94 protein-coding genes, 5 tRNA genes and 1 riboswitch are annotated in these 105,825 nt (G+C 38.8%); of the genes, 46 read left to right on the top strand and 53 right to left on the bottom strand.

Annotated elements, in window-relative coordinates; all coding sequences use genetic code 11:
- Nucleotides 1-464 precede the first annotated feature (464 nt).
- The 8 genes from GA0116959_RS12265 to secA all read right to left on the bottom strand — a co-directional run bounded on the left by GA0116959_RS12265 (nt 465) and on the right by secA (nt 7,048).
- Nucleotides 465-541: transfer RNA gene (locus GA0116959_RS12265), tRNA-Pro, on the bottom strand.
- Between the two features lie 4 nt (nt 542-545).
- Nucleotides 546-621: transfer RNA gene (locus tag GA0116959_RS12260), tRNA-His, on the bottom strand.
- 36 nt (nt 622-657) lie between these two features.
- Nucleotides 658-734: transfer RNA gene (locus GA0116959_RS12255), tRNA-Arg, on the bottom strand.
- 43 nt (nt 735-777) lie between these two features.
- Nucleotides 778-854, bottom strand: a tRNA-Pro gene (locus GA0116959_RS12250).
- Nucleotides 855-1,005: 151 nt separating this feature from the next.
- Nucleotides 1,006-2,073: a quinolinate synthase NadA gene (gene nadA, locus GA0116959_RS12245; protein WP_092720921.1), complete on the bottom strand. Its 1,068-nt coding sequence runs from the start codon at nt 2,071-2,073 to the stop codon at nt 1,006-1,008.
- A 148-nt stretch (nt 2,074-2,221) separates the two neighbouring features.
- Nucleotides 2,222-3,442: a bifunctional glutamate N-acetyltransferase/amino-acid acetyltransferase ArgJ gene (argJ, locus tag GA0116959_RS12240; RefSeq protein WP_092720920.1), complete on the bottom strand. Its 1,221-nt coding sequence runs from the start codon at nt 3,440-3,442 to the stop codon at nt 2,222-2,224.
- 330 nt (nt 3,443-3,772) lie between these two features.
- Complete coding sequence (locus GA0116959_RS12235) at nt 3,773-4,132, bottom strand: hypothetical protein (RefSeq protein ID WP_092720915.1); 360 nt, start codon at nt 4,130-4,132, stop codon at nt 3,773-3,775.
- A gap of 186 nt (nt 4,133-4,318) precedes the next feature.
- Nucleotides 4,319-7,048 carry a preprotein translocase subunit SecA gene (gene secA / locus GA0116959_RS12230; protein ID WP_092720914.1) on the bottom strand — a complete coding sequence of 910 codons (2,730 nt, stop codon included), beginning with the start codon at nt 7,046-7,048 and terminating at the stop codon, nt 4,319-4,321.
- Between the two features lie 342 nt (nt 7,049-7,390).
- Between secA and GA0116959_RS12225 the strand changes: the two genes are divergently transcribed.
- From GA0116959_RS12225 to GA0116959_RS12215, 3 genes are all read left to right on the top strand, one after another.
- Complete coding sequence (locus GA0116959_RS12225) at nt 7,391-8,032, top strand: peroxiredoxin (RefSeq protein WP_092720913.1); 642 nt, start codon at nt 7,391-7,393, stop codon at nt 8,030-8,032.
- A 376-nt stretch (nt 8,033-8,408) separates the two neighbouring features.
- Complete coding sequence (locus GA0116959_RS12220; RefSeq protein WP_092720912.1) at nt 8,409-9,224, top strand: MBL fold metallo-hydrolase; 816 nt, start codon at nt 8,409-8,411, stop codon at nt 9,222-9,224.
- Nucleotides 9,221-9,802, top strand: coding sequence for a dual specificity protein phosphatase family protein (locus GA0116959_RS12215; RefSeq protein ID WP_092720911.1), 582 nt, complete (start codon nt 9,221-9,223; stop codon nt 9,800-9,802). Before GA0116959_RS12220 ends, GA0116959_RS12215 begins: the two co-directional genes overlap by 4 nt.
- 46 nt (nt 9,803-9,848) lie before the next feature.
- Here the strand turns inward: GA0116959_RS12215 and GA0116959_RS12210 are convergent, their stop codons facing one another.
- The 5 genes from GA0116959_RS12210 to GA0116959_RS12190 all read right to left on the bottom strand — a co-directional run bounded on the left by GA0116959_RS12210 (nt 9,849) and on the right by GA0116959_RS12190 (nt 15,337).
- Nucleotides 9,849-10,880: an SPOR domain-containing protein gene (locus tag GA0116959_RS12210; RefSeq protein WP_425304207.1), complete on the bottom strand. Its 1,032-nt coding sequence runs from the start codon at nt 10,878-10,880 to the stop codon at nt 9,849-9,851.
- Nucleotides 10,871-12,154, bottom strand: coding sequence for a bifunctional tetrahydrofolate synthase/dihydrofolate synthase (folC, locus tag GA0116959_RS12205; protein ID WP_092720909.1), 1,284 nt, complete (start codon nt 12,152-12,154; stop codon nt 10,871-10,873). Before folC ends, GA0116959_RS12210 begins: the two co-directional genes overlap by 10 nt.
- Nucleotides 12,151-13,047 (bottom strand): acetyl-CoA carboxylase, carboxyltransferase subunit beta, encoded by an 897-nt coding sequence (accD, locus tag GA0116959_RS12200; protein ID WP_053579654.1) that lies wholly within the window; start codon nt 13,045-13,047, stop codon nt 12,151-12,153. Before accD ends, folC begins: the two co-directional genes overlap by 4 nt.
- Nucleotides 13,044-13,847 carry a tryptophan synthase subunit alpha gene (gene trpA, locus GA0116959_RS12195; protein WP_053579653.1) on the bottom strand — a complete coding sequence of 268 codons (804 nt, stop codon included), beginning with the start codon at nt 13,845-13,847 and terminating at the stop codon, nt 13,044-13,046. The genes accD and trpA overlap by 4 nt, the downstream gene beginning before the upstream one ends.
- A 437-nt stretch (nt 13,848-14,284) precedes the next feature.
- On the bottom strand, nt 14,285-15,337 hold the full coding sequence (locus GA0116959_RS12190; protein ID WP_092720908.1) for an AraC family transcriptional regulator: 1,053 nt from the start codon (nt 15,335-15,337) through the stop codon (nt 14,285-14,287).
- 145 nt (nt 15,338-15,482) lie between these two features.
- Here GA0116959_RS12190 and GA0116959_RS12185 point away from each other — a divergent pair, with 145 nt between their 5' ends.
- The gene (locus tag GA0116959_RS12185; RefSeq protein WP_092720907.1) at nt 15,483-16,361 is read left to right on the top strand and encodes a metal-dependent hydrolase; all 879 of its coding nucleotides are present in this window, start codon (nt 15,483-15,485) and stop codon (nt 16,359-16,361) included.
- A gap of 65 nt (nt 16,362-16,426) precedes the next feature.
- On the opposite strand, the gene GA0116959_RS12180 is transcribed toward GA0116959_RS12185, so the two are convergent.
- The 4 genes from GA0116959_RS12180 to GA0116959_RS12160 all read right to left on the bottom strand — a co-directional run bounded on the left by GA0116959_RS12180 (nt 16,427) and on the right by GA0116959_RS12160 (nt 20,346).
- Nucleotides 16,427-17,419, bottom strand: a complete 993-nt coding sequence (locus GA0116959_RS12180) for a DUF2804 domain-containing protein (RefSeq protein ID WP_092720906.1) — start codon at nt 17,417-17,419, stop codon at nt 16,427-16,429.
- A gap of 183 nt (nt 17,420-17,602) precedes the next feature.
- The gene (locus tag GA0116959_RS12175) at nt 17,603-18,112 is read right to left on the bottom strand and encodes a DUF1543 domain-containing protein (RefSeq protein ID WP_092720905.1); all 510 of its coding nucleotides are present in this window, start codon (nt 18,110-18,112) and stop codon (nt 17,603-17,605) included.
- A 364-nt stretch (nt 18,113-18,476) separates the two neighbouring features.
- Nucleotides 18,477-19,706 (bottom strand): tryptophan synthase subunit beta, encoded by a 1,230-nt coding sequence (gene trpB, locus GA0116959_RS12165; protein ID WP_092720919.1) that lies wholly within the window; start codon nt 19,704-19,706, stop codon nt 18,477-18,479.
- A complete protein-coding gene (locus tag GA0116959_RS12160; RefSeq protein WP_092720903.1) occupies nt 19,702-20,346 on the bottom strand; it encodes a phosphoribosylanthranilate isomerase in 645 nt (214 codons plus the stop codon). The genes trpB and GA0116959_RS12160 overlap by 5 nt, the downstream gene beginning before the upstream one ends.
- Nucleotides 20,347-20,493: 147 nt before the next feature.
- Nucleotides 20,494-20,708: riboswitch (cobalamin riboswitch) on the top strand.
- Between the two features lie 37 nt (nt 20,709-20,745).
- On the opposite strand from GA0116959_RS12160, the gene GA0116959_RS12155 reads away from it, so the two are divergent.
- From GA0116959_RS12155 to GA0116959_RS12130, 6 genes are all read left to right on the top strand, one after another.
- Nucleotides 20,746-22,602, top strand: a complete 1,857-nt coding sequence (locus GA0116959_RS12155; RefSeq protein ID WP_092720902.1) for a TonB-dependent receptor plug domain-containing protein — start codon at nt 20,746-20,748, stop codon at nt 22,600-22,602.
- A gap of 99 nt (nt 22,603-22,701) precedes the next feature.
- Entirely contained in the window at nt 22,702-23,280 is a 579-nt protein-coding gene (locus tag GA0116959_RS12150) for a cob(I)yrinic acid a,c-diamide adenosyltransferase (protein WP_092720901.1), read from the top strand.
- A 112-nt stretch (nt 23,281-23,392) separates the two neighbouring features.
- Nucleotides 23,393-24,109 (top strand): glycerophosphodiester phosphodiesterase, encoded by a 717-nt coding sequence (locus GA0116959_RS12145; RefSeq protein ID WP_092720900.1) that lies wholly within the window; start codon nt 23,393-23,395, stop codon nt 24,107-24,109.
- A gap of 370 nt (nt 24,110-24,479) precedes the next feature.
- On the top strand, nt 24,480-25,646 hold the full coding sequence (locus tag GA0116959_RS12140; protein WP_092720899.1) for an acyl-CoA desaturase: 1,167 nt from the start codon (nt 24,480-24,482) through the stop codon (nt 25,644-25,646).
- A gap of 305 nt (nt 25,647-25,951) precedes the next feature.
- The gene (locus GA0116959_RS12135; protein ID WP_092720898.1) at nt 25,952-27,397 is read left to right on the top strand and encodes a protein adenylyltransferase SelO; all 1,446 of its coding nucleotides are present in this window, start codon (nt 25,952-25,954) and stop codon (nt 27,395-27,397) included.
- A gap of 74 nt (nt 27,398-27,471) precedes the next feature.
- The gene (locus GA0116959_RS12130) at nt 27,472-27,843 is read left to right on the top strand and encodes an MmcQ/YjbR family DNA-binding protein (RefSeq protein WP_092720897.1); all 372 of its coding nucleotides are present in this window, start codon (nt 27,472-27,474) and stop codon (nt 27,841-27,843) included.
- A 52-nt stretch (nt 27,844-27,895) separates the two neighbouring features.
- Here the strand turns inward: GA0116959_RS12130 and GA0116959_RS12125 are convergent, their stop codons facing one another.
- Both GA0116959_RS12125 and baeS read right to left on the bottom strand, forming a co-directional pair.
- Nucleotides 27,896-28,582 carry a response regulator gene (locus GA0116959_RS12125; protein ID WP_053579640.1) on the bottom strand — a complete coding sequence of 229 codons (687 nt, stop codon included), beginning with the start codon at nt 28,580-28,582 and terminating at the stop codon, nt 27,896-27,898.
- Between the two features lie 12 nt (nt 28,583-28,594).
- Entirely contained in the window at nt 28,595-30,256 is a 1,662-nt protein-coding gene (baeS, locus tag GA0116959_RS12120) for a sensor histidine kinase efflux regulator BaeS (protein ID WP_092720896.1), read from the bottom strand.
- A gap of 136 nt (nt 30,257-30,392) precedes the next feature.
- On the opposite strand from baeS, the gene GA0116959_RS12115 reads away from it, so the two are divergent.
- The 4 genes from GA0116959_RS12115 to GA0116959_RS12100 all read left to right on the top strand — a co-directional run bounded on the left by GA0116959_RS12115 (nt 30,393) and on the right by GA0116959_RS12100 (nt 35,738).
- Nucleotides 30,393-31,031 (top strand): hypothetical protein, encoded by a 639-nt coding sequence (locus tag GA0116959_RS12115; RefSeq protein ID WP_092720895.1) that lies wholly within the window; start codon nt 30,393-30,395, stop codon nt 31,029-31,031.
- A 298-nt stretch (nt 31,032-31,329) separates the two neighbouring features.
- Complete coding sequence (locus GA0116959_RS12110) at nt 31,330-33,132, top strand: acyl-CoA dehydrogenase C-terminal domain-containing protein (protein WP_053579637.1); 1,803 nt, start codon at nt 31,330-31,332, stop codon at nt 33,130-33,132.
- A gap of 162 nt (nt 33,133-33,294) precedes the next feature.
- The gene (locus tag GA0116959_RS12105) at nt 33,295-35,076 is read left to right on the top strand and encodes an acyl-CoA dehydrogenase C-terminal domain-containing protein (protein WP_092720894.1); all 1,782 of its coding nucleotides are present in this window, start codon (nt 33,295-33,297) and stop codon (nt 35,074-35,076) included.
- Between the two features lie 164 nt (nt 35,077-35,240).
- Complete coding sequence (locus GA0116959_RS12100) at nt 35,241-35,738, top strand: phosphate-starvation-inducible protein PsiE (RefSeq protein WP_053579635.1); 498 nt, start codon at nt 35,241-35,243, stop codon at nt 35,736-35,738.
- An 81-nt stretch (nt 35,739-35,819) separates the two neighbouring features.
- Here the strand turns inward: GA0116959_RS12100 and GA0116959_RS12095 are convergent, their stop codons facing one another.
- Nucleotides 35,820-36,323: an RcnB family protein gene (locus GA0116959_RS12095; protein ID WP_092720893.1), complete on the bottom strand. Its 504-nt coding sequence runs from the start codon at nt 36,321-36,323 to the stop codon at nt 35,820-35,822.
- Nucleotides 36,324-36,520: 197 nt separating this feature from the next.
- Between GA0116959_RS12095 and GA0116959_RS12090 the strand changes: the two genes are divergently transcribed.
- Nucleotides 36,521-36,979 (top strand): hypothetical protein, encoded by a 459-nt coding sequence (locus GA0116959_RS12090; protein ID WP_092720892.1) that lies wholly within the window; start codon nt 36,521-36,523, stop codon nt 36,977-36,979.
- Nucleotides 36,980-37,062: 83 nt separating this feature from the next.
- Here GA0116959_RS12090 and GA0116959_RS12085 read toward each other — a convergent pair whose 3' ends face one another.
- Nucleotides 37,063-38,526: a phospholipase D family protein gene (locus GA0116959_RS12085; protein WP_092720891.1), complete on the bottom strand. Its 1,464-nt coding sequence runs from the start codon at nt 38,524-38,526 to the stop codon at nt 37,063-37,065.
- Between the two features lie 106 nt (nt 38,527-38,632).
- Nucleotides 38,633-40,717 (bottom strand): zinc piracy TonB-dependent receptor ZnuD, encoded by a 2,085-nt coding sequence (gene znuD / locus GA0116959_RS12080; RefSeq protein WP_092720890.1) that lies wholly within the window; start codon nt 40,715-40,717, stop codon nt 38,633-38,635.
- A 143-nt stretch (nt 40,718-40,860) separates the two neighbouring features.
- Here znuD and GA0116959_RS12075 point away from each other — a divergent pair, with 143 nt between their 5' ends.
- The 4 genes from GA0116959_RS12075 to GA0116959_RS12060 all read left to right on the top strand — a co-directional run bounded on the left by GA0116959_RS12075 (nt 40,861) and on the right by GA0116959_RS12060 (nt 44,970).
- The gene (locus tag GA0116959_RS12075) at nt 40,861-41,625 is read left to right on the top strand and encodes a DUF4184 family protein (protein WP_092720889.1); all 765 of its coding nucleotides are present in this window, start codon (nt 40,861-40,863) and stop codon (nt 41,623-41,625) included.
- Between the two features lie 165 nt (nt 41,626-41,790).
- Nucleotides 41,791-43,575 carry an aspartate--tRNA ligase gene (gene aspS / locus GA0116959_RS12070; protein WP_092720888.1) on the top strand — a complete coding sequence of 595 codons (1,785 nt, stop codon included), beginning with the start codon at nt 41,791-41,793 and terminating at the stop codon, nt 43,573-43,575.
- Nucleotides 43,576-43,695: 120 nt separating this feature from the next.
- Complete coding sequence (locus GA0116959_RS12065) at nt 43,696-43,917, top strand: hypothetical protein (protein WP_053579628.1); 222 nt, start codon at nt 43,696-43,698, stop codon at nt 43,915-43,917.
- 192 nt (nt 43,918-44,109) lie between these two features.
- Nucleotides 44,110-44,970 carry a lysophospholipid acyltransferase family protein gene (locus GA0116959_RS12060; RefSeq protein ID WP_092720887.1) on the top strand — a complete coding sequence of 287 codons (861 nt, stop codon included), beginning with the start codon at nt 44,110-44,112 and terminating at the stop codon, nt 44,968-44,970.
- Between the two features lie 698 nt (nt 44,971-45,668).
- Here the strand turns inward: GA0116959_RS12060 and GA0116959_RS12055 are convergent.
- Genes GA0116959_RS12055 through GA0116959_RS12025 form a run of 7 tightly spaced genes read right to left on the bottom strand, consistent with a single transcriptional unit; the run spans nt 45,669 to nt 51,660 of the window.
- Complete coding sequence (locus tag GA0116959_RS12055; RefSeq protein WP_092720886.1) at nt 45,669-46,643, bottom strand: CgeB family protein; 975 nt, start codon at nt 46,641-46,643, stop codon at nt 45,669-45,671.
- Between the two features lie 15 nt (nt 46,644-46,658).
- Nucleotides 46,659-47,228 (bottom strand): dTDP-4-dehydrorhamnose 3,5-epimerase, encoded by a 570-nt coding sequence (gene rfbC, locus GA0116959_RS12050; RefSeq protein ID WP_092720885.1) that lies wholly within the window; start codon nt 47,226-47,228, stop codon nt 46,659-46,661.
- The gene (gene rfbA, locus GA0116959_RS12045; protein WP_092720884.1) at nt 47,225-48,109 is read right to left on the bottom strand and encodes a glucose-1-phosphate thymidylyltransferase RfbA; all 885 of its coding nucleotides are present in this window, start codon (nt 48,107-48,109) and stop codon (nt 47,225-47,227) included. The genes rfbC and rfbA overlap by 4 nt, the downstream gene beginning before the upstream one ends.
- Nucleotides 48,106-48,999, bottom strand: a complete 894-nt coding sequence (gene rfbD / locus GA0116959_RS12040) for a dTDP-4-dehydrorhamnose reductase (protein WP_092720918.1) — start codon at nt 48,997-48,999, stop codon at nt 48,106-48,108. The genes rfbA and rfbD overlap by 4 nt, the downstream gene beginning before the upstream one ends.
- Nucleotides 48,996-50,069: a dTDP-glucose 4,6-dehydratase gene (gene rfbB / locus GA0116959_RS12035; protein ID WP_092720883.1), complete on the bottom strand. Its 1,074-nt coding sequence runs from the start codon at nt 50,067-50,069 to the stop codon at nt 48,996-48,998. Before rfbB ends, rfbD begins: the two co-directional genes overlap by 4 nt.
- 33 nt (nt 50,070-50,102) lie before the next feature.
- Nucleotides 50,103-50,876 (bottom strand): glycosyltransferase family 25 protein, encoded by a 774-nt coding sequence (locus GA0116959_RS12030; RefSeq protein ID WP_171256915.1) that lies wholly within the window; start codon nt 50,874-50,876, stop codon nt 50,103-50,105.
- Between the two features lie 22 nt (nt 50,877-50,898).
- Nucleotides 50,899-51,660, bottom strand: coding sequence for a glycosyltransferase family 25 protein (locus GA0116959_RS12025; RefSeq protein WP_092720881.1), 762 nt, complete (start codon nt 51,658-51,660; stop codon nt 50,899-50,901).
- Nucleotides 51,661-51,739: 79 nt separating this feature from the next.
- Between GA0116959_RS12025 and GA0116959_RS12020 the strand changes: the two genes are divergently transcribed.
- Nucleotides 51,740-52,624, top strand: coding sequence for a glucosamine inositolphosphorylceramide transferase family protein (locus GA0116959_RS12020; protein ID WP_092720917.1), 885 nt, complete (start codon nt 51,740-51,742; stop codon nt 52,622-52,624).
- Here GA0116959_RS12020 and GA0116959_RS12015 read toward each other — a convergent pair whose 3' ends face one another.
- From GA0116959_RS12015 to GA0116959_RS11975, 9 genes are all read right to left on the bottom strand, one after another.
- Nucleotides 52,625-53,659, bottom strand: a complete 1,035-nt coding sequence (locus tag GA0116959_RS12015) for a glycosyltransferase (protein WP_092720880.1) — start codon at nt 53,657-53,659, stop codon at nt 52,625-52,627.
- Nucleotides 53,656-54,435, bottom strand: a complete 780-nt coding sequence (locus GA0116959_RS12010; RefSeq protein WP_092720879.1) for a glycosyltransferase family 2 protein — start codon at nt 54,433-54,435, stop codon at nt 53,656-53,658. The genes GA0116959_RS12015 and GA0116959_RS12010 overlap by 4 nt, the downstream gene beginning before the upstream one ends.
- Nucleotides 54,429-55,184 (bottom strand): polysaccharide deacetylase family protein, encoded by a 756-nt coding sequence (locus GA0116959_RS12005; RefSeq protein ID WP_092720878.1) that lies wholly within the window; start codon nt 55,182-55,184, stop codon nt 54,429-54,431. The genes GA0116959_RS12010 and GA0116959_RS12005 overlap by 7 nt, the downstream gene beginning before the upstream one ends.
- Nucleotides 55,181-56,209, bottom strand: a complete 1,029-nt coding sequence (locus tag GA0116959_RS12000) for a glycosyltransferase family protein (protein ID WP_092720877.1) — start codon at nt 56,207-56,209, stop codon at nt 55,181-55,183. The genes GA0116959_RS12005 and GA0116959_RS12000 overlap by 4 nt, the downstream gene beginning before the upstream one ends.
- Nucleotides 56,210-57,103: an ELM1/GtrOC1 family putative glycosyltransferase gene (locus GA0116959_RS11995; protein ID WP_092720876.1), complete on the bottom strand. Its 894-nt coding sequence runs from the start codon at nt 57,101-57,103 to the stop codon at nt 56,210-56,212. It lies immediately after the preceding gene.
- 89 nt (nt 57,104-57,192) lie between these two features.
- Nucleotides 57,193-58,119, bottom strand: a complete 927-nt coding sequence (locus tag GA0116959_RS11990; RefSeq protein ID WP_053579616.1) for a branched-chain amino acid transaminase — start codon at nt 58,117-58,119, stop codon at nt 57,193-57,195.
- Nucleotides 58,120-58,152: 33 nt separating this feature from the next.
- Complete coding sequence (gene glnE / locus GA0116959_RS11985; protein ID WP_280513251.1) at nt 58,153-60,912, bottom strand: bifunctional [glutamate--ammonia ligase]-adenylyl-L-tyrosine phosphorylase/[glutamate--ammonia-ligase] adenylyltransferase; 2,760 nt, start codon at nt 60,910-60,912, stop codon at nt 58,153-58,155.
- Nucleotides 60,913-60,979: 67 nt separating this feature from the next.
- On the bottom strand, nt 60,980-62,251 hold the full coding sequence (locus GA0116959_RS11980) for a sensor histidine kinase (RefSeq protein WP_092720874.1): 1,272 nt from the start codon (nt 62,249-62,251) through the stop codon (nt 60,980-60,982).
- 243 nt (nt 62,252-62,494) lie between these two features.
- A tRNA-Leu gene (locus tag GA0116959_RS11975) sits at nt 62,495-62,581 on the bottom strand.
- Nucleotides 62,582-62,773: 192 nt separating this feature from the next.
- On the opposite strand from GA0116959_RS11975, the gene queA reads away from it, so the two are divergent.
- From queA to secF, 7 genes are all read left to right on the top strand, one after another.
- The gene (gene queA / locus GA0116959_RS11970) at nt 62,774-63,811 is read left to right on the top strand and encodes a tRNA preQ1(34) S-adenosylmethionine ribosyltransferase-isomerase QueA (RefSeq protein ID WP_092720873.1); all 1,038 of its coding nucleotides are present in this window, start codon (nt 62,774-62,776) and stop codon (nt 63,809-63,811) included.
- Between the two features lie 26 nt (nt 63,812-63,837).
- Nucleotides 63,838-64,866 carry a hypothetical protein gene (locus GA0116959_RS11965; RefSeq protein WP_092720872.1) on the top strand — a complete coding sequence of 343 codons (1,029 nt, stop codon included), beginning with the start codon at nt 63,838-63,840 and terminating at the stop codon, nt 64,864-64,866.
- A gap of 27 nt (nt 64,867-64,893) precedes the next feature.
- Nucleotides 64,894-65,460 (top strand): LemA family protein, encoded by a 567-nt coding sequence (locus GA0116959_RS11960; protein WP_092720871.1) that lies wholly within the window; start codon nt 64,894-64,896, stop codon nt 65,458-65,460.
- A 340-nt stretch (nt 65,461-65,800) separates the two neighbouring features.
- Nucleotides 65,801-66,931 (top strand): tRNA guanosine(34) transglycosylase Tgt, encoded by a 1,131-nt coding sequence (gene tgt, locus GA0116959_RS11955; protein ID WP_053579610.1) that lies wholly within the window; start codon nt 65,801-65,803, stop codon nt 66,929-66,931.
- 103 nt (nt 66,932-67,034) lie between these two features.
- The gene (gene yajC, locus GA0116959_RS11950; RefSeq protein WP_053579609.1) at nt 67,035-67,364 is read left to right on the top strand and encodes a preprotein translocase subunit YajC; all 330 of its coding nucleotides are present in this window, start codon (nt 67,035-67,037) and stop codon (nt 67,362-67,364) included.
- A gap of 52 nt (nt 67,365-67,416) precedes the next feature.
- Nucleotides 67,417-69,318: a protein translocase subunit SecD gene (secD, locus tag GA0116959_RS11945; protein ID WP_053579608.1), complete on the top strand. Its 1,902-nt coding sequence runs from the start codon at nt 67,417-67,419 to the stop codon at nt 69,316-69,318.
- Between the two features lie 11 nt (nt 69,319-69,329).
- On the top strand, nt 69,330-70,301 hold the full coding sequence (gene secF, locus GA0116959_RS11940; protein WP_092720870.1) for a protein translocase subunit SecF: 972 nt from the start codon (nt 69,330-69,332) through the stop codon (nt 70,299-70,301).
- 282 nt (nt 70,302-70,583) lie between these two features.
- On the opposite strand, the gene GA0116959_RS11935 is transcribed toward secF, so the two are convergent.
- From GA0116959_RS11935 to cysM, 4 genes are read right to left on the bottom strand one after another with little or no spacing between them, the layout of a single operon-like run.
- Nucleotides 70,584-72,890 (bottom strand): RelA/SpoT family protein, encoded by a 2,307-nt coding sequence (locus GA0116959_RS11935; RefSeq protein WP_053579606.1) that lies wholly within the window; start codon nt 72,888-72,890, stop codon nt 70,584-70,586.
- A gap of 17 nt (nt 72,891-72,907) precedes the next feature.
- Nucleotides 72,908-74,311, bottom strand: coding sequence for a 23S rRNA (uracil(1939)-C(5))-methyltransferase RlmD (rlmD, locus tag GA0116959_RS11930; protein WP_092720869.1), 1,404 nt, complete (start codon nt 74,309-74,311; stop codon nt 72,908-72,910).
- A gap of 6 nt (nt 74,312-74,317) precedes the next feature.
- Nucleotides 74,318-75,142 (bottom strand): 3'-5' exonuclease, encoded by an 825-nt coding sequence (locus GA0116959_RS11925; RefSeq protein WP_092720868.1) that lies wholly within the window; start codon nt 75,140-75,142, stop codon nt 74,318-74,320.
- Between the two features lie 23 nt (nt 75,143-75,165).
- Nucleotides 75,166-76,095 carry a cysteine synthase CysM gene (gene cysM / locus GA0116959_RS11920; protein WP_092720867.1) on the bottom strand — a complete coding sequence of 310 codons (930 nt, stop codon included), beginning with the start codon at nt 76,093-76,095 and terminating at the stop codon, nt 75,166-75,168.
- Between the two features lie 425 nt (nt 76,096-76,520).
- Here cysM and GA0116959_RS11915 point away from each other — a divergent pair, with 425 nt between their 5' ends.
- The 6 genes from GA0116959_RS11915 to GA0116959_RS11890 all read left to right on the top strand — a co-directional run bounded on the left by GA0116959_RS11915 (nt 76,521) and on the right by GA0116959_RS11890 (nt 83,426).
- Nucleotides 76,521-79,331, top strand: coding sequence for a GacS-like sensor histidine kinase (locus GA0116959_RS11915; RefSeq protein WP_092720866.1), 2,811 nt, complete (start codon nt 76,521-76,523; stop codon nt 79,329-79,331).
- 117 nt (nt 79,332-79,448) lie between these two features.
- Nucleotides 79,449-80,237 (top strand): crotonase/enoyl-CoA hydratase family protein, encoded by a 789-nt coding sequence (locus tag GA0116959_RS11910; protein WP_092720865.1) that lies wholly within the window; start codon nt 79,449-79,451, stop codon nt 80,235-80,237.
- A gap of 17 nt (nt 80,238-80,254) precedes the next feature.
- A complete protein-coding gene (locus GA0116959_RS11905; RefSeq protein WP_342341713.1) occupies nt 80,255-81,142 on the top strand; it encodes an NAD(P)-dependent oxidoreductase in 888 nt (295 codons plus the stop codon).
- A 31-nt stretch (nt 81,143-81,173) separates the two neighbouring features.
- Entirely contained in the window at nt 81,174-81,962 is a 789-nt protein-coding gene (locus GA0116959_RS11900) for a hydroxypyruvate isomerase family protein (protein WP_092720863.1), read from the top strand.
- 83 nt (nt 81,963-82,045) lie between these two features.
- Nucleotides 82,046-82,447 carry a ribosome silencing factor gene (gene rsfS / locus GA0116959_RS11895; RefSeq protein ID WP_053579598.1) on the top strand — a complete coding sequence of 134 codons (402 nt, stop codon included), beginning with the start codon at nt 82,046-82,048 and terminating at the stop codon, nt 82,445-82,447.
- Between the two features lie 157 nt (nt 82,448-82,604).
- The gene (locus tag GA0116959_RS11890; RefSeq protein ID WP_092720862.1) at nt 82,605-83,426 is read left to right on the top strand and encodes an SDR family NAD(P)-dependent oxidoreductase; all 822 of its coding nucleotides are present in this window, start codon (nt 82,605-82,607) and stop codon (nt 83,424-83,426) included.
- A 62-nt stretch (nt 83,427-83,488) separates the two neighbouring features.
- Here the strand turns inward: GA0116959_RS11890 and GA0116959_RS11885 are convergent, their stop codons facing one another.
- The 3 genes from GA0116959_RS11885 to GA0116959_RS11875 are packed head-to-tail and all read right to left on the bottom strand — an operon-like array spanning nt 83,489 to nt 86,409.
- Nucleotides 83,489-84,943, bottom strand: a complete 1,455-nt coding sequence (locus GA0116959_RS11885; protein WP_092720861.1) for an NAD(P)(+) transhydrogenase (Re/Si-specific) subunit beta — start codon at nt 84,941-84,943, stop codon at nt 83,489-83,491.
- The gene (locus tag GA0116959_RS11880; RefSeq protein ID WP_053579595.1) at nt 84,944-85,270 is read right to left on the bottom strand and encodes a proton-translocating transhydrogenase family protein; all 327 of its coding nucleotides are present in this window, start codon (nt 85,268-85,270) and stop codon (nt 84,944-84,946) included.
- Nucleotides 85,271-85,281: 11 nt separating this feature from the next.
- The gene (locus GA0116959_RS11875) at nt 85,282-86,409 is read right to left on the bottom strand and encodes a Re/Si-specific NAD(P)(+) transhydrogenase subunit alpha (protein WP_092720860.1); all 1,128 of its coding nucleotides are present in this window, start codon (nt 86,407-86,409) and stop codon (nt 85,282-85,284) included.
- Nucleotides 86,410-87,349: 940 nt separating this feature from the next.
- Here GA0116959_RS11875 and GA0116959_RS11865 point away from each other — a divergent pair.
- The 3 genes from GA0116959_RS11865 to dusA all read left to right on the top strand — a co-directional run bounded on the left by GA0116959_RS11865 (nt 87,350) and on the right by dusA (nt 90,840).
- Nucleotides 87,350-88,276 carry a DMT family transporter gene (locus GA0116959_RS11865; RefSeq protein WP_092720859.1) on the top strand — a complete coding sequence of 309 codons (927 nt, stop codon included), beginning with the start codon at nt 87,350-87,352 and terminating at the stop codon, nt 88,274-88,276.
- Between the two features lie 180 nt (nt 88,277-88,456).
- Nucleotides 88,457-89,647: an MFS transporter gene (locus GA0116959_RS11860; RefSeq protein WP_092720858.1), complete on the top strand. Its 1,191-nt coding sequence runs from the start codon at nt 88,457-88,459 to the stop codon at nt 89,645-89,647.
- A 164-nt stretch (nt 89,648-89,811) separates the two neighbouring features.
- Complete coding sequence (dusA, locus tag GA0116959_RS11855; RefSeq protein ID WP_092720857.1) at nt 89,812-90,840, top strand: tRNA dihydrouridine(20/20a) synthase DusA; 1,029 nt, start codon at nt 89,812-89,814, stop codon at nt 90,838-90,840.
- Nucleotides 90,841-90,943: 103 nt separating this feature from the next.
- Here the strand turns inward: dusA and GA0116959_RS11850 are convergent, their stop codons facing one another.
- Both GA0116959_RS11850 and coaBC read right to left on the bottom strand, forming a co-directional pair.
- Nucleotides 90,944-91,321 (bottom strand): cytochrome b562, encoded by a 378-nt coding sequence (locus GA0116959_RS11850; RefSeq protein ID WP_092720856.1) that lies wholly within the window; start codon nt 91,319-91,321, stop codon nt 90,944-90,946.
- A 136-nt stretch (nt 91,322-91,457) separates the two neighbouring features.
- Nucleotides 91,458-92,726 (bottom strand): bifunctional phosphopantothenoylcysteine decarboxylase/phosphopantothenate--cysteine ligase CoaBC, encoded by a 1,269-nt coding sequence (coaBC, locus tag GA0116959_RS11845; RefSeq protein WP_092720855.1) that lies wholly within the window; start codon nt 92,724-92,726, stop codon nt 91,458-91,460.
- 109 nt (nt 92,727-92,835) lie between these two features.
- On the opposite strand from coaBC, the gene radC reads away from it, so the two are divergent.
- Entirely contained in the window at nt 92,836-93,528 is a 693-nt protein-coding gene (gene radC / locus GA0116959_RS11840) for a RadC family protein (protein ID WP_053579569.1), read from the top strand.
- A 72-nt stretch (nt 93,529-93,600) separates the two neighbouring features.
- On the top strand, nt 93,601-94,512 hold the full coding sequence (locus GA0116959_RS11835; RefSeq protein WP_053579568.1) for a bestrophin family protein: 912 nt from the start codon (nt 93,601-93,603) through the stop codon (nt 94,510-94,512).
- 77 nt (nt 94,513-94,589) lie between these two features.
- Here the strand turns inward: GA0116959_RS11835 and GA0116959_RS11830 are convergent, their stop codons facing one another.
- Complete coding sequence (locus GA0116959_RS11830; RefSeq protein ID WP_092720854.1) at nt 94,590-95,441, bottom strand: PHP domain-containing protein; 852 nt, start codon at nt 95,439-95,441, stop codon at nt 94,590-94,592.
- 45 nt (nt 95,442-95,486) lie between these two features.
- Between GA0116959_RS11830 and GA0116959_RS11825 the strand changes: the two genes are divergently transcribed.
- From GA0116959_RS11825 to mnmC1, 4 genes are read left to right on the top strand one after another with little or no spacing between them, the layout of a single operon-like run.
- A complete protein-coding gene (locus GA0116959_RS11825) occupies nt 95,487-96,101 on the top strand; it encodes a septation protein IspZ (protein WP_053579566.1) in 615 nt (204 codons plus the stop codon).
- Between the two features lie 27 nt (nt 96,102-96,128).
- Nucleotides 96,129-96,431, top strand: coding sequence for a YciI family protein (locus GA0116959_RS11820; RefSeq protein ID WP_092720853.1), 303 nt, complete (start codon nt 96,129-96,131; stop codon nt 96,429-96,431).
- A 4-nt stretch (nt 96,432-96,435) separates the two neighbouring features.
- Nucleotides 96,436-96,936, top strand: a complete 501-nt coding sequence (locus GA0116959_RS11815) for an SH3 domain-containing protein (protein WP_092720852.1) — start codon at nt 96,436-96,438, stop codon at nt 96,934-96,936.
- 41 nt (nt 96,937-96,977) lie between these two features.
- Nucleotides 96,978-98,885 carry an FAD-dependent 5-carboxymethylaminomethyl-2-thiouridine(34) oxidoreductase MnmC1 gene (gene mnmC1 / locus GA0116959_RS11810; protein WP_092720851.1) on the top strand — a complete coding sequence of 636 codons (1,908 nt, stop codon included), beginning with the start codon at nt 96,978-96,980 and terminating at the stop codon, nt 98,883-98,885.
- Between the two features lie 105 nt (nt 98,886-98,990).
- On the opposite strand, the gene GA0116959_RS11805 is transcribed toward mnmC1, so the two are convergent.
- On the bottom strand, nt 98,991-99,305 hold the full coding sequence (locus tag GA0116959_RS11805) for a rhodanese-like domain-containing protein (protein ID WP_053579562.1): 315 nt from the start codon (nt 99,303-99,305) through the stop codon (nt 98,991-98,993).
- A 91-nt stretch (nt 99,306-99,396) separates the two neighbouring features.
- On the opposite strand from GA0116959_RS11805, the gene GA0116959_RS11800 reads away from it, so the two are divergent.
- Together GA0116959_RS11800 and GA0116959_RS11795 are read left to right on the top strand one after the other, a co-directional pair.
- Nucleotides 99,397-99,885: a YajQ family cyclic di-GMP-binding protein gene (locus GA0116959_RS11800; protein ID WP_053579561.1), complete on the top strand. Its 489-nt coding sequence runs from the start codon at nt 99,397-99,399 to the stop codon at nt 99,883-99,885.
- A gap of 31 nt (nt 99,886-99,916) precedes the next feature.
- Nucleotides 99,917-100,417: a DUF4442 domain-containing protein gene (locus tag GA0116959_RS11795; RefSeq protein WP_053579560.1), complete on the top strand. Its 501-nt coding sequence runs from the start codon at nt 99,917-99,919 to the stop codon at nt 100,415-100,417.
- A gap of 127 nt (nt 100,418-100,544) precedes the next feature.
- Here GA0116959_RS11795 and GA0116959_RS11790 read toward each other — a convergent pair whose 3' ends face one another.
- The 3 genes from GA0116959_RS11790 to GA0116959_RS11780 are packed head-to-tail and all read right to left on the bottom strand — an operon-like array spanning nt 100,545 to nt 102,319.
- The gene (locus GA0116959_RS11790; protein WP_425304208.1) at nt 100,545-100,985 is read right to left on the bottom strand and encodes an acyl-CoA thioesterase; all 441 of its coding nucleotides are present in this window, start codon (nt 100,983-100,985) and stop codon (nt 100,545-100,547) included.
- A gap of 5 nt (nt 100,986-100,990) precedes the next feature.
- Nucleotides 100,991-101,422: a thioredoxin TrxC gene (trxC, locus tag GA0116959_RS11785; protein WP_092720850.1), complete on the bottom strand. Its 432-nt coding sequence runs from the start codon at nt 101,420-101,422 to the stop codon at nt 100,991-100,993.
- Nucleotides 101,423-102,319 carry an alpha/beta hydrolase gene (locus GA0116959_RS11780; protein ID WP_053579557.1) on the bottom strand — a complete coding sequence of 299 codons (897 nt, stop codon included), beginning with the start codon at nt 102,317-102,319 and terminating at the stop codon, nt 101,423-101,425.
- Between the two features lie 124 nt (nt 102,320-102,443).
- Here GA0116959_RS11780 and GA0116959_RS11775 point away from each other — a divergent pair, with 124 nt between their 5' ends.
- Together GA0116959_RS11775 and GA0116959_RS11770 are read left to right on the top strand one after the other, a co-directional pair.
- Complete coding sequence (locus tag GA0116959_RS11775) at nt 102,444-102,779, top strand: protein tyrosine phosphatase family protein (protein WP_092720849.1); 336 nt, start codon at nt 102,444-102,446, stop codon at nt 102,777-102,779.
- Nucleotides 102,772-103,197 carry a protein tyrosine phosphatase family protein gene (locus GA0116959_RS11770; protein WP_092720848.1) on the top strand — a complete coding sequence of 142 codons (426 nt, stop codon included), beginning with the start codon at nt 102,772-102,774 and terminating at the stop codon, nt 103,195-103,197. Before GA0116959_RS11775 ends, GA0116959_RS11770 begins: the two co-directional genes overlap by 8 nt.
- A 150-nt stretch (nt 103,198-103,347) precedes the next feature.
- On the opposite strand, the gene GA0116959_RS11765 is transcribed toward GA0116959_RS11770, so the two are convergent.
- Nucleotides 103,348-105,381 (bottom strand): Ig-like domain-containing protein, encoded by a 2,034-nt coding sequence (locus GA0116959_RS11765; protein ID WP_092720847.1) that lies wholly within the window; start codon nt 105,379-105,381, stop codon nt 103,348-103,350.
- Nucleotides 105,382-105,825 lie beyond the last annotated feature (444 nt).

The raw sequence follows: 105,825 nt of genomic DNA, 5'->3' as shown, positions 1-105,825 counted from the left end.
CCTAGATTTAACCCTTTAAGCTAAATCCTTGTTTCTCAACAAGTTTTAATCAACATCACCGCCGATGGATGTGCATTCTACAGCATTTTAATCACCATACAACCCCTTTTTTATTTTATTTTATTAAAAATGCTTCAAATGTTTATTTATTCTTCTATTTGCTAAATTAAATACTAGGTTTTGCATGCAAAAGGTACAGAATGTGCAAAATCATCTTTTATTTTTGCTTGTTTGTTTAATTAATCAATAAATACTATTTTGGCAATAATAGACTTCTATACCTGATTTAGAGTCGAATTAATATTTTTCATTTAGCATAAACACATATAAGGAAATTTTTAACTTAGCAGAGCTATAAAGAATCCACCCAAAACCAACGTTATTTTATATGAAAGATAATTTTTATAAATTTTAGACATAAAAAAACCGCATTTAAGCGGATTGATTACTTTAAGCTGTATAAATGGTCGGAGCAGTAGGATTCGAACCTACGACCCCCTGGTCCCAAACCAGGTGCGCTACCAAACTGCGCCATGCTCCGAAAGTGGGGTGAATGACGGGATTCGAACCCGCGACAACTGGAATCACAATCCAGGGCTCTACCAACTGAGCTACATCCACCATTACAACTTAGATTCTATGATATCAAGCTACCAATGGTGCGCCTGACAGGATTCGAACCTGTGACCATCCGCTTAGAAGGCGGATGCTCTATCCGACTGAGCTACAGGCGCATGAGCAATGATATAAATACCACGGAACTTTGCCTTGAAGAATTGGTCGGAGCAGTAGGATTCGAACCTACGACCCCCTGGTCCCAAACCAGGTGCGCTACCAAACTGCGCCATGCTCCGATTCATCTTAGCTTTCGTACTACACATTGTGCGGTACGGTGTGCATTCTAGGCGTGACGCCACAAGACGTCAACACCTATATTCAAAAAAAATTAAAAAACCACTTCAAATGTATATTTATCAAACACCTTAGATATTTTTCAATCAATTTTTAACGTTTTAAACTCGCACTAAAGTCCAACATACGATCGAGCGGTAGTTTTGCACGTTTTGCAAGATCACGATCAACCAGTATTTCTTGGTCACCCTTTTGCAAAACAGATAAAATTCCATCCAACTCATTCATAGCCATCCATGGACAGTGTGCACATGATCGACAGGTCGCACCTTCACCTGCGGTAGGTGCTTCAATCAAGGTTTTATTCGGTACAGCTTGCTGCATCTTATAAAAAATCCCTCGATCTGTGGCCACAATTAAAGTTTGCTGTGGCAAAGTTGCTGCAGCTTTAATCAATTGTGAAGTACTCCCGACCGCATCTGCAACTGCAATCACTGATTCTGGTGATTCTGGATGGACCAATACTGCTGCATCTGGATAGATTGCTTTCATATTGGTAATTCCACGGGCACGAAATTCTTCATGAACAATACATGCGCCATCCCAAAGTAGCATCTCTGCGCCCGTTTTTTTCTGGATATAACGTCCTAAATGCTGATCAGGTGCCCAAATAATTTTTTCACCTAAACTATCCAAATGCTCAATAATTTCGACCGCACAACTTGAAGTGACCACCCAATCAGCACGGGCTTTAACCGCAGCAGAAGTATTGGCATATACAACAACGGTATGATCTGGATGTGCATCACAGAATGCAGAAAACTCGTCTACAGGACAACCCAAATCGAGTGAACAGGTTGCCTCTAGCGTAGGCATGAGCACAGTTTTTTCTGGCGAAAGAATTTTTGAAGTTTCCCCCATAAATTTCACCCCAGCAACCACCAAAGTTGATGCCTCATGGTCACGACCAAAGCGTGCCATCTCTAATGAATCAGAAACACATCCTCCTGATAACTCAGCCAGTTCCTGCACTTCAGGGTCACAATAATAATGAGCGACTAAAACAGCATCACGCTTTTTGAGTTCCGCTAAGATTTGCGTAAATTTTTCCTGTTTATATGCTTCACTTAAATGAATATTTTTAGGCTCACCTAAACGATCTAAATGCTCCTGCACAATCGATTTAGCGTCATTGGCAATTAAGTTGGTCGCATCACTCATAAACATGCTCTCTAATTTTCATACTTGCTTGACCACAAACAGTATCTTTAATCCCCCATCAAAATGGCGATATGCTTTTTTGATCAAGGGGTAAAATCATTCCATTATAAAAAAGCCTCACAACGGAGGCTTTTATCATTCCATCAATTTAAGAACGGTAATCTGCATTAATCTTGACATAATCGTAAGATAAGTCACATGTATAGACCGTATCTTTTGCATCACCTCGGCCTAGATTGACACGAATCAACATTTCAGCTTGCGACATTACACGCGCACCCGCTTCTTCGGTATAGTCCGCTGCTGCACCACCGTCTTTACAGATTTGCACATCATCTAACCAAACTTGAATTTTTTCAACATCTAAATTTTTAACGCCTGCGTAACCAATTGCAGCCAGAATGCGCCCCCAATTTGGATCAGAAGCAAAAATGGCGGTTTTCACCAAAGGTGAATGGGCAATACTATACGCAATATCACAGCATTCTTGTGTATTTAAACCACCTTCAACGGTAATGGTGATAAATTTGGTCGCGCCTTCGCCATCACGAATAATGAGTTGTGCAAGGCGTTTCATCACGCGAGTCAAAACATCCAAAATCACTGCATAGCGTGAATCATCAATAGATGAAATTTCTATTCCACCCGCTTGACCGGTAGCAATCAAAATACATGAATCATTGGTTGATGTATCCCCATCTACGGTAATGCGGTTAAAAGAAACATCAACCGTTTCTTTTAATAACAGTTGTACCAATTCACGACTAATCGGTGCATCGGTCGCCACGTAACTGAGCATAGTCGCCATATTTGGACGAATCATACCTGCACCTTTGGAAATACCCGTCATGGTATAAGTGATGCCATCTATTTCAAATTGCTCAGATGCACCCTTAGGCAAGGTGTCTGTGGTCATAATACCAGTCGCAGCATCTAACCAAGCATCTTCTTTTAAAGAATCAAGCGCGGGTTGCAAACCTGCGGTCAAACGCTCAATAGGAAGTTGCTCACCAATGACACCTGTTGAAAAAGGCAGAATTTCATTTTGAGATATATTCGTGAGTTCAGCCAGTTTTATGCAGGTTGCCTCAGCATTTGCTAAGCCCACTTTTCCTGTTCCAGCATTGGCATTCCCTGTATTAATTACTAAATAGCGGGGATTGGTGACCTGTAAATGGGCTTTACAGACATGTACTGGCGCAGCACAAAATGCATTTTGGGTAAATACCCCTGCAACATGAGAACCTTCAGCAAGTTCAAAAATGACAAGGTCGCGTCGGTTTTGATAGCGCACATACGCTTCAGCAGAACCAATTTTAACCCCTTTAACCACATGCATCTGTGGCATTGTTACGTCGCCCACCGCCATTTTTAAACGTCCAAATAAGATCATCAGAAAAAGACAGCTTAGTAGAAATTCAATAAAAAATCGAGCGTAACACCCGCTTTGCTTTAGTTTTTATTTTAGCGTGATGTATGTTGATAAAAATCAGTCACCACCTGTTATGCGAAGCAGTGAAAAATAAGCATAATAAATGCTTTTCATTTTTGAGAAAATAACAACAAAGTTTTCACTCAAAAAAGCTATAAAGATATTTATAGCTATTAAATAACCACATGGCTTTAAAACAAAAAAAGCCAGTTAACTGCTTAACTGGCTGATATTTATCCGAAGACGAATTAATACAACACAAGCAATTTAATTTGAAGCCAATTGAGCAGATTCACCTAACAATGTTTGTTTCGCTTTTTCTTGGCTTGCAGTCGACAATGCAGGATTAGTGGCTACGATACGACCTACATTGGCTGCATTTGCAGCAGTAATTGCCGTAGTTTTCAATACAATAGGACGTTGATTCGGATTAGCAAAAGTATAACTAATTCCTGTGCGAGGACTCATCACTGTGATGTTATCATCCTTCACTACAGCTTGAGCAGTTGTTGCACCACGAGCTGCTTGAACTTTATCTAATGTCGTGGTTTGAGATGGACTGTTTGCAAAGGCCAAAGAAGGAAGAGCCAAAGCTGCAATTATCAAGGGCTGTAATACTTTTTTCATTGTCTTTCCGCTTTTCAGAGTTAGATATGCAACTCACTAAATAACATTTAATCGCATAGGCTGCAATCCCATTCAATATTTGTAAAATAAAACTTTCACAATCCATAGACATAAAAAAGCCACTTTAAATATCCGTCTAACATGAGTCAGAGAAATACCTAAAGTGACCAATTCATTTAACTTAAACTAAATTTTACCGTGACACTGCTTGTATTTTAAACCTGATCCACATGGGCACGGTGCATTACGACTTGCAGGTGGAACAATATTTTGTTGATCAATCGGTTCGAATTGACTTTCATCACTTAACAAATTGTCGTTATTTTCAATTGCTAAGCCATCAAAATCAGCATGTGAAAGATTCAATTGCATAGACTCGGCTTGTGCTTGTTTCTGAGCTTCCATTTCCGCCAGCTCTTCAGCAGTCGGCACATGTACACGCGATAAATCAGTAATGACATCCGATTTAATCACAGCAAGCATATTTACAAACAAGTTGAAAGCTTCTTTTTTATACTCTTGTTCAGGATTTTTTTGCGCATAACCACGTAAATGAATCCCTTGACGCAAATAGTCCATAGCTGCCAAATGCTCTTTCCAATGACGGTCTAATGCGCTCAGCATAAAATGACGTTCTAGCATGGCTGCCGATTCATCACCCATTTGTCCACGACGATCACGATAGCGTTTTACAATTTCATCTGAAATACGTTCAACCAAAGCTTCTTCATCTAAACGACGATCTTCCTCTAACCATTGATTTACAGGCAAATCAATACTTAGATCATCACGTAAAGCACGCTCTAAACCATCAATATCCCATTGATCATGAATTGATTCAGGTGGAATATAATTTTCAATCACACCTTTCATGACTTCGTGATGCATTCCTTCAATGTAATCTTGTAAAGTGCTTTCGGTGAGTACTTCATCACGTTGAGAATAAATGATCTTACGTTGTTCATTGTTGACATCATCGTATTTTAACAAGTTCTTACGAATGTCAAAGTTACGCGCTTCCACTTTACGTTGCGCATTTTCGATAGAACGTGACACCATTTTGTGTTCAATCGCTTCATCTTCTTTTAGACCCATTGCACGCATCATACCGACCACGCGATCACCAGCGAAGATACGCATCAAATCATCTTCAAGCGATAAGTAGAAACGTGAAACACCTGGATCACCTTGACGACCTGCACGACCACGTAACTGGTTATCAATACGGCGCGATTCATGACGTTCAGAACCAATAATGTGCAAACCGCCTGAGCTTAACACCATGTCATGCTGCTGTTCCCACTCGGCTTTTAAACGCGCTTCATCTTCAGTGGTATAATTTTCAATTTTAGCCAGTTTTGCTTTCCAGTTACCGCCAAGCAAAATATCAGTACCACGACCCGCCATATTGGTGGCAATCGTTACTGCATTAGGCGAACCTGCCTGAGCGATAATATCTGCTTCTCGTTCATGTTGTTTTGCATTCAATACTTCGTGAACGATGCCTGCTTCTTTCAATTTATCAGACAAAATTTCTGATGCTTCAATGGTCGCAGTACCAATCAGGATAGGAGCAACGCCCGCTTCATGAACATTTTTAATTTCTTGAATAATCGCATCGTATTTACCATTACGATTTAAATAAATCAAATCGTTCATGTCATTACGAATCATCGGACGATGGGTTGGAATCAATACGACATCCAAACCATAAATTTCTTTCATTTCCGCAGCTTCAGTATCGGCAGTACCCGTCATACCTGAAAGCTTTTTGTACAGACGGAAGTAGTTCTGGAAGGTTGTGGTGGCAAGCGTTTGGTTTTCAGGTTGAATTTCTAGACCTTCTTTTGCCTCAACAGCTTGATGCAAACCTTCTGACCAACGACGGCCTGGCATAGTACGACCCGTATTTTCATCGACAATAATGACTTCACCATCATTGATGATGTAATGCACATTACGCTGATATAAATAGTGAGCACGAATCGCTGCGGACACATGATGAACCAAGTTCAAGTTCGCTGATGAGTACAGGCTCTCGCCTTCTGCAAGTAAGCCCATACGAATTAATTCGTCTTCGACTGTTTCATAACCAATTTCAGTCATTTCAACAGTACGTTGTTTTTCATCAATCCAGAAGTGCCCACCATCGGCCACTTTTTCTTCTTTTTGAGTTTTTAATTGTGGAGGAATGCTATTGATTGCTGCATACAATTGTGAAGAATCATCACTTTGACCAGAAATGATGAGCGGAGTACGTGCTTCATCAATCAAGATCGAATCGACTTCATCAATAATGGCATAGCTTAAGCCGCGTTGCTTTTTCTCAGCCAGTGAAAACACCATGTTGTCACGCAGATAATCAAAACCAAATTCGTTGTTGGTCCCATAGGTGATATCAGCACGATAAGCTTCTGCTTTTTCGGTCGGATTTTGCATGGAATAAATAATACCAATGCTTAAACCTAAGAATTCAAATAACGGGCGGTTTAACTCGGCATCACGCTGTGCCAAATAGTCATTCACGGTGATGACATGCACACCTTGACCACCAATCGTATTTAGATAACAAGCCAAAGTCCCCATCAGGGTTTTACCTTCACCAGTACGCATTTCTGCAACTTTACCTTCGTGAAGTGTAATACCACCAATCAATTGCACATCATAGTGACGCATGCCCATGATGCGCTTTGCAGCCTCACGACATACAGCAAAAGCTTCAGGCAATAACTTATCGAGATTTTCACCTTTATTGTAGCGTTGTTTGAATTCTTCGGTTTTTGCAGATAAGTCTGCATCGTTTAGTGCAGATATCGTCGGCTCGAGCGCATTAATCTTATCTACGATTTTACGCATGCGTTTGAGTTCGCGCTCATTTTTGGTACCGAAGATGCCTCCGATCAGACTTGCCAACATGAATAGACTCTCTAAATCTTGCTTGTCGAATGAATAAATTTTTTCTCAGTCGTTATTATGGTGCTAGAAATTTGAAGTACAAGGGTTTTGCACAAAACCCATCAAAAAATTCTTGCTTCACAGAATCTAGCACATGACAGCCAAGGGAACACAATGTAACAAATTTTAAACAGCCAATATAGTCATAAAATTTGTCATTTATAAACATTTTACAAATTCTTCCATAGCGCTATATTCCAATTTTTCACAAAGAAATACAAAAATGCTATTTTCTTTGCAAAAAAAAATACGCCATATTGAGTCTTAAGAAAATTATAAATACATCATCTGAGGTGGTTAAAAATGACATTACGTTTAGGCGATATTGCACCAAACTTTGAGCAAGACTCAAGTGAAGGTCTGATTAATTTCTACGACTATTTAGGTGATAGTTGGGGGATTTTATTTTCACACCCTGCTGACTATACGCCTGTGTGCACCACTGAACTTGGATTTACCGCAAAATTAAAAGACGAGTTTAGCAAGCGTAACGTAAAAGCGATTGCACTCTCGGTGGATGATGTCGAATCTCATAAAGGATGGATTAATGACATTAATGAAACGCAAAATACCACAGTCAATTTTCCAATTCTTGCCGATCAAGATCGTAAGGTCTCTACCCTGTACGACTTTATTCATCCCAATGCCAGCGAGACGCTAACTGTACGTTCTTTGGTCATTCTTGACCCAAATAAAAAAGTGCGTTTAATTATTACTTATCCTGCATCTACTGGGCGTAATTTCCATGAGGTTTTACGTGTGGTCGATTCTCTTCAACTGACCGACAACTATAAAGTCGCTACCCCTGCAAATTGGCAACAAGGTGAAGATGTTGTCATTGTACCGTCTCTAAAAGACGAAGCAGAATTGAAGCAGCGCTTTCCTAAAGGTTATACAGCAGTGACACCTTATTTACGCTTAACCCCACAACCTGAGCAAAACTAAAGCACTGCTTTAGTTGCAGCGTAAGGCAAACGAAGTGCGTAGTAATGGATAAGTGCAGCACCGCTCCACCTGAACGCAAGATGAGAGCTGTGCTAAAAATAAAACACTGTCTTATTTTGTCGCAAGACAAGCGTAGTTTCGGATAAAAACACACTGCTTTAATTAAAGCGTGATGCAAACGGAGTATCAAAATAAAGCCAGTATTAGTTGCTGAAATAGAGGATTTAGATGACGAGCCAAATCCTGATTTCTTTAAAAAAACCTGTCTAATGACAGGTTTATTTATTTCACTAAGCATTTGAATTACAAAATCAAGTTGGTATTTCAGTTATAGTCCGTTTATAACTAGACTCACTTAACGTTAAGAATAAAGCGCGTGATTTACAATATTCATCATTTGCATTGTGGCACTTTGTGCCCAATTTGTGGCCCCTTATTTGGTCAAAAAGGATTACATGCCAAAGTAGTTTGCCATTGCCTTCTTGTTGAAACTGATCAAGGTCTGGTTTTAATTGATACCGGTTTAGGTATTCAGGACTATTTATATCCCCAAGCACGTCTAGGTCATATGGCTTTACGCTTAGGACGTATTGAGCAGAATCTCGATTTAACAGCAATTGCACAAGTTCAAAGTTTGGGATTTAACCCCAAAGATGTAAAGCATATCCTTGTGAGCCATCTCGATTTTGATCATGCTGGAGGAATTTCTGACTTTCCTCATGCGATCGTCCATGTATTATCCAATGAATTTAATGCAACACAAAATTTGCTCTCTGTTAAGAATCGAATGCGCTATAAACCCCAACAATTCAAACAACATCGTTACTGGAATTTTATTGAACCTAGTCAAGGTGATGCTTGGTTTAACTTACATCAGGTTCAAGGGTTTAGTTTATTTCAGGATGAAATTTTAATGATTCCCTTATTGGGTCACACCCAAGGTCATTGCGGAATTGCCATAAAAAAACAGGAGGGCTGGTTATTTTTTTGCGGAGATGCGTATTATTCACACCTACAACTCAACCCTAAAAATAAGCTTCGAACACTTGATACATTGGAACGTATTTTTGCCGAAAATAACGCTATGCGTTTGGATAATTTACACAAAATTCAATCCTTGGCTCAAATCACGACAAATATTGAGATTATTTGCGCCCACGACCCCATTGAACTGGCAAGGTATCAACCATGATCAAAAAAACTGTTCTTGCCATTTTGATCAGTAGTGCTTATTTAAGCGGTTGTGTCAGCACCTCGAGCATACCAGTAGAACATCGTCCACCCCACTGGGGTAAACCCTTAAATAGTGAACGTAATTTTTATCAAATTAGTGAGCAAGTCTTTCGTAGTGAGCAACCGCAACCAGAATTGATTGCTGAATTAAAAGCCCACCAAATTGATATTGTTCTAAATTTAAGATCGAGAAATCCTGACTTAAAGATTCTTCCAAATACTGACTTTCAATTGATTCATGTTCCAATTCACACATGGGCCATGTCTCGAGAAGATTTATTACTGGTCATGCGACATCTTCAACAGGCAAAAACATTGAATAAAAAGGTGCTCATTCATTGTTATCATGGCTCCGATCGTACTGGTGCTACGATTGCCATGTATCGTATTATTTTTGAGGACTGGTCAATTGAAGATGCATTAAATGAAATGAAGCATGGTGGTTATGGTTTTCATCCAATTTGGATCCATATTGAAACACTATTCAGCCCTGAAAATATAAAATGGATTCAACATCATCTGTCAAATCCATCTTAAAAGTCGATTTAAGCAAAATGCTGCCTAATGACTGACTCAAAACAGTTTAGCGCTTATCTAAAGGCACCCACTCAATGACCCAAGCCGACTTCATATTTAAACCGTCGTCTGTATTAATTTTTTTACGTGCAGCATCTGCTGCATCTCTATCTTTAGAAGGGCCAACCATAATTCTAATCCCTTTCGAAGTTGGGCTTTTGGTGACTTTATAACCTTTGGCACGTAGTTTAGAAGCAACTGCATCTGCATTCGCTTCATTGGCAGCCAAAGCCACCTGTACCATCCATTGCTTCTCACCATTTTCCAATAAATCACGTGCTTTTTCAGCTTCTGCCTTTTTCTTGGCAGCAGCTTCTTGCGTTTGTGCTTTTTTCTTTTCTGATTCTTTACGCTCTAATTCTTTCTGTTCGGCAGCTTTACGTTTACTTTCAGCTTCTTTGGCTTTTTCATCCGCTACTTTTTTCTCAATGGCTTTTTTCTCAATCGCCTTTTGTTCAGCTAACTTTTTTGCGGCATCAGCCTTGCGTTTTTCTTCAGCTATACGTTTATCTTCGGCTAGTTTCTGATTAGCCTCAGTATTTTGTTTTTGAGTTTGCTGTTGTTGTAACTTTTTTTCGGCACTCAATTTTTCTTCAGCCAAACGTTTCTGTTTGACCTTTTCATCTTCTATCAATTCAGGTGGAATATTGTCTGAACTTTGCTGTGCACCTAAACGATGTGCATTTAATGCCGCATATTCTTCGGCAGCTTTTCGTGCTGCATCAGCTTCCGCTTGTTGCTGCATGATCAAAAACTCAGCCGCACGTGCTTCTTGCTCTGCCACCGCTTTTTCACGACCACGGCGCTGTTCTTCAAGCAAACGTTTTTCTGTTTCTACATCCACTGTTAACGGTTGTAATTGAACCATTTCACCTTCTGCTACAGGTTTTTGTGGCTCAACCAAAGCCGCTTTTTCTGGAGCTGAATGATTATTTTGATAGATTTCTTCTTTGCCTTTTAAAAGCAAAGCGGCCAACAACACACCGCCACCTAATAAAACAACACCACCCATCCAGCGTTGTTTGTTATTCATTGACATTCTTCCAAATACTCCCATACCGCTTCTAAGGTATGAAACGAACCACATACCAAGATCAGCTGATTATTCTTTGTTTCATTCAGCGCTGATTTAAAAGCCAATTGAACACTTTTAAAGTGTTGTACTGTTTCACCTTGTAATGCGTCATCAAGCTGCGCTATTTCAGCTGCTCTCGGAGCTATTAAGGGTGCAATTTTCCATGTTGAAATCGTATCTTTCAATAAATTTACGACGGAATTAATATCTTTGTCGGCCAACATGGAAAAAACACTAATCACTTCTGTGTACTGTTTATGGTATTCCAAGAATTTTCGCAACTGCTTTAACAAAAACTCAACGCCATGCGGATTATGTCCAGCATCAAAAATCACCGTTTTACCTTGAATTTGACGAATTTCAAAACGGCCTTGTAAGTATGCTTGCTGAATGCCTTGAGTAATTGCAGCTTGGGTTACGTGGACTTCACTGCTTAAAATAGCAGCAACTGCTGTTGCAATATTTTCAAGTGCTAAGGAACCCATCGGGAGTTTTAAGGTCGTGCCTGAGGATGCAAACATCCACGCCTGACCATCGTCGGTATATTGATAGAAATAATCACGATCAGCGACATAAAGTTTCGCCTCACATTCTTTCACTTTATTTTGAATAGCATGCGGAAGTGACTGTAAACCACCAAAAATGACAGGAATATCTGGTCGGATAATCCCTGCTTTTTCAAAAGCAATTTTTTCAATGCTATCGCCCAGCCAATCAATGTGGTCGAGTCCAATATTGGTAATTACAGCCACATCTGGATCAACAACATTCACTACATCTAAGCGACCACCTAGACCGACTTCAAGCACCCAAACATCACATTGTTTATTTTTAAAAATGACAAAAGCAGCCAACGTGGTTGCTTCGAAAAACGATAAGCTTAAATCACACGCGCGACGTGCTTGATCCACTTGTACAAACGCATCCACCAAAGTTTGGTCATCCACTTCAATCCCAGATAACTTCACTCGTTCATTAAAACGGTAAATATGCGGTGATTGATATAATCCAACTTGATAGCCTTGTGCATTTAAAATAGCCGCCAAAGTGGTGGTAGTTGATCCTTTACCATTGGTACCCGCTACAGTAAAAACTTGGGCATTTGGACGAGTTACTCCGAGTTTTTCTGCAACTGGAATAACGCGCTCTAAACCTAAATCAATACCCGTAACGTGAACATGGCTCCAATAATTGAGCCATGTGTTTAAATCATCTGTTGCAAGTGGAGCTGTGTTCAAGACAAATTCATCAGTTTCGCGACAATACGATATACAGTATCACGTAATGCGTGACGATGAACAATCTGATCGACCACACCATGATCAAGCAAATATTCAGCACGTTGGAACGGTTCTTCCAATTTTTCACGAACTGTTTGCTCAATCACACGTTTACCCGCAAAACCAATCATGGCTTTAGGCTCTGCAATATGTACATCACCTAACATGGCCAGTGAAGCGGTTACACCACCATAAACTGGATGAGTTAAAACCACTAAATACGGTAAACCTGCATCTTTCATACGTTGAATGGCTGCTGAAGTACGCGCCATTTGCATAAGCGACAACATGCCTTCTTGCATACGTGCACCGCCTGATGCAGCAAAACAAATTAAAGGCTGTTTATCTTTAATCGCACGTTCAGCTGCTTGTACAAAACGGTCACCTACAACTGTACCCATTGAACCGCCCATAAAGTCGAATTCAAACGCACATGCAATTAAAGGAATTCCTTTCAGTACACCTTGCATTACCACCAAGGCTTCAGTTTCACCGGTTTTCTTTTGCGCTTCAGACATCCGCTCTGGATAGGGTTTACTGTCTACAAATTTTAATGGATCTTTCGCGACAAATTCTTGACCAAGTTCATTTTTTACCTGATCAAAAAACCAGTTCAAACGTTCGCGAGCCTTCATACGCAAATGCTCATCACATTGCGGACAAACATAGGCATTAAATGACATGGCTGTACGTGTCACTAAGGCATGACATTCAGGGCATTCGATTGTTGGCTCTGTAAATGTTGCCTTGAGTGCAGTTTGCTCATCGGGAATGTGAATACCTGGAACATGACGTTCCGTCCATGGCGTCGCTGGGCTCAGAATTTTGCCTGATTTCACTTCTTGATTCATACTAACTCATCGAGCGCAGCTCGAAGCTCCTTGACTTTATTAACCGTTTCTAAAACGGCTTGTTCTGGCGCTAGGTTTGCAAATTGTTTGACAAAAGCACTGCCTACAATCACTGCATCAGCGGCTACACCCATTGCTTTTGCAGATGCAGCATCGCTAATACCAAAACCCACACCCACAGGAATATCAGTCACAGTTTTAATTTTTTGGATACGAGCCGCAGCTTCAGACACATCTAAAGTTGCTGCACCCGTTACCCCTTTCAAGGAAACGTAGTAAATAAAACCACTGGCTTGATTGGCAACATGCTGAATACGCTCATCAGTTGATGTCGGTGCAAGTAAAAAGATTTGGTCCATATCAAATTTCTTTAATACTTGATCAAAATCCTTTGCTTCTTCAGGCGGTAAATCGACCAAAAGCACTCCATCAACACCACATTCATTGGCAATGGATACAAATTTTTCATAACCAATCACTTCAACAGGGTTTAAATAACCCATTAAAACGACAGGCGTTTCTGTATCTTTTTGGCGAAACTCTTTGACCATGTTTAAAGCATCTAAAGTATTGGTTCCGCCTGCCAAGGCACGTTCTGCTGCAAGAGCAATCACTGGACCATCTGCCATTGGGTCAGAAAATGGAAGACCCAGCTCAAGCACATCTACACCTGCCTCAACCATTTGGTGTAACAATGGAACTGTTACTTGAGGATGAGGGTCACCAGCCATTACATAAGAAACAAGCGCTTTACGTTGCTGAGATTTAAGCTGTCCAAAACGAGTGGCTAAACGTGACATAAGGTGTACTTTCCTTGAATTATTTAAAAACTGAGGAGTTGGCTTTGTAGAAATACAAGACAACGCATTGTAACGCTATTTTTTGCCCATTGAATAGAGCTTAAAATATTCACGCTACGCTAAACTGACAATCTCATTTTTTCAGAACAATCCGAGAAACCCATTTACCGATATTTATGACTTTTACTCAATGATCAAAGATGCCTAATTTTGCGCTTTAAAAAAATATTCAATATAAAGATAAACTTATTTTAATCCATAAAAATATGATAAAAATAATTAAGTTAGCTCATACTTTTCATCTTTCATCTAATAGCAAAACCTGCATTACCTTGCGCACGATTTCGTTTTTTTCCTTTTTATGACATGCGATCTTCACACTCAATGATCAACTTATCGATGATCACTGCGACTTATTCTTATATTTCTAAGCACTTTTATTTGTCATTTCTAACTTGTCTAAATAGCTTAATTTGTTGTTTACGTTGTAACAACGTGTGCCCCGTATAGGCTTTATAAGCCCGTGTTAAAGCGGACTGGTCTGAATATCCTAGGTGCATCGCCAAATCAGTCAGACTCATATTTTGCAATAAGAGCTGTTCACAACGCTTCATTCTTTCAATTTCAATAATTTTTTTAAATGATGTCTTTAGCTGATCAAGCTGTCGCTGTAATGTTCGTGTCGATAAATACAGTTCTGCCGCTATTTGTTCAATTTTAGGGATCTTGTTTTCTGTCCGTAAATAATCAGCCGCCCAAGTATGAATATATTGCGCCAAACTGATCTCATTGGGCTTTGCTGCAATTGCTTCTTCTGCCTGCTTGGTCAATAAATGAATCAGCGAAGGATCCGCTTGTTGTGACGGTAATTTTAAACTTTCCAAACTTAAAACAAGTTGATATTCGGACTGTTTAAACAAAACCTCAGCGTTATAAAATTTTTGATAATGATAGATACTGTTTTGTGCTGCATGGGCAAAATGAATAGATTTCAATAAAGGCTGATTAAAATTAAAGATTTGACGCGCCAAGGCCACAATACAGGCAAATGTCATTTCATGTATTAAAGCGTATTTTTCATGAATACATGGCCAAGATAAATGAATTTCATCTCCCGACTGATACACTTGCAAAGTCGTTGCAGCCGAACCATCAATCACCAAACGACTAAATCGCATGACATAATGAATCGCCTCGGCCACGCTATGACTTCGAGAAGCCATGTAACCCAATAATCCAAAATGTTCTGGACGAATATAACGTGCCATGTCAAAAATGAGTTGCGGACAGTCCAAATGCTGTTGGGTGCGCTGCACCAACTCTAAAAAAAAGGTATATGAAGACTGAGTATCTATCGGCAAGCTTAAAATATGCTCTAATTGTTCACGCTGATTGTGCATGAAATCAAGCTGTAAGCCATTTAGACCACGTTCGATCAAATACATTTGCCAGAGTTGAAAATAACCATTCGGTATTTGTATTTCTTGCATGACCCAACTCAATATTGATTAGTAATGTTGACATACGATATTTTCAGTTTGTCATAAAATGTATAAAAAATGGCAAGTACTGTCAAAACAAAATTTTAAAAGCCCGACATACTGGGTTTATCTCAGGCCATTTAAGTAAAATAATATGAATGCCATTATGCAATATCAAGTAAATCCTGTGGTTCGAAGTAATCTTGACTTTAAGCTCGATGAGATTCCCCGTTTTTGGTTTGGCGGAGATCCATTTATTACCCGTATGTTTGATGCATTAAGCTTGACCTTTCCTGATGGTGAACGCTATTTCATCCAATCTGTACGTTTGTTTCGTGACCAAATTAGCGACCCCGATCTAAAAATGCGTGTCGCTGATTTTATTCGTCAGGAAGCTCAGCATGGTATTGCACACGACAAAATGAATCAGGTCATGAAAGATCAAGGCATGCCTGTGGACCAATTTATTCAGCGCTTAAAAAAAATATTCAAATTTGAATTGGAACAGCGCTCTCCGCAATACAACATTGCAATGACTGCAGCAGCTGAACATTTGACCGCACTGATGGCAGAAACTTTTTATGGAAATAAAAATACCCTCAAAGATGCACATCCGTATGTACGTGCTTTACTCGCTTGGCATGCCATTGAAGAAATGGAACACCGCGATGTAGCTTTTGATGTCATGAAGCAAGTGGGTGATGTACCTGAATCATTGCGTAAATTCACCTTAGTCTGGACCACATTTCTAATGTTTGGATTCACTCTGTATCGTACTAATATTATGCTTAAATACGATGGATATACTGCCTTAGAGCGCCTTAAAATGAATATCAAAGGCTTGCCTTGGTTTTTTGGGAAAAATGGCTGTATTGTACAAATGAAACAACAATATCGAGATTGGTTTGACCCAGACTTTCATCCAAGTCAGCATCCTATTATTGCCCAGTACGATGTTTGGGTAAAAACCTTAGCAGAAACAAATGATCCAATTCAGGCCGGTGAAGCTTTTTGGCAAGCCGCACAAGGTTAAGCATTTCAAAGCGATAAAAAAACCAAGTTCTCATCACTTGGTTTTTTTAGGTTCAACTTGATGCATTACCATTTGGCATAATGTTGTTCTATTAAACCATATTCATTGGAAAGTATAATTTCTTGATCATCTTGCTGGATACTACCGCTAATTTTGGCCTGCCACTGGCTAAACTGACTTCCAACCCATCTTAAATTAAGGTTTTCATAACGACGCCAACCTGTTTCTACCGTCAAATTAAGTTTTTGATCAAGCGATCGAATGGTCCAACATCCTTCAGATTGTAATTGAAATAAAACATCACTTTGCGGATATAAAATCCCATTGATCCATAAACAATTCTCATTGCCAAAACTTTCATTGACACCCGATGCTAAATTTAAACCAATACGCTTATTGTGTGTATCCCAAAAATTGCAAGATAACCAAAACCAAGCCGTTTCTGGTCGCAGAAAACCACAGGTATCATCTAAAGAAGCAAAGGTTTTTTCATTGAATTGAATGGTTTTTCCCTGCTTGTTCATAAAATACCCTTCACAAGTTAAGGTTGTTAACTTTTGGGTATATGTCCAACCATTGGTTCCCGTTGGACTACACATGCTTAAAGGGTCTGTTCCAGCGCAAAAAATACGTGCACTCAGTTTAATTTCACCATGTTTGGTGACATGGATATAACGCACACCGTTGGCATGTTGCATTTCAATTTGAAAAGGTGACTTTGAAAAAAAGCTTTGGCTATACAACGGTTGCTCATCGACAGAGGTATGACGTGCCAAGAAATGTGTGGCATTCCATTCTAAAACTTCATCGGTTTGATGATTATAAATATAGATAAAACCATGTCCTGCCCAAGCAATATCGGCAATTGCCAAGCCAATCGTGTAATGCTCATGCTGAATACAACAAAACTTAAATTTTTTATATTTTAATTTTTTACGCCAGCCTTTAAGTACATCGCCATAGGGCGTTTTATATTGATACTTATTTAAATCGATACTTCGAGGTAGTGTACTAAAGCGTCCATAATTAAGTTGCCCATTTGATTCAATCAAATCCATTTATTAAATTCCATCTAGCAAAGAGATTATAAGTTGGTGGTCTAATTATGCCCTGATAATGCGCATTTAAAATGACTCCTGCTTTTATTTCATCGAAAAAATACAAAAAAATTAAGTTATTCAATTTCAAACTCAACTAAAAATAAGTGGCTGAACCCTAAAATCAAACTCAAAGTCAGACATTTAGATTGTGAGATAGGTGTTTTCCCAACGATTGCCACAAAATGTGCCTTCTTTTAATTCAACATAACGTCCGTGAATTTGATCAATCGCAATACAATCATCAATCTCTAAGACTCGATCAGTATGCGGCTTTTGCCATTGCTCAGAAAAATACGCTTTACCACGCTGTTTTGCGACCATTCTGTTTTGTGCAACGACTAAAATATAACGATGTAATTCACCAAATTCACGCGAATCATAGCCACCTAAATTGATCAACCAAAGTTTATTATGGGCCTGATTCGGCTGAGTATTTGTGAATTGGATTTGATAGTGCCTACCTTCAAATTCGATGCCATTTATTTGCGCCCATGCATCAATATGTAGACCTTTTTGTTCAGCAAACCATGCTTGTTTTAATTGTGGATAAACATCCTCAAGAGAATAACCCACAGCCAAGACCACATCGTGGACTTCTGTATTGGCACGAGCATGACGGCCACCGAGCATGACAATAAATAGGCTAGGCATTTTCTGCTCCTTTTTAAATTAAAATGCACATGCGGAAGTTTTACAATTTATAGTTCAAGTAGATCATCATATTACTTTGGTTTCACTCAAAGTCGCCAAAGACATTTTTTATGTTTGCGAAACTCGGTACACCCTATCTTTTGAGCTTACTCTATCGCAAAAACTGTATATTTCAACTGACCGTCTACCTCAAACAATTGCAAATGGTCTTTTCATCCATCCAATAACCATATTAATTTTCAGCTTTAATTTTTCAATCCGAATGCTATACATGACAAAAAAATCGTGCTGAGCTTTCACCCAACACGATTGTTTAAATCCCCTCTCCAAACCTCCACCAAATGGGGAGGCTTCAAAGAAGAAATTACATCTCAACCATTTCTACACCATCAATACGTGCAACCGTCATTAAATCTTTATCACCACGACCTGAAACAGTCGCAATAATAATTTGATCTTTAGACATGGTTGGTGCAAGTTTCGTCACATACGCCATCGCATGTGCACTTTCAAGTGCAGGAATAATACCTTCAATTTGCGTCAAATCACGGAAACCTTGTAAAGCTTCATTGTCAGTAATCGGAACATATTGAACGCGATTCATATCTTTCAAGAAACTATGTTCAGGGCCAACTCCAGGATAATCAAGTCCCGCCGAAATTGAATGCGTCTCCATAATCTGACCTTGCTCATCTGACATGAGATAAGTGCGGTTGCCATGCAATACACCGACATGACCTGCATTTAAAGGTGCAGAATGCTTGCCTGTTTCAATCCCATGACCTGCGGCTTCCACCCCATACATTTTCACATCTTCATCATTCAAGAATGGGTAAAACAAGCCCATTGCATTTGAACCACCACCGACACAAGCAACCAGTGCATCTGGCAGGCGACCTGCTTGTTCCTGAATTTGCTTACGTGCTTCGCGACCAATAATGGATTGGAAATCACGAACCAATTGTGGATAAGGATGTGGTCCCGCTACAGTACCAATCACATAATAGGTGGAATCCACATTAGTGACCCAATCACGCATCGCTTCATTCATGGCATCTTTCAATGTTTTAGAGCCACTTTGTACGGGTACGACAGTCGCACCAAGTAAACGCATACGGTATACATTCATGGCTTGACGTTTGACGTCGTCAGCACCCATAAATACGACACATTCAAGGCCTAAACGTGCAGCAATTGTTGCAGTCGCTACGCCATGTTGTCCTGCACCTGTTTCCGCAATAATACGTTTTTTACCCGACAATTTTGCGAGCAATGCTTGACCAATCGTATTATTGACCTTGTGTGATCCGGTATGATTTAGGTCTTCACGCTTTAAATAAATTTGCGCACCGCCTAACTCTTTTGACCAACGTTCAGCATGATAAAGTGGGCTAGGACGTCCCACATAGTAGGCTAAATCACGGTCGAATTCTGCCAGAAACTGTGGGTCATCTTTCATGCGGAAATAAAGCTTTTCTAAGTCTTCCAAAGCCGCCATCAGTGTTTCTGACACAAAACGTCCGCCATGGATACCGAAATGCCCTTTGTCATTCGGGAATTGGGTATAGTCAATCACCTGATTGTCGTGATTAATACTTTGCTGATCCACGTTGGACTCCTTGCATAAAGTGTTCAATGAGTTGTTGGTCTTTTATACCTTTTGCGGATTCTACGCCTCCGCTCACATCGACTGCATAAGCACCAGTCGTTTTTATAGCCTCTTCAATATTGTCAGGTTTCAGTCCACCTGCCAAAATTAAAGGAATATCCAATTTCGGGAACTGCGACCAATCGAATTGATGCCCAGTTCCGCCTTTAAGATCAGGATGCCAAGCATCCAATAATACGGCACTTGCACCCGCCTGTTGGTAGTTTTTTATAATTTTTATAATATCAAGGTCTGGTTTAACCTGAATGGCCTTGTACCAACGACGTCCTACAATTTTTGCAATATCGTGGCACTGTTCTGGAGATTCATCGCCATGAAATTGTACGATATCCAAAGGCACATTTTTTAAAACTTGCAAAATTTCGTCGCTGCTTGCATTTACAAACAAGCCAACCAACTGAACATAAGCGGGTATGTGATGAGCAAGTTGTTGCGCTTGCGAGAATGTCACATAACGAGGACTAGGCGCATAAAATACAAATCCTATCGCATCTACACCGGCATGTACGGCTGAATGAATATCTTCAATTCGCGTGATTCCACAAATTTTGGCACGAGTCCGCATACGAGTCGCTCTATGTTTTGGTTTTAAATTTAGCCTAAATCAACCAGTCTAAAGATTGGAGGCAAATCATTGTAATGCAATTTTAAAAACTTGAGTAAAGTTCATCCTCAATATTATTTACATACATTGTGTAATTCACATACAAACTTTATACTGCGCGCAAAATGCAGCAAGTCTAAGCATTCGCTTTAGGGAAGTTGGTGAAAGTCCAATACTGCCCCCGCAACGGTAAAAATGAAAAGCATATCAATGAAATCTTTTTTAAGATTGACACCACTGCACGACCGTGTGGGAAGGTGGATATGCAAATATCCTAGATATTACATTTAAGTCCGGAAACCTGCTTGTTGCGCCTTTAACTCAATCATTCACGGGGGGTGAATGTATGGAGCCTAAAATATGTCTAATTTATTTCAACCGACTGCACTCGTCGGTGCAATCGCTATTGCTATGGGTTTCTCCATATCTGTACAAGCAAATACAAATTCTTCTGTTAATGCATCTTTAGAAACTTTAGTGGTTACAGCATCGCGTTCAGAAGAAAAGATTAAAGACGTACCTGCAAGAATCTCTATTATTGAGCCAAAAATTTTAGACCAATCTCCTATAGCGGAATTACCACACTTACTTATGAGTGATGCCTCTATCGATATGATGCAATATGGTGGTTATGGCCAAGCTGCTTCTATCTTTACTCGCGGAACAAACTCTACACACACCCTTGTATTACGTGATGGTGTTCGCCTAAATACAGGCTCTGCTGGTGCAGCTTCACTTGCTTTTATTGATACTACTGATATTAAACAAATTGAAGTATTAAAGGGCCCTGCCTCAGTACTTTATGGCACAGATGCAATTGGTGGTGTTGTTCAACTTATTTCGAAAACGCCCGAGAGAACTAGTGCTTTTGTCACAGGCGAGATGGGTGAGCATAATACTTATAAGGCTGTTATCGGAGCTGATGTAGCCGAAAATGGATTTTATGCACAAATTCGAGGTCAACGCTTAGAATCTGATGGGACACAAGTCACAAATTTGAAAGATCCGAGTATAAAAACAGGTAACTATGACCAAAAAGGATTTAGTACAAAAATAGGCGTAGAAAAAAAACAATATGCGGCGTCTATAGATTACTCAGAAAATAATGGACAATCTCAATATATCACAGACAATGACACATATACTGGTGTCAAAAATGCCACTCAAGATTTTAAAAATGAGATTATTAATATTAAAGGCCGTGTAAATATCAATGATGATATTTCGGTGCATGCTCGTTTATCGCAATTTAAAGATGATCTGGAGCAAAATGAATCTCAAGATGCTATTTACAATACGACTAAAGAGGCTGAACTCTATAGCAAATGGCAATTTAGTCCATCACAAAATCTTTTAGTGGGAGTTGCACACAAGAATATTGAGTCTGATGTACTTTCTGGTAGCGCTCCGTACGGTGTCGACTATCTAAAAGATGTTGCAAGTACAGGCTACTTTATTCAACATCAATACCAATCTGACAAACTACATACTCAAGCCGGAATTCGTGTAGAAGATCATGAAACATTTGGGACACATACTGTAGGTCAAGTAGCTGCACGTTATCGACTTTTGCCTCAAACTAGTATTTACAGCAATATTGGTACAGCATTTAGAGCACCAACTAACAACGATTTATATGCATTAAACTGGGGTGGTAATCCAGATTTAAAACCTGAAGAAAGTGTTTCCTATGAAATTGGTTTAGATCAGATTATTACTGATCAATTTACATTTAGTCTATCAATATACCGTAATGAAGTAGATAACTTAATTACTTGGCAAAATGGGAAAAACTTTAATGTGAAAGAAGCCACTTTTACGGGTGGTGAATTAAATCTTAATTGGGCTAATGACGACCTATTTTGGAATTTAGGGTATGCCTATGTGCAGCCTAAAGATAAAGCTACTAACACCGACCTCAATCGCCGTCCTCGTCAAAGTTTGACTTTAACGACAGGGCTCCAAAACGAAGTGTATGGTATCAGCACTTCACTTTCAGCCAAATCTAGCCCCCAAAATAGCTCAGGTGTTTCAGGCTATGCTAATATCGACATCAATGCTTTTTGGAATATCAATCCAAATATAAAAGTATTTACTAATATTCAGAACATTGGTGATGTTGAATATAAAACAACCTCAGCATCACAATGGGGGCAAGACATTTACTACATCAACGGTGGTCGCCTAGCCTCTGCGGGTGTGACATTCCGTTATTAAGATCTAAACTCAAAAAATACATTTAAAACAGCGCAGTTTATGGATAATGTTCTGACCGACATTATCCTTTTTTATAACTTTAAAATTCTAGGAAACACTATGGGCCACCGTTTAAGTAAAATTTACACCCGTACAGGCGATTCAGGCACAACAGGACTTGGTGATGGTTCACGTGTTGCCAAAGATGATTTGCGTATTGCGGCTTTAGGCGATGTCGATGAACTCAACTCTTGTATTGGTGTGCTACGTGCCCAAATTACAGCAAGCTCAATTCAAGATAAAACAATGTGGGATAAGTCTTTAAGCTTAATCCAACACTGGTTATTTGATCTTGGTGGTGAAGTGTGTATTCCAAACTATCATTTGGTTTTGCCTGTTTCTGTAGATTTTTTAGAAACTGAAATAGACCGTATGAATGAAGCGTTACCTATGCTCAAAGATTTCATCTTACCTTCAGGCAGTCTGTCTTGTAGTTATGCACATCAAGCGCGTTCAGTTTGCCGTCGTGCAGAACGAAGCCTCATGACGGTTCAGAGCCGTGACCAAAACATTCAACCTGCGTCATTACAACTTTTAAATCGTCTTTCAGACTGGCTCTTTGTCGCTTCACGTGCTTTACAACGTGCAGAAGGTGGCAGTGAAGTGCTTTGGCAAAAGAACATCAATGACACGATTTAATGATAAATTACTGTCTAAAAGTAAATTTTTAACAGTATGATAAAATGAAGTTCTTGCTAAAACTAAGACTTAAACAATTACTAGACAGATGAAATGAGTATGTGAGTTCATTATGAAAATTATCGGACATCGTGGCGCGCGTGGTGAAGCACCTGAAAATACCTTAGCTGGATTTCAATATATTCACGCTTTAGGCATCCGTGCAGTTGAATTCGATGTTCGACAATTAAAAGATGATGAACTCATTATCATGCATGATGATAATTTTTTAAGAACGACCGGAATAGATCAACCACTTTATGATTTAAACAGCACTGAATTAGAGGCCTATAACCAAGCCAATATCTGGATGGATTGGGACACACAAATCACTCCAACTTTAACGCAAACTCTAAATATTATTCATGATTTTGAACATATTGAAGTGGAAGTCAAAGCTGTTGCAACCAAAATTGAAGCGGAAAAACTCGTTTTAGCATTACAAAAACAACTGCAAGGTTTTGAACAAACGACCGTAATTACCAGTTTTGATTTAAAAATTCATCAAGCTTTAGAGCAGCAAAAATCGAGCTTCAAACGCGGCCTGTTAATTGAAGAAGATATTAAGGAACTTGCCATTGAACAAGCTTTACAGCTGGGTTGTTGTCAAATAGGCTGGATGAATCAACTCGCAACCGATGAGATGATTCAAGCCACACAAAAAGCGGGATTATCTATGAGCGTTTGGACAGTCAATGATATTCAACGTGCAAAGCAGCTTCAAAAACTTGGCATTGATGGGCTAATCACAGATTTCCCCAAAATGATGTTAGAGAACCTACACCCTTAAAAATAAAAATATATTTGTTTTTTGAATGAACAACCTATATTTATTGTTACAACAATCATTGATAAAGCATTGATCCTCTTGGTGTGATCAAATAACATACACTCTCAAATCAAATAATCCTTGTGGTTGTATTTTTAATTAGCTTTATCGTCCTATCGCTGAGATGCAAATAAGTCCTCTTATTCTTCGGTAAAATCAATCAATTCCTGCTGTGATTCTGTTACTGTTGAGTACAATACAACTGTACAATAATGTTAGTGAAAATTTATTCGCTCATGTTAATATCGATGAATCTTAATCCTTATAAAATGTATTGAATTAAGACATTTATTTACCTTACCTTTAAAAGGTTCTAGGAGTGCTGTTGGAGATGAATGCTCCCTTACCCAAAGCCCCAATTAACTGGATTGCAGTATTCGCATTGGTTCTTTTACCAATCGTGGCTGTAATTGCTCTCCCTTTGTATGCTTATCATCATGATTTTAGCTTAGGCGCATGGATCAGCTTATTTGTACTACTTGGTGTGAGTAGTTTGGGAATTACTGCGGGTTATCATCGCTTGTGGGCACATCGTGCTTATGAAGCCAGTTTGCCATTAAAAATTATTTTAATGCTAATGGGGACTTTTGCCGTTCAAAATAGTATTTTGTTCTGGGCATCGGGTCACCGTACGCATCATCGCCATGTCGATGATATCGATCAAGATCCTTATTCAATTAATAATGGTTTTTGGTATGCGCATATTGGATGGATGCTTCGCAATTATCCAGCAGCAGAATCAAATTATAAAAATGCACCCGACTTACTTAATGATAAAGTCGTCATGTTCCAAGATAAATATTATATTCCCCTTGTCGTTGCAGTTCATGCGGTTATTTTAACCACGGTGGGTTGGGCTGTTGGTGATATGTGGGGTGTATTATTATTGGGCGGCTTACTTCGTCTCATTTTAAGCCATCATGTGACCTTCTTTATTAATTCACTTTGTCATATGTGGGGCAAACGTCCATATACCGACGAAAATACTGCACGTGATAATTTCTGGTTAGCCATCGCCACTTGGGGTGAAGGCTACCATAACTATCATCACATCTTCCAATACGACTACCGTAATGGCGTAAAATGGTGGCAGTATGATCCAACGAAATGGCTGATTTGGTCATGTTCAAAATTAGGCTTAGCCAAAAACTTACGTCGTATTCCAAGCTTCAATATTAAAAAAGCTGAATTGGCGATGCGTTTTAAATACGCAGAACAAGATTTAGCGGTGTATGGTCATAATGTGAATGAAGATTTAGCCACTGCAAAACTTCGTATTGCACAAGAGTATGAAGCATTTACACATACCTTAAATGACTGGGCGAAGCTCAAAGAACAAGAAATTCAAGCCAAAAAAGCATCTGTAGCCGAAAAAATTCACCAAATAGACCACAAGCTTAAAGTGGACTATCAGTTGGTTGAACAACGTCTGGCCCATCATCACAATAGCTTAAAAATCTTGGTTCGTAGCATCAAAAAGAATCCTGCATCTGAATAAATAAAGAATAAGAAAAAGCCCCCATTTTTTGGGGGCTTTTTTATTTATAGAATAAAATAAGCTGCATAAAAATAAGGCTGAGGCGTTCGTCCAAATGCGCGAAAATACGTAAAAAATTAGATTAAATCTTCTAAGTAATGACGACCTACTTTTTTGATTGATACAGAAATACAACTTTGTGTTTGAACATAAAATGAAATCACATCATGCGACGTTGTATTGTACATTTTTATCCCTAAATTCTCTTTCGTCAGATTGCAAGTTTGCTATAGTCAACCTCATCTTCTTTATCTTTAGATTGTCTTATGCAATTTAATCCGCGTTATGTATTGCTCAATCCCAAGCTCTTTCATCATCAATTGCCGAAACCCTTAAAAAGTGCAAAAGCGGGCCATTTTAATGAAGCACTGGCGCATCAACTCCAGTGGTCAGATCAAGATAAAGCCCAATGGGTAGAAATTTGTAGCGGACAAAAAACGTTTACTGAATTTGAACCACTGGCGATGGTGTATGCAGGCCATCAATTTGGTCAATGGGCAGGACAACTCGGTGATGGCCGTGGTTTACTGATTGCTCAAATACTGGATCAAAACCATCAAACCATTGACTTACATTTAAAAGGTGCTGGCGCTACGCCCTACTCACGTATGGGCGATGGACGAGCGGTATTACGTTCAGTCATTCGAGAGTATTTAGCAGGTCATGCCTTAAATGCCTTAGGTGTTCCCTCTAGTAATGCAGTCGGTTTTACCTCATCAGAACAAGGGGTACAACGTGAAAAATTAGAACTTGGCGCCATGATGTTACGGACTTCAGACTGTCATATTCGCTTGGGTCATTTTGAATGGATTAATCAATATCAGCCTGAATTATTGCCAGAATTTGTCGATAAATGTATTGAATGGCATTATACAGATTGTCTTAAAGCAGAACAGCCGGTTCTCGCTTTTGCGACTCAAGTAATTCAACGCACTGCTGTCATGATTGCAAAATGGCAATTGGTGGGATTTGCACATGGTGTAATGAATACTGATAATTTGAACATCACAGGTTCAACACTGGATTTTGGCCCTTATGGTTTTATGGAAAGGTTTCGACCGAATTGGATCAACAATCATTCAGATTATCAAGGCCGTTATACCTATCAACAACAACCGAGTATCGGACACTGGAATGTATGGAACTGGCTGAATAATCTTATTCCACTCAAAAAAGACTCTGCTGAAAAAGAGCAATTCAAAGCTGATTTGGCTGAATGTTTAGAACATTTTGAAACCACCTTTTTAGAACACTATACTTTGGGTTTATGTCAAAAAATGGGACTTCCATCCATCCATAAAGACAGTTTTAATTGTGGCATGGCATTTTTGCAAATTTTACAAACGGAACAGCTTGATTACACAGGTAGCTTCCTGCGCTTGCAAAATAAAGAATATGAAGCGATTAAAGATGATTGCTTAGACCGACGTCAATTTGAAAGCTTCATGACACAATATCAAGCAATTCGTGAGCATCAGGAAATTGCTGAATTGGACCAAGAGATGCAACTTGCCAATCCGCAATATATTTTACGCAATCATATGCTACAAATTGCGATAGAACGTGCAGAACGTAACGACTTCTCGGAAGTAGATCGGTTGTTTAAATTACTCAGCCAACCCTATTTAAAACAATCAGATTTAGAGCGAGTTGAAGATTTAAAACCCTTACCTAGTGATGTAGCAGAAATTATGGTGAGTTGTTCATCTTAAAGTTATTCACAAAAACCGGATCAACTGTGGATCATTTAGACATTATCCACAACTCCATTGAGTAGAGTGAGCTTATGTTTTTACATCAACTTGCCTTAAAAACAACACGAAGCTTACCTGAAGTAACTGTGACTCAGCCTTTTGGTGAGGGTTATGATGTCTTTAAAGTGATTGATAAAGTGTTTATGTTGAGCTTTCATTTACATAATAAAGCCGCAATCAATTTAAAAGTTGATCCTGATCATGGGGCCATGCTACGAGATATTTATCCTTACATCCATACCGGTTGGCACATGAATAAACAGCACTGGATTTCTGTATTTGAAGATGAGCATTTGGATGAAGATTTGGTTCAAGACTTAGTTCTAAACTCTTATGAGTTGGTGGTCAACAAACTCAACAAAATGCAGCAAAAACGGATTGCTCTATTAAAATCAGCGCCATAAAAAAGGCAGATAAGCATAGCGTATCTGCCTTTTAATTCTTCTTTAAAAGCGATTAATCTTCAGGATATTCAAATCGGTAACCTACCCCATAAACGGCCTGAATCCATTCATGACGGTTGCCCGTTTCTGCAGCATCAGAAATTTTGCGACGTAAATTTTTAATATGACTATCAATGACACGGTCTGCAACATCAAAACTGTCTGGATTAATATGATCAAGCAATTGCGCACGTGAATAGACTTGCCCCACATGTTCAAGAAATAATTCCAATAAACGAAATTCCGTTGGAGTTAGATTTAAGGTCTTTTGTTGATACCAAATCCGTTGCTGGGCTTTATCCATACGAAATAGACTATTTTGCTCAGGTTCAGCTTGACGATCCAAACGTCGTAATACCGCTTGCACACGCGCCACCAGCTCTTTTGGGCTAAAAGGCTTACAAATATAATCATCCGCACCCATATTTAAACCCAAGACACGGTCAATTTCTTCGGTTCGTGCAGTCACCATAATAATCGGTAAATCTGACTGTTCACGTACTTTACGGCAGATGGTCAGACCATCCATACGCGGCACCATCAAATCCAAAATCATTAAGCTCGGTTTACGCTGCATAAAGCTCTCATAGGCTTCTTGGCCATCATGAAACATGCTGACTTCAAACCCTCCAGCTTCCAGATAATCTCGCACCAATTGTGCAAGTTCAACTTCATCTTCAACCAGCATGACATGTTTCATGAATCTAATTCCTTATGAATCTAATTGTTTTGGAAAAGTGAGTCTGCATCGCAAACCACCCAATGGAGAATGTTCAAAACTTAATTTCCCACCCAATGCTTGGGTAATTTTAACAGATAATGCCAAACCTAAACCTGTGCCACCAGTACTGCGCGTTCGTGAATCATCAACTCGATAGAAACGTTCGCCTAAACGCGTCAACTGCTCATCACTTAAACCCAGTGGCGTGTCATCTACAATCACACTCCATTCCGTTGCGGTTTGTTGTGTATGAATATGTACTTTTCCACCCGCTTCGGTATAACGAATACTATTGCCCAGCAAGTTGACCATAATTTGTTTAAAGCGATCTATATCTAATTGTAAATTTGCGCCAGTGCCTTGAATAGAAATGGCTAAATCAGCTTGGGCAAATTTAGGTTTAAAGTTTTCAACTTCCTGTAACACCACATGCCATGGATTAACATCAGCCAAATAACAGGTCAATTGCTGTGCTTCAGCTTGCGCTAAATCAGCCAAATCCTGTGTCAGCTTTTTCAAACTGGTCACTTGACGCAGCATCGATTCAAAATGTTCAGGGGTCGGTTTACGAATACCATCCTGCATCGCTTCGATTTGTGCTTGCAAGACAGCCAGTGGGGTTTTTAACTCATGTGAAGTATCAGCTACCCACTGACGGCGTGATTGTTCATGCTGATCTAAAATGATAGCCAGTTGATTAATTTCATTGGACAAATCACCCAATTCATCATTACGATTGATTTTGACCTGATGCTGATAATGCCCTTTGGTCAATTCACGGGTCGCATTGAGCAAGCGTTGAATCGGCTTTTTAAAATAGGTGGCAAGCAACAAAGCCGCGATTAAACTGGTTAAAAAGGTTAAAGCATAAACCAATAATAAATAACGTTTTTGATTACTAAAGAAATTAATACTTAAGGCATCATCTTGATCAAGCACGGGCTTTAAGCCCAAATAACCAACCACTTTTCCATTGACTAAAATGGGGCGATAAGACACAGGAATATCTGAAGGTTCACCTACCACAAATTGCTTATTGGCATCATACAAAGACAATCGTGAACTGAGGCCTAAACGGTCAGGCAAAGAAATAAACTGCTTTTTTTTGTTTTGATTTGGAGTGGCTTCAGGCGATGGCTGTTCCGCTTTTTTATCCGAGCGAAACATATTCTTATTGGAGCTTAAAGGAAACTTGAGTCCCTCGAAAGGCTGATATTCTGAGGGTAAGTTCAACTCAATCATCTTAAGCTCTGCTTCATCTAGAATCGGCTTAGGTTGTCCAGTTTTGTCTAAGTTGGGCGATACATTCAAGATTGAGTTATCTTGAAAATATCGTTGTTGCAATGCAATATCGTACTGACGACGCAACCACCACCGAGATAACTTGTCATAATCATCTGGATCAGCTTTACCTTCAATTTGAAGAATTTGTGCCTGAATGGCATTGCCCCAGTCATGATAAACCGTATACACCCCTGCCAAATTATTCATGACATGATCCAGCTTTTGCATTTCAACATCGGCCACATATTTGGCAAAATTCTTTTGCATGGTCCAATGCAGCACCCCCAAACTAATGGTGGTAATGACTAATGTACTCAGCAGTACCGTCAAAAATAAGCGTAGGGCAATTGGAATACGGCGAATATTCAAAAGCAAGGTCTCAGTATTTTTCTCAGTTTATGATTGTAGCGAACCCTGTCTTAAAAAACTCTTCATTGTTTCTTCATCATTATTATTTATTCTTTAACTCATCTATTTATATTATTTTTCATTCGAGATAAAAACAATGAATAGCATGACAAAACTTGCTTTAGTGGGTGCCAGTATCGTCAGTATCGGTGCATTAACAGCCTGCCAATCTACCGATTCGGCCAAAGGAAATCATCATCCGCGTATGATGAAAGATCATTCATCGAAACATGAGCATAAACTTACAACTGAGCAACGCGAACAATTCCGCCAAGCACGGGGTGAACGTAAACAAGTTTTCGAGCAAATTAAAAAAGCGTGTGATGGCAAAGCTGCCGGACAAATCGTGCAAATTAAAGCAGGCGATAAAACGTTGGATGGTACATGTGCCATGACATTTAAAGCTGATCACAAAGCCATGAAACAGCCTGGACAAAAACATCATATGAAAGGCGAATACCGTTCAATGCGTGCTGATCAAACTGGTTCCATTCATCTGCAACGCGGTGAACCGATTACTGATGCCAAACGAGCCGAATTGACCAAGCAGTTTGATCAACGTTTAGCTGAACGCCAAGCGAAACAACAAGCCTTATTCAAAGCGTGTCAGGGTCAAACTCATGGCCAGACCGTTCAGGTCAAATTGAACACGCAAACGATTAATGGGAAATGTGAAGTTCGTTTCCAGCCAAAACCTACGGCCAATCACTCGCCTAGCGCAAAAGCAATGCTATAAAAATTGAATTCAAATATGTAAAGGCGCATAAATGCGCCTTTTTTTATTGGACATAAAAATTTACGTATTTGACTATTTATCACATTCAAAAAAACAGAAAAGCATTTACACTCAATATACTTAGCTATTTCAAGTTATAAATCTTTGACTTTACAGTCACCAAGAAAAAGCATGCAAACGCTTGTACCAAACCAGAAGATGTTGCACGATTAAGCCATAGAAATACGTGTCCTTTTAGGCATGTTTCAAATTTTTATTAAGATTATAAGCTGGTTAAACCAGTATTGAGGAAAATGATATGCCACAATACAAAGCGCCCTTACGTGATATGCAATTTGTTCTACATGAATTATTAAATGCTGAAGAACATTATGCAAAACTTCCTGCCTTTCAAGACACCGTAAGCCGTGAGCTGGTTGATCAATATTTAGAAGCTGCTGCTGATTTCTGTGAAAATGAACTTTCTCCGATTAACCAAGCAGGCGACCGTGAAGGTTGTACTTGGAATGATGGTGTTGTAACAACCCCTACTGGTTTTAAAGAAGCCTATCAAAAATATATCGAACTGGGCTTCCCTTCTCTTTCTGCTGAAGAGCAGTACGGTGGTCAAGCTTTGCCGGTCTCTTTAGGCAACGTTATTTCAGAAATGGTGGGTACTGCAAACTGGGCTTGGGGTATGTATCCGGGTCTTTCTCATGGTGCAGTACGTACTTTAGAACACCACGGTTCTGCTGAACAAAAAGATGCTTATTTACCCAACCTTGTTTCAGGTGTTTGGACAGGCACCATGTGCTTGACGGAATCACATGCAGGTTCTGACTTGGGCATTATTCGTACCAAAGCTGAACCGAATGCAGATGGTAGCTATGCAATCACTGGCGAGAAAATTTTTATCTCTGCGGGTGAACATGATATGGCTGAGAACATTATTCATATTGTTCTTGCACGTCTACCAGGTGCGCCTAAGGGCACCAAAGGGATTTCATTATTCATTGTACCCAAGTTCAATTTAAACACCGATGGTTCAGTCGGTGAACGCAATGCCGTTCGTTGTGGTTCAATTGAACACAAAATGGGAATCCATGGCAATGCAACTTGCGTCATTAACTTTGACAAAGCTCAAGGTTTCTTGATTGGACCTGAAAACCGTGGTCTAAACTGTATGTTCACCTTTATGAACACTGCACGTATTGGTACAGCGGTACAAGGTCTTGCAGCCTCTGAAGGTGCTTTCCAAGGGGCTCTTGCCTATGCAAAAGACCGTTTAGCTATGCGCTCACTTTCTGGTGTTAAATCCCCAGAAAAAGAAGCAGATCCTATTATTGTTCATCCTGCTGTGCGTAACATGCTTTTAACGCAAAAATCTTTTGCTGAAGGCGCACGCGCATTGGTTTACTTGTTGTCTTTACATGCGGATGTGGTAGAAAAAGGAGCAACGGAGGAAGAACGTAAATCTTCTGACAATATCCTCTCCCTGCTTACTCCAATTGCAAAAGCCTTCTTGACTGAAACTGGCTCTGAGTCTGCAAAGCACGGTGTTCAAGTGTTTGGTGGTCACGGCTTTATTTCAGAACACGGTATGGAACAAATTGTTCGGGATACCCGTATTGCCTGCTTGTACGAAGGTACCACTGAAATTCAGGCACTGGACTTGTTGGGTCGCAAAGTTTTGGGCACTCAAGGCGCAATGCTCAAAGATTTCACCAAAATCATTCATAAATTTGTTGAAAGCAATAAAGATAACGCGGCAATGCAAGAGTTTGTTGCACCATTGGCTGCTGTTAACAAAGAATGGGGTGATTTAACCATGCAAATTGGCATGCGTGCCATGCAAAACCCAGATGAAGTGGGTGCTGCTGCTGTAGATTATCTTTACTTCTCAGGCTATGTGACACTGGCTTACCTTTGGGCACGTATGGCTTTGGTCGCTCAAGAAAAACTTGCTGAAGGGACAACAGACGTTGATTTCTATAATGCAAAAGTGACTACAGCTCGTTTCTACTTCAAGAAAATTTTGCCACGTGTCCGTTCACATGTGGACGTGATTGCAGGTGGTGTAGAGCCATTACTGGCTTTAGATGCTGAACATTTCGCGTTTTAATCATAATTTAATGTTGCTTGCAACGATAAATTAACAAAGGAGGACTGGTCAGTTTTGACCGTCCTTTTTTTATGCAATCAATGCTACATTTATGTCATTCGATACAACGTGACATTGCGTTTTATTCATTATTTAGTACACGCACAACATAGGTAAAAAACAATGCCAATTTATAATGCACCGCTTGCAGATATGAAATTTATCCTAAATGATGTTTTTAATGCAGAGCAATTCTGGCAAGCCAATGAAAACCTTGCTCACCTAGATGCAGCAACAGCTGAAGCTATTCTTGAAGAAATGGCAAAGTTTGCACAAAATGTGACTTTACCACTGAACCGAAGCGGTGATGAAGAAGGCGCAAAAATTGAAAATGGTCAGGTCACTACACCTGCTGGTTTTAAAGAAGCCTTTAAACAATATGCAGATGGCGGCTGGATTGGTTTAGGTGCAGATGAAGAATGGGGCGGTCAAGGCATGCCAAAAATGCTGACTGTGCTTGCTGATGAAATGCTATTCGCGACCAATCCATCTTTTCTGCTCTACCCACTGCTTTCTGTCGGTGCAGGTATGGCATTAAATAGTTATGCATCTCAAGAACAAAAACAAACCTATTTGCCGAAAATTTATTCAGGTGAATGGTCGGGGACGATGTGCCTAACAGAACCTCATGCAGGTACTGACTTGGGGATTATCAAAACCAAAGCTGAACCTCATGCTGATGGTACTTATGCGATTACAGGAACTAAAATCTTCATTACAGGTGGAGATCATGATTTAGCTGAAAATATTATTCATTTAGTTCTTGCAAAAACACCTGATGCACCTGCAGGTTCACGTGGTATTTCCTTATTCATCGTGCCTAAATTTATCGTCAATGCAGATGGTACTGTGGGGGAACGCAATGCGGCAGGTCCAGGTTCTATTGAGCACAAAATGGGGATTAAAGCCTCCGCGACCTGCGTGATGAACTTTGATGGTGCAACAGGCTATCTTGTTGGTAAAGAAAATGAAGGTTTGGCTGCCATGTTCGTGATGATGAACTACGAACGTCTATCTATGGGTCTTCAAGGTTTAGGTGCATCTGAATTTGCGTATCAAAATGCAGCACAGTATGCCACTGACCGTATTCAGGGACGCAGTGCAACTGGGGTTAAATCTCCTGCAAAAGCAGCAGATAGCATTTTAGTACATGGCGATGTGCGTCGTATGTTGTTAAATGCACGAGCGAATAATGAAGCATCGCGTGCATTTGCCGTTTATGTCGGTCAACAACTGGATATTACCAAGTTCTCTACTGATGCCGAAGCGGTAAAAGCTGCAAATAATCGTGTAGCACTGCTGACGCCAGTGGCCAAAGCCTATTTAACTGATACCGCATTTGATGCAGTCATTGATGCACAAATGGTCTTTGGTGGACATGGTTATATTCGTGAATGGGGAATGGAGCAATGTGTACGTGACCTTCGTATTTCACAAATTTATGAAGGAACCAATGGCGTTCAATCGCAAGATTTAATTGGTCGTAAAACCATTAAATGCGGTGGTACTTTTATAGCGGAATATATTACTGAAATTCGCGATTTTGCCAATGGTTTAAATGCAACACTTAACTTTATTAAAGATGCGACACTTGATGCAGCAACTGAAGTTGAAGCCGTAACTGAGTATATTATCGAAGCTGCGCGTGAAAATGCCGAGTTTCCGAATTCAGCCGCAGTAGATTATTTACACGCGGTCGGTCTTCTCAGCTTCTCTTATATGTTTGCAAAAATTGCGAATGCTGCTCAAGCCAAAGAAGGTGATTTTTATCAAAATAAACTGGCGCTTGCACAATATTTTGTACAACGTATTTTGCCTGAACTGGATATGCGCATTCATAAAGTAAAAGCGGGCGCAGAAGTCATTATGAACTTCTCTGAAGACTACTTCACAAACCAATCTTAAAATAAGATGACATCAAACGCCTGCAAATGCAGGCGTTTTTTATTGCGCGTATTCGTCCTCCACCTCCTGTTGAATGATGTTTTTTTATTGTCTGGTATTCATGTGCATGAAATTTGCATGCGTTTTAATGAATATAAATGGTGTAATACACAAGTGAATAAACTATGACGAAGCGAAATCCAAAAGTTGAAATGATTGAAACATTCCTCGATAAATTAGGCAATTTAGCCGTCGAAACTTTTCATTATATCGCCCTATTTATTATTGGTTGTATGGTGGCATGGTCAGCTGTTCATACCGTTATTGATATTTTAACCGTCAAACAATATGCCACTATTGATGACATTTTATTATTATTTATCTATTTAGAACTGGGAGCAATGGTCGGAATTTATTTCAAAACCAATCATATGCCGGTACGATTTTTGATTTATGTCGCTATTACAGCACTCACCCGTTTGCTGATTTCAGACATCCAGCACGACCATAAAGCTGATATGGATTTGGTAATTATTACTGGCTCAATTTTAATTCTTGCCTTTGCCATTTTAGTGGTGCGCTTTGCATCTTGGAATTACCCCTCAGTCATTCGAGATAAGCATAGTGAAAAACCCTTGGTTGAAGCGAAAACACCGCGTCCACAAGATGATGAGTTGGCATAATCTAGGCTTATCATTTGGCTGAATACGTTAAACACCAATGCTTTTTATGCTGGAGATAAAAAGGCAAATGCCCGATCAGGACTAACGATTGGGCACCAAAACATAGCGGCCTTGTTCATAAGTCCAATAGGTGCCTGTCGGTGGTGCAGGTAAACCTAAACGTTGCCAATCTGTAATTAAAATCGCATTTGAACTCTCAATTCGGGCTGTATTGGGGTCACCATTCACCCAATGATAACTCTGAGAGTGTTGGTTAATGATGGTTGGTGCCTGATATTGAATACTCACGCCATTTTGGATGGTTGGAGAATAATTCGGTCGTGGGCGAGATGGATACGGGCGTGCGAATGGTTGAGGATAAGGGCGATGATGTTGTAAATTATTGCTGTATGGAGCGCTATTTTGCTGATAATCATGTGTAGGATAATTATTCCGTGGATAGGGATTTTGAGGATAACTAGGTTTGTGCTGATATTTTTTGCTATCAACCCCTTGATACTTTGACCACTGATTTTCTGCTTGAGCCTGTAAAGATGCCCCTAAAAGTATCATCCCACTCAGTATCGCTAAAGTTGCAGTTTTCATAACAACCTCCACACCTTATTGATCACATCATTTATTTAACATCTATTTTAAGCCGAAGATGAGAATAAAAATTGAATAAAAAACCATCTAGTGCAACGTTTTGTAAATGAAAATTTTATATAATTTCATCCTTATATACATCACGCCAAAGATCGGGTTTATACTTACCTCTTGTTTTTATTACTGGACTACACAGCGTGACTGATTTAAGTTTTGATCGCCTCCATCAATTTTTTTGTAAAGTGCCCAGCGTACAAGAATCTTTAATTGATGCTTATGGGTCAGATGGTCAGCATGCATGGTGGTTTAAATTTCAGATTAATATTGAACATCCATTTGCTTGGCAAACGGTTCAAGAACTGGGGCATGTTCTGAATTACATTTCTAAAAATGAACGATTACCTACACAATTCCTCCCCGTATCTCCTCCACCCTACATGAATGGTGACGCGAAAGATTTTTTAGCATGGGTGATTCAATGTAATCATCCTGACTTTAGCCCTGACATAGTGTGTGACTGGCTCGAAGCACGTTTACCGCAGCCTGTTGAAGATCAAAAGCAATGGAAAATTAAAACTGATTTGGCCGATTTGGATAAAATGAAAGATGCGGATTTGGATAAACTGATTCCACCTCATCCACAGCCTGCAAAATAATCAAACCTTTGATCCAATGAATCACCTTTTGAAACCCCTTTTTGAAAGAGGGGTTTTCTTTATGTTTATAGCGTAATTGATCTTTAAAACGTAGAGATTCCACTCCATTCCATAAAGCGGTAAAGCGTATATTTAAGTTTCGATTCATCTGCATAAGTGCGATATTCCACACTCATATTTTTACCGTCTAAATTTGACCAAGCGGTATTAAAATATTGATTAGCATCGTTAAAAACCTGCGCTTTCGATGTTCCGATCACACGGAAATCAGTTTCTAAATTATAATTTTTCAGGTTACGTGCAGTGAAGTTAGCTGAACCTAAAATTAATTCTGCCTGCTGTGCATCATGTTTGATGATCATTTTGCTGTGACATTGTTCTCCTTGAGTATTGCACCAACGCACAGCGACACCAGCAGCATGTAATTCAGACGCCACTTGACGGTTGGGAATGCCATTTTTTTGACGTCCAAATGCATCTTTATTGGGATCTAATAACACTCGAAGTTTTACCCCACGTTGATGTGCTGCAATTAAAGCTTTCACAATGTGACGTTCAGATAAGTAAAACATGGCCAGATCAATCTGATCTTGCGGTTGCGCTGTTTCAATTAATTTTAAAGTGGCCTCATAAATCGCTTTTTCAGTCAATACTTGAACTTGAGGTAAAGAGGCTTCAGCTTCAAACTCTCCGACAACCACCATTGGAATGTCACCTTTAGACATTCTTCCCACCGTTTGTTCAGTTTTCAATACATCAATCGCGGTATTGCCTGCAACCACCAAGGCCACATTAGAATGACGTGAACTACCATCATGTGGATTTGCAGAAGTGACTAAAGTTTTCCAACCTTCTTCTGTATCAACCACCAACGTTTTACGGTGATTGGCCTTAAAGTTAAAGAGATTTAAATAACTTCTTAAAGTAATTTTTTCATGACCAAAAGGATTGGCAAGCCAGCCTTTTTCAGCATTATTACCGATGTCTTGACAGCAGATATACCATAAGCCAGACCATAGTGGATTCGATGCACGTAAGGGTCTAAGATCAGTTTCAATCACTTCAATACCCGCTTTACGTAACTGACGATAATGTTCAGGAGCCACACCACCATAGACGGAGTTAATTGGATCTGTAATCACCTTAATATCAATATTGGGTTGTACTTTACGTTTTAAAATTAAGGCGTCTGTTAACTGCTGAGCCAATGGCCGATGGCTCAGATTTGACTCACCGACTTCTTGATTAAATAAAAATATATCAAGCACAATGGTCGTTTGCGCTGCGTCAATCAGGTTTAACATTTCATTAAAAATATGATGATTTTGTTGTTGTTTTCCTTGCGCATCCAAATAAGTTTGATCTGCAATAAATTTGACTTCTGCATGCCGCAATTTGCCTTTAAAGTTTAAACCTTCAGGCAAAGGTTTATACGTATGATAAAGGGCTGAAGAGAGATAACCCAAAGCCAGTAAGCCGACAATCACACTCACATAACGACGACGTGACCAATTTAATTTTTGATGAATTCGCTGAAAAATACGCATAACAAAAAACCTAATCCAATAGTATCAGACTAGGTTTTATGATTTTCTTTTTCAAGCGCTTTTCTGTGATTTCAACTTAAAGTCATGCTATTTGATATGACTAAACTTAAAAACCAAATTCTAATCCTACAGTGAAATTACGTCCTACTTGCGGAATATTCGACAGGAATGAAGCATGTGAATAGACTTGATCATCCAGTAAATTATTGGCTTTAAAATAGACACGATAGTCGTTGTTTTTAGCATACTGCCCTGTATAAGAAACGCCTACATTGACCATATTATAGCCATCTGTTTCTTGTTCATAACTGGCAATCTTCTCTTGCTGAAACACATGATAATATTCAGCCAAACCTGACCAACGATCATCAAAACTCGCATTGACTTTGGTTCCTAGGCGACCAGCAGGAACGCGTGGTGCATTTTCACTGTCAATTTTACCACGCACATAATCACCGAACACACTCAATTTATACACATCTGTTAGAGCATAAGACGCTTGTGCTTCTGCCCCATAAAATTTTGCCTTATCTTGGGTATAATCGACTAAACGGAAGTTTTCATAACGATCTGTAGTTGCTGCATAAATATAGTTATCAAACCAATTGTGATAAATATGCACATGGTAGTCTAACTTATCTTGTTCATAATGCAGACCCAACTCAAGATTGTTCGATTTTTCCGCAGTTAAGTTTTCATTGCCCCGTTCATAGGTATTGGTCGCAAAATGTTTACCATTGGCATACAGCTCCTGCGCTAAAGGTAAACGCTCTTGATGTGAACCCACCAATGACAATTTATAATCGGGTGCAAATGCCCAGTTCACAGCACCTGAATAAGAGAAGCCATAATCATCAAAGTCTTTTTGATTAGAATCAATTTCAATTTTTTGTTGATCTAAACGTGCACCCAACTCCACATGTACATCATTAAATTGCTTATGTTCTAAAGCAAACAAGCTCCATTTTTGGGTTTTAGTGGGGTCCAGTAATGATTCTTCACCCGTAATATCCAGTTTTTGTTGATTGTACTGTGTCCCAATCACACCTTCCCAATTCGCGATGGGGTTATGCACCAATTCTAAACGTGCATCATAACCCTGACTTTTGAAGTTGGTCATGACTGCATTTTCTTCAACCTCATCGTGCTTATAGTCAGTATAACTGGCATGTGCACGCAGTTTCTGAAAACCTGCGAAGGGATCATTTAACTCGGTACGGAAATCATAACGCTCAGATTTTAAATCGACCCACGGCCCAGCATGATCATGTTCATGCTCGTCATGCTCGTCATGCGCCGAATGGTCATGTTCGTCGCTGTGATCGTGACCGTCATCCCCATCACAATGCAAATGATTATCATGAGGATGACATGATTCATATTCATGACTATGGCCTGGTAAACCATATTGATCTTGGCGGTTACTATAAGAAATGCCTGTAAAACCTCGATCATGAATCCAAGACAAGCCCACATTTACCGTTTCAGCTTTCGCAAAAGTATTATCCATGCGACGCTCTTTTTCTAACTCACCCTCATGCTCATGAAAATAATTCGGTACAATATAACTGTTGGCATCGCGTTTAGACCCTTCTACGCGTAGTGCGACTTGACGACCCAAAGCCACAGTGGCACCAGCACTGGCTAATTTTTCATCACTGCCAGAGTTATAACGAAACCCTGCCTGCCCCTCGATACCTTTTTCTGGCATTTGAGTCGGAATTTTATTGTCCGTGACATTAACCAAACCACCGACTGTGCCTGCGCTATACAATAAAGTTGAAGGCCCTCGAATAATTTCAACTTGTTTGGCTAAAATTGGATCGACTGTTACAGCATGGTCAGGAGATAAAGCTGAAACATCGGCCGTTTCTGAGGCATGCTGTAGAACTTTTACCCTTGGCCCATCTTGACCTCGAATTACGGGTCGACTTGAACCCGAACCATATTGATTAGAATAGACCCCCAACTCATCGGCTAAAGCATCGCCAATGGTCGCTCCACGCTCAGTTAAAACCTGATGCTCTACAACATGATCTGCAACAGCAAAATCTGCAGCCGATTGAACCAAAGGGTGTGCTTGTAATTGTATGGTTTCTAATTGTTGATTCTGAGCAGAACTATCGGCAAAAACAGAAGGTGCAACAACTGCAAAAATAGATAAGGTCATAAAATTCTTGTGGAGGCGCATGGAACAGACTCAAGGCTACATTTTTAATTAGTGTTATAGTATAACATTTCATTATTTTTGCAATAAAAAACATTCCTTTTCTTATGCTTGAACTAAACTACATTTTAACCCACTCAATCACGATTCAAATCTAAAGAGTTTAGATGCCTTTTACTTTATCTCACGCTGTACTTGCACCTCCGCTTTCTAAAATAACAGGCAATATTTTACCGATTGCTGCTCTGGCTATTGGTTGTATGGTGCCGGATTTAATTCGATTATTTAGTCATGATCAAGGGGGGCACAACCACCTTTGGCGTTCAATGATCCATCCAAACCTATGGATTGGTTTAAGCTTTTGTTTGGTATGGTATTTGCTCTATCGACCTGTCTTGTATCGTTTTTTAGGTATACAACACGATTTGGGTATTCAGAGTGTTTGCAGCGCGATTAAATTTTCACTTGGTGTAATGGTGGCAATTGTTGTAGGTACCGCCACGCATATTATTTGGGATGGCTTGACCCATGTTGACTTTAGAACGTTTGCCTTTAAAGATTTTTTAAGTCAGAACATGGTTTTGTTTGGCCAAACCTATCCTGTACATCTTATTTTTCAAATCGGCAGCTCAATTTTGGCTTTACCTTTTTTATTGTGGATGTCTATGCAGTATTACCGACGACATCAGCAGCATTTTCCAGTCAGTCCTCAGGTCAAAACTTTTGCGGTCATTTTATTGTTTTTTACTGTTATAGCGGGTTGTTTTTCTGCTTGGGATTATGCACGCTATTTCTCCGCAGCAGTTTGGCAATCCAATCTGTATTTTTTTACGGGAAAATCGATTAATGAATTTAGCCAAGCAGCATTAATCGTGTTTAGCTTGGGCTGTTTGATGTTCTTATTTTTTGACCGTGACCGTCGTTTGGGTTAATCCACAAAATCTTGTTTTAAACCCTTAATCTTGCCAATTTAGCTGTATTTTTACATCTATTTGTTGTGACAAAATGTCCAAAGAGGCATAATCTCACATTATTTTTAGGCGATGCGCTGTTTACGTATTCGCTTCCTTAACCCATATAGTTGGATTATTAACGCTATGATGCGCACTCATTACTGCGGTTCTTTAACCGAAGCTCAAATTGACCAAACCGTTACATTATGCGGTTGGGTACATCGTCGCCGTGACCACGGTGGTGTCATCTTCCTTGACATGCGTGACCGTGATGGTGTTGTTCAAGTGGTTATCGACCCAGATACCCCAGAAGCTTTTGCAACTGCAGACAAAGCACGTTCAGAATTCGTATTAAAAATTACAGGCCGCGTACGTCGTCGTTACGAAGGTACTGAAAACGCAAATATCGTCAGTGGTCAAATTGAAGTATTGGGCAAAGACATTGAAGTTTTGGCTGCTTCTGAAACTCCGCCATTCCCATTGAATGACGAAAATACCAATATTTCAGAAGAAATTCGTTTGAAATACCGTTTCTTGGACATTCGTCGTCCAGAAATGTTAGATCGTTTACGTTTCCGCTCTAAACTGACCAACCTGATTCGCAACTACTTCGAAGACAATGGTTTCTTAGATGTTGAAACGCCTATTTTGACTCGTGCAACGCCTGAAGGTGCACGTGATTATTTAGTGCCAAGCCGTGTTTCTAACGGTAGTTTCTATGCCCTTCCACAATCACCACAATTGTTTAAACAGTTGTTGATGGTGGGCGGGATCGATCGTTACTATCAAATTGCTAAATGTTTCCGTGATGAAGACTTGCGTGCTGATCGTCAGCCTGAATTCACCCAAATCGACGTTGAAACATCGTTCATGAGTGACGATGACATCATGGATTTAATGGAAACATTAACCGTTAAGATGTTCAAAGAACTTCTAAACGTGAATTTCGATAAATTTCCACGTATGACATATAACGATGCAATGCGTGACTATGCATCTGACAAACCAGACATGCGTATTCCTTTGAAACTTGTAGACGTTGCAGACATGATGCAAGACGTTGAGTTCAAAGTATTCGCAGGCCCTGCTAAAGATCCTAAAGGTCGTATCGTTGCACTTCGCGTACCAGGCGCAGGCTCACTTCCACGTAGTCAAATTGACGAATACACTAAATTCGTGGGCATTTACGGTGCGAAAGGCTTGGCTTATATTAAAGTTAACGAACTTGAAAAAGGTATCGAAGGCTTACAATCGCCAATCGTTAAATTCATCGAGCCAATCGTACTCGATCTATTAAAACGTGTTGGCGCTGAAAATGGCGACATCGTGTTCTTTGGTGCAGACAAAGCGAAAATCGTAAACGATGCAATGGGTGCTTTACGTATTAAAGTCGGTCACGACATGAAGCTTGCAACATGTGAGTGGGCGCCACTTTGGGTTGTTGATTTCCCAATGTTTGAAGAAACAGATGATGGCAAATGGACTTCTGTACATCACCCATTCACGCTTCCTAAATCAAGTGTTGATGAAGTAAAGAGCAATCCAGGCGCAGCTTTATCTGTAGCTTATGACATGGTATTGAACGGTACTGAAGTTGGTGGTGGTTCTTTACGTATTCATAATCTTGAAATGCAAAAAGCAATTTTTGAAGCACTTGGCATCAATGAAGAAGAAGCAGAAGAAAAATTCAGCTTCTTATTAAACGCACTTAAATTTGGTGCGCCTCCACACGGTGGTTTGGCATTTGGTCTTGACCGCCTTGTAATGCTTATGACCGGTGCATCTTCAATTCGTGATGTGATTGCATTCCCTAAAACTAAAACTGCGGAATGCCCTTTAACTCAAGCGCCTGCGCCAGTTGAAGCAAATCAATTACGTGATTTAGGTATTCGCTTACGTGAAAAACCAAAAGCAGAAGACACTAAATAATAACGTATTCTTTTATTAAAAAAACCTCGCAAAATGCGGGGTTTTTTTATTGCGTTGAGATCGAACAGCGAGAGTGGCATAATAGCGTCTTATTTTCTCCTTTGGTGTGAGCTAAACCTTATGGCTATGCGTCCTGCTGTTCGTCGTCGTGCATTTGTATTAATGATATTCGCTATCGCTCAGTGGTTATTTATGCGTTACATTCTAGCCAATGGTTTATTTAATATAGACACTAATCAACGAATTTTATACTTTTGTGTCAGTAGTTTAGGTGGCGCCTTAATTATTTTCGTTAGTTTGATTTATATGGTTTTAAAAGGTAATGCTGATAAAGCTAAATAACATTTTCTCTATACCATTAGGTTAACCTGATCTTATTGCCTAATGGTTATACTTTATTTCTCTATTTTGTTCTCAAGACTTTTAACCCCATTTTTTATGCTTTAGAAATGGTGCAGCCGCATTCATGCGACAAAACTCTTTCCAGAATTATTCTTTTTATAATGATATTCAATATAAATGAGTTGCGCTGTTATGTATTTTTTATTAAAGCTAGTCGCATTACTTCCTCTTTCTCTGTTACAGCTTATTGCTTCTTGGTTTGCTCTTTTACTCAATAGCTTTGAATCCTCTATAAAACGCACTACACGTATAAATGTGCAATTGGCTTATCCTGATTTAAACGCTGAGCAATATAAAATATTGATCAAAAACAGCTTAAAAAGCCAGTGTATGACTTATATTGAGTCGATTAAATGTTGGGGTATGCCAGCTGAATATAATCTAGCTTTGTTCAAAAATATTTATGGCGAACAGTACTTTACTGAAGCTCTGGCTAATAAAAAAGGTGTAATTGTGGTAATTGCGCATTTTGGCTGTTGGGAGCTTTTAAATGCATGGCTTAATCAGTATGCCTCTCCGATGATCATGTATAAACCGAATAAAAACAAAGGCCTTGATCGCTTTATGTTAGAAGCACGCCAACGACTGAATGCGACCCTCGTGCCAACCGATGAAAATGGTGTACGTTCAATATTTAAGCACCTTAAACAAGGCGGCTTGACTGTAATACTACCCGATCATCTACCGAAAGAATCGGGCGGTATTTATTCTCATTTTTTTGATCAAAATACATTATCAACCACACTGGTTTCAAAATTAGCCAGTAAAACCCAATGCAATATCATTGGACTCAGTTGTATTCGTAATCACACTTCTGGATTTAATGTCCATTGCAGACCACTCTCCTCTGATATTCTTTCTAGAGATCTACAAACCTCTGTAAATAGTTTAAATAAGGAGTTGGAAAAAATGATTAATCTTGCACCTGAACAATATTTATGGGGATATAAACGGTTTCGTAATTGTTATGGCAATATCAATGTCTACCGTTAAAATCAGGAATAAGTTTTATTCACATGATCGAAAAATAGTATAAATATTAATCTATTTAATATAATGAATTTAACCTCGCTCTAGGTATTCCCATTCAAAATTTTAGGTATGACTGTTTTATAAATATATTATATTTTAGTAAAAAACCTATTTATACCTGATAACAATTAACTTATTTTACAGCTGTACGTGAATAACATTATTATTACTTTTGTTGGCTTAATTTTTATGTACAAAAAAGAAATACAGATAAAAAATAGACGTATTACATAGCCAATAATTTAATGAAGTTATGTATTAAGTAAAGTCTGATCCTATCGCAATTATTGAACATGATTTCACTTCTTTAAATAAAAATATTTCAATGAGTTAATTAAACATATTTTTAAAAATGATAATTTTTTTAATATATGTACAATTCTCTAATCATATTGATACAGCCTCACAGATCTGTAGCTCAGCAACTTTTTCTTTATAAAAATCTGCTTTAACCGTTTAGAAAAAAATCGCTTAAGCCCAATAAAAAAATTAAATGTTGCTGAAGCTGAAAATATCAAATTTTTTATAGAGCAATGCGCTAATGTGATAATAAAGTTAATGAATGTACTCACTTAATTTCGTCAAATATATTGAGCATGTCAAATCATGCTTATCAGAAAAATGGTAGAAAACTAAAATTCTAATAAATTCTCCTCTTTCTAAGAGTCAATAAAAGACGGAATAATTTTACTTAAAGCTAAATTGATATTACTATCTAAAATTTTCTGTGATTGTTTTACACAATCATCTTCTTTATCATTAACTTGTTTTAATAATATTTCTGCTTGTTTCAGCATATCATTAACATCACTAATTTTAAAAAAAGCGATTTGGCTAGATTGATTTAAATATTCATAATCTTCAATGTCTGTACTAGATTCTGATAAAATTTTTACACCCAAGGATAAGCACTCGAAAATTCGTGTCGTCTCTAATAAAGCATCTTCATAAAAATGAATATTCACAACAATTTTTGAATTACAAATAGCATTTAACATTTCATATCCATATAAATTATTTTCAATTTTGACACTAAAATGTTTTGATAAGCTATCTAATAATTTTTCCCGCCGTGGAGAGTTTACATTTCCATAAAATAAAAAATCTGTCGTTTTCTGTTGAGTTAATGGCTGCCCATATTCATGTTCCAAAAAATTTCGATAATTATGAATTCCACTTACAGGTATGTAAAATATCTTATCTATAGCAATATGATGTTGCTTTAAATAATTAATATTTCGTTTTGAATAATCCCATACCTGTATAGAATCCTTCAAAATATCAATATATTTTTCATCAAACCAATTGCTTACGCATTGTTCCATTTGTAAAGAAATTCTTTTTTTGGGTGGTGGTAAATATTTAAATTCTTGCGGACAAATCACAATATAAAAGTCATGCGAAAAAAGTTTACGTCTTGATTTAATTTCAATAGCAGTATTTAAACCTTTATTTTCTAAAATAACTTTCAAACTATTTGCAATATAAAGCGTATGAGGTAATGTCATAATTATAAAGCTTTTTTTTGATTTTGAATTTTTCAAAAAAAAGCTTTTTATACTGATAAAATAATTTAACAGATTGAATATCTGTTTAACAATTTTTGTTTCCCAAGACTTCAAAACATTTGCCATCTAATTGTAGTGTCCTTAAAGCTCAACTTGCAATAAGTGTTGAAAATTGAGCGCTCCTCGATCTTTTTCACTAATTAATACTTCAGTTACTTGCTGCAGTGGCCAATCAATCGCAAGTGTGGGATCGTTCCAAATAATTGCACCTTCACTTTCTTTATTATAATAGTTGGTTGTTTTATAAAGGAATTGAGTATTATCTTCCAGTGCAATAAAACCATGTGCAAAACCTTCTGGAATCCAGAACATAGTTTTATTTTCAGCACTTAATTCAACCCCAACCCATTGACCGTAAGTTTTAGAATCAGGACGAATATCAACAGCTACATCCCAAACTTTTCCTTGAACTACACGTACAAGTTTTCCTTGTGCAGAGGGTGCTGTTTGAAAATGCAACCCACGTAAAACCCCTTTTTGGGATAATGAATGATTATCTTGTACAAAAGTAGGGATTGGTAAATTGAGTTCAGTTAATACTTGCTCGAAATATTGTTGATTAAAACTTTCCATAAACCAACCACGATCATCTCCAAATACACTTGGATGAAGAATTACTAACCCTTCAATTTTGGTCGTTTCCACTTTCACTTTGCTTCTTCCAATAATTTGTAGAGATATTCTCCATATTCAGTTTTCTTTAACGATTCAGCACTTTCAGTAAGTTGCTCTTTAGAAATCCAACCTTGGTGAAAACCAATTTCTTCTAAACATGCAACTTTTAAAGATTGTCTTTTTTCAATCGTATAGACAAACTGACCTGCTTCTAATAATGACTCATGAGTTCCCGTATCTAGCCATGCAAAACCACGGCCCAATAACTCCACGTTTAATGAAGCATCTTTCAGATACGCATTATTAATATCTGTAATTTCAAGTTCACCGCGTGCAGAAGGCTTCACTTGTTTCGCAAATTCAATCACTCGGTTATCATAGAAATAAAGTCCTGTCACTGCGTATTGTGATTTTGGTTGAGTTGGTTTTTCTTCAATACTCAGCACTTTTCCTGCTAAATCAAATTCAACAACACCAAAACGCTCAGGATCTGTTACGTGATAGCCAAATACTGTAGCACCATGCTCACAACTATTTGCAGCTTCTAATTGTTTACCAAAACTTTGACCATAATAAATATTGTCACCCAAAATAAGACAGACTGAGCTGTGACCAATAAATTCTTCACCAATAAGAAATGCCTGAGCTAAACCATCTGGAGAAGGTTGTATTTTATAACTCAGTTCGATCCCAAATTGTGAGCCATCGCCTAATAATTTCTCAAAATTTGGTAAATCTTCTGGGGTAGAAATAATGAGTACTTCACGAATACCCGCTAACATGAGCACAGAAAGCGGATAATAAATCATGGGCTTATCATAAATAGGTAGTAATTGTTTTGAAACCCCTTTGGTAATGGGATGTAAACGTGTACCTGAACCGCCTGCTAAAATAATACCTTTACGGTTTAAACTCATTTGTTCAATAACTCCGTTAATGTTCTTTGTACACCTAATTTCCATTCTGGTAAGATTAACTGGAAAGTGCTTTGAAGTTTTTGGTTATTTAGTCTTGAATTATATGGTCTTTTTGCTGGTGTTGGGTAAGCCGTTGTAGGGATTGGACTTACTTTTTTGATCCTAAGTTCAACACCTGCCAATTTAGCTTGTTCAAACACATAGTTTGCATAATCAAACCAAGAAGTTTCTCCACCTGCAACCAAATGATAAATACCGATTTTAGAGTTTTCATTTGTTACTTCACGAATTGCTTGAGCTGTAACATCTGCAATTAATTCAGCTGAAGTCGGTGCTCCAATCTGATCATTAATAATTGATAACTCTTCACGTTGCTGAGCTAAATTCAGCATAGTTTTCAAGAAGTTTTTCCCTTTTACTGCGTACACCCATGAAGTTCTAAAAATAAGATATTTACAGCCTGAACTTACAATAGCCTGTTCACCCTGGGCTTTAGTTTTTCCATACATATTAATGGGATCAACTTCACTTGACTCTAAAAAAGCGGAATTTCCTTGCCCACTAAATACATAATCTGTTGAGTAATGAACCAACAAAGCCTCTATTTTCATACAAGCTTCTGCAATACTTTGTACTGCATTAAAATTAATCTGTTTTGCCAAATCTTGTTCAGTTTCTGCCAAGTCGACTGCCGTATAACCACTTGCGTTCACAACAATATCTGGTTTAAGTTTTAAAATAGTTTGCTTAACTGCCTCTGGTTTAGACATATCACCCTGTAAACCATTATGGCCGTGGCGATCCAATGCAATGACTTCACCTAAAGGAGCAAGTGAACGTTGCAATTCCCATCCCACTTGGCCATTTTTCCCAAGCAACAAGATTCTCATAATTGTACCTGATATTGCTTGTTCACCCATATTTGGTATTCACCGCTCTGTACATGTGCAACCCATTCAGAGTTATTCAAGTACCAATTTACCGTTTTTCTTAACCCTGTTTCAAAAGATTCTTGTGGCACCCATCCAAGTTCATTCTTTATTTTACTCGCATCAATTGCATAACGAACATCATGCCCTGGACGATCTTTTACGTACGTAATTAAATCTTCGTATTTCGCTATACCTTCTGGCTTAATTGGAATTAATTCTTCGAGTAATTCACAAATATATTGGACAACTTCAATATTGGCTTTTTCATTATGTCCGCCAATATTATACGTTTCCCCAACCAAGCCCTCAGACACAACCTTATAAAGGGCACGAGCATGATCTTCTACGAATAACCAATCACGCACTTGTTGGCCATTGCCATAAATAGGTAAGGCTTTACCTTCTAGGGCATTCAAAATCACCAAAGGAATCAGTTTTTCTGGAAAATGATAAGGTCCATAATTATTCGAACAGTTGGTCACAATCGTTGGTAGACCATAGGTTCTATTCCAAGCCCGAACCAGATGGTCTGAACTGGCTTTGCTTGCAGAATAAGGTGAACTTGGTTCATAGGAAGTTTTTTCGGTAAATAAATCAGTGGTTCCTTCCAAATCGCCATAAACTTCATCGGTAGAGATATGATGAAAGCGGAAACTTTGCTTTTTATGTTCATCTAAAGCTAACCAATATTTTCGGGTTGCTTCTAAAAGTGTATAAGTTCCCACAATATTAGTTTGAATAAAGGCTGCTGGACCATCGATCGAACGATCTACATGAGACTCAGCAGCTAAATGCATTACTGCATCTGGCTGAAATTCATTAAATATTTGATCTAGCGCTGAACGATCACAAATATCAGTTTGACTAAACTGGTAACGTGGATTTTCAGATACTGAAATAAGAGACTCTAAATTCCCTGCATAGGTAAGTTTATCTACATTTAATACTTCATGATTAGTATTGTGAATAATATGACGAATTACGGCCGAACCAATAAAGCCCGCACCACCTGTGATTAAATATTTCATACAACACCAATTCAGAGTTTTTATAATGAGATCTTAGGATTTCACGCGATAGTTTTTTAAAGATAATTTAACCAGTAGCTTTAAAAGCGGTTGATAAAATTTATGCGGATCATGATTTTGATTAAGAACTCTCAAATTTTGAATTCTTTCCATTTCTAAATAACTGGCTGTTTCAGTAGGGTTCACAGGGGGATGGTCAAAGAGATATGTAGCATAAAGATTAATATTTGGTTCCAAACAAGCCACTCCAGCCCAATGATCAAAAACTTGTGGCGTTGAATGATAACGTAATAAGAGTTCTGCCATTTTTCGATCTACAATATAGGCATATGCAGAGACAAATTTATGATAATAATAAGGGTGCACTTTTAAAATATTGCGTTCCAACATAGGTTTAGAATAAAAAGTTCCCTTAACCTTTTGGCTATGCACTAATTGAATTCCACCCAAACTAAAAAAGAAACAATTTTCTAAACCAAGATGCTCTAGATTATTTTCAATATCATCGAAAGAAAAGTCTCCATCCTGTAGAGCATCATCTTCAAAGATGATGGCATATTTATCCGTTGTCTTTAAAAAATCTTTCAGAGCTTCAAGGTGAGATAAAGTACAGCCAAGTTCGCCTGGAGTAAGTGCTTTGGCATGTCCTGCAACAGCCAATTCAAAGTATTCTTTGACGGTTAAATCAATACCTTTTACACCAAATTTCTTAAATTCATTTCTGGATGAATTAAAAATTTGCTGATCAAAAAAAACTTTAAGTCTTTGACTTTCGTTATTTTCAATACTGATTAAATATTTTTTCAAACTCGCTCTCTCACATCTACTCTTATCGGGGATAAGTTTTATACTTTAATTTTGCAAAATTATACCCGAGTGAATTACCATAAATACTTTGAGGTAAATTGGTGGATTTTACACGTTCACCCTCGATTGCGCTTAACTGAGTATTTGTCTCTCCGGCTTCAATAACGGGATGATCAACAATATGAGTCATTAAAATATTTGAATTCTTATTAAAATCAAATAAGAAACTCCAGTCATCCGCTTTTCTAATTTGCCGATGATAATCAAGTAGATTTTGCGCCATATCACGATCTACAACATAAGCAACAGCGTAATTCACCCTATTATAAAAATGAGGATGTACCTCTAATACTTGCTTGTCTAGAAACAGCTGATCTCTTAAAGTACCTCTGACTTTCAGGCTTTCTTTCATTTGTATGCCGCCTAAACTAAACAGCACATTCTTAGGTAAATTAAAATTTTTAATTTCTTCTTCTAAACTCTTCAGAGTCAGCTGCTTTGGTAAAATAGCATCATCTTCAAAAATTAAAGCAAACTCATCATCTGTAGCTAAAAAGGATTTCAGTGCTGTTAAATGAGACAAGGTACAGCCTAGCTCTGCTGGAGTTAATGGCTTTGAACGGCCTCGCACTGCTTTTTCGAAATATTCTTTTGCAGAAAGATCTCCCCCTTTAATACCAATTTTAGTCAAAGACAATTGCCCATTTTTAAAAAAATCTTGATCTAAAAATTTCTTTAATCGGAGAGAGTTTTCATCTTCAATACTTATGACATAAATTTTCATTGAGGCTCACCTTTTCACACTTGTTGAATGATATATAATGTAGAATTAGATGGATAGTTTTTTATATTTTTCCTTGGCAATGAAACGCATCTTCTTAAAAAAATGGTACAAATACCAACAGAATCAACAGGCCAAAAATTTTGACTCACATTGGTATATTCGTTTTGGTTGGCTGAATGAGCCCTTAAATAATCAAAATCAATTAAATCATTTATTCGAAATTCATTCTCCCCAAAAATTTACTTTTGCCGATTGTTTTTATATACATAATGATGATCGTCATTTTATCTTTTTTGAAGAAGTCGATGATCAACACCCTGTTGGTTTTTTATCGGTTTTAGAAGTCTTTAAAGATGGCACCTATACAGAACCACAGACGATTTTAAAACTGGATTACCACCTGTCTTATCCCTGTGTATTCAAAGTTGAAAATGACTGGTATATGATTCCTGAAACCAGTGCCAACAAAACAGTTGAACTTTGGAAATGTAAAGATTTTCCGATGCAATGGGAGAAACATTCAAACCTTTTAGAAGGTATTGAAGCTGTTGATACAACGCCTTTTTATCATGAAGGCATGTGGTATTTATTTACCTCAACACGGCGCAATTGTAAAAAATTTGGTGATCGTTTAGATTTATTTTATACCCATAATATTTTGCAACCTGATTGGAAAGAGCATCCTAAAAATCCGGTCTGCACAGGCCAACAACAATTCCGCATGGCAGGTAAACCATTTGTCTATGACGGCAAACTGGTACGCCCGAGTCAAGATTCATTAAAACGTTATGGCGGCAATATTGAACTAAAAGAAATTATTAAATTAAGCCCCACTGAATATCAAGAACAGTTATTCGAGGTTGTTTTACCGCATTGGCATAGTGAAGATGACGGCTGTCATACCATTAATGCTGAAAATAACTTTGTGGTTCTCGATGCTATTCGTCTTACACCTAAAATGTAATTATACAGACAGCAACTGCTGATAAACCTGTAGTGTTTGCTGTGTCATGGCTTCAACCGTTAATTCCGCTTTAGCACGGGAAAATAAGGGCTGAAAATCCAATTGGGATGTTTGATTTAGGGCATTTTCAATAGCAGCCTTCAAACCTTGAGCGTCCCCAATATCGGCTAAATACATCTCAGGCAACCATTCAATAACCCCATTGACTTTGGTTGACGCCATAACCTTATCGCTTTGCAGCGCTTCCACCATGACCAAAGGGAAACCTTCCCGATCTGAAGACAACGCCACAACATGGGCAAGTTGCAGTAAATCACGTGCATCCGTTCTAAAACCCAAAAATGTGACTCGATCTTGCATCTGTTGTTGGCTAACTTGTGCTTCCAGTGATTGGCGTAAAGAACCATCACCTACAATCCATAAATTTGCATCAATTTTCTGCATCGCATGAATCAGTAAAGCAATATTCTTCACTGGCTCTAAGCGACCAATACACATCACTATTTTTTTATTGGAATCTAAGTTTGGAAATTGTGTTTCAATGCTTTTTTTTAAATTTATTTTTTTATCAAGGGATAAGATAGGTTGTGGATAAACACCATTATAAACCACCTTGGCTTTATTGACTGGAATGCATTGGGTCAATGCCTGACTTACTGCAATCACGGCATCACCCACTAAATAGGCAGACTTATTCTTTTTAGTACCATGTATTGTGGTCACAATTTTAGTATTCGCTAAATATGGACGAATTCGTGCGATTAACTCAGACGCTTTACCTGCTTGAGCATGTACGATCTCGGGTTGAATTTGATTAATCAAACGCTTTAGCTGCCAAAGTAAAATAATATTCCAACGACTACGCGAAAAATCAATTGCATGAAATCGAACATTTGGATTAAATTTTTCGGCATAGCATGGATGCGCAATAATATGCACCTCATTAAATAAAGAGAGTTCATTCACAAGGTTAAATGTGTGTTGTTCAAGCCCTCCTATACCGCCACTGGTGGCTAAAACCTGAACAATCTTCATCTCTCATCTCTATTATTTTTTTTAGACTGCAAGTGCTGTTCAAATAGCTTGGCTTCTTTTAAAAAAGCATAAAAGGCATTGATCATACTATTTACAAATCCACGCCAGCCATTTAAGCAACTACGACGAATAAAATATGACTTTAGAAAAGTCATGGGCATGACCAAAGTTAATTTTAATACACTTGGTTCTTTGCCTTTTTGAAATTTTTCAGCAGCTTTTAAATTAGAATATTGATTATTTTTTTCAACTTTGACAAAAATACTCGATTCGCCATAGTGATAAATATCACCGCTGGCACGAACACTTGTCCCATCAATAATCACATTTTCATGCACTTTATTGGCAAGATCATACTGTCCTTTGCTTTTACGAAAAAAACGAACTTTGGCATGTTTTTTCGTATGCTTACTATTCGGTACAGCTAAAAACACATCATTAATCGGGGTAATTAAAGCATCAATATGATTGGCTTGAATAGTTGCTTCAATCTCGTGTTTGAGCTCATCAGATAAAACTTCATCACCATCTAAATTCAGTACCCAATCTTGCTGACATTGTGCCAAAGCGAGACTTTTTTGGGCTGCATAACCGTGCCAATCTTGATGGCTAATGCTTACATTTGGAAAGCTTTGGGCAATTTTATAGGTATCATCGGTACTACCTGAATCCAAAATAATCACTTCTGCAAAATCAGCAACACTATTTAAAGTGTCTTCAAGCCAAGCCGCACAGTTCAAAGTGACGATATAAACACTACATGAAATACTCATAATTTATAACGTCCTTTGGCTAAAGCAATCCGCATTTGCAGCGCATTCATTGCCCCATGTGTACTGACGCGGGGAATATTAAATTGATTTAATTCAGTATAGGTTTCAACTTTTTTGCGTGTTGAGACGGCATTTTTAAAGCCAATCTGTTTGACCATTTGTTGATGTTTTTCATTAAAACGCCCAAAAGGATAAGCAAAACTTGGACAATGTCCAACAAGTGCTTCAACATCATGTTTAGAATTTTGCATCTCTTGATAAGCTTCATTATCACTTAATTTCAGTAAGTTCACATGATGCTGGGTATGTGCGCCAAACTCAATTAAGCCTGATTCTGCCATTTCACGAATGTGTTCAGGCGCTAATTTTTCAATGCCTTCAATTTGCGTGGCTAAATAAATGGTCGCTTTGGCATGATATTTTTTCAGTAGTGGATAAGCATATTGATAGTTATCCAAGAAACCATCATCAAAGGACAAAGCAACGACATGCTTTTGCCCCTGATATTGATCAAGCTCAGAAACAAAACAAAAGGTACTACTCTTATTCACTAAATACTGTAATAGCTGCTCAAACTTCTGGGGAGGCATATTCATTCCCGAAGCATCTTCATGTGGTGTCACCTGATGCAACATCACAATTCTAGGTAACTTTGCACTGCGAAAAGGCAACCAAAAAGTATAGTTACCCAACAGATATAACAGCGCGGCTAGTGCGATGAAGCCCACTACAATATAAAGCAACCAAATCATGCATAGACCTCATGTGACCATTCATAGGCTTCTGATAATGGCTGATCAAAAGTGACTTCGACCATAAATTGCGTAATCCGTTTAGCATTGAAACTGGCGCGTGTTTTATTCCAACCCGCTTCGGCAATACGTTTCGCATCTTCAGGATGTGCAGCATAGAATTGAATTTTTTCAGCTAAATCGAACTGATCATCAAAATAAACCACTTCTTGTTCAGTATAGAGTTGATCGAAGCCCGGAATGCGTGGACTAAACGTCAATAAACCATTGCCTGTGAGTTGCACAATTCGGTCTGAACTATACAAAGTCACATCATTTTTGCGTGAATAATTTAAGCCCATACGCGATTGGGCAAGAACTTTGTAATAGCCTTTTCCATACACTCCGGGTTGTTCAAAACAACCATAGTATTGATATTGAATATGACTATTTTTTAAAATATCGGCTAATTCTTTTAAGAACTTTTCACGCTCAGGCTCTTTATACACGACACCACAGAAAATAAATTCTTTATCAATATTGGTCGATTCAAATTGTTTTAATTGTTCAACATTACGATGTCCAACATTCGGCATATACGCCACTTTTAAATGCGGTTGCTTGAGTTTTTCAAGATACTTACCGCCCGTGGTACAAAAAATTGCATCCAAATAAGGTGAAAATTCACGAACAAAGCCCAGTTTATGCTCTATATACAAGGGATCGACATACCAAAAAGCTATTTTAGTTTTTGGATAGTGTTGCTTAATTTTTTTTAAAACCTCTGGACTCATTAAGTCACTATGACCAATCAGCACTAAATCTGGTTCAATATGATCCACAATTTTTAAAATTTCTTTATTGGCCCAACTTGCACCTAATTTTTTAGTTTTAAAGACCGTACCCATTCGCGCCATATCACGGAAACTAAAATCATAAACAAAATGGCCATTCTCAATGAGACCAGCGGAAATCTTACGGTCTGTACAATAAAAATGTGCACCTTGTTTATTAAAACCAAAGTTTGCGATATGTAAAATTTTCATCTAAAAAACATCTCTATGTTTTAATAAAATATCAGCGACGCGAGACGCTTCATCCAATTTTAAATTTAATAATTTAATATGCTGTTTATCTAATAGATCATTAGATAAAAGCTGATCTAATAATTGGGTAATTCTATCAGATTTCAAACGGTCTATTTCAATGATTCCTACTTGACAACCTGCGGTCAAAGCCTCAAAAATCATCGAAACACTATCTTCTGTCACCCAAACGGCTTCTGCTTTTTGCATTTCTTCAAACACCCACCCTTGTGGCGTATGCTCAACTGGAAAAATCTGCAATTTTGAATAAAAATTTTGCTGAGCCAATGTTTCCAAAAAAGTATCAGGTGTCCGTCTTGAAGTGGTTAAAATAAACGTTGCTTGAACATTATTTTCTACGAGCCGCTGAATACTCGATAAAACTTTTTCATCATTCCATTGATGTCGCTTAGAATTTCCACCTAATGCAATTAATATTCTATTTGGTTGATGACGATTTTCATTCACAATCGGATTTAAAGCCCCTTGTGTAGTAATGACATGCATAGACTCTTTCACACGATCGTGTTGTGGAATAATGGCATAATCAAACCAATTCACTGGAAAGTTAGGTTTCATCATAATCACGGTTTTGGCTTTAGGGTAAACTCTCCCCAGCAATAAAACACGTGCTTGGGTATGACTCCCCACTCCAAAAATATAATCTGCTTTTTTTTCAAATAACCCAAAGCCTCGTGCCCATATCGCTTTTAAAAGTGAAAAAATAGGCAGTTCCTGTATAGATATTTCTTGAAAAGTCACTTCAATATTGCTTTGCCGCTGCATCGCTTTATACAATCCTACAGCTTGTGAACGGTGCCCTGCTTTACCATCACTCACATAGACAATATGCATAAAAGTGTCCTAAAAAGAATATAAACTCAAATTTCAATCAATAAAAAAGGCGAAACTATTGTTTCGCCTTTTCATCTTAACCGATCAGCTTATTTTACGTAAGTTAACCAGTGTGCATATTTAGGGTCTTTACCCTGAACTGCATCAAAGAATGCTTTTTGAATTTGTGTGGTAATTGGACCACGTGAACCACAACCAATTTCACGATCATCATATTCGCGAATTGGCGTTACTTCAGCAGCTGTACCCGTAAAGAAAGCTTCGTCACCAATGTAGAACTCATCGCGTGTAATACGGCGTTCAACCACTTCATAACCTAAATCTTTGGCAATGGTGATAATCGTTTGGCGAGTAATACCGTCGAGTGCACCACCTGAGATATCAGGTGTATGTAATACACCATCTTTCACCAAAAATACATTTTCGCCAGAACCTTGACAAACATAACCTTGTGGATCCATTAACATCGCTTCGTCATAACCCGAATGAGCCACTTCCTGATGTGCAAGAATAGACAAGGTATAGTTACCCGAGGCTTTTGCCTTACACATAGTCACGTTTGGATGGTGATGAGTAAATGATGAAGTTTTAACGCGAATGCCTTTTGCCATCGCTTCATCACCAAGGTAAGCACCCCAGCTCCAAGCAGCAACAGTGGCATGAATGGTATTGTCCGTTGCAGCAATACCCAATTTTTCAGAACCGATAAAAATGATTGGACGCAAATAGCATGATGCTAATTTATTTTCACGCACCACATCAATTTGGGCTTGCTCTAATGTTTTATGGTCAAATGGAACTTTCATTTGATAGATTTTTGCAGAGTTAAGCAAACGTTTTGTATGATCCTGCAAACGGAAAATCGCGGTTCCATTCGGAGTTTCATAGGCACGGACACCTTCAAACACACCCATACTATAATGCAAGGTATGTGTTAGGACGTGAATTTTTGCCTCACGCCAATCAACCATTTGTCCATCTTGCCAAATAAAACCATCACGATCAGCCAAGTTCATGGCGCACTCTCCATTTTTTATACACAGTCATGTTTATCCAATGCAAATAGTTGCAGTTGGATCAATTAATCTTTGCCATAACTTGCAAACGATCACGCGGGTATCGTGCCAATCCGTAGCATTCACTTGCATGGATTGATTTGCAAGTGCTAAACGGTGGCTCTCGGCTCGTTCACTGAGATAAGCTTGAATCAATGCGGTCGCATCGTCACTGGATAAGCAACTGGCTTTTGCGGCATCTTCAAGGATTCGTACATTGTCGGAATAATGGGCGAGATCAGGATTCGACCCACTCCAAGCTAACACCGCATACTGTGCCATAAATTCGATATCAACGATACCACCCGCGTCCTGTTTTAAATGAAAAATTCCATCTTTTTGCTGTTCTTTGGAAGAGCCCAAATGGTCTTTCATTTTTTGACGCATTTTAAGCACTTCTGCGCGAACTTTTGTTTCCTCTCGCGGTTGAATTAAAATCCGACAACGCAGTAATTCAAATTTTTCACGCAGACTTTGTTCCCCCGCAATCGAACGTGCCCGTACCAAGGCCTGATGCTCCCATAACCACGCACTTTTCAACTGATATTGTTCAAAAGCTTTTAAACTGGTCACCAATAAACCCGCTTCGCCAGAGGGACGTAAACGGGTATCAATTTCATAAACTCGTCCATCTAAAGTTTGTGTGGTCATTAAGGACATAAATTTTTGTCCAACTCGCATGGCAAACTCAAAACCACTAATTTGTTTTAAGCCGTCAGTGTCGCCCTGTTCACTCATGTAGTGAATAAACACCAAATCTAAGTCTGAGCCATAACCCAGCTCAATACCGCCCAATTTACCATACCCAACCACAGCGAAAGCGGTATGGCTCACTGAGCAGCGATTTCCTTCAGCATCGAGTGGAAAACCATGTTTTTTTGCTGTGATTTGATAAGCCAAGTTCAAGGTCGCATTCACCGATACTTCAGCAATATCAGTCAAGGCATCAGACACTTTCATCAGTGGGCTTTCAGCCAATACATCACTTGCAGCCACAGCTAAAACATTAGATTTTTTAAATAAACGGAGTACTCGCATCTGATCTTCAACTTGATCAATTTCAATTCGTAATAATTGCTGACGTAAAGAATCTTCTAAATCTTTGCGTCGAGGCAATTCAAAATCCATCGATAAAAATTCATCAAGTAAAACAGGATAATGAGTCAATTCTTCACATATCCATGGACTCACAGTCGCCATTTTGACCAAGCGCTGCAAGGCTCCTTTACTTTCAATCAGCATCACCAAATACACAGTACGCCGCATCACCGATTCTACCAAAGGCATTAAGCGCAGCAGTGCAATTTGTGGTTTATTGGATTGTAAAATAGCTTCAATCAAATGCGGCCAAAACGTTTTTAAACGTTGTACTGCTTTTGCGGGCAATTTTTTTAAGGCATGCCCATGCCAGAATTCATGAACCAAATTTTTAGCACTTGCATCCAACACGTTATCTAATTGTTTTTCGAGTTGGCTAAAACTTTCTAGCAGTGGATCAGGTTCTTTTTCTTTAATTAAATGTTCAAACTGATAAATGACTTTGGCACGTTTCTGATTGAGAAAAGAAATAAACGCCTCCCAATCAGTAAAGCCTAAAGTTTCAATCATGCGATGGCGTAAATCTGGTTCACTTGGTAAGGACTGGGTTTGTTGATCATTCAACGCTTGAATGGCATGTTCAACACGACGCAAGAATAAATATGCATCTTCCAACTCAGTCACTGCATCCGCTTCAAGTAAACCAAACTCACCTAAATGATGCAGACTGACCAAGCATTGACGGTCTTGCAGTTCAAATTTAGCTCCCCCATAAATCAGCTGAAAGACTTGCACAATAAACTCAACCTCGCGAATTCCCCCTGCACCAAGCTTAATATCATCTTCAATATTACGTCGTAATACTTCACGCTCAATCATGGCTTTCATTTCACGCATGGCTTCAAAAGCAGTGTAATCGACATATTTTCGAAACACGAAAGGTCGTGTCATATCGAGCAGTTCTACACCTTCTTTTCCACCCGTTACAATACGTGCCTTAATCCAAGCATAACGCTCCCATTCGCGCCCATGCTGACTTAAGTATTTTTCTAATGCCACGTGGCTAATCGCCAAAGCTGAACCATCTCCCCACGGACGCAAACGCATATCTACACGAAAAACAAAACCATCTGCAGTCATGTGATCCAGTAGATATATCAGTTTTTGTCCCCATAAAATACAAAACTGCTGTACATCTATGTCTTTGCGTCCATTGGTTTCGCCTTGTTCATCGAAGGCAAAAATCAGGTCAATGTCACTCGAAAGATTCAGTTCTTGTGCACCCAATTTCCCCATTGCAATCACAATTAAGTTTTGCATTGCACCATTGTATCCAATCGGTTCACCATGTTTAGCAACTAATGGGATACGGGCAAAATCTTTGGCAGCACAGATAGCAGCATCAGCAAAATCTGAAAGCTCACGCGTTAATGTGACGACATCGGTAAGTTGATTTGCATCTTGCCAAATCCAACGAAACATCAGTCGTGCACGTAGAATACGAATTTCTCGCATCCATACAGTTTCATCGGTAATTTGATGCAAACACATTTGAACGGAATTTTGAATTTGAGTCGTGCTTAACGGACTTAGAAATTGGTCAACAGCATAGTCTTGTTCTAATAAAACTGCGTGATTTCCCAATACCAACTCGGCATATTGGCTCGCACGTAATGTTCTATGCAATTGTTCCGCATTCATTTCCACATCTTCCACTTGGTTTTTTCTATTTATAGCAGTTGAAAATGAATGCGTGGAAAATAAATCTTAAATTTTATGTTTTTTATTCAAGAACAACGTGTTTGATATTTTCTACTGACAAAGCTTGATGCTCATTCAAAGCCAGCGGTAAAGACACCTTAAACGTAGTTCCTTCACCTTCTTTAGACTGTACGGAAATTTTACCCTGATTCAAGTCGACAAAGCGTTGACACAAAACCAAGCCCAAGCCCATGCCTTTTTCACCTGCCGTACCTTTAAAACTTGCTGTTAGCCGCGGTTGAAAAAGTGCATCAATTTGACTTTGCGACATACCCAAACCCGTGTCCTGAATATAAATATTGACGGTATATTCAGACTTTTCTGCACGAATGGTGACTGTACCCGAACCATCGACATAGGTGAATTTCAGCGCATTTGAAACTAAATTTTGTAAAACAGAAGTTACCATATTGATATCGGCATAGACTTTTAAATCATCTGGCACCAAATCAATTAACTGAATATTTTTCTTGATGGCCAAAGTATTCAAGACATCAAAAACAATTTTAGAGGACTGTTTTAAATTAAAATTGATTGGGTGATACACAAAACGGCCACCCGCTGCCATTGCCCAATTCAATAAACTTTCTAAAAGGTTATAAGTCGATTGTGATGTATCGAGCAAATAATCGGCAATACTCTGAATATTAGTATCATCTAGCGTATCGCGTTCCTGTGCCAGAACTTCACAAAAACCAATCAACCCATGAAAGGGTGCACGTAAATCATGGGCAATAATTTGAAAAAACTTGGTTTTACTGATATTTAAAGCAGATTGTTGCTCATACATTTCTTTTAATTGTGCATGCTCTAAACCCAACTCAATTGACTGAATGAGGCTTGCAGCAAATTCTTGAACAAACTCTAAATTTTGATCATCAAAAGATTTTAACTGATCATCAAATAACAAAAATTGGCCAATCGACTCTGTTTCATTGATTTTTAAATCAAAAGCCATAATACGTTGATGAGGTACGCCTAAATCCTGCACATGTTCAGAAAATGCTGCATAATTCTGATGTTGCTGGGTCAGAACACTTTGCCCATCAAAAAACGAGAGTAAGTTGGCTTCTTTTTTTGCATGAAATGCTTTAAAACAGTCAGAAGAAGAATACCAAATGTAGGGTTCATTGTGAAAAGCAAGAAAACCATTCTGGGCATCTAACATTTTGCAGGCAGTTTTTAAAAAACGATCAATACGATTATCTGAAGTAAATACACCCAGCAATAATGATATTTGACATGCACTGAGCTGCTCAGTTTCTAAGCCTATTTCAAGTAACTGCATATTCATCTCGGCCTCGTCAAACTGTTTTACTTTTTATGGATAAAAAACCGAACTCTCACCTTAACTGTATTAACAAATTTTCACATAAATTACAATCAAAAACAGTGTAAGCAGATTAAGGTGAAAAATTTAGTCAGATTTATTTTGTATTGATCATTTTCACTATATTTGAGTTTTTTAAATTTAGTAAATTTTTCATTAGGCCAATAAAAACCCCAAACCTTTAGTGCGGGTTTGGGGTTTTGAATCTGGTCCCGAGGGTCGGACTCGAACCGACACGTCATCTCTGACAGCGGATTTTGAGTCCGCCGCGTCTACCAATTTCACCACCTCGGGAAAGGGGCTGCAAGCTGTTAACTTGTGAGGCTATATTACTATCAAACTTTGAATTGTCAATTCTCCAGCCTCATCAATCGTTCACTTTTAAAGCAAAATCAAAAACTTTGTCTTAAAAAACGCCAGATATGATCTTGTATTGCTTTTTCAAGACTATAATACAGCTGTTTTTTTTATTCCTATTTAGTGAAAATGCAACTTTCTGACTTTAACTTCGTTCTCCCTGATGCGCTCATTGCTCGCTACCCTTTAAATACGCGTAGTGCTTCACGCCTTTTACACTTAGATGCTCAAGGGCAATATCACGATGGTTATTTTACCGATATTTTGAATTTACTTGATGCAGGTGATTTACTCATCCTTAACGACACTAAAGTCATGAAAGCGCGTTTAAAAGGTAAACGTGCAACAGGCGGTGCAGTAGAAGTTTTAGTTGAACGCATACAAGATAAATTTATTGCGCATTGTCATATTAAAGCCAGTAACTCCCCTAAAACAGGTGCTGAACTTTTTGTAGGTGAAGATGAAATAAAAGTAACCATCCAAGGTCGTCATGAAAATTTATTTATTGTCGAGTTTTCACAACCGATTTTAGATGTACTTGATCAGTATGGTGCTTTACCCATCCCCCCTTACTTTAACCGTGAAGCAGAAGAAATTGATACAGAACGTTATCAAACTGTGTTTAATGACCCAACCAAACTGGCCAGTGTTGCAGCACCGACGGCGAGTCTACATTTTGATCAGAACTTACTCGCAAAATTAGAAGCCAAAGGGATTCAGAAAACTTTTGTCACTTTACATGTCGGCGCAGGCACTTTTTTACCTGTACGTAGCAGCGATATTGCCAATCATATTATGCACAGCGAATGGTGTGATGTTCCAGAACACACGGTTGATCTGATTCGTCAAACCAAAGCACGTGGTAATAAAGTCATTTCAGTGGGCACCACTGCAACACGTGCTGTTGAAAGTGCAGCGCAAGCCCACGGTGGAAAACTCGCTGCATGGACAGGTGATACTCAAATTTTCATCTATCCCGGCTATCAATTTAAAGTCATTGATCGTTTAATTACCAATTTTCATTTACCAGAATCCACCTTATTAATGTTAGTTTCTGCCTTGTCTAATCGCGATGCTATTTTAAATGCCTATCAGCATGCGGTAGAAGCACAGTATCGCTTCTTTAGTTATGGCGATGCCATGTTAATTGATCAAATCCATCCTTAAACTTTACTGATAAAAAGAAGCAGACCATGCCGCTTGATACTGTTAGACAGTCCATTCATATACGTCGAAAGAAAAATGAACGGGTTTTTAGTAATATTACGCGGCTGTGGGAAATTGGGCGTAAGGCACAAAGCCATCAAGATATTTTAGATGCACTTCACCCATGGAATGCCCCGATTGTACTTAAATTTGAAAATGTCTTGCCGTTATTTTTGGCTGCCACAGGCGTATTTTTTATTCTCATTTTATGGGTCAATCCAGCGAATATTTGGACCCAAGTAAGCTGTTTTTGTGGATTGATGATGGTGTTCTGGGCTTATATCAGTTATGAAGACAAAGCCCCGATCCATGAAGTTATACAATTTTTAGAACAACAAAGTATGGCTAAAAAATATCAACTGGCCTCACATCAACAACCACAACATATTTCCATTCCATTGCAACCCGTTTTATTTATTGCCCATTTAAAACGTTTGTTCCCTGTATTTAATCAGGGCAGTATTTCCAATCATTTCCCCTATTACGCCAGCACCATTTGGACAGATGAAAATGAGCAGCAACACCAAGTCATGATTTTTCAATATCATTATGTCAATGAAGTCCGAGTAAGGGATAAAAATGGGAATGATGTCAAAGTTAAAGAAATACATAAAGATTTATGGGGCGTGTTTATTTTTGACATAGCCATACAAGGGCTTGCTGTCACCACAGGCAACAAAACTTTTGATCATTCTTATCGTTTTCCTTGGCATACCAGTGATATTCAAACCAATCAAAAACTAAATATTTTTGGTAGTGATGAAATGCAAACCGCTAAATTACTCACCCCTGCCTTTGTGTTAAAACTGGCTGATTTTTTTGAGCAGCGTCAAGGCGATCTCATGTTTCATCCTACCCGTTCTACTTTGTGTTTTTTAGGTCCTTTGAATTTATTTAAAATTTCGACTCAAGCAAAAAATATTCAAGATATTTCGACATTACGTGGACACTTACGAACTTTTAAATTACCTTATCTTGAAAGATTACAAGATGATTTAACGCATTTTTTAAAATAGAAAATATTTATTTTTGGGGAAATATTGATGGGACTGTTGATTTTTTTCGTCTTGATCATTGCCATAGTCATTGCCTGTATCATGATTCGTAACAATATTGTACGTCATCATAATGCGTCAATTCGTGCATGGTCTGATGTTGCTACCTATGAACGCCAGAAAATTAAAATTTTGGACGATTTACAACCACTTGTGGAACAATATTCGAGTTTTGAACAAGGTACTTTAGAAAAAGTGACCGAACTACGTCAAAATATTTTAAACCTAAACATCAATAGCGCAGATGTTTCTCAATTACAGCGTATTGAAAGCCTAAATAAAGAGTTGATGCGCAGTTTAAATGTAGTGGTTGAAAACTATCCTGAACTCAAAGCCAATGAAATTTATCTTAAAATGATGAGTGAAATTGAAGAACAAAATGAAAATGTTGGTGCAGCCATTACTATCTTTAACCGTAATGTAGAGCTCTTTAACAATCACATTCAAATTTTCCCAAACAATATCGTTAACACCATGACCTTGGGTAAAAAAGCCATTCGCCCTTTTCGTGATCATGCTGCAACTCAAAATTTTGATTATCGTCCTAATTTTTAAGACATCAGACTTCTTATTTTTCGATTCTGAGAAAAGCAAGAAGTCTCCTCTTTTATACCAATATTTTTCTATCTTACTTCCCTGCGATTCAATTATTTATACTTAACTTATTCGAATTTACTGCAACCAAAAAACATTCCAGTCTAAACTGGTTACTGATTTTTCAATAAAATAGTCCCCCTTCATCTCTTCTGTTTACAAAGAAAATATTGAGTTAAAACTCGACAACACTGGTGTTTATCTGCGTAATCTAGGAAAATAGCGAACTTTTAGCAGCGAACTGTTTATTCGCCTTTGCACTGGAAGTAAGACAGTGCTTTGCTCTCGTTCAGGATAATGTATGAAGTTTGAAAAACTAGGTCAGTCGGGTCGTGCCCGTCGTGGTCGTTTAACACTTGAACATGGTGTCATTGAAACGCCCGTATTTATGCCAGTCGGTACTTACGGTACAGTCAAAGGCATGTTGCCTCGTGACATTGAAGATATTAAAGCGCAAATTATTTTAGGTAATACTTTTCACCTTTACTTGCGTCCTGGTCTAGATGTGATTCGTGAACATGGTGGCTTACACAAATTCATGAAATGGAACAAACCCATTCTCACCGATTCAGGCGGCTTTCAAGTTTTTAGTTTAGGCGCCATGCGTAAGATCAAAGAAGATGGGGTAACTTTCCGTTCTCCGATTGATGGTTCAAAAGTCTTTTTATCTCCTGAGATTTCAATGGATATTCAACATACTTTGAATTCTGACATCGTGATGATTTTTGATGAATGTACGCCTTACCCAGCGACCCATGAAGAAGCGCAAAAATCACTACAATTGTCACTTCGTTGGGCAAAACGCTGCAAAACACAACATCATGAGGTATTAAAAAATAAAAATGCCTTGTTTGGTATTATCCAAGGCGGCATGTATGAAGATTTACGTGACGAATCTTTAAACGGTTTAAAAGAAATTGATTTTGATGGGTTCGCGATTGGTGGCTTGTCCGTTGGTGAACCGAAAGAAGAAATGATTAAGGTTCTAGATTATCTTCCTGTAAAAATGCCTGAAGAAAAACCACGTTACTTAATGGGTGTGGGTAAACCAGAAGATATTGTAGAAGCCATTCGTCGTGGTGTAGACATGTTTGACTGCGTCATGCCAACCCGTAATGCACGTAATGGTCACTATTTTGTGACAGATGGTTTGGTTCGTATTCGCAATGCCAAATTCCGCCATGATCAAAGTCCACTCGATCCACATTGTGATTGTTATACCTGCCAAAATTTCACGCGAGCTTATTTATTCCATTTAGAAAAATGCGGTGAAATGTTGGGCTCTATGCTTGGAACCATTCACAATTTACGTTATTACCAAAGATTTACCCAAGATATTCGTGATGCCTTAGATAATGGTACTTTTGATGCTTATGTTCACGATTTTTATGCACGTCGTGGTCTAGAAGTTCCGCCTTGTCCTGAAGATTAATCTTTCAGCATTTGCGCTGAGGAAAAAGACAAGGTAAATTGCACAGCAAGTCCGTTTATTTATCATTAAGTTGATTATACATTTTTTAGTTTAGGAAATTGAAATGAGCCTTTTTATTTCTACTGCACACGCAGCAGGTGAAGCATCACAACAACCCGGTCTAATGACTAACCTTTTAATGATTGCCGTTTTTGTTGCAATTTTCTACTTCTTAATCTGGCGCCCACAGGCAAAACGTGCCAAAGAACACCGTTCTTTGGTTGAAAGTTTAGGGCTAGGAAGTGAAGTGGTTTTTGCTGGCGGTCTTATGGGGAAAATCACTAAAATTGAAGGTGATTTTGTCGTGGTTGAATTAAGCCGTGGCGTAGAAGTAAAAGTTCAACGCGCAAGTGTGATTTCAGTTTTGCCTGAAGGCACTTTAAATAACTTTTAATCAAAAAAAAGTCGTGCCCTAGCACGACTTTTTCATTTTAAGAAGAAAACAAATGCGTTACCCAGCATGGAAATATCTGCTGATCATTGTGGTATTAGTGATTAGCACATTATATGCCCTGCCTAGTTTGTATCCAGATGAACCTGCTGTTCAAATTTCGGGTGCCAAAGCTGGTACCCAAATTGACCAGAGCATCGTACAAAAAGCAGAGCAATTATTAAAAAGTGAAAGCATTCCCAGTCATGACAACAGCTTTAGTAATAATGCTGCCCTTTTACGTTTAGACTCATCCGAAGCACAGTTAAAAGCCAAAGAAGTCTTACGTCGTGGTCTTGGTGATAATTATGTTGTTGCACTGAATCTTGCGCCTACCACACCAGAATGGCTACAAAAAATTGGTGCAAAACCAATGAAGTTGGGTCTGGACTTACGTGGTGGTGTTCACTTCTTACTTGAAGTGGATATGGATAAAGCCATTAGTCAGCGTATGGAAACCTCAGCAACAGACTTACGTCGACAGTTCCGTGACAACAAACTGAAATTTAACAGTTTAGCCTTAAATGCCAACACCATTACTGTACAGTTTGCCAATAATGCTGACCGTGATGCGGCTATGGACTTCCTACGTCGTAATGGCAATGAATTTACACAACAGGCCATTGCAGCTAGCTCTGGTTCCACCTTACGTTTGAACTATACCGATGTACGCAAACAAGAAATTCAGTCGTATGCTGTTAATCAGAACTTAACCACCTTACGTAACCGTATTAATGAGTTAGGTGTTGCAGAAGCTTTGGTTCAAACTCAAGGTAGCAACCGTATTGTGGTTGAACTTCCGGGTGTTCAAGATACCGCTGAAGCAAAACGTGTTTTAGGTCGTACTGCAAACTTGGAATTCCGTTTAGTTTCTGACTTAAATGACCAATATATTGATCCGTATACGGGTAAATTGAATGGTCAAGCATTACCACCAGGTACAGAAGCGTTTGCTTATGAATCCATTGAGAGTGGTCGCCAATTATTGTTAAACCGTAATCGTATTTTGACAGGTGAGCGTGTACAAAATGCATCCTCTGGTTTTAGTCAAGATTCGGGCGGCGCTGAGGTTAACATTACCTTAGACAGTGCTGGTGGCAAGCTGATGGCTGATGCAACCCGTAATGCAGTGGGTAAACGCATGGCAGTATTGTTTATTGAAAATAAACAACGAATTAGTTATGTCCCAGATCCTGTAACAGGTGCACAGACAGAAGTACGTACCCCTTATGCAGAATCTGTCGTGATTAATGCTGCTACTATTCAAGCTGTACTGGGTTCACAATTCCGTATTACTGGTCTAGATTCACCACAAGAAGCGGCTGAACTTGCCTTAATGCTTCGTGCAGGTGCGCTGGCTGCACCGATGTACTTTGTAGAAGAACGCGTAGTCGGTCCAAGTCTTGGTCAAGAAAATATTGACAAAGGTGTACTCTCTACCCAAATTGGTTTCATTCTCGTGGCCATTTGGATGGTGGTTTTCTTCCGTCTATTCGGTCTTATTGCGAATTTTGCCCTTGTGGTTAACTTAGCAATGCTATTAACGGTGATGTCTTGGATTGGCGCCTCTCTTACCCTACCGGGTATTGCAGGTATCGTTATTACCATTGGTATGGCGGTCGATGCCAATGTTCTGATTTGTGAGCGAATACGAGAAGAAATGAAGTGGGGTGCATCGCCCAAGCAAGCGATTGTGGCGGGTTATGATCGTGCCTATAACACCATTTTTGACTCGAATTTGACTACATTCTTGGTCGCTTTCATTCTATTTGCGATTGGTACAGGTCCGATTAAAGGCTTTGCCGTGACCTTAATGATTGGTATTGTTTGTTCGATGTTTACAGCGATTACTGTTACTCGTGCAGTGGTACAACTCATTTATGGCAAAAAACGTAACTTGAAGAAGTTGAGCATTTAAGGAGATCGACAATGACTGATATGACTCAACCCGATTCTAGAAAATACGGTCGTCCAGATGATGAACGGGTCATTCCGTTTATGAAAATTGCTAAACCTGCAGCAATTTTCTCCATCATTTTGACCATTGCCAGTATCTTTTTTATCACCACCAAAGGGCTTAACCTCGGTTTAGACTTTACGGGTGGTGTTTCTGCCGAGCTGAATTATGCACAAGCGGCTAGTCAAACTGATGTGGTTAAAGCCTTAGATCAAGCTGGTTTTAAAGATGCCGTTGTTCAAACGTTAGGAAGTAATAAAGACCTTTTAGTGCGTATGCCAGTTCAAGATATTGAAGTGGAAGATTTGAGTAATGCTATTACCAAAGCCGCTCAATTACCGAATAACCCAGCCCAAGTCCATAAAGTTGACTCGGTCGGTGGTCAGGTGGGTAATGAACTCTATGTTCGCTCGGCAGGTGCGGTCACTTTGGCCCTCATTTTAATGTTGATTTACGTCACCATCCGTTTTGAATTTAAACTCGCGATGGGAGCAGTACTTTCATTATTCCATGACATTATTGTCGCAGTGGGTATTTTTGCGATGATGCAATGGCCATTCGACTTAACGGTTCTTGCCGCTATTCTTGCCCTGATTGGTTTTTCACTGAACGATAATATTGTGGTATCGGATCGTATCCGTGAAAACTTCCGAAAAATTCGTGGTGCAGAGCCTGTTGAAATTATTAATATCGCTTTAACCGAAACGCTCCGTCGTACCATCCACACCTCTATGACATTAATGCTGGTGGTTGTTGCAATGATGCTTTTGGGCGGTGATGGTTTGAAATGGTTCTCGGTGGCAATGTTTGTCGGGATATTTGTAGGTACCTATTCTTCTATTTATATTGGTACTGCTTTTGCCTTATGGCGCGGGCTAAATCGTCAAGACTTCATTGTTCAGGTTAAACCTGAGTTTGAAGAGGAAGAAGAAATTCCGAGATGAAAATCTTGGACAGCTACGCCTAAATTGATGGTTGAATATTTAATCATCAGATAAGCAAATAAATCCCTTCATTTGAAGGGGTTTATTTTTTGAGCCTCTTTCTTTTAAATTCGACTAAAAATCTTATCTCTATCCTGTAGTATAAAAATAGTCATATGAACACAAACTAAAATCTAAGGAATAAAAAAAGTCCCACGTTCAAGTGAGACCTTTTCCATTCATTTCACACGATGAAAAAATAAAACTTTATAGCAATTTTCTCATCTGCACTTCATCTATAGCTTAATTGCCCTGCACCACTCGACGTGCACTGATAATTCCTGGTTGCTGCTCTAAACGCGCCAATAAGCGTGACAATTGTGCCAGACCTTTGACTTCAATCAAAAGCTTCATATTCGCAATTCCATCGGACTCAGAAATGGTATTTACTTGACGAATATTGATTTGATCAGAAAAAATCACTTGCGTTAAATCTTTAAGCAATCCACGACGATCATACGCTTCTACCACAATCTGTACACTCTGACCACGTGTTGGCTGCATTTCCCAGTCAGCTTCAACTGCACGTTCAGGCTCCTGAGAAATCATACGCACATAGTCAGGACAAACAACTTGATGAATACTCACGCCACGATTTAAAGTGATATATCCACCAATCGATTCACCATGTACAGGTTGGCAACATTGAGCCACATGCAATTCCACATTATCTAAACCATCAATCAAAATGCCATGCGCAGACAAAGTATGACTGGCACGTGGATTTAATGTCGGTTTAAGTACCAGTTCGGGCTCATCTTGCCCCAAGTGCATATGTCGATTGACTTGATTAATCAATGAATGCAGACTTAAGTCTCCATTGACCAATCCAATCAGAATATCTTCACCCAATTTGACATTAAAATGATTGCAATAATCATTTAAATCAATGCTTTTTGGATGAATAGCCAAACGTAAAAGTTCTTTGTTGAGAATATCACGTCCAACTTCCAAATTTTTACTGCGATCTTGCTGTCTAAACCAGTGACGCAGTTTGTCACGTGCACGCGAGGTTTTGATGTAACCGAGCGAATTAACCAGCCAATCTCGATTTGGTTCACGATCTTTTTTGGTTAAAATTTCAATTTGTTCGCCAGTTTTGAGCGTATAGGTTAAAGGCACATAACGCTGATTGACACGTGCCGCATAACACTTATTCCCTACTTCAGTGTGTACATGGTAGGCAAAATCTAAAACGGTCGAACCACGCGGTAATTCTTTAATATCTCCATCACGGCTAAACACATAAATTTTTTCAAAACCTTCCAAGTCCTGAATTTGCTCAAAACTTTCCTCTTCAGAATCTGATTTATGTGCACTAGCATCATTACGTTCTTGGTAATGTTCTAAAACCGCACGTAAAGAATGCAAACGATGATTAAAAGAATGGTCGGTATTTTTTCCGCCTTCTTTATAATTGAAATGTGAACAAACACCCAACTCTGCTTCTTCATGCATCGCCTTAGTACGAATTTGTACCTCAAGCGATTTATTTTCTGCAATCACAGCTGTATGTAATGAGCGGTATCCATTGGGTTTAGGATTAGTAATATAATCATCAAATTGATGCGGAATATGCCGCCAAATTTGATGTACGATACCCAGTGAGTGGTAACATTCAGGCACATTTTTAACCAAAACACGCACAGCACGAATATCATAAAGCTGATCAAAACTCAGATCTTTACTTTTCATTTTTCGATAAATCGAATAAATGTGTTTTACTCGGCCATTAATTTCAGCTTCGATATCATAGTTTGCCAGTTCTTTTTTGAGCTTATCAATTACAAACTGAATATATTGTTCGCGCTCTAAACGTTTTTCATTCAAAAGAGAGGCAATTTCTTTATAACGCTCAGGCGCTAAATAACGAAAAGCTAAATCTTCAAGTTCCCATTTTAACTGGGCAATTCCCAAACGATGTGCTAATGGTGAGTAAATCGTGAGAATTTCGCGTGCTACCCGTTCCTGACGTTCTTTAGAAGAATTGGCCAGTTCACGTAATGCATACGTCCGTTCCGCAAGTTTAATCAATACTACCCGAACATCTTCCGTGACAGAAATCAGCATTTTATAAATGCCGTTCAAATGTTCTCTCTGATTATTATTGAAATGATCTTCTAGACGTTTGTTTTTCTCAATCAGTTCTGAAAGTTTACCCATAGCCAGTGTGCCTTGGACTAAACTATGAACTTGCTCTCCAAAATGATTCCGCACCTCTTCAAGGGTCATCACACCTTCACGCACACTACGATATAGCATCGCAGCGGATAAAGTATCTTCGTCAACATGCAGATGGGCCAAAATATCCGCCATTTCAATACCGGTATAAAAAGTATTTGAACGGTGGTTTAGCCTCGACTGTAACTCTTTGTGTAACGTCAAATGCGCAACTTCTTCGAGTTGTTTAAGGGCTGCGTCATCTAATATGCCACGTACACGATCTAACCATTGCGTCAAATCTTGTCGAGCTTGTTCGGCATGCTCTACAGTCGCTTCCTCAGACAACTCATTGAGTCGTCCTGGAAGTTGTTCACGTACTGTGACCATACCCTTCTCCTACCTCATTACTTATCATATTCTAAATCGTTTATTTGATTGTCTTTTTCAAATAAGGCAATAGATTCGACATGTCCAGTGTGAGTAAACATGTCCATTACCCCAGCTTTTTTTAATCGATAACCTTGTTTCACCAATACACCAGCATCCCTTGCCAATGTTGCAGGATTACATGACACATAAACGATTCTTTTTGCACCAAATTTCGGTACATAAAGCATTATTTCTTCTGCACCTGAGCGCGGAGGATCAATTAATAATGCATCAAATCCTTGATTTGCCCAAGAATGATGCGAACAATCTTTTGTTAAATCTTGTGAATAGAAATGGACATGATCAATATGATTGCTTTTTGCATTTTCTTGACCGCGTTGTACCATTTCCTCACTTCCTTCAACCGCAATCACTTCACCGGTCGGACCCACACAACGTGCAAGTGGTAACGAAAAATTCCCCAATCCACAAAACAAATCGAGAACACGTTCTCCTGCTTGCAGTTGAAGCAAATCACATGCCAGTTTGACCATTTGTGGATTAACCGTCGAATTCACTTGAGTAAAGTCGAGTGGATTAAAAGCAAAATTTAAATTAAATTCATCCAACCGATAATGTAAACGCATTGCAGCATGAGGATCATCCACACGATGTAAACTATCGCTACCTGTAGGTTGCAAATACAGTTGCCATTGTTTACTTAACGCAAATTGTTTCAATTGGTTGACATCGTCTGGTGACAATTTGTCCAGATGGCGCACCACCAGTGCAATATCATTATCACCCATTGCTAATTCTATATGACCAATGCTGCTTTTGGCTTTTAGACTTTCGAGTAACTGCCTAAGTGCCGTAATAGAACAAAACTGCTGATCCAAGATCATACAGCGATCTATTGAAGTCAATTTATTGCTTTGATTTTCACGAAAGCCCACGATTAATTTATTTTGGGCGGGAAAATAACGTACCCCAATTCGGGCTTTACGACGGTAGTCCTGACGTTCTGAACGTAAAGGCGCTAACCACTGTTCAGGCTGAATACCTGCAAAATGTTGCAGATGTGACTTCAAGACATCTTGTTTAAGTCTAATTTGTTCATCCTGTTGAATATGTTGCATATTACAGCCCCCACACACTGTAAAGTGTGGGCACTCAGGTTGAATACGAATAGCAGCAGGTTCACTTAACAACTCAAGATAATCTGCTTCTTCTAAACGTTTTGCCACATGGGTAATTTGCGCTTTTACGGTTTCGCCTGGCAAAGCGTAGCGGATAAATACCTTTTTACCCTGCTTCTCACTGGGATGATCAGGATGTGTACCGTAGTGTGCAATTCCTCGTCCTTCATGGGAAAGTGACTCAACTTTAAAAGTATAAATAGGATGTTGAGTTGGACGTGGCTTGCTTCTCTGTTTCATGAATACCTAATGTGTAGGAAAAGAAATAAAATCAACGGCTGTAAATTCAGTTCGCTGCGATGTGTCACGCCAAATAGCTAAAAAATCTGCATGTTGAGCTTGAGTAGATAAAAATTGAATGGTCTGTTGAACCAAATCACGGTAATCATTGAGTAAAAGCTGACCTTTTAACAATAACCACCGCAAATATACCAACCAAGTATTTAATACATCAGCTTCGCAATAACTGGTCAATTTTTGCCATTCTTGCTGATGCACATATTCGGGGACATGATAAGCACCATCACCGCGTTTACCTGGATAACCGAGTAAATGCGCAACATCATCTAATTTCTGAAAATGGCGACCATTAAACATCGCCATGATGTCCATTAAATCGACATGTCGATGATGATAACGATTCTGATAGTTATTATAGCGCTTTTGCTGATCTATTTCGCCCTGATCGAACAAACTTGGTGCAGATAAACCATGATACATGGCACGAAATAAAATGACGGGCAAATCAAATTGCGAACCATTCCAACTCACCAGTGTAGGATTGCGCTTATCAAAAATAGAAAGAAATTTGATCAAAATTTCAGATTCACTATGTTGCTCTCGGCTAAATGAAAATATTTTCATACTGCCTTGTTCATCGATCCAGAAACCAGAAATACAGACAATTTCATGTAAAGCCAAACGCTGAAAATCTGTCCCCGATTCTTGACGACGTAATTTCATCAACGCTTGCGCCAAATCTGCCTCTGGCAAATCTAAACCAAATAAATGCGCTCCCGATTTTAAATCGGTCAGGGTTTCAATATCGAAAACTAAAACAGGTAAGCGCATATCTACTCACAAAAATGCCAGTGTTATTCGGAATCTTGCACCGAGAATAAACCCGTAGACAAGTAACGGTCTCCTCGATCACAGATAATACACACAATAACAGCTTCAGGATTTTCTTGCGCCAATTGAATCGCTGCCCACACTGCGCCTCCAGAAGATGTACCTGCGCTGATACCTTCTTGTTGTGCAAGTTTACGCATGGTTTTTTCTGCGGCAATTTGTGGAATATCAATCACCAAATCAACACGGCGACGATCAAAAATGGTCGGTAAATACGCCTCAGGCCAGCGACGAATACCTGCAATGCTTGCCCCATCTTCAGGTTGTAAACCCACAATTTGAATCGCAGGATTCTGTTCTTTTAAATATTTTGACACGCCCATAATCGTGCCAGTCGTGCCCATCGAACTAACAAAATGCGTGATTTTTCCGCCAGTTTGTTGCCAAATTTCTGGCCCCGTCGTGAGGTAATGCGCCTCAACATTGTCAGGGTTACCAAATTGATTTAGCACAAAACCCTTGCCGTCTTTTTCCATTTGCAACGCTAAATCACGTGCACCTTCCATGCCTTGTGCTTTAGTCACTTCAATTAAAGTCGCACCATAAGCCTGCATAGCATCTTTGCGTTCTTGGCTCATATTGTCGGGCATGATGAGCGTCATTTTATAACCGCGCATCGCTGCAACCATGGCCAAGGCAATACCTGTGTTTCCACTGGTTGCTTCAATTAAGGTATCACCAGGTGTAATTTGACCGCGCTTTTCAGCCTGCATAATCATATTGTAGGCTGGGCGATCCTTGACCGAACCAGCTGGATTATTTCCTTCAAGTTTGGCCAATACCGTTGCTTGAGTGTGACTGGCCAGACGCTGTAAACGCACCAACGGAGTATTTCCGACATAGTGGTCTAACAAAAATTCGTCTGCTTGAAAATTAGGAATCGGCTTCATCATGGTGTGTACCTATATCGAGGTGCGGCTATTGTATGAAAAAATGTACTGTGCTGCACCCATTTAGCAGTCTTTTTATTAAAACTGTTGAAATTACAAACGATTTTTGCCGTTTCTAGCACGCCATCCAATTTCACCATAAAGTAAGAAAATTTATTTTTATCAGATCTTCAAGATTAATGATAAACATCAAAATATTAAAATACTTGATCTGTGGTGATGCTCAAACAATTTATAGTCATTTAAAAATGCTTGACTAAAACTCGGAGTCCTTGAAATATTTTTGGTCAATTACACTTGGTTATTCACTGTTTATGACTTTGATTTTAAAGTTAGAATTAACTCAGGCAGTCAATTATTCCATGAATTTTTAACAGGCTGTTTAAAGCATGCTAAACTGCATTGCACAGGAAATAAACTGCTTAACCATGTCAAATATCAATAAAAAATTATTTAAACGTCTTCACTTAAATCATGCTTATGGACAATTGATTGCATTGATTTTTGTGCCGATTATGGTTTTGGCATGCGTTGGTGCCTTGCTGGTTTTATCAGAAACTTCAAATGCTTCACGCGCTCAACAAAAACAAATGGCGATTGCCATTATGACCCGCTATCAACTTACCTCTGAAGCAGCTCTAGATTTACTGGATCGTTATCCTTGGCAATATGATCAAGCTCGCAATGCAATGCAGAGTATGTTGAATGAAAAACATTTAGTCCGTGCAGCGATTATTGATCAAAAAGGTCGAACGCGCTTAAGTATCGGGTTTCAGGATCAAGAATCATGGCCCGCAATTGAGGACAAAAATGCTTTTACAGGACCCATTACCTATCATCAAAACAATATTTATGCCTTAAGAATTAATGAAAATTCGCAAAGTCCTGCCAGACTGATCATTGAGCTGGATAATCAACCCTTACAAATTGCTCATTATCGGGTCATGATTGTGTTGATCACCACGGGCCTACTTACTTTATTATTACTTTTACTGTGTTTGAATTTTTATTCACGTCGCTGGATTGCACCCATGTACGAAATTCGTATGCAATTACAGCGCTTAAGTGCCGATACACTCGATCAGCATATGGTCATTAACAGCACAGGTGAATTGCGTTTATTACAACGTGATATTGCCAATGTCGTGAAACGTTTGCATTTTAGTTTTTTAGAATTAAAAGAACACACCGAACAAACAGAAGATGATTTACGTCGAACCTTAGATACTTTAGAAGTTCAAAATATTACCTATCGCCAAGCACGCGACCAAGCTATTTCAGCAAATCAGTCCAAATCAGTTTTTTTGGCCAATATCAGTCATGAATTACGTACTCCGTTAAATAGTATTGATGGATTTATTCATTTATTGCTGCGTCAGGGTAATCTGAGTAATGAACAAAATTTATATTTGCAAACTATCCGTAAATCATCCGCACATCTTTTAGCGCTGATTAATGACGTACTGGATTTTTCAAAAATTGATGCAGGCAAATTGGAACTCGATACCGCTCCGTTTGACCTAGAAGAAGCGATTTTTGATGTGATGGATATGCTCTCGCCTCTGGCTGCGCAAAAACACATCGATATGGCATTTTACTATGCCGATAATATTCCGACTCAGGTCGTGGGCGATGCTTTACGTTTTAAACAAATCCTAACCAACTTAACTTCCAATGCCATTAAATTTACTCCCGATGGAGAGATTATCGTCCGGGCTCGCATGGAACACGACGATATTGGACAATGTTTATTGCACTTTAGTGTCCAAGACAGCGGCATCGGCTTAAGTGGAACAGATCGTAAAAAATTATTTGAATCATTTTCACAAGGGGATGCTTCAGTCACTCGTCAATTTGGCGGAACCGGTTTGGGCTTGGCCATTTCCAAACAATTGGTTCATCTGATGCAAGGTCAAATTGGTTTTGAAGATAACCAAGAACGCGCACCCACGGAAAAAGGCTCTACCTTCTGGTTTACTGCAATGTTTAGCGTAGATGATGAAATTGAAACCATTCATCCTCGCTTTAATACGATGAAAGTTGTGTCTTATTTGGCACATCCTGCAACCGCCAACATTCTGCGTCATTATCTTGAAAATTATGCAGTTGATCACATTGAAACCAGTTCTATCCTAGATTTATTCAGTCAACTCAATCAACTTTCAAACTGTGATGAAAATACTTGGTTGATTGTTGATCACAGTGGTGATGGGGAAGCTTTACTCAAAGAGATTCGTAACCGCTATACGGGCAATATTGCAGTCTATGGCTATCAGATGTCACTAGATCCTGACATGTTGAATGCGTATCGGGCTCGTCCTCTCTATCAACCTCTCAGTCGTAGTGCATTGATGCAGCTGTTAAGTAATCAGCCGATTTTCGATCATGAGGTTCATCAAGAATTTAATGGACAAGGACTCCATATTTTGGCTGTGGATGATCATCTGCCTAACCTGATTGTTTTAGAAGCACTGTTAGGTGAATTGAATGTTAAAACCACCAAAGCATTGAGCGGTCAACAAGCGCTAGACATTATTCAAAATAGAATCGACCAAAATTTGGCTGCATTTGACGTGGTATTTATGGATATTCAAATGCCCGTGATGTCCGGTATTGATACGACACGTGCTATACGCTCGTTAGAATCAACTTTAGAAAATCATAAACGCTTACCCATTATTGCCTTGACCGCACATGCCTTGGCGGATGAAAAACAAAAGTTATTACAAGTGGGGATGGATGATTATGTAACCAAGCCTATCCAGATGGAACAGATCATTCAAATTTTGACTCAATGGACCTCAGAAAATTTCAAAAAAACCAAAAGTGTCGAGAAAGTTATTCTCATTGAAGCCCTCGATCCAGAAATTTTAAACTGGCAACAAAGCTTACAGCTTGCGGCCAATAAAGAAGATTTGGCTGTCGACTTACTCAATATGCTGGTGGACAGTTTTACAACCGAATTGAATGAAATGAAGCAATTAATTGAAATGGAAGACTTTCCTCAATTAGAGCATGTTTTACACCGTTTGTATGGTGCAACGCGTTACGTCGGCGCTCCAAATTTGCAACAAGTTACAGGCGGATTTGAACAATTTGTTTCCTCTTTACGCAAAGAACGGCGTAAAGCAGATGAAAGTTTCATTCAAGAAACCTTAAAACGCTTTGATGAATTGCAATCCGTGATGCAACAATTTGAACAGGCAGCACAACAAGTTTTGAATAAACAAAATATATAATCGACTGAGAACCGAAAGAGGTGAAGCATATCCACTTTTTAGATGTGACTCATCTGTCATGAATCGATTCAATGACTCTGTTATGCTCAAAGCCATAGAAAAATATAGGTCAATCCAATGACATTACTGCGTATAGAAAAAAACAATGGAATTGCAACAGTTTTTTTAAACCGTCCCGAAAAACGCAATGCCATGAGTTTTGCACTGTTACGTGAACTGGTTTGTGCAGCCAATCAGATTAAAAAAGATCGCTCTATTCGTTGTGTCATTTTAACGGGTGAAGCAGATGTCTTTAGTGCAGGGATTGATCTTGCGGATTTAAATGCACCTAAAAATACGGTGTATGCGGCATGGGAACTGATTAAACCGGGACAAAGCTTATTTCAAAAAGCATTTTTAATTTGGCAAGACTTACCTGTTCCTGTTATTGCAGCGATTGAAGGTTATTGTTTAGGCGCAGGCATGCAATTGGCATTAGCTGCAGATATTCGTATTGCTCATCCTGACACCAAAATGTCAATTATGGAAAGTCGTTGGGGATTGGTTCCAGATATGGGACTGACTCGCTCGATTAAAGGCATTATTAGTCTTGACCTTGCCAAAGAGCTTACACTAACAGGACGTATTTTCGATGCCAAATATGCCAAAGAAATTGGTTTAGTAACACATTTAGATGAATCACCGATGCACAGCGCCCAACTGCTTGCAGAAGAAATGCAACAACGCTCTCCAGATGCGCTGATTGCAGCCAAACGCGTTCTTGATGCCATGCAGCATGCACCGAAAAAATCGTTACGCTTAGAAAAAATCTGGCAACTTAAATTACTTTTGGGTAAAAATAGTAAGTTAGCGCGTCAAAAAGACAAAAAACCAGAGGTTCAATTTTTACCCCGCCAATATAAGTAAAATAACCAGAGAATTGGATTCATCCAGAGAAAAAATACATGACTTTTGACCGTAATACAAAAATTGCATTTTTAGGTATGGGCCTCATGGGAAGCCGCATGGCTGCCCGTTTGATTCAGGCAGGTTTTGAAGTCGCTGTCTGGAACCGAACCCTGTCAAGCTGCGACATACTGGTGGATATAGGGGCTACACTTCTAAACTTGCAAGAGATTGCAGCCTACCCTGTTATTTTGACTTGTCTTGCGGATGATAGTGCGGTACAAACCGTTTATGAACATATTCAAGATCAACTCCAACCTGATCAAGTGCTTGTAGATTTTTCGAGTCTCTCTGTGTCACAAACCCAAAAATTAGCCTCTCAAGCACAAGTTCGTCAGGTCAAATGGATTGACTCCCCCGTTTCAGGTGGAATAGTGGGGGCTGAACAAGGCACTTTGGTGATATTTGCAGGCGGTGATCTGCAAACCATCCAAAATTTATCGCTGATTTATAATGTACTTTCACAACGTGTCACCCGAATGGGTGAAACAGGCACGGGCCAAGCCACCAAAATTTGTAATCAATTGATTGTTGCCGCAAATAGCACTTTAATTGCTGAGGCTGTTGCACTTGCTGCACAAGCAGGTGTTGATACCAAGCTTCTCGCGCCTGCACTTGCTGGAGGTTTTGCTGACTCTAAACCTTTTCAAATTTTAGCCCCACGCATGGCAAGCCACACTTTTGAACCTGTACAGTGGAAGGTACAAACCTTATCTAAAGACTTAAATAATGCGGTACAACTGGCTGAGCACTTTAAGTTAAATATTCCTGTCGCAAAACAAGCACTTTTACAATTGAAAGCCCACCAAAATAAAGGCTATGCTGAAGCGGATCTTGCCACAGTGATTCAGATGGTTGAATCTTAATTCACATCAATTTGAAGCAAAGGAATAAATGATGATGAAATTAGCGGTTAATTTATCGATGATTTTTACTGAAATGCCGCTGATTGAACGTTTTGCACAGGCACGGGCACACGGTTTTCAATCTGTTGAAATTCAATTTCCTTATGAACTGAGTATCGAACAAATTCAAACCCAACTGAGCTTACATAATCTTGAGCTTTGCCTGATCAATGTTCCTGCTGGCGATTTAATGCAAGGTGGAAATGGACTTGCAGGTATACCGGGAATGGAACTTGAGTTTCATCGTGGGGTAGAAAAAGCCATTTTATATGCTAAAGCTTTAAATGTGCCCAGTGTTAACATCCTCGCAGGGAAGCAACCACTTGACTGCGACCTTCTACCTTGTTTAAAGACCTTGGCTACAAATTTAAAACTGGCTTGTTCTATGTTGTCTGACCATCAAATTCAACCCGTTTTTGAAATGATTAATGGCACAGATATGCCACGTTTTTTAGTCCAGAATATTGCTCAGGCACAAGAAATGCTTGAAGCTGTTCAACATCCCGCCCTAAAGATGCAATATGATTGCTATCACATGGCGATGATGGATGAAAATATTTTAGAAACATTAAAAGAAAATATTCAGAATATTGGACATATTCAATTTGCAGACTGTCCAGGACGACATGAGCCTGATACAGCAAAAATTGCTTATACTGAAATTTTTCAATGGCTTGATCAAAGTGCGTACACAGGTTATGTCGCTGCGGAGTATCGACCGCAGGTCACTTCCCAAGATTCTTTTGCTTGGAAAGATAAATATTTTGCAAAACATCCGTAAAGTTAAATTGTGTACAGAATTGAAATTCTGCTCCAAAACCGCTATATTACACGATGAGTAATAGTCCGGAAATAAAACCCTTTATGAATTTAGAACCATCGCCCAGCGCTTCTAATTCTCTCGATCTCACAATGAATTCTCAAGCTCAAGATGTACAAGCTTGCTTAAAAGTTGTACATGAAGCCTTATTAGATGTAAAAGCAAAAGATATCCTTGAATTAGATGTTAGCGCAATTAGCAACGTGGCAGATGTCATGGTTATTGCTAGCGGTACATCGACCCGTCATCTTAAAGCCCTTGCGAATAATGTTGCTGAAGAAGCACGTAAAGCAGGTTTTCGCCCTATCGGTGTTGAAGGTGAAAGTGATGCAGAATGGATCTTAATTGATCTCGGTTTTGTGGTCGTTCACGTTATGCTGCCAGCTGCACGTAAATTTTACGACCTTGAAAGCTTATGGCGTACAACGCCAGAAGCGACAGCTTAAAATGATCCAATAAAAAAGCGACCGAATCAGGTCGCTTTTTTATGTGTTATAAACCTACAAATATTCAATGAATTGCAATGACAAATAATTAAAACTCAAGCATTATATTTTCGATTAAAACAATACACCTTAAAAATAAAATAACGGGAAATCGTGCATGAAAATACTCATTACGGGTGCCAATACAGGTATCGGCTTTGCTAGCGCAGAGCAACTGGTTAAACAAGGGCAACATGTCATTTTAGCCTGTCGAAACCTACAAAAAGCGCAAGATGCACAGAAAAAATTACGCTCACTCAATCAGGGACAAGTCGATATCGTTTCACTTGATTTAAATAGCCTTGTATCGACTCAGAAAGCGGCAGATGAAATTGCTGATCGTTATGGTGTACTCGATGTTTTGATCAATAATGCGGGGGTATTTTCCAAAACTAAACAACGAACTAAAGATGGTTTTGAACAACAGTTCGGAGTGAATTATCTTGGTCATTTTTTACTGACCCAAAAATTACTTCCTGTTTTACGACAAGCACCACAAGCTCGTATTATTCATCTTGCTTCGATTGCGCATTGGGCAGGTTCAATTAAACCTCATACTTTTCATGCTAAAGGGTTTTACAATCCTGTGTTCTATTATGGTCAATCTAAATTGGCAAACTTACTGTTCAGTAACGCACTGGCAGAGCAAATGGCAGCTAGTTCGATTACCAATAATGCCCTCCACCCTGGTGGTGTCGCTTCTGATATTTATCGCGACCTACCTAAAGCTGTATATGGAGTGATGAAACTCGGATTAGTACCCACCTCTGTACCGGCAAAGCTGATTTGCCAAATGGCGATTGGAGATGAATGGGCCAATCGTAATGCTGAATATGTCAGTGCGCATATGCCAAACTGGAAATCGCCTCATGCCAAAAACCAGCAACTTGCACGTGAATTATATGCTCAATCTATGACGCTGGTTGAAAAATTTCTTTAAAAAAGCCATCAAATAAAAAAGCCACCCAAAGGTGGCTTTTTTAATTCTGATTGACTGTTAAATTAGTGACCTGAACCATTAATGGCTTTGGTCATATCTTCAACGACTTTCTTCGCATCACCAAACACCATCATGGTTTTTTCGTTATAGAACAAGTCATTATCTAGACCTGCATAACCTGTTGCCATAGAACGCTTAATCACCATGATCGTACGTGCTCTATGTGCTTCCAAAATTGGCATACCGTAAATCGGTGAAGTTGGATCATCTTTTGCTGCAGGATTGACCACGTCATTTGCACCAATCACCAAAACTACATCGGTTGCTGGAAAGTCTGAATTGATCTCATCCATTTCTAAAATATCTTCATACGCTACATCTGCTTCAGCCAGCAAAACGTTCATATGACCCGGCATACGACCTGCCACTGGGTGAATAGCAAAACGAACTTTCACACCTTGTTCTTTCAAGATTTCACACAATTCTTTCACTGCATTCTGTGCACGACCTTGTGCCATACCATAACCCGGTACAATCACAACACTGTCGGCATTTGACATCAGGAAGCCTGCGTCATCCGCTGAACCTGAACGATGATTACGTTGTACCTTCTCGCCATTGTCTACTGCTGCAACTGCTGTACCGCCCATTGCACCACCAAACAAAACGTTAATGATTGAACGGTTCATCGCTTTACACATAATGTAAGACAGAATAGCACCAGAAGAACCGACCAGTGAACCTGCAACAATCAGCATGTTATTTTCAAGGGTAAAACCAATTCCTGCTGCTGCCCAACCTGAAAATGAATTCAGCAACGAAACCACAACAGGCATATCACCACCACCGACAGGCGCAATCCACACCCAGCCAAATGCAAGTGCCAAAGCAGTCATTGCCCAGAAAGCTTGCATATTTCCTGTTGAGAAGAACATGAACCCTGTGGCTAACATCGCAAGGAAAATAATGGCCTGTACTGGTTTAACCCAAGCACCAGAAATTGTTTTTGCCCATTTTTTTGCAGCCAATTTACCATAGGCAAATACAGAAGCAGTAAAGGTAATCGCACCGACGAAACAGCCCACAAACAATTCAAATAAATGAACTTTGCTCATATGCGCATGTTCAACACCTGCCGCAGTTAAAGCTGCTTCATTTTGAGTGAACAAATCTGTCAATTGGTTGTTATGCAAAATCGCAGCAATTGCAATCAAAACAGCAGCCAAACCCACCAGTGAATGCATGAGTGCTACGGTTTCTGGCATTTGTGTCATTGGCACTGTACGCGCACGTGCAATACCCACTACCCCACCCAATACCATCGCACCAACAATCATCCAGACAACCGGATGATCAGCAACAAAGAAGGTCGTCAGTACAGCAATCGCCATCGCGATCATGCCGTAACGGTTACCTTGAATAGCTGTTTTAGGACCAGATAAACCACGAAGCGTTAAAATAAAAAGTACGGCGCCTACTAAGTAGAACCAATCCGCATAGTCTCGAATAAATTCCATTTATGAACCCTCTTTTTTCTTTTGCTTCGGCTTAAACATTTCAAGCATGCGTGCAGTCACAGCAAAGCCACCAAAAATATTGATGCTGGCTAAGAACACAGCAATCGCACCCAAAATACTGACGATATTTACACTTTGGAAAGCAACGTTTGCATCCATCCCAATGACTGGCAGGCCTACAGTTTGAATCATTGCACCCACCACAATAATGGAAGACAGTGCATTGGTCACAGCCATCAGCGGTGTATGTAAAGCAGGTGTTACGCCCCAAACGACGTAGTAACCTACGAAGATGGCAAGGACGAAAATTGTAATTGTTTCAACCATGATCTCTCTCCTTAACCACGCTTTAACAGCACTTGGCCGCCATGAGTGACCAGTAATGCTTTTTGAATTTCTTCTTCAGGATTGATGCTAAAGTTTTTATCTTGATCAAAAAGCGTTTCTAAGAAATTAAAAACATTACGTGCATAAAGTGCCGAAGCTTCAGTTGCAACTGTCGCTGGAATATTCGGAATACCCAAAATAGTCACGCCATTATCGGTAAAGACATTTTCGCCACATTTTGAGCCTTCGACATTTCCACCAGATTCAACTGCCATATCAAGGATGATTGAGCCTGGTTTCATTTTTGCGACTGTTTCAGCTTTGATTAAACGTGGTGCATCACGACCTGGTAATAGCGCAGTGGTAATCACAATATCTGCATTAGAAACCGCTTTATCTACAATAGTCGCTTGGTCTTTGATGTATTGTTCACCAGGCATCCAGCCATATCCGTTTTTAGCGGCATCCGCAGCTTTTTGCTTTTCTTCATCCGACATCGGTACATCAAGCCATTTACCGCCTAAAGACTCGACTTGATCACGAGCGGTTGGACGTAAATCGGTTGCTTCAACAATAGCACCTAAACGTTTTGCAGTGGCAATGGCTTGTAAACCTGCAACACCAACACCCATAATGACGACACGCGCAGGCTTTACTGTACCTGCTGCTGTCATCAACATAGGGAACATACGTTGATATTCTGCTGCAGCCAAAAGCACTGATTTATAACCAGCTAAATTTGCCTGAGAAGACAACACGTCCATATTTTGCGCACGAGAAAGTGTACGCGGTAAAAGTTCTAACGCAAATGCAGAGATTTGGCTCGAAGCAAATTGGTCAAGTTCAGTGTTTCGGTAAGGATCAAACATTGCAATAACGGCTGTATTGGCTGCAATTTTTTTAATTTCCTCACCTTGAGGTGCACGAACTTTCAAAATAATTTGACTGCCTGTATAGGCATCATCCGTAATTTTGGCACCAGCTTGTTCATAGGCACTGTCAATATAAGCGGCTTTTACACCTGCTCTACGTTCAATGACAACGGTATGACCAGTACTGATCAACTTTTTTACTGTTTCTGGCGTAACTGCCACACGGCTTTCACCGATCACAGTTTCGGTTGGGATTCCGATTTGCATGAGCCTTCCTCAAGCTAATTTTTCTTAAGTAAACATCGCGATGAGCGATATTCCCGCAGGACACATTCTTATTGAATTTTTGGATTCTAATTGAACCTCTGTAAATTACCACCCAATATTTATTTAATAAATACCTATATTTTGAACTGATGATTCATAAATATGATCATTCGATATATCATTCATTCGTTTTGCTTTAATGAAAGTCAAAAATTATCTTCATATTTGTACTTAGAAGTTGCATAAGTGATCAATTTTAAGATGCAGATAACACAATTTTAAAAACCTTTAAATCTTCAAATTGATGATTCTGCCGATCCGCCACTGGAGACCTGCATTTAACTTTTAAATAGATAACTTGGCATATTCGTAGTTAGTTACTATAATTTGTTGCTCAATTGACCGAAATGACAAATTTCAACATTGTCAATATGAACAATTTTTTTTGAATTTAAGACAGTATTTCACATTAACAAAGCTACAAATGGTTTATTTTTTAATGACTGTGACTTTAGTCTTCTTCTTTATTTAAATTTTCTAAAATGGAACTCCAAATGTTTTATTTTATGAAAAAAATAAATTATCTTTTTTATTGGTCATTTCGGTTGATGATGATTTAGACAAAACAGCATAAAAAAACAAAAAATGCCTTTTTTTGGTGCGCTTCGCTCTATCCATACTCTTTTCCCTGAAGTTTAGCTGTTTTAGCTTGTTTAAGAATTGATGATTGCTTCAATCTAAATTTTAAATCCATATTTTGACCTTTTCTCGCCAGTGAAATCTGACTCAAGAATCTATGGGATTAAATAAAATTTGATTCATTCCATTCTGGAATTACCACCATCATATTTTTGCATTTCACCTGCCCGACTAAAAACTTTATAATTCACGCTTCTTCTCTTTATTCATTCGAGTAAAAAACTCTGATGAAGTAGGTAAAATGAAACTTCATCTCACAAGAACACAATTGGGTTCATTGTTTGCTGTTTGTGCCGCTTTTTTGTTTAGTACCAAAGCTATTTTTATTAAGCAGACCTACGCACTTTCTCCCTTGGTCGACGGTACAGTATTAATGGCCTTAAGAATGGCCAGTGCACTGCCTTTCTTTTTCTTAATTTATTTATTTTCACGCCGTCAAGCCCGCGAGATTGAGAAAAAAGATTGGATATTACTGATTATTGCAGGATTACTCGGATATTACTTTGCCAGTTGGCTCGACTTTGCTGGGTTAATGTATATCAGCGCTTCCTTAGAACGCATTATTTTATTTTTATATCCCACTTTAACGGTGTTGGCTTCGAGCATCATTTATAAACAACGCTTAAATTGGAAAAGTTTTTTAGCTATTGGCCTGAGTTATGGCGGCACTGTTTTGGTCATGTTGCAAGAACAAAGCAATGTTCCGCATCAAGGCAATTTCTGGTTGGGCGCGAGTTTAGTTTTTGCGAGTGCCGTGGCTTTTGCTGGTTATTTACTGTTAACCCCAAAATTGATTCAAAAATTTGGCTCTTGGAACTTTACGGGTTTGGCGCTTATGATCGCCTGCATGGGAACACTGGTGCATTATTTTATTGCAATTCCACAGCCCTTTCTGCTTCTAACTCAACTTCCAAGTACTGTTATTTGGTACGGTGTTGCGTTGGGTTTTTTAGTTACCGTATTGCCAACCGTATTGCTAATTCAAAGTATAGAACGCTTAGGTGCTTCACAGTCTGCCATGATTGCATCGATTGGGCCTATTCTCACGCTTATTTTAGCCACATTTTTTTTAGGTGAAAAAATGAATTATATTCAATGGCTCGGCTGTGCTTTGAATATTATTGGCGTCATGATGATTACGCTTTCCAAGAAGAAACTTACCCATTAAAAACAAGTGAGTCAGCGAAGTATTAAGCACATTTTCATTATGCCATCACCTTACATATGAGCTTAAAACATAATGCTGTCATTAAAGTCTTTTTGAATGTTTGTTAAAAATATCCAAAGCTTTTATAGTACTGAACCTATTTTAAAATATGCTCATTTCATCAAACCAACAAGGGATTTTATGTCTGCTCCTCTCGATATTAGCCGAGACAAATCATTATTGTGGCTCATGACTATTGCTTGCGGTATTTGTGCAGGAGCAAATTATTATAGCCAACCTTTGGTTCACTCTATCCAACAGTATTTTGATGTGCCTGAGTCGCAAGTGGCATTAACGGTCACCTTTGCTCAAATCTCTTATGCACTCGGTTTACTTTTTATCGTGCCTATTGGCGATATTGTTAACAAAACCAAATTTATTCCCTTATTGATGCTTTTAGCAGCTGTTGGATTATTACTGTGTGCTTTTGCAGTCAATTTACCCATGCTTTGGATCGGAACGATTATAGCGGGTCTATTTTCAGTCGCTGCTCAAATACTAATTCCGCTTGCAACCATTCTGGTCAAACCTGAAAAAACGGGTGAAGTGGTGGGCTTTCTGATGAGTGGTTTATTAGTTGGCATTTTACTTTCCACAAGCCTTGCTGGACTCTTGTCTCATTTATTTCACTGGAAAGTTATCTATGCAATCAGTGCAGTGATGATGATTGTTTTAGCCGTTTTACTTAAAGCTAAATTGCCCAATATCCCTATTTCAAAAATAAAATATATTCATATTTTCAAATCGATGGCACTGCTATTAAAGCAACAACCGCGCTTAGGTTTTCGTGCAATCATTGGCGGTTTCGCTTTTGCTGCAATGAGTATTTTATTCTCTACGATTGCCATTTTATTAACGTCGCCCCAGTATAACTTTTCTGATGTATTGGTCGGTGTGGTCACCTTAGTCGCAGTCTTTGGCGCACTCTCTACTGCTAAAATTGGTAAAATTGCAGATCAAGGTCATACCTTGGTGTTAACTTGGATTGGATTATTTATTTTAGCCCTCAGTTGGATTTTTCTTTATTTTGGTGGACAGCATTTAATCAGTTACATCTTCGGCTATGGATTAATTAGCTTGGGCTTAACCATTGTACATACCAGCAATCAAAGTATTATTTTCCGTTTACATCCCGATGCTAAATCACGCATCAACTCCATCTATATGACCACTTATTTTATTGGGGGGGCGTGTGGTTCTGCTGTTGGGGTTTATTCATGGCATCACGGCGGTTGGTTGATGACCTGTCTTGCCGGTCTTTGTCTGGTGATTTGCTCAGCCTTATTTGCATTTATCGATATGCGCTATCATGCGAAATCCCTCGCAGCGTAATCTATGTAGCGTTCAACTCTATCAAAGTGGCTTATCATTTCTTGGGTAAAAATAATTTTATTGAGCTCAGTCGATTGTATTGTTCGGCCACCTTCGGTGTTTCTTTCATCCGAAAGCACGTATAATCTCTGCTTTGGTTTTTTCCTTATTTTTTAGGTTTATTCATGACTGCTCTCCCATCTTTACAGCCTCGCATATCCGTTGCACCGATGATGGATTGGACCACTCGTGATTACAGATTTTTTGCACGTTTATTTAATCCCAATATCATCATGTATACCGAAATGGTCACGACAGGTGCAATTTTATTTGGCGGTGCAGCACGTCATTTGGACTTTAATACTGAAGAACACCCAATTGTGTTACAGCTTGGTGGTTCAAATCCAAAAGATTTAGCCACATGTACCAAAATGGCACAGGATTGGGGCTATGATGAGGTCAATCTCAATGTGGGTTGTCCGAGTGATCGAGTGCAAAATAATAAAATTGGTGCCTGTTTAATGGCAGAACCTGACTTGGTTGCAGAGTGTATTGCTGAAATGCAAAATGCTGTCGATATTCCTGTCACAGTTAAACATCGTATTGGCATTGATGACATGCACTCCTATGAAGAAATGCTGCATTTTGTTGATACCGTTGCTAAAACGGGATGTAATAATTTTATCGTGCATGCCCGCATTGCCTTATTACAAGGTTTATCACCAAAAGAAAACCGTGATGTTCCCCCCTTACGTTATGAAGATGTCTATCGCTTAAAACAAGATCGTCCACATTTAATAATTGAGATCAATGGTGGTATAAAAACCTTTGCTGAAACTCAAGAACATTTAAAACATGTTGATGGGGTCATGATTGGACGCGAGGCTTATCACAATCCTTATTTATTGGCAGAATTGACGCAATTATGGAATATAAATACTCCCAATCGTTTTGATATTATGGCAGAAATGATGCCTTATATTGCTAAGCGCATGGCAGAAGGTGCGCCACTTTCCATCATCACCCGTCATATTTTAGGTTTATTTCAAAACTTACCAGGTGCACGAAAATGGCGTCAGGCTTTAAGTGGGGGAAATGCCAAAACCCTAAAAGATGTAGAAATTGCATTGCTAAATATTCAAGATGCGATACAACGCACTGAAGACTACTTAAAAGAAAATCAAGTCCAAGAAATAGTGAAAGAGGTTCAATAATTTTCATGGATATTAAAAATGCCCGTCAGTTTAAAAACTGACGGGCATTTTTAATATCGCTTTCAATCTGCCTTTACCCTTCAAACCTTGAATCTGCTTCACATCAGTGATGATTATAAATTCCATGTCCTTGAGCTTTCATCACCGCGATTTTCTTAGCTTCAACTTTAGCTTGATCCAGTTTGCCTGCTTGCACGAGGCTAGTGGTTTGATCAATCTGTGCCACCAATTGATCAAATAAAGCATCTGAAGTCGGTGCTTTAGCATCTTTGGTTTTTAATTTCACTTTTTTTGCATCTAAAGCAGCTAATTTCATATTACTGAGTGCTTTTAGAGCATCTTTTTGATTATCCGTCGTGTTAAATGCTTTAAAGTTTTTCCCCAATATTTCCATATTATGTTCAAGATCAGCGGCAAAACTGAAACTACTGAACGACAAAGTCGTTGCAAAAATAACGTTGGCTAAAGTTTTTTTAATCATGCGGATATCCTTTTTCAAATCCATTTAAAAACTGTGGCTCTTGTTGTTGAATTATTTTGAAATTCAAGTCTTAAAACAGAGTCTAAATTTTATCAACCATGCAACAGAATGACTGAATTTTATACCATAAAACCTGTTACAAAGTAGGTGCTAGAGCATGATTTAAAGCATCATGTATGGCATCAACCAACTGTTGAGCAATCTCTTGTTTCGATGCTTTATCTAAATCCCGTTTTTCCATGTGATAGCGTTCTGCAAAAAATACCGTCATGGCATTTTCGTCTGATGCAAAACCAATATCTGAACGTGACACATCATTACAGGCAATCATATCCAGTTTTTTTGCCACCAATTTTCCAGCCGCATATTGCTCGACATTGCGGGTTTCCGCAGCAAATCCCACCATAAACGGCCGTTTTTGTTGTTGGGCAATCGTTGCCACGATATCTGGATTTTTGATTAAGGCGACATTTAATTCGTCACCCGATTTTTTTATTTTATGTTCAGCCACTTCTGCAACGCGATAATCTGCCACCGCTGCTGTTGCAATAAAAATATCACAACCTTCATCAAGCATCTGCATGCTGATTTCTAACATTTTGATTGCAGAAGAGACATTAATGCGGTATACCCCATTCGGAGTATCGAGACTTACAGGCCCTGCAATTAAGGTGACTTTTGCACCAGCTGCATAACATGCTGCGGCTAAAGCAAAGCCCATTTTTCCTGTACTGTGATTGGAAATATAACGGACCGGATCCATTGCCTCACGAGTAGGACCTGCTGTAATGACCACATGCTTATCAGCCAACAAACCAAACTTTTCGGCAATCGCGCGTTGTGCTTGATGAAAATATTGTGTGACTTGCACAGCCAAATCTTCAGGTTCAGGCATACGCCCCAAACCCACATCGCCGCAAGCTTGTGAACCTGCATCTGGCATAATCACATGCACGCCATCTTCTACCAAGGTGTTTAAATTTCGCTGCGTGGCTTTGGCTGCCCACATTTGCTGATTCATTGCAGGTACAACCCAAACTGGGCAAGGAGTCGCAAGATATAAGGTACTGAGTAAATCATCGGCCAAACCTGCTGCAAATTTTGCCAAGATGTCACAACTGGCAGGTGCAACCAATAATAAATCTGCCCAACGCGCCAGCTCAATATGCCCCATTCCCGCTTCAGCTTCTGGGTTAAGTAATTCTGTATGAACTGGATTTCCAGATAAAGCTTGAAATGTGAGTGGTGTAATAAAAGCTTGAGCACCTTGTGTCATGACGACGCGTACATTAAAGCCCGCATCTTTTAAACGGCGAACTAAAATTGCACTTTTATACGCGGCAATACCACCAGTTACAGCCAATACAATATTTTTGTTGGAAATTACACTCAAATTGAAGCTCACAACAAGCTACCTTTCTATTGCAGTGGCGCCCACAATATCATTAAATAATGTTAGCCCCAAGTATCCGCATTGGGTGAACCACTATTACTTATAAAAAAGTCTAAAAATAATGAACTTATCGATTAAACATTGGCCAGAACAAGAACGACCACGCGAAAGACTCATTCGGCAAGGTGCAGCAAGTTTATCTGACGCCGAGTTATTGGCTATTTTTCTACGCTCAGGCTCAAAACAACATTCTGCAGTTGAGCTTGCCCGCCTATTGTTACAGCATTTTGGCGGCTTAAATCCTATTTTTGATGCCAGACTTGAAGATTTAAGTCAGTTTCATGGCATTGGAGAAACGAAATACGCACAGCTTATGGCAGTTAAAGAGTTGGGGCGACGTTATATTGCTCAACATTTAAGACAGGAAAAAATCGAATTAAATCACTCCACCCTCTTATTAGATTTTTTAAAATTTGAATTATTGGGGGAGTCTCAAGAAGTTTTTGCAGTACTTTGCTTAGATGCGCATTTAAGAAAAATTAGTTTTAAAAAAATGTTTTATGGTTCAGTGCATTCATGTGAAATTTCGATTAACCAATTGCTACGTCATGCCATTCATGAGCATGCCAGTCATATTGTGATTGCACATAATCATCCTTTGGGTAAAGCTACTCCATCGCAAGCAGATCTAGAGTTAACCGAGCGAATTTTACAGGCCTGCCATTTGGTCGACATTCACTTAATTGATCACTGTATTGTTTCGCCCGAAGGAACTTGCTCATTTGCCGAGCATGGCTTAATCCAAGCGCCATAATCATACGAACAACGATTGACAAAAAGCCCTCTAACACTGAAGATCATTCAAAATATAAATGATTCTTAAAACATGATTGTGCGTGACCAACCCAGCGTATTTAAGCTGTTGTTTTCTTGGCGAGGGACGATCCTTCCAAAGGTCTTACCTCCTTTAGGCGTGGTCATGCTGATCTCGGCTTTAATAGGTGGTCTGTCTTATATTGGTTATTTTCACTTTCCAGAATTTCCTTTGGTCGGCTTTACTTTAATTGGCGTAGTCCTGTCTATCTTCTTAGGCTTTAAAAATACTGCATGCTATGACCGTTGGTGGGAAGCGCGTAAGCTCTGGGGAATGTTAATTGCCAATGCCCGACATTTTGATCGGGATTGTCGAATGTTGGCACAAGGTCGACGTGAACGTGTGATTCAACACGTTATTGTATTTGCCAATGTATTACGTGATCGTTTACGCCATGAAACAAAAAATCCATTGGCATTGGTTGAAACCAGTGGTCTGAGTCAACAAGCTTTAACGCAGTTATATCAACAAGCCAATGCACCGCAATACACACTCAGCCTGATTCAATGGGAATTGATGCAAGCACTCAAAGAAGGTGAAATTTCCGATATTATTTATGCCCAAATGAATGATCATGTGGCTGAACTCAGCCTTGTTCAAACAGGCTGTGACCGTATTGCCACTACCCCTTTACCTTTTGCATATTCAGTACTCCTTAACCGCACTGTGTATTTCTTCTGTTTCATGCTTCCATTTAGTTTAGGTGCAACCTTAGGTTTAGCAACACCTTTACTGGTTGGTATTTTGGCTTATACTTTTTTAGGATTAGATGCATTAAGTTCAGAAATTGAAGAACCTTTCGGTACACAAAGTAACGATTTACCCTTAGATGCCATGGTACGTACTATTGAAATTGAGTTGTTGGGCACTTTAGGTAAACCGACCCCACCACCGATTCAAGCGCAGGATCATAATTTACTTTAATTGCTTTAGCCTTAGAATATTACATGATGTTCTGAAATGTCTCTCTTCCTCTCAAAAAATGTGAGGAGAGAGAATCACTAAACAAAACTTTCCCAAATCCCAACTTGACCTTCTTTAAGACGTGGAATATTGCCCAATCGAATCCATGGCATGTGATCGCCATGAAAATCACTACCAACAGAAACTTTAAGTGAATATTCAGCAATCATGCGATCCACCATTTGACGGGTGGAAGCAGGTTCGATTGCAGGGGGAAGTTCAATTGCATCGCCGCCAAATTTGGCAAAAATTTCGATTAAATAACGAATATTGGTCGCAGATAAGTCATATTTGGTTGGATGCGCCAATACTGCATAACCTGCACTTTCATGAATAACTTGAATGGTATCTTCTAAACCCACACCATCAAATTTCACATAGGCTTTTTTACCTTCTTTAATATATTTATCAAAAGCTTGTTGCGGACGGCTAACAATGCCTTTTTCTACCAAAACTTTCGCAATATGGGTTCGAGTAATGCGGTCTGCAATGTGATCCACTTTAGCCATGACATCAGCATAAATGTCCTGACCAATCAATGGAATCAGTAAATCACATATTTGTTTGGCACGAATGGCTCGAATCTGTTTTTGTTGTTCCAGTAAAATCTGTAAAGGTTCTGGGTTTTGCATATTTAAAGCAATGATATGCACACCATAACTCTTTTGCGTTGCAGGTCGTGACCATTGACTGGAAATTTCTACCCCTGAAATAATGGTTAAAGGCAAATCAATCGCTACTTTTTCAGCAAGCTGTAAGCCATCCATTGTATCGTGGTCAGTCAACGCAAGGGTATGAATCCCTTTTTCAATGGCTGCAAGCACAAGTTGTTCTGGAGACAAAGTTCCATCAGAAATATTACTGTGTGTATGTAAATCTACGCCTTGCATCACTTATACTATGTCATTTATTTGATCAGATTTAGATACTCTAACATGAAAGCACTTTTAGACTTTGTGCCACTCATTATTTTCTTTTATTTATATAAAACCGTCGACCCAAAAGACACAGACCATCCTTTATTACAATTGATTGGTTCTACAGGTGGTATAGATAATAATAATATTTTGGTTGCAACCACTGGCCTGATTATTTCTATGCTACTGATATACGGTGCTTTATTTGTAATTCAAAAATTCCGTTTAGATAAACAGCAGTGGATTGTATTGTTTATGACAGTGATTTTTGGCGGCATTACCCTCATGCTGAGTGATGATTTTTATATCAAACTGAAAGCTGCGCTGTTAAACCTTGTTTTTGCTGGTGCTTTCTTACTGTCGCCTTATTTTATGAAAGATAAAAAGCCCCTTATTCAGCGTTTATTTGGCCCTATTTTTGATTTGACAGTGAAAGGCTGGAAAAATTTAAACTTTGCATGGGCTGCCATGTTTATTTTGATGTCATGCTTACATGTCTTTTTTGCTTTCATATTCGCAAATGGAAAATATTGGGGTGAATTCACCGCATTTGGTGACATGATTGTGATGTTTTCCTTTATTATTATTCAGTTTATTGTTTTACGTAAATACTTTAAATCACCTGAAGCATAATTCAGGTGAACGAATCGAGAAAAAAATATGCCTTTATTCGTCTTAAGCTGTACCGATCACGAAGGTACAGTTGAAAAACGCCTTGCTACACGTCCACAACATTTACAACGCTTACAACAATTAAATGATGAAGGTCGTTTAATTGTAGCAGGTGCAATGCCCAAAGACCCTAACAATCCACAAGCGGGTTTTTATGGCAGTACACTCATTGTCGACTTTGAAACACGTGAAGCACTGGATCTATGGTTAAAAGACGAGCCTTTCCTTAAAGAAGGTGTTTATGCTCATATTGATGTGAAACCTTTTAATAAAGCGTTCCCTCAAGGATAAAATCATGCGTGTTGTTGCCTCAAGCTTATTGGGCTTATCTTTCATCTGTATTTCTGCTTGGGCAGTTGAAACTGCACCTATCACTACTGTAGCCCCTGCTCCTCAAGCAATGACTACGACAACACCTCAAACTTTGGCGGCAAATAAACCTAATCTTCTTCCTGCGGCCGTGGCGGTCAATCCAAACGGTTTACCACAAGAAGTAAAACCGTTGACTGCTGAACAACTGGCAAAAAATAAAGCATTGCAAGATGCCAAAGTTAAAGCCTTAGTCAAAGATCAGGCGACCCGTTTACAACAGTTAGAAAAGGCCAATTTGGACGCTTTATCGCAAAACCAAGAACTCCAATTAAAAAATGACAGTTTAGGTGTACAAGTTCAAGTATTACAAAGTGAACGTAGCGCACAAATGTTTTTATATGGTGCTGCCACCATTGCTATAGGTGTTTTACTGGGTTTTCTTATCGCAAGTTATGTTCATACTAAACGTCGTCGTCAGTGGTAAATCATCATTTTTTAATGTTTGCTTTAAAGGTGGTCTAGCTTTTGTCTGATGCAATTCAAACTGCTGATCTAGATTGGCAGTGTATTAATGGCATGGATATTCCGATCTGCCAACAATGTGGGAATGTCTACTCTTCTATAGAAAATGGCTTGCACCCAATTCAGCATGTTTTTATTCAAGGTCATGATTTATCTACACGTTTAGCAAAACTATACGATTTTGAATATTTTTGTGTAGGTGCAACACATTTTGGTACAGGTTTAAATGTTTTGGCCTTATGGCAACTCTGGCAGCAAGTTCGCCCAGATAATCACAGCCATCTGCATATCATTAGTGTCGAAAAATTTCCTTTAAAAAAAGCAGATCTTATTCGTGTACTTGCGATGTGGCCAGAACTGCAAGTTTTAGCACAACAGCTCATTCAAGCCTATCCTTTGCCCATCGCAGGTTGCCATAGGCTGGATTTCCCAGAACAACGATTCTCAATTGATTTATGGCTCGGTGATGCCAATGAAATTTTTCCTGTCATTGCCAAAACCAAAACAGTAGATGCTTGGTTTCTCGATAGATTTTTTCATGCGTGTAATCTTCAACTTTGGCAAGAGCATATTTTAAATCATATTGTTCGACTTTCAGACTATGGCACTACATTTACAGCATCCAGTGTAGAAGATATCTTAAAGCAAGGTCTTAGTCAGCATGGAATAACCATTTCTTGTCCAGTGGCTTTTAACAATCAAGATCTGATGCTTAAAGCCATATGGAGTTTTCCAGAATCAAAACAGCAAGACCGAATGAAGACAACGACTCAGGCATCAATCCGACTAACAGTAGAGACATTTCGACAACGTCAAATTGCGATTATTGGCGCTGGAATTGCAGGTTTAAGTTGCGCCTATGCATTTGCACAGCGGGGGCATAAAGTCACGATTTACGATCAATCAGCGCCATTGGCGGGTGCATCAGGTAATCCACTGGCATTGCTCAATCCTCGCTTAGGTCGTATTGAGCAAAGTGGCAAGCATTTGGTTACGTTGGCGTGGTTATATGCCATGCCCTATTATCAAAAATTTCAAGCGTTTAAACCGATTCATGTCAATCAATTACAATTAAAAGAAGACGATGATTTAATGACACTTACAGCAAATTATCCATCAGGCATTTTTACTGAAGGTGTAAATCAAACTCAGATTGAATCTAATCTTAAGACTCAGTATTCGAGTGTCACATTATTATCCGCAGCGACTCTATCACCACACCAATTAAGTGATCAAATTTTACAACATCCTTTGATTCAGTTTCAGCAAGCAGATATTTTGGAACTTAAGTCCGAAACGAATGTTCATGTCATGGATATTAATCAGCAATGTTTAGGTGAGTTTGACCATGTCATTGTATGTGCAGCATTAAATAGCCAACAAATTTCGACTCAGTTGCCCAAATTAACACCAAATCGCGGCCAAGTCAGTTGGGTCGATAATTCCCAGCAACCTTTAGACTCTAATCAAGCTTATAGTTATGGCGGCTATTGCATGCAATTAGATGCTCATCAATTACTTTTAGGCGCTTCTTTTGTTCCTGATCAAAATGATCATACGGTTTTAGTGGAAGATCATGTGCATAACTACACACTTATCCACAATGTCTTTCCTGAATATGCGCAATCTTTAGCACCGATTGACACTTGGCAAGGACGCGCCTCGGTACGCACCCAAAGTCCAGATTATTTTCCATTATTGGGCAAAATCCAGCCAGACGCTGAAATTTATACATTCACTGCACTTGGGTCTAAAGGTTTTTTATTCGCTCCTCTGTGTAGTGCGGTTTTAGTGGCTCAAGTTTTAGGTGAGGCTTGTCCACTGACGAGCTATTGGGTCAATAAACTTGATCCGAGGCGCTTTATCAAAAAAGTAAAGCCGAAAAAACCTTACTATCAAAAACCCAATTGATGTGTACAAGATAAAAATTGATTCACTCTATGAGCAAGAAAAAACTGAAAAAAGACAATTTATTTTAGACTGATATTAAAAAAGCGCCTGACGGCGCTTTTTTTTTTAGCTTCCCTGTTCTAGAGGGAAACCTGCATCGCGTGCGGCACGCGTACCACCCATCAATACCACATACTCACGTGCGCCATCCAAGCTTTCTAACTTTTCAGCAGCACGTGGCGCTTTACTGCCGCCGCCACATAAAATGTAAATGGGCTGATCCGACTCCACTTGAGTTAAGCTATTTGCATCCAAGCTATCAATGGGCTGATGAACAGCACCTTTGACATGACCTTCTGCAAAGGCTTTTGTATCACGAACATCCCAGATTACTGCATTTTCTGGGAACTCAAATGTTGTAATTTCTTGTTTACGGATCATTGTGCACTCCTTTGATGTAAACAACACTTGGCAAATGAAGAAAACATCCCTAGCATCTCAGATATTCTTTCCCTTTGCAAAGGTCTAAACCATGCCTTCATTCGATATTGTCTCTGAATTAGAGATTTTTGAAGTAAATCACGCCGTTCAAAACACGCAAAAAGAAATTGCGACCCGTTTTGACTTCCGCGGCCAAGATGTTTCTATTGAACTCAGCGAAAAAAATAAGGAAATTAAAATCAGTACTGAAAGTGATTTTCAATGCGAACAGGTTTATAGCATGCTGGAAAATCACTTCTTTAAACGTAAAGTTGATATTCAAGCACTTGATCCACAAAAAATGACGGCTTCAGGTAAAAATGTCATTCAAGTGATTAAACTGAAAGACGGGCTTGACTCTGATACAGCAAAAAAAATCAATAAAGCCATTAAAGAAAGTGGCGTAAAAGTGCAATCTTCTATTCAAGGTGACAAAATTCGTGTGACAGATAAAAAACGCGATACATTGCAACAAACAATGGCGTTTTTAAAGGAACAACAATTTGGCGTGCCTTTACAATTTAATAACTTTAAAGACTGATTTATTCATACAATAAAAGTCGAGGAATCTTATGAAACCCACCAATCGCTTATCAAAAATGGTAAAAGCTACATCTAAATTACCCAAAGGCATTCGCAGTACCTTGTGGAGCAAAGCGTTTGGTCGGGTGGTTCCAATGGTCGGTAGCGCCAATCTTCGTTACCTAGAAGTCAGCCACGCAAAAGTAGTGGTCAAAATTGAAAACCATAAAGCGATGCAAAATCATATTGGTCAAGTACATGCCTGTGCCATGGCATTAATTGCTGAAACAGCGACTGGTTTTGTTACAGGAATGAATGTTCCGGACACTTGTATCGTATTAATCAAAAGTTTTAAAGTTGATTTTAAACGCCCAAGCAAAGGTGCAATGATTGCAACTGCAACACTAACAGATGATCAGCAAAAACTGATGCAAAGCACTGAAAAAGGTGAAACTTTGGTGAACGTAAAGGTTACTGATGAATCAGGTGAAGAGCCGATTCAATGTGAAATGCTATGGGCTTGGATTGCAAAATCTCAGTTAAAAAAATAAGTATTTCGCCTTTCTTTTTACTCGCAGTTTCACATCAGGTTTGATGACTTAAATAGTTTTAACCATTTGATTCAAAATAACTTGATATAAAAAAGCCCAATCATGATTGGGCTTTTTAAATGTTTATTTATTGCGCAAGTTGTACTGAAATAAATTTTTGTTTTATATGCTCTGAAATTTGACGTTTTCCACCTTTGACATCCACTGCAACAAAAGTGAATACCCCTTCAGTCACTCGAATCGGTTCACGTGAACTATCATGACTATCCCAAACTTCTATTTGCATCTGAATCGAGGTATTTCCAACTTTTAAAATTTTGGTATAGCAACTAATCACATCACCGACTTTAACTGGAACCAAAAAAGTCATTTGATTAATCGAAATCGTGGCACAGCGCCCTTTGCTAAAACGCTCTGCATGAATTGCCCCTGCCAAGTCCATTTGAGAAACAATCCACCCACCAAAAACATCACCACTCCAATTGGTATCTGCAGGCATTGCAATGGTTTGAAGGGAAAGCGTTCCTTCAGGTTTTACATGAGTATCTAACACATTAACTCCGGACATTTGCATTATGAATGGGCACTTAACTGCTGATCAAGCCATTGTTGTAGCTCTGTCGCTCGTAGTGCACCACTTATTCTAGCAAGTTCACTGGTTTTATTCATTAGAACCAAAGTGGGAATACTCCGCACATTAAACGCGCTGCTGAGTCGTGGAGATTCTTCAGTGTTAATTTTAGCAAAAATAACTTTCGGATTTTGTTTCGAAACTTGTGCAAAATGTGGTGCCATCATTTTACAAGGCCCACACCATTCTGCCCATAAATCAATAAAAACAGGCAAATCGCTATTGGCAATAAAGTGACTAAAATTCTGCTCATTTAATTCAATTGGGGCCTGAGGTAGAAGCTCATGATGACACTGACCACAACTTGGACTTTCTGTTAATTTCTCTTCAGGCACTCGATTCTTTGCACTACATGCAGGACAGACAATAATCATTTAACTGACTCCAATATATTGATGTAAAAATTCTAATTGCGTCGTGATCGCTTTTTCAAACCATTGCCCATGATAAATATCAAAATGTTGCATATCCCATTCATGATATTCCACAAAAGGTGCAATATTAGTTGCAGTTTCACGGCTTGATTCAATCGGAATTAAACTATCTTGTTTAGAGGCAATAAATAACACAGGTACACTAATTTTACGAACATCCAGAATAGGACGATAACGAATGAGATTAAAAAATATTCTGGCTGGAATTTCACCACTCCAATAATAATCTGGATTTACAATGGATAAATAGCCACTGTAACTATCTGCTGTCGGCATAAAACATAAGTCTTTGTGACTGACTACAGGTAGTGTTTTCGGTGCCATACCGACTTTTGCACCCATATAGTCCTGACTCGATATTTTTAAAGCTTTGGGTAATTTTTGCAAGGGATAAAGCTTGGCACTTTCTGCCCCATCTACAAAGGGAATTTGTGCGATTACAGCCTGAACATTTTTTAATTCAGCAGCTAAATTTAATACATAGCCCCCACTTAAAGAGGTTCCCCAAAGTACAATTCGCCGATTATCCACTGATTTTCGCTCAAAAATATGCGCGATCATCGTGCGCCAATCTTCGAGTTGGAATTGAATAGAAACTAATTCCCGTGGTCGTCCCGTACTCCCCCCCCAGTAACGATAATCAAACAGTACCACTGCATAACCCGCTTGAGCAAAACGCTGAGCGTATTGGATCAATTTAAATTGACGTAATGCTGCTAAACCATGGGCCATAATAATGACGGCAGGTTTATGTTCTGTTTTAGGTCGATAAAAGTCTGCGGCAATCACTTCTTGCCCACTTTTCACATACAGTGGTTCAACTGTATAGGAATGCATATGCGCTCCATTGCGTTATTTTATGGTTATAATTGCTTATAAAAATTTCTTCAGATCAAGCTCAACTTTTAGCTTAATGCTATCATAAAGCATAAAACTATTTAACGAATGATGGAGTGACAAAATGAGTGAAAATGTCGGCTTTGCAGGTCAAATTAATCCAGAACAAGTGATACAAGTCGTAGAAAAAGGCTTTAAATCGATTATTAATAATCGACCTGATTTAGAAGGCGGTTCTGAACAACCGACTAGCGCTCAAATTGAAGAAGCTTCGCGCAATGCAGGTTTAGATTACGTTTTTCAACCTGTAGTAGCAGGTCAAATTACCGAACTGGATGTACGTACTTTCGCCAATCATTTTAATGAACTTCCAAAACCAGTATTGATGTTCTGTCGTACTGGAAATCGCTCCAATAATTTATATCAATTGGCAAAGCAAATGGATTTGTTAGATGACTAAGGCTATTTTACCTACGCTTTTATCTTGTTTATGCTTAAGCTATGCCCCGCATTTATTTGCTCAAAATGAGAAGTTAAGTCAGGCACTGAATGCGCAAGTAAGTGTGTCAGGGGAAATGACTACAGATAAGTTTCAGCAATTAATTAAAAATGGCTTTAAATCTGTGATTGTCAATCGCCCTGATCAGGAACAAGGGAATCGTATTTCGGTTTCACAATTACGCCAAATTGCAGAACAGTCACATGTGAGTGTAATTTATCAACCCATTGTGAATGGTCAAATTACTCAAACTGATGTGATTGAATTTTCAAAATACTATAAAGAATTGCCTAAACCCATTCTAATGGTTTGTCGCAGTGGTTCTCGCTCTAGCATCTTATTTAATCAGGCTCAATCACAAGGATTACTTCATGAATAAAATGATTTTTTTATTATTGGTGTCTAGTTTAATGGTGGGATGTAGCTCAATGAATGTCAGACCTACGGTGGGTGTAAGTGTAGGCACCAGTATTTAAACCATGATGCTAAAAAACAGCGCCGAAGCGCTGTTTTTTTATTGAAATATTAATTATTTATAGTTATTACATGTTGAATAGTCAGAACCATATGGACTGATATCATCTGGTCGCCATTTACCATCTATATCATCTACATCAACATCAGCAACAGATGGCATAAATGATAAGGCTGTTAAATTTTCTTTAGTTGAAACAGTTGTTGATGCATTAATATTCACACGTAACCAATTTGAATAATTGCGACCATAACGAACTTTGAAATCAAATTTACCCTGTGAGTCCGTGGTAAAAGTAGTATTTGTCCCTAAAATAGAATTATTCACTCCTAAGATTGCTATAGGATTTGGAAATTCATTTGAAGGGCATTCAACAAACGTTGTGACGCGTTTAGCAACACTATTCTCATACATCATGTAGTCACGAGACCAACGTAAAGATGAGAACCAAGACCATAGACCATCAGCACTTTGTCCATAACTATAATCTCGAATCCATTTAAAATATCCCTTATAGAAACTTACAAGATCTAAAGAAATACTAATATTTTTGTTAGCAATCGGATTTCCAGCAGTATCTACAACAGAAGCAGTAAATTCTTTATAGTAATTAGTATTGTCATTAGCTTCTTTTAAAACCATGTGGTTCTGGGCTACAGTGATAAAAGCAGACTGAGTTGCTACTGTCAACAAGAGGTTTGGAGAATAAACAGGCTGAGGTGCTACAGCGGTACCGGTAGAAGCTAAAATTTCAACCCCCCCACCCAAAGTCTGAGCATCGCCTGCAGTGTAAATGACCGTAGCTCGTCCAGCACTATCAGTTACAGCAGATGGTTGAGATAAACTGCCATTCGATGATGTATCTTTTAATGTTGTAAACTTAACGGATACACCAGGAACTGGGGATCCATTTTTATCTTTTACTAAGGCAATAACTTTAGTATTTGCTTTTGGAGCTAAAACACTTGCTTCTGATTGAAGGGAAATAGTCGCAGGAGTTCCAGCACTGATTTTTTGCGCAATATAAATCACGTTGGAACCAAACTGAGCAGATACAGTAGCGATAGAAGCAATTGCACCTGTTAAGTTAGTAGTAGCATTCCCCATCCATTGGCCATTTTCTTGACGAACATTTGTAATCGTAGCAGTGGCAGGAGAAACGGTACCATTAGTTGTATCAAAATCTACACTCTTACCAAGCAAAACTGCTTGTGAAGCAGCATTTATTTGAACTGTGATGGGTTTAATTTCACCAACACCAACTGGATTTAAATTTGATACAGTTTCAATTACATTATTTGAAACATTAGCGATTAATGTAACTAAATCTGTGGTTAAAAGATTGCTAACCGCCTGATTCCCTGTAGAAACAGTAATTTTTCCAGTCAATTCTAATTTATTATTAGGTTGTGAAAATACAGTGTTATAGGGAACCTGAAAAACAGCTTTACCCGCTACATTGGTTACAATTGTCGATCCAACTTGATTACCAGTGCTATCAAGTAAGCTTGCTGCTGCACCAGTTAAAGGGTTTCCAACAGCATCTACTGCTGTTAAAGTTACAGTTGCATTATTTCCTACTTCAAGTAAATTTACGTCCGAAGTAATTGCGACTGACGTTCCAGTTACAGGAATTTCTATTTCTTGTTTTGCAGAACCAGAGGAAATAATAACTGTAATAGTTCTATTAATACGCTGACTTAACGTTGAATTAACTAAACTAATATCTGTAGTCGTAATTCCGCTAACATTACTTACTAAATTAGTTGAAGTACTAAGACTTGCTCCAGTTATTTGAGCATCTTTAATTTCGACCTTAACATTTGCATTTGGAATTACTCCCCCACTTTTATCAAGTGTCCGAATAGTTAATGTTAACGTATCTTGCCCACCAGCATTTAAACTACTTTTACTCTGCGCTATAGATAATAATTCTGTATTTGAACTATTTGATGATCCAGTCGAACCACTTGAAGAGTTATTTCCACTGTCAGTATTAAAATATCCCTCACTTCCACCGCCCCCACAACTAGCTAATAAAACAGCTAATGCGATAACCGTACAGTTCAAACCTATTTTGTTGTTCATCAATATTCCCCGAACCCTCTAATTGTTGAGTTTTGTTTTGAATTAATTATTGTTAGATATGTAATCATAGATAGCTGTTTATGTAAATATAAGTAGAATAAATGTTTTACTATGTTTATTTAAAACCAAAAGAAAGAGAGAGCTAGTTCACAATCTAAGTAAGCTACTTGATAGAAATTAAGTACCTATTAGAAATACAGAATGAAATTTATTAAAATATCAGGAGAAAAACCTGAATATAAAATGTTTCTCACTATCTTTCTTACAAAGTATTTGAGAGTATTTTGATTCAAATCTTAGGCTACAGTGAGAATTTTAATTTCTGAAATCATTAAGAGTTTACTTTCTACTTTTTAAATTATGTATAGAAAAACCCCCCTCAGTCTTTTGACTGAGGGGGGTTTAGAATAATGAGCTGGCGATGACTTACTCTCACATGGGTAA

This window comes from Acinetobacter albensis (assembly GCF_900095025.1).
Taxonomy (GTDB): domain Bacteria; phylum Pseudomonadota; class Gammaproteobacteria; order Pseudomonadales; family Moraxellaceae; genus Acinetobacter; species Acinetobacter albensis.
Note: the sequence above shows the minus strand (reverse complement) of the source record. Positions and strands in the feature narration are given on the sequence as shown.

Coding starts and splice junctions, on each gene's coding strand:
- GA0116959_RS12235 (WP_092720915.1), bottom strand. CDS start 4,132: ATGAAAAAAGTATTACAGCCCTTGATAATTGCAGCTTTGGCTCTTCCT.
- GA0116959_RS12140 (WP_092720899.1), top strand. CDS start 24,480: ATGAATGCTCCCTTACCCAAAGCCCCAATTAACTGGATTGCAGTATTC.
- GA0116959_RS12155 (WP_092720902.1), top strand. CDS start 20,746: ATGTCTAATTTATTTCAACCGACTGCACTCGTCGGTGCAATCGCTATT.
- GA0116959_RS11850 (WP_092720856.1), bottom strand. CDS start 91,321: ATGATTAAAAAAACTTTAGCCAACGTTATTTTTGCAACGACTTTGTCG.
- GA0116959_RS12095 (WP_092720893.1), bottom strand. CDS start 36,323: ATGAAAACTGCAACTTTAGCGATACTGAGTGGGATGATACTTTTAGGG.
- GA0116959_RS11800 (WP_053579561.1), top strand. CDS start 99,397: ATGCCTTCATTCGATATTGTCTCTGAATTAGAGATTTTTGAAGTAAAT.
- GA0116959_RS11885 (WP_092720861.1), bottom strand. CDS start 84,943: ATGGAATTTATTCGAGACTATGCGGATTGGTTCTACTTAGTAGGCGCC.
- GA0116959_RS11995 (WP_092720876.1), bottom strand. CDS start 57,103: ATGCATATTGTCTATGTGAGTGATGGTAAAGCAGGGCACCGTTCACAA.
- GA0116959_RS11925 (WP_092720868.1), bottom strand. CDS start 75,142: ATGCGCTTACCTGTTTTAGTTTTCGATATTGAAACCCTGACCGATTTA.
- rfbD (WP_092720918.1), bottom strand. CDS start 48,999: ATGAGAATCTTGTTGCTTGGGAAAAATGGCCAAGTGGGATGGGAATTG.
- GA0116959_RS11890 (WP_092720862.1), top strand. CDS start 82,605: ATGAAAATACTCATTACGGGTGCCAATACAGGTATCGGCTTTGCTAGC.
- trpA (WP_053579653.1), bottom strand. CDS start 13,847: ATGTCACGTTTAGCCACTCGTTTTGGACAGCTTAAATCTCAGCAACGT.
- GA0116959_RS11900 (WP_092720863.1), top strand. CDS start 81,174: ATGATGAAATTAGCGGTTAATTTATCGATGATTTTTACTGAAATGCCG.
- GA0116959_RS12145 (WP_092720900.1), top strand. CDS start 23,393: ATGAAAATTATCGGACATCGTGGCGCGCGTGGTGAAGCACCTGAAAAT.
- GA0116959_RS12020 (WP_092720917.1), top strand. CDS start 51,740: ATGAAACGCATCTTCTTAAAAAAATGGTACAAATACCAACAGAATCAA.
- trxC (WP_092720850.1), bottom strand. CDS start 101,422: ATGATTATTGTCTGTCCTGCATGTAGTGCAAAGAATCGAGTGCCTGAA.
- GA0116959_RS11960 (WP_092720871.1), top strand. CDS start 64,894: ATGGGACTGTTGATTTTTTTCGTCTTGATCATTGCCATAGTCATTGCC.
- GA0116959_RS11835 (WP_053579568.1), top strand. CDS start 93,601: ATGATTGTGCGTGACCAACCCAGCGTATTTAAGCTGTTGTTTTCTTGG.
- rsfS (WP_053579598.1), top strand. CDS start 82,046: ATGAATTTAGAACCATCGCCCAGCGCTTCTAATTCTCTCGATCTCACA.
- GA0116959_RS12215 (WP_092720911.1), top strand. CDS start 9,221: ATGATCAAAAAAACTGTTCTTGCCATTTTGATCAGTAGTGCTTATTTA.
- GA0116959_RS12225 (WP_092720913.1), top strand. CDS start 7,391: ATGACATTACGTTTAGGCGATATTGCACCAAACTTTGAGCAAGACTCA.
- rfbB (WP_092720883.1), bottom strand. CDS start 50,069: ATGAAATATTTAATCACAGGTGGTGCGGGCTTTATTGGTTCGGCCGTA.
- GA0116959_RS12130 (WP_092720897.1), top strand. CDS start 27,472: ATGTTTTTACATCAACTTGCCTTAAAAACAACACGAAGCTTACCTGAA.
- yajC (WP_053579609.1), top strand. CDS start 67,035: ATGAGCCTTTTTATTTCTACTGCACACGCAGCAGGTGAAGCATCACAA.
- GA0116959_RS11775 (WP_092720849.1), top strand. CDS start 102,444: ATGAGTGAAAATGTCGGCTTTGCAGGTCAAATTAATCCAGAACAAGTG.
- GA0116959_RS11825 (WP_053579566.1), top strand. CDS start 95,487: ATGAAAGCACTTTTAGACTTTGTGCCACTCATTATTTTCTTTTATTTA.
- GA0116959_RS11765 (WP_092720847.1), bottom strand. CDS start 105,381: ATGAACAACAAAATAGGTTTGAACTGTACGGTTATCGCATTAGCTGTT.
- GA0116959_RS12055 (WP_092720886.1), bottom strand. CDS start 46,643: ATGGCAAATGTTTTGAAGTCTTGGGAAACAAAAATTGTTAAACAGATA.
- secF (WP_092720870.1), top strand. CDS start 69,330: ATGACTGATATGACTCAACCCGATTCTAGAAAATACGGTCGTCCAGAT.
- GA0116959_RS12210 (WP_425304207.1), bottom strand. CDS start 10,880: ATGTCAATGAATAACAAACAACGCTGGATGGGTGGTGTTGTTTTATTA.
- accD (WP_053579654.1), bottom strand. CDS start 13,047: ATGAATCAAGAAGTGAAATCAGGCAAAATTCTGAGCCCAGCGACGCCA.
- GA0116959_RS12105 (WP_092720894.1), top strand. CDS start 33,295: ATGCCAATTTATAATGCACCGCTTGCAGATATGAAATTTATCCTAAAT.
- GA0116959_RS12075 (WP_092720889.1), top strand. CDS start 40,861: ATGCCTTTTACTTTATCTCACGCTGTACTTGCACCTCCGCTTTCTAAA.
- GA0116959_RS12005 (WP_092720878.1), bottom strand. CDS start 55,184: ATGATTTGGTTGCTTTATATTGTAGTGGGCTTCATCGCACTAGCCGCG.
- GA0116959_RS11815 (WP_092720852.1), top strand. CDS start 96,436: ATGCGTGTTGTTGCCTCAAGCTTATTGGGCTTATCTTTCATCTGTATT.
- GA0116959_RS12085 (WP_092720891.1), bottom strand. CDS start 38,526: ATGCGTATTTTTCAGCGAATTCATCAAAAATTAAATTGGTCACGTCGT.
- GA0116959_RS12180 (WP_092720906.1), bottom strand. CDS start 17,419: ATGGATTTGATTGAATCAAATGGGCAACTTAATTATGGACGCTTTAGT.
- nadA (WP_092720921.1), bottom strand. CDS start 2,073: ATGAGTGATGCGACCAACTTAATTGCCAATGACGCTAAATCGATTGTG.
- GA0116959_RS12185 (WP_092720907.1), top strand. CDS start 15,483: ATGAATGCCATTATGCAATATCAAGTAAATCCTGTGGTTCGAAGTAAT.
- GA0116959_RS12110 (WP_053579637.1), top strand. CDS start 31,330: ATGCCACAATACAAAGCGCCCTTACGTGATATGCAATTTGTTCTACAT.
- GA0116959_RS12150 (WP_092720901.1), top strand. CDS start 22,702: ATGGGCCACCGTTTAAGTAAAATTTACACCCGTACAGGCGATTCAGGC.
- GA0116959_RS11770 (WP_092720848.1), top strand. CDS start 102,772: ATGACTAAGGCTATTTTACCTACGCTTTTATCTTGTTTATGCTTAAGC.
- GA0116959_RS11830 (WP_092720854.1), bottom strand. CDS start 95,441: ATGCAAGGCGTAGATTTACATACACACAGTAATATTTCTGATGGAACT.
- GA0116959_RS12015 (WP_092720880.1), bottom strand. CDS start 53,659: ATGAAGATTGTTCAGGTTTTAGCCACCAGTGGCGGTATAGGAGGGCTT.
- rlmD (WP_092720869.1), bottom strand. CDS start 74,311: ATGAAACAGAGAAGCAAGCCACGTCCAACTCAACATCCTATTTATACT.
- tgt (WP_053579610.1), top strand. CDS start 65,801: ATGAAGTTTGAAAAACTAGGTCAGTCGGGTCGTGCCCGTCGTGGTCGT.
- GA0116959_RS12175 (WP_092720905.1), bottom strand. CDS start 18,112: ATGCCTAGCCTATTTATTGTCATGCTCGGTGGCCGTCATGCTCGTGCC.
- GA0116959_RS11980 (WP_092720874.1), bottom strand. CDS start 62,251: ATGAATATGCAGTTACTTGAAATAGGCTTAGAAACTGAGCAGCTCAGT.
- GA0116959_RS11880 (WP_053579595.1), bottom strand. CDS start 85,270: ATGGTTGAAACAATTACAATTTTCGTCCTTGCCATCTTCGTAGGTTAC.
- GA0116959_RS11795 (WP_053579560.1), top strand. CDS start 99,917: ATGAAACCCACCAATCGCTTATCAAAAATGGTAAAAGCTACATCTAAA.
- GA0116959_RS12160 (WP_092720903.1), bottom strand. CDS start 20,346: ATGCGGACTCGTGCCAAAATTTGTGGAATCACGCGAATTGAAGATATT.
- GA0116959_RS11915 (WP_092720866.1), top strand. CDS start 76,521: ATGTCAAATATCAATAAAAAATTATTTAAACGTCTTCACTTAAATCAT.
- GA0116959_RS11990 (WP_053579616.1), bottom strand. CDS start 58,119: ATGAACTTGGCTGATCGTGATGGTTTTATTTGGCAAGATGGACAAATG.
- GA0116959_RS11875 (WP_092720860.1), bottom strand. CDS start 86,409: ATGCAAATCGGAATCCCAACCGAAACTGTGATCGGTGAAAGCCGTGTG.
- secA (WP_092720914.1), bottom strand. CDS start 7,048: ATGTTGGCAAGTCTGATCGGAGGCATCTTCGGTACCAAAAATGAGCGC.
- GA0116959_RS12000 (WP_092720877.1), bottom strand. CDS start 56,209: ATGAAAATTTTACATATCGCAAACTTTGGTTTTAATAAACAAGGTGCA.
- argJ (WP_092720920.1), bottom strand. CDS start 3,442: ATGGCGGTGGGCGACGTAACAATGCCACAGATGCATGTGGTTAAAGGG.
- GA0116959_RS12115 (WP_092720895.1), top strand. CDS start 30,393: ATGAATAGCATGACAAAACTTGCTTTAGTGGGTGCCAGTATCGTCAGT.
- queA (WP_092720873.1), top strand. CDS start 62,774: ATGCAACTTTCTGACTTTAACTTCGTTCTCCCTGATGCGCTCATTGCT.
- cysM (WP_092720867.1), bottom strand. CDS start 76,095: ATGATGAAGCCGATTCCTAATTTTCAAGCAGACGAATTTTTGTTAGAC.
- GA0116959_RS11805 (WP_053579562.1), bottom strand. CDS start 99,305: ATGATCCGTAAACAAGAAATTACAACATTTGAGTTCCCAGAAAATGCA.
- GA0116959_RS11965 (WP_092720872.1), top strand. CDS start 63,838: ATGCCGCTTGATACTGTTAGACAGTCCATTCATATACGTCGAAAGAAA.
- GA0116959_RS11935 (WP_053579606.1), bottom strand. CDS start 72,890: ATGGTCACAGTACGTGAACAACTTCCAGGACGACTCAATGAGTTGTCT.
- GA0116959_RS12125 (WP_053579640.1), bottom strand. CDS start 28,582: ATGAAACATGTCATGCTGGTTGAAGATGAAGTTGAACTTGCACAATTG.
- GA0116959_RS12060 (WP_092720887.1), top strand. CDS start 44,110: ATGTATTTTTTATTAAAGCTAGTCGCATTACTTCCTCTTTCTCTGTTA.
- GA0116959_RS12025 (WP_092720881.1), bottom strand. CDS start 51,660: ATGAAAATTTATGTCATAAGTATTGAAGATGAAAACTCTCTCCGATTA.
- znuD (WP_092720890.1), bottom strand. CDS start 40,717: ATGCGCCTCCACAAGAATTTTATGACCTTATCTATTTTTGCAGTTGTT.
- GA0116959_RS11910 (WP_092720865.1), top strand. CDS start 79,449: ATGACATTACTGCGTATAGAAAAAAACAATGGAATTGCAACAGTTTTT.
- GA0116959_RS11820 (WP_092720853.1), top strand. CDS start 96,129: ATGCCTTTATTCGTCTTAAGCTGTACCGATCACGAAGGTACAGTTGAA.
- GA0116959_RS12100 (WP_053579635.1), top strand. CDS start 35,241: ATGACGAAGCGAAATCCAAAAGTTGAAATGATTGAAACATTCCTCGAT.
- aspS (WP_092720888.1), top strand. CDS start 41,791: ATGATGCGCACTCATTACTGCGGTTCTTTAACCGAAGCTCAAATTGAC.
- GA0116959_RS11780 (WP_053579557.1), bottom strand. CDS start 102,319: ATGCATTCCTATACAGTTGAACCACTGTATGTGAAAAGTGGGCAAGAA.
- GA0116959_RS12065 (WP_053579628.1), top strand. CDS start 43,696: ATGGCTATGCGTCCTGCTGTTCGTCGTCGTGCATTTGTATTAATGATA.
- secD (WP_053579608.1), top strand. CDS start 67,417: ATGCGTTACCCAGCATGGAAATATCTGCTGATCATTGTGGTATTAGTG.
- GA0116959_RS11790 (WP_425304208.1), bottom strand. CDS start 100,985: ATGTCCGGAGTTAATGTGTTAGATACTCATGTAAAACCTGAAGGAACG.
- GA0116959_RS11865 (WP_092720859.1), top strand. CDS start 87,350: ATGAAACTTCATCTCACAAGAACACAATTGGGTTCATTGTTTGCTGTT.
- GA0116959_RS11860 (WP_092720858.1), top strand. CDS start 88,457: ATGTCTGCTCCTCTCGATATTAGCCGAGACAAATCATTATTGTGGCTC.
- rfbA (WP_092720884.1), bottom strand. CDS start 48,109: ATGAGTTTAAACCGTAAAGGTATTATTTTAGCAGGCGGTTCAGGTACA.
- dusA (WP_092720857.1), top strand. CDS start 89,812: ATGACTGCTCTCCCATCTTTACAGCCTCGCATATCCGTTGCACCGATG.
- GA0116959_RS12190 (WP_092720908.1), bottom strand. CDS start 15,337: ATGCAAGAAATACAAATACCGAATGGTTATTTTCAACTCTGGCAAATG.
- radC (WP_053579569.1), top strand. CDS start 92,836: ATGAACTTATCGATTAAACATTGGCCAGAACAAGAACGACCACGCGAA.
- GA0116959_RS12135 (WP_092720898.1), top strand. CDS start 25,952: ATGCAATTTAATCCGCGTTATGTATTGCTCAATCCCAAGCTCTTTCAT.